This is a genomic window from Acinetobacter sp. FDAARGOS_494 (assembly GCF_003812225.1).
Lineage (GTDB): Bacteria > Pseudomonadota > Gammaproteobacteria > Pseudomonadales > Moraxellaceae > Acinetobacter > Acinetobacter baumannii.
Genome location: NZ_CP033866.1, coordinates 2,591,488 through 2,706,830, shown reverse-complemented (window position 1 = coordinate 2,706,830; position 115,343 = coordinate 2,591,488). Strand labels below are relative to the sequence as shown.

Below are 115,343 nucleotides of genomic sequence, written 5' to 3'. Positions count from 1 at the left end.
CTTATTTTAATTGCGGGTATTGTTTTCTTGTTTAGACCGATTGCGTCAAAACAAGTACAAACTGCAAAAGATGAGCCAGTTGTTGATGCTGTTCTTGTTGGCGGCGGTATCATGAGTGCCACTCTCGGTACTTATTTCACTGAGCTTGAACCGAATTGGCAAATTCGTATGTTTGAGCGTCTTGACCAAGTTGCTCAAGAAAGTTCAAACGGCTTTAACAATGCCGGAACAGGCCACTCTGGCTTTATGGAAATGAACTATACCGAAGAGAAAAACGGTAAGATGGAAATTGCCAAAGCTGAAAAAGTTGCTTCTCAGTTTGAAGTTGCTAAACAGTTCTGGTCATATCAGGTAAAACAAGGCGTTTTAGCTGAACCAAAAACATTCATTAACCCAGTTCCACACATTGCTTTCGTTTGGGGCGATAACGTTAAATTCTTAGAAAAACGTTATGCTGCCATGATTCAAAGCCCGCTTTTCAAAGGCATGAAATTTACTGAAGACCCAGCTGTGATTAAACAATGGGCACCTTTAGTCATGACCGATCGTGATCCAACTCAAAAAGTTGCAGCGACTCGTATGGAAGTTGGTTCTGACGTGAACTATGGTTCAATCACTAAACAATTAGTGAATCACCTAAACCAAAACCCTAACTTCAAATTACAGACTTCAACTGAAGTGACAGGCATCAGCCAAAATGATGACAAAACTTGGACGGTGTCTTTCAAAAATTTGAAAACTGGTAAAACAGACCACGTTAAAACGCGTTTTGTATTTATCGGTGCAGGTGGTGCCGCGGTTAAATTATTGCAACTTACTGGTTTACCAGAAGCGAAACAATATGCTGGCTTCCCTGTAGGTGGTGAGTTCTTAATTACTGACAACCCAGCAATTACTGCTCAGCACACAGCGAAAGTATATGGTCGTGCGGAACTTGGTGCGCCTCCAATGTCTGTACCACATATTGATACACGTTATATCGACGGTAAAAAATATGTATTGTTTGGACCATTTGCAACGTATTCAAACAAGTTCCTAAAAAATGGTTCTCAACTTGACTTACTTGCGTCAACAAACAAAAGCAACGTTTTACCAATGACCACTGTTGGCTTGGAAAACCTTGATCTTGTTAAATACTTGGTGAGCCAAGTCATGATGTCAGATGAAGACCGTCTCAATGAACTTCGTAAATACTACCCAGATGCGAAAGCTGAAGACTGGCGTTTAAGCCAAGGTGGTCAACGTGTTCAGATCATCAAAAAAGAACCAGGTAAACCTGCAACACTTCAATTTGGTACAGAAATCTTTGCGTCTAAAGATGGTGCTGTAACTGCATTGTTAGGTGCGTCTCCGGGTGCTTCGACTTCTCCATACATCATGCTTAACTTGCTTGAAAAAGCTTTCCCTCAGCAAACTGAAGGTAAGTGGAACCAGAAGCTTCATGAAATTGTGGTTTCTTATAAACAAGACTTAAGCAAAGACCCTGTGTTACTCGACAAAGTTCGTCAGTACACAAGCTCTACGCTTGGCTTGAACTATACATCTCCGTTCAAAGCTGCAAACGATGAAACTGCTGCTGCCCCTGTTGCAAAAGCAAACTAAGTTTGATGATGTATAAGTAAAATATCAAAAGGATGAATTTCGATTCGTCCTTTTGTTTTTTAAGACTTCTGTTGAGATATTTAGACTTGCCATGACGCCTTTAAAATCATCACCTCGCCTCTTACCGTTTTGTTTTAAGCTCGTGCTTGTTTTGCTACTGGCTTATCTTTTGTTAAGCGGGTTTTATATGTGGATGATTGGCGGTACAGCTATTTACGTCAGCTCAGCCGTGTTATTTGTCATAACAGCTTATGCATTTAAGCTCGGTAAATATCAAAAACTATGTGCTGTTTTAAATGTGCTCATGAGCGCAGCCGCACTATATTTCAGCATGGCTCATCTATTTTTTTCCCCTATCCAGTTCTTTATATTTTTACCTGCGCTATTTTTTGTTGTGTTGGCTTTTACTCAAGTAAGTAAAGTTCGTAGTTTATCTAAAGTACTCATATTAATTAGTTTATTGATTTGGTCAGGCGTACATTTTACGCAGCTTGAACAACTTAAAGCGTATTATCAAACACAGCATACTGGTGAAAGCTGGCAGCAATACGGCGCGCTATAAGACTATTTTTAGTCTCTATACTTCATGAATATCTATTTTCTTTTTCACATGAAGTTCATCAGTAAAACTGAACAGCATTTACAGAATTCCTTTTAAGAAAAAATATTCATAACAATCTAATTTATTTAGAAATATATCGAGCATATTAGCGATTGAATAGCATTCATCTACACGCTAGATTAGCTGAATTATTTTTCTCCCTTTACGTTGTAATTTATGAAAATTTTAGATGGCGGTTTAGGCCGTGAATTGGCTCGCCGTGGCGCTCCGTTTCGTCAACCAGAGTGGTCTGCGCTTGCACTCATTGAAGCACCTGAAACAGTAAAAGAAGTCCATCTCGACTTTATCAACGCTGGTGCAGAAGTCATTACAACCAATAACTATGCGGTTGTGCCATTTCATATTGGTCAGGAACGTTTTGAAACTGACGGCGTGCGTTTAATTAAAGTTGCGATTGAACAAGCAAAAAATGCAGTTAAAGAAAGCGGCAAAAATGTCAAAATTGCAGGCTGCTTACCCCCGTTATTTGGTTCTTACCGCGCCGACTTGTTCCAACCGGGACAGGCTAAAAATCTTGCTGAGCCAATTATTAACACATTGGCACCAGAGGTAGATTTCTGGCTCGCTGAAACCCAATCCTGCTTAAAAGAAGTTGAAACAGTCCATGCGTTATTGCCACAAGATGGTAAGGACTATTGGGTGTCATTTACGCTGCAAGATGAAATCAAACAAGAACAAGCATTACTTCGCTCTGGCGAAAACATGCAACAAGTGGCTGACTTTATAAAGCAGTCAAATGCCAAAGCAGTATTGTTTAACTGCTGCCAACCTGAAGTGATCTTGCAAGCAATTAATGAAATTAAAGGACTCATTCCAGAGTCTGTGCAAATTGGTGCTTATGCCAACGCTTTCCCACCGCAAGATGAAAGCGCTACTGCTAACGATGGCCTTGATGAAATTCGTAAAGACCTAGATGCTCCAACTTATCTTGCTTTTGCCAAACAATGGCAACAAGCGGGTGCAAGTTTAGTGGGCGGTTGCTGTGGTATTGGACCAGAACACATTGCTGAACTTTCTCAATTTTTTAAAGAATAAATACCATGTCTGCTGCCAAAATCGGATTATTGTCTCTTACAGCGCTGGTATTTAGTTCTATGGTGGGGTCAGGCGTATTTAGCCTCCCCCAAAATATGGCTCAAGTTGCCAACGGCTCTGCCCTTCTTGTTGCATGGCTCATTACCGGAGTCGGCATTATTTTCTTGGCCCTGTCATTGTTGCATTTAACTCGTCAACGACCAGATCTAGATGGCGGTATTTATAACTATGCACGCGAAGGCTTTGGAGACCTCATCGGGTTTTGCTCGGCGTGGGGTTACTGGTTGTGTACTACCATTGGTATTGTCGGTTATGTAGTGATTGCCTTTTCAGGTGTCGGCATGTTTACCGACAGCAAAGACCACGTTATTTTTGGTGAAGGCAATACGCTCTACTCTCTGATTGGATCAAGCATTTTTGTATGGCTGGTGCACTGGTTAGTAAGCCGAGGTATTAAAGAAGCTGCGATTGTGAATTTACTGGCAACCATTGCCAAAATTATTCCAATGGTGGTCTTTATCTTCTTTACTTTTATTGCCTTTAAGTTTGATTTGTTCAAACTCAACTTAAATGACTTCTCTTTAAAAGTTCCCCTTTGGCAGCAAGTAAAAGACCTAATGCTCATTACCCTTTGGGTATTTACCGGTATTGAAGGTGCGGTGGTTTTATCATCACGTGCCAAAAACCGTCATGACATTGGCAAAGCGACTATTTTAGGTGTTTTACTGGCATTAAGTTTTTACGTGATGGTGACAGTGTTGGCTTATGGTGTGGTGAGCCGTGAAGCGCTTGCGGGCATGCATAACCCATCCATGGCGACCATTTTGCAGCAACTCATCGGTCTACCCGGTACCATCATTATTACCATTGGGCTTATTATTTCAGTTTCATCGTCTTATTTAAGCTGGACGTTATTTGCGACTGAAATTCCATATCTAGCTGCAAAAAATGGTGCTTTCCCGAAACTATTTTTAAAGAATAACCAAAATAATGTGCCGATTTCATCACTATGGCTGACCACTATTGTGGTGCAAGGTTCTCTGATTGCCGTATATTTTTTCAATAAAAACTATACCCAGCTTTTATTGATTTCATCGGTGATGATTTTGCTGCCTTATTTTCTGGTATCGGCGTTTTATCTTAAAGAATCGATTCGCCACAAACGCACGCCGCATATTGCCATTGCAAGTGTCGCTTCAATCTATGCACTTTGGTTGCTCTATGCAGCGGGTTTAGACTTACTGCTGTTGTCTGGTGTATTGTATTTGGTTGGCTTGGTTATTTTTTCAATCAGCTACTTTGAGCATAAAAAATCGCTCAAACAAAATCAGCTTAATTAATCATTTCAACCACTGTTGAGCTATTTCAGCAGTGGTTTTCTAAAAACAAAAAAACTATTTTGAAGGCGGCGACTGCTTTAAATGCAATCGTAAAATACGGCGTAATTCTAAAATTGCCTCAGGGCTAGTTTGAATCGAATGCCCACCTTTAATAATCAGCTCCGACTGCTCCCCACCCAAATGTGAACTTTGATACGGCACAATCCCATCGCTCATTTTTGACTTATCTGTCGTACCATTTATGTTGCCCATAATTGAGTGATAGACCACGTTGGACGAGGGTTGAATGGCTTGGGTCAACTGCATAAAGTTAGAAGAACGACTTAAATTACTCGCTCCATTTTCAATTAAGCCTTTTCTGAGTTTGGTATTTTTCTCATCTCTCATTTCAACGGCAATAAAAAAGTCGGCAGGTAAGCGAATAATACGGCGAGCAATTTGGGTAAACCATCGGTCAGCATAGTCAGTACCATGATGCGGCGCCGAAACAAAAACAACCCGCTTAAAATAGGGCAAATCTTTGAACTGAAAACGTTCTCGAATAACAGGATTTTCTTTTAAACGCTTTAGCTGTGCTTCATTCATTTTTTGCATGGCTAAATCAGAAACGTCTGCATCGCTTACTAGTAAGCGGCTAATCACTCCGCCCATACTATGCCCAACCAATACGGCATCATGTGCAGCGTAGCTGTCTTTGGCAACGTTTTGAAAAGCCTGATTCAGCAAAGAATAAATCTGGAAACGACTTTCAAAAATCGGCATATTGGTTGAATAAAACACCTGCCAAACTTGGTAGTTTTGTCTTAATTCGGCATCACCCATAATGTCATTTGTTAGGCTCACCCATGCCTCTGGGCTGCTTGCCAAGCCATGAATAAACACAATAATTTTTTTATTGGGGTTAAAAGGTTCCAGCATATATAAATGCGGCATAATCAAATTGGCTTCTTTATTAATTAAAGACCAATAGCCTGCTGCACCTAAATTATATTTCGATAACCATAGCCCATAAGGCGCCGAATAGTTTGCAGTAAGTGGATAGTCCACACCTTCAACTTTTACACGGTCCTGTCGGTATGGGTCAAACATGGCAATTTCTAACTCTGCCCCATCAATGACCTGATCGGCTGTGGCCTTTTGTTTTGGGTAAGCAATAGCCGTGACTGGAAAGAAACGTGGTAAATGAATGTTGGGATTACTCTGGTAAGCATAAAAAGCATCGGGATCTAAAATAAAACCATGATTTACATCATGCTCCTTACGTCCCACAATAAACTCCGCACCTAAACCATCCTTACGATTGACGGTATTAAACCCTGAAAAGTTCATGTTATAGCTAGAGCGAAAGGTATCAACTTCAATGTATTGTACATCTACAGCATGATCAAAGTTAACGTGGTACTCATGCCTATCTGCTTTTAGTATAGGTGGGAAATGAAGCGTATTTAAATGATTAAAATACGTGGTCATGAGCTTCGACAAGGCGACGTTATAAAAAATACGTACCTGATTTTGGCGATGGTCAAATACCCGATCAAAAGGTGGCTCTTCAGAATCAAACAAATAGACATAGCTATAGCGCAAGCTTTTATCAAACAACGCCAGCTCTTGCTCAACACAACTGTTACTTTTAAGAGTGACATTACACTGGCTACTACGCCCAACATCTAAAGCTTTTGCCAAATAAATTTCACTCAGCGCAGCATAGCGTTCTTCTCTGCTGCTATTTTCGGACAGGCTCTGAACCTTATTTAAACAATCATCAAAATTTTGTAGGCAAGTTTTTTCATCTTCTTTGACCAAATACAGTAAGTTTTGGGTCTGATGACTTAGAGTATTATCGGTCAAAATGCTTTCATTTTTACTTTTTAAAGCACTGCTTAAGTTACTTTCTTTTAAATGAATGACCTGACAACCGCTCAGCAGTCCCATTATTGTAAGCACTAAATAATGGCCGGATTTTGTCATTGTGCATTCCTTTATCGAATGTATTTCCCCACCCATCATTATGCCTGTAAAGCTGTGCCTGAACAATTTCGGCTCAGCTTTGATTGGAATTTATTTGGAAAATAAAATTGACCGTATATTTTATTAAGCTTGTTTAAACTTCTGCTGGGAAGCCAAATAAGAAAAATAAAGGATAGGTAAAATAAACGGCGCTACGCTCCAAAAGTCAAAATAGACATAGAGTACCGCCCCCATTAAAGCACCTATGACAAAGCCAATGACAATACTGGCACTTTTAAGCAAACTTGCCCGATTGGCGGCATTATTGTTTTTAAGCAAGTTGGCAATATCAATCCCAAGCTGGGTGGTGTTGCCTGTCATCATGGTACTTGGGCTAATATTTTTAATAAGGGTTTTGCTTGATGTATTACGAATCGCCAAAGCAATTAAACCGAGGCCACCAGTGATTGCAACCGTAATCGAATCGGCATTTTTAAATGGCTCAAAGTAAAGCCCAGCAGCCATAAAAGCAAAGAGAAAAATAGCTTCAAATAAAAATAAATAAGACAGCGTTTTGTGTTTGGTCTGACTACGGTCAATTAAAAGTTTGGTAATAACCACCGTCACAATAAACAATGGAATAGCCGCAAGTTTAATCCATAAACCGGCACCACCCTTCACCAACGCAGCCCCGGCCAATACCAAGTTGCCCGTCACATGAGCAGTAAAAAAACCAAATAACGCGATAAAGCCAATGGTATCAATTGCCCCGCCCACCATAGTCAATAAAACAGGATCTCGACATATTACCCACGTACTTTGTGTTTCTTGTTGAATTGAAGTCTCTGGCATAAGCAGCATCCTGTTCTTTTAAAGTCATTAAATTCAGTACGAAGATGTTTTAAGTATTTAAAAACAAATCAAAGCTAAAGCATTTATCAAAACAAAAAAGTATGTAAAAACATAGAGTGTTTAATGTCGCAACACTGTCTTCAAAACAGCAACAATAAAATTTGTTTATTTTTAAAACATTAAACGCTTCTCATCCGCAAATCAATTTGACCTCTAAAACTGTTCTAACTATGATGAAGCCGCAAGTTTCGCCAATATTTTGCACAAACGGCTATTGTGCTGAGTGATTGATAAAGAAAACAACAACGACGAGAAGGAATATGTCTCTTTATAATTTTTCAGTTTTTTTGGGTGGATTGTTATTTGTATCGATTGCCTCTGCCGGCTATAAAAGTAATGCACACCGTGACTTTTACTCAAAATGCGTAGCCGCTGGACATAGTCGCGCGACCTGTCTGTGTATTTATCACCGTTTAGAACGCCAATATTCCCCAAAACTCATGCATAAGCTTGGAAAGTTAAGTCTACAAAGCCCAGAAGTGCCGCGTGATTTTGTAAAAACCATGCTTCGAACGATGCAACAGTGCCAGTCATAAAGTTACAAGTTTTTTTAAAGCAAATCAGCAAGATTTCTAATTTCTTCCATCACCGCTTTACACGCAGGCGTTAAATAGCCATGTTTAGAAATAGACAAAGAAATATAGCGCTTGAGTGCTGGGTTAATAATTTTTGCGGCTTGAATTGAGGTGTATTGGCTGGCTTTTTTTAAAGCTTGCGGCCCCAGCATGGTATACATGCGAGACTCGGAAACCAAATGGGTTTGTAAACTAATCGAATCGGCTTCAAACACAATATTCAGCTCTACCCCATTTTCATAGGCCATGTGGTCTAAAAAATTGCGCCAGTTACTTGGCCTGCAAAACGTGACCAGCGGTAACTGACTTATCTCTTTAAAGTCGACTTCACTGGCCTGAGTGAGCGCATCTCCTTCGCTGCCGACCAAATAGGTATCGGCTTGGATAAGGTAAATATCGCCTTGTTTAGGTGTCGGGTTAAAGCGATAAAGAATAGCTAAATCAACACTGCCATCTTCGAGCCATTTTTCTAAATGTACCCCTTGCCCTTCACGCACTGAAAGTTTAATTAAGGGATATTTTTGTTGAAGGACTTTATAGAGAGTCGATAACAACGGATGTGCAGTAGACGGCAAACTGGCAATACGAACCGTACCAATCGGTGTATCGGTCGAGTGCAAAATTTCATTATTGAGTTGATCGGTCACGTTCAGCCATGAACGAATTTTAGGAAGTAAATGCTGGCCTAAATCGGTCAGCTCGACACCACGTCCAGTTCGGTTAAACAAACGACCACCACATTGGGCTTCAAGCTCATTCATTTGCCGACTGATTTGCGGTTGGTTGGTGTTATGCAGCATGGCGACTTTGCTTAAGCTACCGAGTTCCACCGCGTCTAAAAATATTTTCCATAATTCATAATTCATCGATTCTTCCCAAATCGTAAATAGGCAGCATTTTGAGCCATACATTTTCAGTATAACTGAAATTCAAGAATTGGTAATTCCTACATAGCTCACCTATTTCTATACTCCAATCATGTTCTCTACAACACGATTTAAGTCAGATTAAGAACCAGAGAATATTTAATTACACTGTATAGGAAGTACGATTATGAGTTTAGATTTACGTGGATTAACCCCAGCACCTGTGACTCCTTTTACCCGTGACGGACAAGTAGACCATGATGCAATTCAACGTTTAGGTTCATGGTTAGGCAGTATTGATGGTGTGAAAGGCTTGGTTGTTCTTGGGCATGCAGGTGAAGGAACATTCTTGTCTCAAAAAGAACAAATGCAGGTCATCGAAAGCTTTGTTAAATCGGTAGATGATAAAATTCCGGTAATCGCAGGGATTACACTCGAAGGTACTTCGGTTGCAGCAGAAGAAGCAAAACGTGCAGTCAGCGCAGGTGCTTCGGCAGGTTTGATTTACCCTTCACATGGCTGGTTGCGTTTTGGCTATCAAAAAGGCGCACCGCAAGACCGCTATAAAGCGATTTATGAAGAAAGTGGTTTGCCATCTATTTTATTCCAATATCCAGATGCCACTAAGGCCACTTACGACCTAGACACTTTACTCGATATTTCTGCACAGCCAGGTGTGTTTGCCATGAAAAATGGTGTACGTAACATGCGCCGTTGGGATGTCGAAATTCCAATTATTCGCCGTGAACGTCCAGACTTACAGGTGTTGACTTGCCATGATGAATATTTGCTTCACACCATGTTTGATGTAGACGGCGCTTTGGTTGGCTATGGCAACATTGCCCCTGAACTTTTAATTGAAATGATTAAAGCAGGCAAAGCCAAAGATTACGCTAAAGCACGTGCAATTCACGACCAATTATTACCAGTAACTCGCAATGTTTATCACCGCGGTTCACACATGGAAGGTACGGTCGCACTTAAACATGCACTGGTTGCTCGCGGAATTTTGGACCATGCCACTGTCCGTTCGCCACTGCTTCCACTGGCAGATGGTGCTGAGCAAGAAATTCATGATGCAATGCGCCAAGCCGGAATTGGCAAGGTCGATTTAACCCAAGCCGTTGCTTAAATTCTATTCGGGCTAGCATATACGCTAGCCTTTTTTTCCTGTACGCTGCCTGAGGCCAAACATCGGGCATGTCTCTTAAAAACAATAATAAAAAGCATGCAAACTGTTGTGAACAGGTAGTGCGAAATAGAACAACAAAACTACGAGGAATGTAGTGATAAGGAGATATAAGATGACAAATCTAGCGGATGTAGAACAAATTAGTCATCATCAAAAAAATGCGGAAATTATTGCAAGACTCGAACGACTACCCGTCACCGGACGATTGCAATTTATGCGAATTACCATTGGTATCGCGACCTTTTTTGACGCTTATACTGTTCTAGCAATTGCCTTTGCTTTACCCCAACTCATTACCGAATGGCACCTAACGCCTGCCTATGTCGGCGCGATCATTGCCGCGGGCTATGTCGGCCAACTGGTTGGTGCGATCTTTTTTGGTTCTCTTGCCGAAAAAGTTGGTCGTTTAAAAGTGCTGTCTTTTACCATTTTACTGTTTGTAGCAATGGACATTTCCTGTCTGTTTGCGTGGAGCGGAATGTCGCTGTTAATTTTCCGTTTCTTACAAGGTGTGGGAACAGGCGGCGAAGTACCTGTTGCGAGTGCCTATATTAATGAGTTTATTGGTGCAGAAAAGCGCGGTAAGTTTTTCTTGCTCTATGAAGTTTTATTCCCACTTGGTCTTATGTTTGCAGGCATGGCGGCATTTTTTCTGATGCCAATTTACGGCTGGAAAGTCATGTTTATTGTGGGCCTAATTCCCTCTTTACTAGTCATTCCTTTACGGTTTTTCTTGCCTGAGTCACCACGCTGGCTGGCTTCAAAAGGCCGCTTTAAAGAAGCCGATCAAGTGGTTAAAAGCTTTGAAGATGGTGCCATTAAAAGCGGTAAAACTTTGGCTGAACCTGTGGTTAAAGAAATTAACCCGCAAGGCATGGCAAAAACCGACTGGCGCGAGCTGTTCCGTGGCATCTACCGCAAACGTACCTTTACCCTGTGGGGCATGTGGTTTTGCGTGTATATGGTGAACAACGCCATGGTGACTTGGCTGCCATCTCTCTACAAACAACACTTTGGTCTGTCGCTGCAAACCAGTTTAGGTTATGGCTGGATTACGTCGGGCGTGGGTGTGATTGCCTCTATAATCTGTGCATTAATGATTGATAAAGTCGGCCGCCGTCCTTGGTACAGTGCAGCGTTTTTCTTAGCAATCATTCCACTCATGAGCCTCTCGGTTTTAGGCGCAAAATCGGCCATGCAAGTTGTGATTTTAGCAACGCTGAGCTATGCCATTTTGCAGACCATTTCATTCTCTTTATACCTTTACGCTGCTGAACTTTACCCTACTCGCCTACGTGCGATGGGCATCGGGTTTAGTACCGCTTGGTTACGCGCTGGCTCTGCAATTGGACCTGTTATGGTTGGTCTGGTTGTTGGTGGCTATGGCATTCAATATGTGTTTAGTGTGCTTGCCGTTGTGGCGCTCATTGGTGGCCTTGTGACTTTCTTGTTTGCCATTGAAACCAAAGGCCAAGTGCTCGAAAAACTCTCTCCTTAATTCATCCATTTCATAAAAAGCTTGCCTAACCCAGCGTTAGGCAAAGGGCTTATTCATACTTAAAAAAGGAATTTAAAATGAATAAATATTTGCTGTGGGGCTGTATTGGTTTAGGCAGTGTGAGCAATGCGTATGCAGAGCTTCCTCAAGAATTTGGCAAGTTAGAATTAAAACTCAACACCCGTTATTGGAACGATGAAGGCACTGCCCACCCCACGCTCGCCAACCCTTCGCCTTCGTCGAGTGAATATGAACAAAGTGCCTTAGGGCTTGAGTTAAATTATCAGTCACCATACATGTGGGACTGGCTTGGGGTGGATGGTTCACTCTATGCAGTCACCAAGTTGTTTGACTCCGGCAAGCCGAGTGCTCAGCTTTTAGAGGTCGAAAATAACGGCAAGCTCGACCAAAACTTTGCGACTTTTGGACAGCTCTATATCAAGGCAAAACTGGGTGATCAAGGCGAAATTAAATTAGGCCGCCAGTTGCAAGACTCGCTGTTACTTAAAAGCACCAATAACCGCGCAGTGCCCGACACTTTTTCGGGTGCGAGTGGGCAGTTTCAACTAAATGATCAGCTACAGACTTACATTGCTTACTATGACCGCTGGAAACCGCGCAGCATGGATTCTTTTGAAAAACTGGTGACTGAAAATGACGAGCGCATTGATTATGTCGGTTTGCTTGGCGCCAAATATCAGTACAAAAACTGGAGCGTGAATGCCGAATATTTAAATAGCAAAGATTATTTAAAAAAGTACGGGGCGATTGCTCAATATAAATTGCCGATGCATGGCTTGGTGTGGACATTTAACACGGGTGCTTTTTTCTCGCGTGATGATGGCAAGCTGTTTAAATGCGGTGCCGAAACCGAGCTGGACTGTGTCAAAGGTCAAGACATTAACAACCGTGGCAATGGTTACTTTGTCGATGTAAATGTAGCCAAAAATAATATTGAAGGTGGTATTGCCATTTCCAAGTTTGATGGTTTTTGGATTGAAGATAACTTTGCCGTGCACTCCGACCGCAACTCGGTTTTAACGCAAGACCACGGCACTAACCCGTTTCCGACCTCTGCGACCATTGGCCCTGACTTTACCAATAATGATGAAACCGCCGTTGCCCTTCGCCTGAAATATAACTGGAAAGACTACGTGAAAGGCTTAAAAACCGAAGCGAAGTATATTTATGGTTTTGGCGCTCACCAAAGTAATATCAGCAGTGATATTGAAGGTAAAGAGCGTTACTTTGACTTTACGGTAAGTTATGCCTTGCCGTGGGTAAAAAACTTAGATGTGCGTTATTCATTTTTGCATTATGAGTCAAAGTTTGAAAATGCAAACCTAGGTGAAAAAATAAATGGTATGTCTCGGAAATATTGGGACCAGCACCGTGTATTTATTAATTACCGTTATACATTTTAAGCACAAGCTAAACGTTTAGTTTAGCTTTATTATTTTTATTAATTTATAGCTTTAGAGATATTAACTTTTGAGTTTAATTAAAATATAAATTTATATTTAAAATTTTTATAATATTTTATTTAAATTGAATTGACCTATTAAAAACTTATGATTATTATGGTCTCGCTGGCCTACATTGCCAGTCGGTTTTGACAGACCGAGTATACAGCGTATCAGGTACATTCTCTCCTGAGTATGAGACTTGTGCGCAACCCGCACTCCCCCTTACCGTTGAGGTAGGACGGGAGGGGGACGCGCTTGCGCGTGCTGGCTTGTATGCCCAGTCTGTCAACCCTCTTCCGTTCTACCACCATAATCAATTGACGGTGATCTTTGGTGGTAGAACTCCATATATTTTAAGGAGTTGACCATGCCACGATATATATTTATCCCCTCTCCCTTATAAACTTTTTATTTATTTAAAATTTAGTTTTCTATTATCTAAATTTTCAAATTTATAAATTATTTTTATTTTAAAATTTAAATCATTTTATTTTATTGCTTTTATAGGCGGGTTAACTATTGCCTTTAAAAATGATTTTAAAACTTAAAATATAGCGGTTTATTTTTTCTCATTGAGATATCCCCAAATCATCACGAGAATAATATGAAATTTTATAAAACTATTTTGGTTTTAGGCCTCGTTGTCGGCGATTACAGCGTTTCGGGTTGTGACCTCCGCACACAGCAGGAATTTGAAAAAATTTGCCTGTCGGGTGGGCACACTCAAGCCAGTTGCGACTGTATTTACCAACGGCTCGAACAAGTGTATTCACCTCAGCTTATGCAACGTCTAGAACATGTCAGTTTGCAAAGTCCTGCTCTCCCACAGGACTTTGCCCCTACTTTTTTTAGTGTGATGCGGCGGTGCGATAAAAACGACATGGGCTAAGTGTTTGGCTTAGCTCCCTTATCTCTGTGTCGCAATGGTGGATGACTTTAAATCAGCGCAAAAAATTAAAGTTCTGTTGTGGCACGGGGGCCTTGGGGGGAAATGATTTCATTACTTCCTTTTCTAAAGATTAGTTCCTACCATTTGTCTTGAAGTATCTATGTTAATCAAAAAATTTAGTCTATTCTTTTTACATAGAAAGAATGCTCAAAAAAATTAATCAGTTGATTTAAAAAAAATTGTTCATCTAAAATTTAGTATTTCTAAGCGAGCCATTCCTATGTCAATTGAAGATTTCTTTATAAAAGATTCTCCCTCTAAGAGATATCTTTTAATGAGCTTAGCCCTATTCATGTCAATAATGGCTTTAATTGCTTACTTTAAGGGAAAGTTGGGATTTGAATATATATTTTCCCTTACTGTAGGGTACGCCTTAATATTTTTTATTTTAAAAAATGCAGCATTACCACTTTTTCCCCCACTTACGGAAAAAAGTAGTGATGCAAATGCTATGGCTAGAACAACCATAGCAATTGTTTATATCCTTGCTTTGATAGCTCTAACTATTTCTTATTCTTTATAATTAATTACTCTTCAATTTTCTTGCTTCGCTCTACAGTAATATATTCATTTGGAATTACTAACTGCTTTTCAATATCTTTCAGCTTATAAGAAACTAAAGTGCTTTTACCAATGCCTTGAAATAACACTTTAACATCTTTAAAAATAAAGGTTTTATACTGACTCAGTTCCTTAGTTGTTGTTCTTGGCAATTCAATTAAATTTGCATACGGTTCTTTAATATATAAGGTTGCCTTTTCTATTCGTACCCCAGTATTTTGCATAGTGTAATTTAGGAATGCTTTACCAACATCACCAATAAGGATAAGGGGCACAAGTGGAGTCAAGCTAATAAAAAAAGCTATTTCTAAGCTATCTCTAATATGCGTTTCTAATCTCTTTAATTTTTTTCTTGCGAATGCTTTAAGATTTTCACTAGCATCAGGATCATCAACAATATCTGCTAGATTTTCAAATTTTATATTAAATTCTTTAATCTTCTGCCGATTCATGTAAAAAGGATAATACGCAAAGGCGATAAAAAATACGGTAATTCCTATGTATAAATTGACTTTCCAATGCAATAAAAATATGCCGTGAATAACGTATAAAAGATAAAGAGAGCCAATTAACGTAATAATATTAATTTTTGGAAAAGGAAGTTTTTTCCCAATTCTAATATGAGGTGGTAAATACTTATCAACCCAGCTTAAGACAAGATAGGTCACTGGAGCTAAGGATGTGCCAAAGAAAAATAGCATAAACCCTAATACAGCGTAAGCAATAGAGAACGCAGCAAAAATCAGTAGAAAAATAAGTGTATCACCAAAGCTAATTTCCGACGGGATATAGCCAATTGTTAAAAGATAAGCAACTAAGCACAACACCCCTATTGCAACTATCGCTTTAGTCATTGTCAGTGCAACTTCATGCCACTGCCCCAGATTATTTACACATCTCGTTATCAAGTCGTTCATTTGATCTAACCAAATTTTATAAATTATTTAGAAAGAGATAATTACCTTTTTCATAAACCGCTCCCCAGCGGAGTAATCGTCTTTTGAAATTTCCCCAAATTTCAGAGTATGTCCCCACATACTATTCAGTAATGTCACAAAAAACTTATACGTTTTCAGGCCATGTATTTTAGCTTGTATTGCACTAGTTTCTACTTTAAACCCATACAAAATTAAAGTTCTATTGTGATATAACTGCTTGAAAAGAATAAATGGAACAAATACTTAAAGTATATTATGGAAATTTATTTCTCAAATTTACAGATATTAAGCATTTCAAAAGTAATTAATAATTCTACAAACTTTCATAATTACAAATAGATAAAAATAAAAAAATCATACCAAGCTGGTCTAAATAGCAGAAAAAAGGTCATATTCTTGAGGATTTTTTAGTCCATCACAAAAAAACATTACTTCTTTAGCTTTAATTCTATGATAAGCGCTATAATTTAAATCATAATCAGTCATTTGATAATTTTTATAAATCTCTTTTATCTCATCACAATTATCATAAGAAACGATCCATTTAGATTTAATTTTATCTAAAGCTTCTCTTATTTTGACATGATCCTCATGAACATAGAAATTTCGATAAAGGCCTTGCCCTTTTACATAATAAGGAGGATCTAAGTAAACTAATGAATTATCAGGTAAAAATTCATCAACTTTCTGGATCAGCATCAAAGCATCTTCATTATAAACGTGAATTCGGGAGGCATTTGCTCCAACTTTTTCAATACGTTTACTTAGATTTGCTTTATTAAATCTAGCATCAAGGGTGTAATTACCATCTTGCTTCTTCCCTCCAATTACACCACCTTTAAGGATACCTGACCTATTTGTCCTATTCAGAAAAAATGCTGCAAAACCTTTAAGTAAATGATCGGTACAAGACCAATCATTTAAGATATATTTCTGTTTATGCCATTCATCAATAGTTATTGGTGAATCATGAAGTAATTTCAAAAAATCATCAGTATGTTCAGTTATAGATTTCCAGAAACTATATACAGCTATATCAATATCATTGATATGTATATCTGAAACGAATCCACTATAAAGTAAATCAAGTGCAACACCCGCCCCACCTGCATAAGGCTCAAGATAATGACCACCTTTTAATCCATTAAAGTTAAAAATAGATTTCACAACAGGAGCAAATTTTCCCTTTCCTCCTGGGTATCTTAAAGGCGTAAAAAAGGTATCAACACTCATTACTTAACAACTAGATCTTTTATGCAATTCTATCATCTATACACGCCTTTAAACACTTAGATATTTACTTAATTTTTAAGAAGTCTTTTATACTATCTTTCATAGTAGGATGATTGGTACTTATCACGTATAAAAGAGTTTTCTTAAAATCTTCCTGAAAAGTATTATATTTCTCAGGATTATAATCAATCATGACTCTGAAAGGATTATCACTAATCTTTCCTTTGATTAGAGATTGAATAATTTCATTTTTATAGAAATTTTTAAATTTTTCTCTCGCTTTCCCTCCTGACTCACTACTCGAAGCTCTTTTCTCTAAAATGATAGTTTCTAAGTCATAATTTTCCGTAGGAGTTTGGTCAAGATTAAAAAATTCCAATATTGGAGAGGCTATTCTTAAAAATACTGGTTTAGAAAAGCTAATTTTATTATTTTTCCAATACATATCATCGGCAGGTAATCTATAAAGAAAATCAAATAAGAGTTGATCTGGAGGTAGGGTTCCTGGAAGACAAAGAGTGTTTTTGAATTTATTTCCTTCTTTCTCGTCCCCATCAAAAATAATAATGCTATTTCTTGAAAATTCAGCAACATTTCTTTTTATCAAATCCATATAACTTTTACATCCAAGAGTAATTTCTTTCATTGGATCGATAATTTTATTAATATTTCTTTCTCTAATAAGAGCTTTAAAGAATTCATAAGCCTCATCATCTTCATAATAAATGTTTGTTTTAGGTATTTTTTTTTCTACATCAAATTGAATTGTATCAATAAACAAATCTGCATAAATTTTATCCCAAGAATAATTTTCAGCTACTTCAACACCTCCATAAGTATCAGTTAAGTAAATAGTTTTATTATTAGATTTATCATATTTAGATTTTTCAAAAATATTTTGAATTACTATCGGAGAATGAGTTGTAAAAATTATCTGTAAATTCAATCTCTTAGCAAAACTTTCTAGAATTTTTATTAATTCTACTTGTGCAGCTGGAAATAAGCCTGCATCAATTTCATCAATCAGGAGAATTCCACCATGATAATCAACATATTCTTCTTTTAATTTTTGAAATGAAAAAAGAGCCATTAAGATTTGACCAGTATTATCCTCTCCAACCGAAACAGACTCATGATCATAATTATTTCCATGAACTACAGCAGATTCGATTGTACCAGTCGTTTTTGATACAGTAGTTCCACTAATTTTCCCTAACAAGCGATTATTAGTGATAGTGAACTCTCTAGAAATTCTTGTAAAATATTCTACCTCTTCTGAATTAAGACTATATTTACTTCTCTCCGCAATTGGCATTAATCTTTTTAAACTTAGATAAATAAGAGGATGAGTAACGTTTCTGCTCGAGTTGTCCTCAGCATCAACTTTTAAATTATCTCTTACAACTGGTCTTGATTGAGGCCTATCTTCAGAACCATAAAGACGTAATTTTAAATCTGGAATTATTTTTTTAAAATATGCATCAAAGATTTCAAACTCTACATCCATAGTACCAGGTAAGTCATAAGTTTTTGAAAATCTAAAATGTTCTCTAAAACTCGATTTAAAATTCTTACCAGCCAATGTCTTAAAATTAATATCACTACCATCAAAATGATTTTTATCAAAATTAAAAATTTGCGCAATCATTCCTAAAATTGTTGATTTTGAAGTACCATTTTTTCCACAAATAACTGTTAATCTATCGCCAAGATTTATCTCAATATTCTTTAATCCACGAAAATGATTAACTTTTATTTTTTTCAATTGAGTTATATTTGAAGTCATAGTGCAATATTAGAGTTACAAACCTAACACAATGTAACAAACAGTAATTAAAAATGGAATACTAAACACCTTAGTCAATATATAACTATTCGTCTTAGTCACCAATTATTTAATAAGTATTTCTAATTATTATAGCTAATAGCTAATTTTTTTTAATTAATTCTTTGATTTAAATTATTTAGATTGGGTCTTTAAAATGCTTACAACTATACCCTGTAAAAGCTTGAAGTAATAAATTTTAATTATCAATAATTAAGCTGAATCAAGAATGGTTAAATTTAAGGAATTAAAAAAGGCTTAAACCTCTTAGATTTAAGCCTTTCCGCTTTATACGACATGATATTCACTTATATAAAGCTTATGTATTTGGTGGAGATGGCGGGAGTTGAACAAAGATTTTAAATTATTGATTTTATATTTACTTTTCCCACATATAACATGCTGGTATAACGCATGTATAACATTTAAATTTGATTAAGTATGATTAACAACAGTTTCTTTTTTATTCAAATCCGACTATAGGAGTTGAACTCAGGACATAATTTAGCCATATTTATCAAAATTAAAATTTTGGGCTTCCACCCATTCTTTTATGTTAAACCACTTTTTTGCAATATTTTCTACCTTATCTTCATGCATTACATCATACATAAATTTACTCTTAGAAATATATCTGATGCACTTTAGACCAGTTTCATCATAAGTTTCTAACTTAGCTAAGAAAGATCCGCCAAAATCAATATACACTGGACACTTTGCCTCAAGCCAAGTACTTCTAGGTCTTTTCCAATCAAATTGATAATGTCCAATATGATTATCTTGTACTTCTTTAAAAATTTTGCGTATAGAATGACCCTCAACTAACCTCGGTATAGCTTCAAGATTGCTTTTACTTATCTCTGGTATTTCGGGATACGATTCTCTTGTCTCTGAAATTCTATAGAACATCCCATTTTCGTTCACAGGGATCAAATCATCATGTTTTGCTTTATACCAAACTAAATCTTTACCTAATGCCGAATTAGGGTCTGGTAGTATATGACAGAACTTGAAATTTTTTTTAAACTCTTCTCCATCAATAACCCAGACTAAATTCCTATAAAAATCTTCCCTTGATATTCTTTCTTTATCAGACATGGGGGAATGCTGTAATTCAACTATTATGCCGGTAGGTGTTATTACGTCTGCTCTATGTATTTCTCCATCTGGAGCTGTATGACTAATTTCACGGCATTCCGATGGAAAATTATTCTTCCAATCTCTATGCCATTGAGTTTCATTTTCCCACCATGGGTCACAATCCTTTAGCCTGAAATGTGCCCAATGATTGATGATTTTAGGTCCACACTTAGCAATTGTTACAGCTCCACAAATTGGACAGGTTCCTCTCCCCCCTTCAAAAGCTTCTACCCGTTTATTATTTACTAAAGCTAATTGCATTTCTTCACCTTAATGTTTAATCATTTTAGGATATTCTTAAAACAATATATCAATTCTTATAAGTAAAACTTATCCACAATGGGAAAATAATTAAAAGTTAAAAGGAGTTCAAACTATGTGTGCAAACTATGAACCAATATCAAAAGACCGAGTACACCTATTAGATCTACTCGAACCTACCTTCGACTATAAAGCTGATGTTTATCCTGGTTACGATTGCCCTCTTATATTTTCTAAGGATGGCCACATTGAATGGCGGCAGGTAAAGTTCGGCATGATCCCACCTTGGAACCATGATTTAAAGTTTTCGAAATACACATATAACGCTAGAACAGAGACAGTTGATAAGAAACCGAGTTTTAGACATGCATGGGCTAAAAGTCAGTTTGCACTAATCCCTGTAGAAAAAATTTATGAACCGAGATATGTGAATGGCAAGGCTGAGCGGTGGGGAATTTATCGTGAAGATGGTCTACCTTTTACAGTAGCTGCTATTTACGATTCGACTGTAATTGATGGGCAGCAAGTTAGATCAATGTCTATGCTGACTATTAATGCAGATAATCACCCTTTCATGAGCCAGTTCCATAAACCAGAAGATGAAAAACGATCGATTATTGTAATCCCTGAAGAATACAGGGAAGATTGGTTGAACTGTAAAAAAGAAGATGCTGATCAATTTTTCTTTGAAATGCCGATCGGTGAATTTACTGCCGAATATTTTCCTAAACCAAGAAAATCAGCCAATTAAGTGCGTAGAATTTCCGACCAAATGCACTTTTGGCTACGTCAATTTTTGACTTCTACTTGTTTATCCACAGCTTTTTAAATTTGAATTTAAGCTCATCTCTAGAATATCATCTTGAATATGTTACAAAATCAAGCTAAGGGAAACATATGAGCGAAATTGTACCGTCCATCATTCAGATAAAGCCTTATCTTACACAAGGTATTGTTTTATCTGAGGCCTTATCTATCAAACAAGTTGTACCATCAACTCATCTACTCATCCCTTACGCATTAGAAAAAATCAATGCAGGTTTCCCCTCTCCGGCTCAAGATTACATCGATAAAGCGCTCGATATGAATGAGCACTTAATCAAAAATGCAACTTCAACGTTTATTGTCAAAGTTGCATCACTATCAATGCTCAATGCGGGTATAGATATTGATGATGAATTGATTGTGGATCGTAGTCTTGATGCAAAGCACGGCGATATTGTTATTGCACTAATTGACAATGAATTCACAGTTAAACGATTAATGATCGATGAAAAAGGTCAATGGCTTAAAGCAGAAAATCCGGATTATAAAAATATTTATTTAGCGGATGGCCAAGAATTAATAATTTGGGGGGTTGTCACTCATATCATTAAAATGACACGGCATTAAGTTATGAAACATGAGAACAAAGTATTTTTTCTCATCGATGTAAATAACATGTACGTTTCATGTGAGAGAGTCTTTGATCCAAGTTTAAATGATAGACCTGTTATTGTGCTCAGCAATAATGATGGGTGTGCCGTGGCGCGTAGCAATGAGTCAAAAGCCCTAAATATAAAAATGGGTGTGCCTCTTTTTCAAATTAAAGACATTGTTCAACAATATAATGTGCTCGTACTTTCAAGCAACTACGCAATGTATGCAGAAATGTCACGGCGCTTTCATACGATTCTTGCATCTTACGTTACTGATGAAGAAGTTGAACCTTACTCTATAGACGAATGTTTTGTTGATTTCACCGCTTATGAGAAAAACTTTGATTTAGAAAAAGTCGGGCAACAAATGCGCCAACAAATATGGAAATGGCTAGGCTTACCTGTATGCGTAGGAATCGGCAGAAGTAAAACAGAAGCCAAGATTGCAAATCATATTGCAAAGAAAAACCCCGGCTTTAACAGCGTTTGTGATTTAGTGAATATGGATCCGTGCAACAAAGAATATTACTTTGCTCAAATAGATGTGAGTGAAGTCTGGGGCGTCGGTCGTAAGCATTCAAAAAAGTTGCAAAGCATGGGAATAAATACGGTGCTTGATCTGGCATGTGCTGAACCACGGGAAATGCAGAAAAAATTCTCGATTGTTATGGCTCGTACTATCTATGAACTGCAAGGCATCTCATGCATTGAGATTGAGCACACCCCACCCTCAAAAAAGCAAATAGTTGCAAGCCGGTCTTTCGGTGGTCGTGTAACTGAACTAACGGATCTAAAAGAAGCTATCTCTATGTATGCTCAAGATGCATGCAAAAGACTACGTGGTGAAGGGCTTTTGTGCGGATGTATGATTGCTTTTGTACAGTCAAATCCTTTTGATCCAAATGTGCCGTTTTACAATAAATCTATTACAGGCTCTTTTTCAGAACCGACTGACTGTGCAGTAGATTTCGTCAAAGCAGCAACAAGGATGTTAAACGATATATACAAAGAAGGAATTAAATATAAGAAGTGCGGCGTAGTGCTGACATGTTTAGAGCCAAAGTCTGGCCATACTTATGACCTATTAACTGACTTTAAACAAATAGAGAAAAAGGAATGTTTAATGCAGGCTATGGATGGTATCCATAGTAAGTTTGGAAAGAAAAAAATTAGTGTCGGACCTTGCTTTATACCCAATCGGAACTGGTCAATGTCGCGGGATAAATTAAGCAGAAATCCATTTAGATGGGATGAATTATTAGTAATAAGAAATTAAAACAAATATAATAATCAAGGACTAAAAGAGTAGTATTAAAATGGACCTAGAAAAAAGATTAGAACTTTACAAAGCTGAATATTTATTCCAAATTGACATGAAAGAAAAAATATATACGAGAATGGCTATATTTTCCGTATTTATAACAGCCTGCATAACTGCAAATTTTACAATGTTTGATGCTTTATTAGAATTATCACAAACTCAACTTGCGTTAGTTGTCGGCTTGTGGATATTTTGTTTATTCTATTTAGTGGCGATTATTATTAATTTTTATGGTATTTCAAAACATAAATACGATAAATTAGTAAATTCTAATATTGAAATGGAGCAATATAGAATAGTTTTAGAAAATCATTTCACAACTAATAGTGCCACTCCACCAAGTCAGCAAGAAATTGAAAAATATGTGAGGGAACAATTTAATCTATATCTTATAAAGCAATATGCGGAATGCTCTTCAGCATATTATTTAAATAATGTAGATCGTCAAACAAAGCTGACTAAGATTGCAAGCAGCTCCTACTCGATTTTAGTCTTAACACTAATTGTTAGTTTATTTTATGTTGGTCACAAACTTGAAGGGAAATTCGATGAGTCAAAATCAAAACATTCCACCACCACCACCACCACCGCCTGTAAGAGTAATAAAGGGCGATAAATTAATTATTGATAAAAGTCCTCAACCACCTCAACCTCAAATTAAAGCATAAAGCTATAGGCCCTCCTCGAGGGCTTTCGCACAAATACCCACATTCACATAGTTGTTGATAGTATGAGCTGTGCACCCTGACAATAAGATGCACAGGAAGCTGATTACCATGCAAGTTTTTATCGTTTGTACTAGTAAACTTTCAGATAATGTTTCTGTCTTAACAACAATCACCCAGAGCTCGCCACTCACGACCGGAATTGATGTGGGAAAAATATGGTCTATGTTTTTGATAGTGAAGATTCTTTTAATTTAACTTATGATGAACTTGTCGAGATTATTAGTAAGGCTCGCATGACGGGGCCACAGATGATTCCTATTTTAGGAACGGTTGATTAAAAGGATTAAAATTAAATGCAATACGAAAAAATACACAAGATAACTAGCTCGGCTCTTAAGTTTTTTGAAGACCATCTTAAATCTCCAATGATATGGCAAGTCTTTCCCAGAAACTTCTGTGAGGAAGCAAGTAGCTTACTATTAATGATTCTTCAACAAGAAGGCATAAATGATTTTAAAATAATGAAGGGAACAAATATGGAAGAAGAAAATCATTATTGGTTAGAAAGTGAGGAGTATGTTATTGATCTTACAGCACATCAATTTAATGGAATTACTTCACCTTTTATACTTATAGAGAAAAGTAAATACCCCTTAAATAAAATATTTTCACTGGATATACATGAAATTATTGATTTTCAAAATTGGAGTGGTTTAAATCCATATGAGCCTAAAATTCAAAGTATTTTTTATGTAGATTATTACAAATAAAGCCCTCCTCAGAGAGCTTTCACACAAATACCTACACTCACATTGCTATTGATCGTATGAGCTGAGCATCCTGTTAATAGAATGCTCAGCAAAATTAGGGCCTTCAAATAACAACCCTATTAGCAATCCAACCGTAAAAAAATTGTTCTTGGCTTTTATTTCGCTCACAAATCTCGATATAGCGCTGACCTTGCATGATATTAAGAACACGCACCAGGACTTTTTCTCCCTCCTTCCCTCGTTTGGTCAGATAAGTTTTAAGTGCATTAAGAGTTGCTGGACCATAAATCCCGTCCACTGATAAATCTGGCCAACCTGCTTTGCCATTGTTATTTAGGAGATTCAAAGCGCGTTGTAAAAGTGGTTTTGCAAATCCGGTACCGCAATTCACACCCGTGTCTAAAAGCTCTTCAGCTACTGCAGAAGAGATGATATTCACTTGGTCAAATCGCGGAGCTGTCCAATACTGCTTTTTATAAATGGCTTTGGCTACATCAAGCGGCAAATCTTTCATATTACCTTTGAATCCATTTGCTCGAGCAACTGCTTCAGTAATACCGTATTTAGTTGCACCTCCCCGATCCGCTGGGTTATTTACATACCCGCCTTCACGTTTGATCAACTCATCTAGATATTGTTCGATATTCATTTCGTTTTCCTTCAGAGAATAAAAAACCGCCCGAAGGCGGCATTAACTGTTTTCGATATCTTTTCTGGCTTTCTTAAATTCTTTAATCACTTCAACAATCGTTTTCCCTTCCTGTTTATCTATGAAATTAAAAATCCAACGGACCAAAGCCCAACCGGGTAATCCACATACAAAGAAGAATCCACCAAGTGCAATCATCCCCCATACATCAGTAACCCATTCATGAAGCCCCCACTTCACAATAATGAATGAGCCGCCAGCAAGACTTGATACAACCGTACAGATCAAGCCTACAGCCCACTCTTGAGGTGAGCGCGGCATACGTGTCATCAATACAACTGCTGCAACTAAAGCGACCGCTAAAGTCACCATAATTGCTGCACCATAAAATTTTAAAATTGCTGTTAAACCGCTTGTAGAAACTGGTTCCATGCCTTTTACTCCAGAATTAGGCAATAAAAAAGCACCCGCATGGGTGCTATAAATTAATTAAATTTAAGCTTCAGAAGTACTCTGAGTAATCTGATTTGTGTAGTTCCAGACTGTGTTTTCCCACACATCACGTGCAGCAACACGAATGTAATAAGGGGTAGTTGGTTGAAGTCCTCCAAAAGTTGTTGTGGTTTCTGTACCAGTCCATGAAGGTGGCATTTGAGTTGGGTCAAAATTAGAGGTTGGACTTAACCATACTGCATAGTCTTTTAGATCCGGAACTTCACTAGGTATCCAATTCACAGTAATCGAATCTACAGTAGCAGCTGTATAAACATTGAGAAGTACTGGCGGTACCGGATTACTTATACTTAACTCAGCATAGGTACTAACTTGGTCGCCGTTCTTGCTGGCCACTCGAATTGTATAAGCTCGGCCTAAACCGTCTTGTTTGGCTTCTTCGATCGAATAACTATAATCCGTATTAGTTGTATCAACTTGACGAATCATTGTCCCATTAGACCAGACCTGAACACGATAGCCATCTGCACCAGTTGAGCTTTGCCATTGAACCTTGAAAGTGGTACCAACAAACGGTGATTGGAGGGAAAGACCTTTAACACCTGCTGGACGGCCGCCACTTAGAGTATAGCTATACGCCGTAACCTCATCTAAGGTTTGCTCCTTACGTTCCAAACCATTAAAGCTTGTGAACTTTAAAAAGATTTGTTTTTCTACTAGACCCTCATTGTACGGATATTTGAATATAGCTTTATCCAAACGAACAAATGGCTCACCAGCGTTGTGGCTTTGTGCATCATCAAAACGTCCACGTAAAACATCACTTAAGGTATAAAGACCAGATCCGTTTAAGGTGGCTACCTGATAATTAAAATACTCATCCCCCACTTTACAAAGTGTTTGGTCAGCTTGAGCATCTTCTAATGTTCCGCTGAAGATCTGGCTTGCTGTATTTAGCTCAACTTGTAATGTCGTATCATCTGCATCAATTGTTGTAACAAGCTGCCCATAACGTGCCGATCCATAAATTGTGCCAATCATTTCATATGTCGTATTATCAAGGCTCACCCAAACATTACATCCACCCCAATTAGCCCCGCCCGAGACAGCAACCCAAACTTGATTCTTGCCATCCGTAAGATCCAGCGGTGGCTCAAATATAGATGGTGCATTCACATTACCCGGCTCTTCATTTCCGCCCTGATAACCATTTGACACTTGAGAGTCATACTCAATGGCAGACCTTGAACCGATAGATAATTCTTCTGCAGTAACGGTTAACATGCCGCTTTCATCTTCCTCTATACGTGTAATACGAACAGGGAATTTATCAAGCCCCAATCCCGATTCAGTCAACGTAAGAATGTCCATTGGCTCTAATCGGCAGTACTTCCATCCCAAATCAAATTCATACTCATTGCGAACATATAGCAGTCGTTGTAAGCGAAGTTGTGCAGCATGGCGAGCTATTTTTGGCTCACAGAAATAATGACATTCCACGGGGTCCTCGGTACGCAAGCCAAACATTTCAATATTTGCTTGGTCCTTGGCTTCTGTTGTTTCGGTGTTGTACTGGTTATAGCGATTAATATATTCAATCTGCACATGATTATAGGCATCTGTGTCACGACTACGGCGCACACGTACAGGCTCATCATCGCCAATAAAGTCATCATCAGTTAAGTGGTAAACCGGTGTGAGATCAGGTGTAAAGGTAACGCCGTTACCCGTTATTGCAGAGTCCCCAAAAGAACGGATCTTTAAGCCATCTGGGCTTGGTACCACAGCACAGTTAACCGCCTCGACAATCTCATTGATAGTTTCATAAGCTGGGCGTTGCTCTGTGAATGCAGGGCTAATCAAGAGATTAGCTGCCCGGCAATAGGTTCTAAACTCTTCCAGATCTGCAATGTTAAGATTTGGGGCCGCACCATGACGTGGATGAGTAATAAAATCTTCAATAACATCTGCCGGGTTAGCATCATCAATTGTGTCAGATAGCGTGATAGTACTGATCACTTCAAAATTATGATTTGAAAGGCTGGCGCTATTACCCATCTCATAATTAGCTACAGCTACATACCCCAAATACGGATAGTTAATTGCCTGTTCTGGATGCTTTGATACTAACCATCCCCACGGCGGATTATTATTTCCATCGAATAATTCAAATTTTAACTGGTCGATGGGATCTAAAATAATAGATCCTTCTTGTTTAGGTACATATTGCTCTTTGTCTACCCAAATCAGGCCAATCTTTTTAATCTGGTTTTCACATAAACCGAGCATGAGAGAGGCGCTATAACTAAAGGTGGTATTACTGGTTTTTGTACCCCCACCCTTACCACCAGACTTTTGAACTGTTGTATGAGGTGTAGCTGTAAAATCTCCATACCAAAACATATTAGCCGCTACACGAGTTTTACCATAAACCAATGGCTGGCAAAGCCCATAAGCTGACTGCTGGATCCGCATAGAGTTAATACGGGTATCCGTTGTACTAATTGTAGTACTACCAAATAATCCACCCATTTATTTAAGCCTCTTCATACGAAAAAACCCGGCAATTCGCCGGGCTAAACTTCCTTTTGTTCCATCTTGGATAATGACTCCCTGATGGAGGTAACTATGAATGACCTGTGGCCATTCGATAACAATTGCACCATGACTGATGCATTTGCCAAAATGATATAAAACAATGTCGCCCGGTTGCGGTGGCCCTTCCACTGGATCACATACACCTAAAATGAGTTCTAAATAACGCTGTCCCATCTGGTGTAAGTGCCAGTCAGGTGGATATGGCCGCGGGTCTAAATGGTCCATGAGTCCAACTTTTTCATAGACTTCACAGATCAAAGTACCACAGTCCACACCAACTCCCTTAACACGCCCTTGATGGTGATAAGGTGTGCCGAGCCATGTAAGAGCTTCTTTAACTGCTTCTAAATTTTTCATTTAAAAACTTATATTCCTATTCGCCATACGATCTTTAGAGCGTAATGCTACATTTTGAATCTCAGCCAAAGTTAAAGCGTTATCAAAAATGATTGCTTCAGAATAAGTAGCTGTATTACTAGAGCCTGTATAAGCCACGTTTCCTATACCGATTTTATTAGCTGAAGATTCATAGCTAACAGCGGTATATGACGATTCATTACTAGACTCAACGCCTAATTGTTGAAGATAGATGATTCCTTTTTTTGTATTCTTATCAACGCTTGTTGCAATAAAAAAGTTGGATGTCTGTACAATTGATGATGGAGGCGTTAAAGATGAAATACCCCCTGGTCCACCTGCAGTAGCAGGCTTAACAGTCAGATACCCCTTCCCTGCCGATGCAAAAGCAGCTAGACCGCTACTTAATGCAGATGAACTCGGAACTAGATTGCCCAGTAAAATGGCCAGAGACGTTGTACTACACTTTACTACTGAACATAAAGTCATACTCTGTGCAGAAGAATCAACCAAATCTGTCAAAAGCGCATTGCCGATGGCTGTGGATAGCGTAATTGTTTTATCGCCATATACTGGCTGAACTGTTGCCCCATTTTGAAGCGTCAATATTCTTCCATTGACAACATCTACCAATGAAGAAGGACCTCCTCCAAACAACCAGTGACCATATGCATTATTCTCATATTGCGGAATTAAATCTGAAACATCTTTAAGTTGAGGCAATGAATGGGCGCTTGAGAAATCTTTTGTCTTAAAAAATAAAAAACTCATTGATTAAATTCCTTTATCTATAAATGCAGTCAATTCAAAATGCGGGCATACGTGATAAAGTGGCTTTAACACTCCATCAATTAAAATTTCATCTGCAGTAGAGTCCCTGAGATTTCCAGATGCTCCACCAGTTAGACTGATGCCAGCCCCAAGATGGTCCAATGCATATCGAACCTTGACCACCCCCGTTGGCGGCTCAGATAATTTAAGAACAACTTTATCGTCTTGAACTGTAACACTCACAATTGTTGTTGCGTCTCCATCAACAAGAACTTTAAATCCATGATCTGTCGTTAAAGCTAAAGTTGTTGTATCAAGTACAAGAGGGACCTTCGGCACGTCAAAGTTGATATGAATTTCATCACCGATTAGTTGAGCTACTTTGGGATTGATAAAATCAGGCTTTCGGTTATCAACAACCAATTGTTTATATGCGCGCCCGAAATAAGCACTGAGCCACTTGTAACCAACATTTGTAAGGTGAATATTGTCAATGGCATACGGCATGTGATACATCGGCGTAGCCATCAAAAACTTATCTGATTGCTGACAAAGATGCAGTTGAACAAGCGCTTGTTTTTCCCACGTTCTTGCTGCATACGACATTTGATAAGTAATAAATTTCACTTCATCCGTTTGACCAGTAATCGCTTTAATATCTGCACTGGCATCTGACTGAAGTTTTAAAAGTTTTTGTCGATAAACTTCATAACTTGTTTGTACTGAACTTACTGCATCATTTTCACCTTGCACCCAGCACACGACTTGTACTTTGTAATCTTCGCCATTTAGACGCTTTGCTTCGGACACATGCTCGATAAAAAAGTTATACCAGTCCGTACCTTTTTCAAGCTGATCGATGCGATACCCCCCATGTCCTGCGGTAGATGCAAAAATTACATGGTCCTTTGGATCAATACCATTCTCTAGCATCATTGCTCGACTTGCGTAATTTGCTGCACCAGAGCAACAAGTCTCACCGCGATTATCATAGCCATCTGAACTTGGATTATTAAATTGCTCAATCAGTGGAATGACTGAATTTGCAGCTGAGTCTTTGCGTGGGCCCGTGTCGAATGTCACATTAAAATAAGGCTGCGATGTACTTAGAATCGTGGTTGCTGTTGCTCCGACTGATAGAGATTGACCATAAAACAGAATGTGATTAACGGCCTTCACGAGAGGTCTTTGATTTGGTAACTCTAGCCCCGCTATGATCGCTTGGTCTTTCTCCGTATCATAACCAATCAAGATTTTGTGCGTTGAGTCTGTTAGAACAGCAATTTTCCCAATGTCTTCCGATTTTTTTAAGTTAGGTAAATTTTCTAAAACCTGCTCTTGCAATCTCCCTGCGGCAATCTGGTCTTTCTCTGTGTCATAACCAATTAAAGTCTTATTATCTTTATCAACCAAGACTGGAATAACAGAAGTGGATTCACTACTGGTAGAAAGTTTAATTTTTTCAAATTTCTCCTTAACATCTGCAGAAACTTTACCTACTTCTTCACTTGTAAATTGTCTCGATTTATCAACAGGATCATAAGGACTTTTAACTAATTCCGTACCGTTCCACGTGTAATCACCATTCTTTGTTTCATCGGGATCACTGGTCACAGTTATCTTGTAATCAATTGGCATTAAGGTGGTTTTAGAATCAGCAATTGCTTTTGTGGCAAAGGTATTAACTAATTTTTCATTAGTTGGAACTTCATCACCTAGAAATTGAATCAGTTGAGTTTGGGCTTGCTTAAAGCCCGATTCAGTCACATTTTGACCAACGAACTGGTCGGCATTAGGTAAAGGCATTTCTACCCCCAAATAAAAAGCCCTGCATTTGCAGGGCTTGGGTTAAATTTAAAAAATTAAATTGATGTTTCAGGAACGGGTACGAATGGTGCACCACGAAATCGAGCACGGTTGTTAAAACGATTAGTACATGTATCGAGACGTTTATCACAACCCGGATAAACACGAATCGCCTCTCCTATCTCTGGCATTTTTAAAAGCGGCAAAGTTAGGATTAGCGAACCAGCTTCATGCAAGCGTACGGTTCGTTTAATACCAATATTTGCACCTTCTAAAAACTCCACAACTCCTTGAGTAAACCAACCTTGTGGCTGACTTAAATCGCAAAGTATGCGGTTAGGCGTACTATTGGTACCAATAGTAGTATTTACCGCAAAATCCGCGCTTAAAAGCCCACATGCACTATCAAATAAAGTGTTTAAGCATCCTGGTGTGTATAAATTCCTTGGCATTTGAAGCTTTAAATTATCAACATCAGAGACCACACTTGCGTTGATTTCATATCGATTAAGCTCAGGCTCAACAATACGCCCTTCAAATAAGACTAAAGTGCCGGCACTGGTATCTGTAGGAGTATTCATATCCATGAAAATTCGTTCTAGCTTAAACCGAGCGCCGTCTAAAATTCCGTTATGGAAAGCTTGAGCTATGGGTACATCGCCGAACTTTGTATTTTCGGTTGCCTCAATAGTGATAGATAAGTTATCCACTTCAATGCCTAAAGAAAGGCTAGTCCCTTCTCGGCTGATAATTGGTCCATCAGCTCGAAACTCCTTGCCTTGCACCGTCAAATTGACGTCATAGCTTGTATAGCGATACTCAATGCCCTGAATAGTTGTAATGGTGTAAAGATCGGCCATGATGAACTGATCGGCATCTAACAAGGCTATAAGTTTTGGAGAGGCCTGTCTCATATCTTATTCCCCAAAGAACCAATTAATTCAACCTTCCCTGCTTTCCAAAGCTTATGCATAAAGTTGACATATTGCTGTGTGTCATCTTTAAAACGGCAACGGTAGTAAAAAGTACCCGTCACAGTTACCTCTACACCCTCCTCGATCGGCTGTGAAAGTACATATTTACCGTCACTCGTTATCTGAGCAGTTGCGTTATTCCACATAAGCTTTTCTTGGTCTGTGTTCCACATTGTTTTGGCTGGTGTTTGATTCCACATGTTGGGATCTACTTCACCTACAATCTGCTCCTCTGTATTACCTAGAGGCAATTGGCTTGTGTACATATCCTTGTATAGCTGGAAAGTTGTAGTAGTTCCATCACCAATAAATGTGCAACTAAACTCATTGTCATCAGGCATCTTATAAAGAAATGAATCAAATGCCCCACGGCGCTCTAAATAAAATCCTTGAAGTTGCTGCAATTCCTTTCTCCCCTTATTTTCGCGCAAGAATGCGTAAGACAACGAGATTTCATATTTAGGTGAGGCCTGAAAGCTTGCTCGAAGCTCCCGGCCATTAATGGAGGTCATGATTTTGGTGTTAAACATGGGAGTAATAGATGTATCCCATTCAAGACCGGGTAATTCTGGAAATAATACGTTTGACACTTACACCTCCTTATTTACCGTTTTTACCAAATCCACGGGCATAACTTTGCAAACCACTAGCAACTGCACGGCCATTGCTCTTCAAGAGCCGTTGAATACTCTTGGCATCAATAGCACTAATATTAATGGTTGCTCCCGCACCTCCACCTTCAGCAACTGCAGCTGCTCCGAAACTTGCACCGTTACGTAAGGCTTTACCCATTTCACGGATGGTATTTGCATGTTGCGAAGGTAATACCATTTCATCTTCATGCAGTTGAGTAACAGGATTTACACCGGATGGAATGTCGTAACCGCCTCGAGCAGATTTAATCTTGCCCGCAAGACCAGCAACCAAACCAAAAGCAGCTGCACCAGCACCAACGGCTAAAATTGGACCAACATATGGAATTGCAACCATGGCTTTAAAAGCTCCGGCCATGGCTTCCCATGCCGACATCATGATTCCTTTGATCGCTTCAGCTGCTTTTAAGCCTAAACGTGCCAAACCACCTGCTGCAGTAACGCTGGTACGTGTTGCTTCACCTGCAATGGTTGCCCCTGTTTGAGCAGCTTGGCCAGAAGCTTCTGCTGCTGTTTCAGCACCCACAAAGCCAAGTTTACGAGCCAACTTAATGGCTTGGATTCTTAGCCATCCTTGCAACTCTTTAGTAGCTGTTTGCAAGGCAAATGCTCCCATGTCAGCAAGCACTGCTTTAGTTGCGTTACTCCAAGTGAGGGTACCATTCATAAGAGACTGAATGCCCTGATCCCAAAGGTTAGAAAGTCGAGAAGTAAAGCCACCAAACTTAGCTTCAAAGTCTTTCATTTCCGCATCACTGATTAAGCCCATAGACTTAGTGTCAGCAACTTTCTGATCCGTCTCTAAATCAGAAATATTGTTTGTGATTTGGTTTTGATTACCTTGCTTACCCGTAATGTTTGTCTGTTCATTTTCCAAAGCCAAACGCTCTAAAAGACCTTGTCGCTTAATTTCGCGCAACTGATCTTCTAGCTGTTTTTCCAACTGAACTTTACGAACATTTGAAATTTTCTTGGCATCAAACTCAGCCTGAATTCGTGCCGCTTCAATTTCATATAGGCGTTGTGCTTGCTGTTGATAATTGTCTATCTGTTCTTCACGAGCTTTTTTGTATTCCTCAAACTCTTTTAAACGAATAGCAATGATCTTGTCGGATGCATCCTTTTCGGCTTTGACTTTCGCAGCAGCTTTTTCATCTGCAGTCATCTTGGATTTTTCAATCTCATCTAATGCCTTTTGCAGATCTAAAGCGACTTTCTTTTCTTCGGATGCATATTTATACCGAATATCCGCAAGTGCTTTAGCAGCCTGTTCAGCTTGGCGCTGACGCTCTTTAGCTTCCTGCTCGGCTTTAGATTTAGCTGATGACTTAGACCCACCTTTGTCGTCTTTTTCACCAGTACCAATACCCAACTTAGGATTCGGCGGTGCAGTACCTAAACCAAGCTTAGGAGGTTTAGGCGGCTCAATTGGTTTTGTCGGGTCCTTAAATACATAGTTTGTAATCTTCTGATTACCCGCTGTTGTAACCTCAAGAATTCGCTTACCTGCTGTGACAAGTGAATTTGCTGCTGTAGTGGCTCCTGCATTCCAAGAGTTTTTCAGCTCAGCCATGCGGCCCTTCATTTGATTAGTGTATCGATCAGTAATACTACCAAGCTGAGATAAACCACCCTCCCATGCAGCTTTTGCGCCTGAGAAGTTAAAATGGAGGATATTATTTACAACGCTACCAAATGTTTGAAACTTAACTTGTAGTACATCCAAACCATACTGAATAGTACTTCGTACCATATCAAAGCCAGCCATAAGGCCATTAAATGCAATGATTAATGCTTGGCAGACCGTAACAACAACGGCACGAATGATTGCAAAAGCAGATTGAACGCCTACCTGAAAGCCGGTAACTACAACACCTAATGCTCGTAGTACTACAGATATAGCATCCATAAAGCCAATCTGTTTATTCGCATCGTCTCCAATGCTTCCAGTCAAGTCACTCCAGATTGCTCCAATCGTTGTGAACTGCTCACTTAGAATGCTAAACAAGCTTTCAAAAATGCCAATAATCGATTTAATTGAATCATCAATGGCATCCTTGGAATCAACCGCAAAAGTTAAAAATTGATTAGCTAATTCAGTAAGGGATGGAGCTGCTTGTGCTGCAATACGGGTTAATACACCTTGAAGTGTTGTTTGGACAGTCTCAAGGGACGTATTAAATTCTTTGGTAGCAGCTATGGCATCTTCACTCATGATTACGCCTAAATCATGAGCCTGTTTAGCGTACTCTTTTAATTTTTGACTGTTGTTATCCAATAATGGTGCTAATAATGTTGCATCGTTCGCAATGGCTTCCATATAGAAAGTCATTTCAGCCTGTGACACATTAGCTTTTTGCAAAGTCTGGTAGTACTTTTCTAGGATTTGCGGACCAGATAAACCTTTAAATTGTTGGGCAGTGACACCGACTTTTGGCGCGATTTTCTCAAAGAAATCGGCCATTTCACCACCACCAGTTTGCATGAAGTCACCAAACTTATCGTTTACATCTTTCATGATGTCCGATAGCTTGTCCTGCTCCACGTTTACTTTTTTGGCAGCAAATGCCCATTCTTGAAATTCCAAAGTATTCGAGTTTGCTAATCGGGCTTGAATTTCTAACTCTTTTGAAGCCTTACCCACTGCAGATACAAGATCAGGAATTGCTGCAACCGCTTCCGCTGCACTTCTAGCAATCTCTTGGCCAATACCAAGAAAAAAACCACCTCGGACCAAAGATAGACCATTAGTCAGCGAGCTCTTAATATCATTGCCTACCGTCTTGAACTTATCTGAAAGATTTGAGGCAAAGCCATTTAGCTCTGACCGTAGATTAGAAAGATCAAGTTTAAAATCAATGTTATGCCCAGTACTTTCAATCTTCTTGGCGGAATCTGAAACTATTTTTTCTGCATCTTGCATACCTTCCTTTAACTCGGAAGTTTTAGCACCAACATGCACTTCGACACGGTTATTATTTGCCATACACACCTCATAGGCATAAAAAAACCTTGCCGATGCAAGGTAAATTTGAAAAATAAAAAACCCCGTGTGAACGGGGTTATTTTCTAAAGAATATTTATTGAATTACAACTAAGTCAGTTATTCCACAACCTGACGATGCAGCTTGAGAATGTATAAATCCCATATTAAATTGTTTGACTGTTTTAGTTTCACCAGCTTTAACAATCTCATAAATTACTCGGCTATTGCTGTCGATCTTTGTTTTACTATTAGAATAGTGCTCACACTCTACAGTGATATCTTTAATATCATATTTACTATTATTTTTGATTTTAAAATCAACCAACATGACACTATCAAAACCACCTTTTGACCAATCATAATCAAGTACAGTATTTTTTAATGCATCTTCTTTAGGTGACAATTCTCTAGTGCTACTTGATGAAGAAGATCCCTCTCCACCACCAGCAATAATACCAATAATAAATAGAATAACAAATCCTAGAAAGATCCATTTTAATAAGGAGCGTTTTTTAACTTTTGCTCCACAACTTGGACAATTTTTAGCTTGAGTACTAACTTGTGCCCCACACTCTTTACAATTTGTTAAAGCCATTGATTTATCCTTATAAAGTTTAATCAACAAACTTTAACCAACGCTTACAAATAATGCAAACAGGGCAGCCTCAACCACCCTGTGGAAAATTCGACAAAACTTCCAGCATATCGTCCTCGTCATCATCTGAAACGGTGATAGCTTGCGGAGTTTCATCAATTCCCATAAATGCTTCCAAAATACGGCAAAGCCGTTGTATCCCAATATGCGCGGGAGGATTACTTTGCTGATACGCACTTAATGCTCTTAATCTAGGCAGGTCCATTTCATTACGTACATAGTCGTAATCTTTACCCATCGTTAACACTAAATGCGTGTACAGCTCCTCCCAGTTTATTCCCCCGAGCTTTCACCTGCGGGTTTACCTGTATATTCCAAACCGGATGTTTTAGTTACTAGGGCTAAAACTTCTTCCATGTTACCCATATCTAAGAGCTCATCAGAAACATATTCACGGGTAATATCCGGGTAATTCCGTTTTAAACAAACATGAGCCATGTCCACAATTACAGATGCTGGAACATTGTTTGAGCTTAATTGTTCTTGGAAACGCTCAATCGTACCCAATGGTGCTGGAGCAAAAATCCAAGTCTGACCAGCAATTTCTTTACTATTACCACGTGGGTTATCAACTTGCTTAAATTGCATTTGGCATTACTCCGATAAATCGATTTTGAAAACACGGTTAAGATCGTCAGCCATAGGCTGGAATTCAAACTCAGGAATATCGTAATCGTCCTGTTTTGAACTGAATCCAAGTTTGTTACTGGTACAACGGAAGAAATTCATGTGCATGAACTTACCTTTGTAGTCACGTTGAAGGTCAACGGCAAACTCTGGCGTATAACCCATATCTAGGTTAGATACAGTGATTGACTTAGCACCCGCCACCATTGCTGAATAACGGAAGTTAATAAATACCGTTTTACCTGCATCTGCAGCAGCAAATGTATAAGCACCGGTTGCCGCATCTACACTGTATTGCCCTGTTGCTGGCGCTGAAGCTACACGTTTAAGTGGGATTGCCTTAGCATCTGTTACGCCTAGATCCTTTACATATGTACCGCTGTTAGGAACAACCGGTGTAACAGTGCCACCAGCCGGAATTACTTCACCATTTATGGTTTGGGAAACTGTTTCGATTCCACCTTCAGCAACAACGCCTCCGAAGAAAATTGAATTTAACAATGTACCGTTAATACGCCCGAAAGAAGCTTTACATTTAATGGTACCTTTACCACGCGCGGCATCTACGGCGAACTGTCCACGACCAAAAAGCTCTTTTAAGTCATAGCTAATATCTACACCAACGGATTGCATAACCCCCACTTCAACTGGTGTGGGATTACTAATCGGTTGCCCGTATACATCTTGAATCGGTGTAGCAAAGATCTTGCCGGCACCAAATAAATATTGAGCCATTTATTTTGACCTCTCTAAAATGACAAAACCGCCATCGAGGCGGTCATAAAATGAATGTTTAGTTAATTGGTTGTGAGGATCCGGATAGGGATAATTGCAATCGCCTGATCATCCAGCATGTTTTCTACTGCTTCATATACTTCTATCGTACCTTCTATCCAGCAATGCTCTACCAAACCACCTAAGGTCTGACACTCATTAAAATCTGGATGGTCCGGCTGAATTGCTTCACGTACACGATCGATGAATATATTCATCTGCGATGATGGCGGCTTTGTAGTGTCCGATTCATGAATATAGAGATAAACCTCAGCAGCTAGTTCAACTTTTGAATCTAAACCATGTACCGGGACTTCTTGCTGATTGCCTTGTGTAATAAACATGGCTGGGCGCTGTTCTGGTGTTACATGGTTAAAGTGACGTAAACGGCGACTTACCGTAATCAGTCCTTCTACCCTTGTACTTAACCTTTCAAACAACGCCTGATAAATTGCTTCGCTATCCACCTGCAATACCTCGCTGAATTGCTGCATCAATATTTTTCGGCACAATCTTGGCCACGATATCCAGTGAATCACGCATGAACCGCAATTCTCTAAACCGAACATTCCTAGAATGGGCCTTAATATTGACCTGAACAGGTGAAATAGGTCGGCCAAACGCCTGTTTAATTGTCCTTAGGTGTGCTTTAACACCCAAAGCACCATTTAGACCAAACTCATGTGCAGGTGCATAAGGCACCAAAGCACCACCAGCTCCCACGGTTCCCTCAATGGAATCCTTATCCTCTTCCACCTTTGATGAAACGGATCCACGCAAGCGGCCTGACTGAACTTTGAGTCGTTGGCCACTTAACATGTCTTCCTGAACAATCCGCTGTAAGCGTAAAGTAAGAGCGTTAATCGTGCGTCTTATTTCAAACCTAACGCGATTATTCATCTCATCAAAGTTGACCTGAGTATCAACACGATAATCGCTCATAGCTTAATTACTCTTTAGCAGAGGCCGCCGTTTTCTTTGGCTCAACAACTTCAATATAACGCTCAAAACCTAAGGGCTTTAAAATATGGATAATGTCATTATCAGATTCTAAAACGCCGTTTTTGATATCTAGGTTCTGACCAGCAATAACGAGTTTAGTTGGCTTATAACCTTCTGGTGCCTGATATTTAAAAGGCATGGGATTCTCCTATACGACAAAAGCGCCAACACCTAAACGATTAGGGTTTGTGCCTTCATCATCGATTGGAATGGAATTTTTTAACGCAAGGTAACGCTGGCCATACATGCTGAGATCATAGAAAGCTTCTTTCGATGAACGTGAATAACTCACACTTTGGCCAGCGATGGTCATGCTTGATGCGGTACCAAAAGCAGCACCATTGCCACTTGCAGTACCAACTTTAAGGATATGTGCTGCATACAGACCTACAGCACGTTCCTTTAATGCGCCAAACTCAATTTGAGAAACAATCAGATCCGCTTCTTCTAATGCATCCTGAATTCTCTCATCTGGCAAAGACATTAAACTCGAATCAGTCGAGAACTTTTTACGAAACGTTTGTACGTCCATATGTCTACCTTATTCCTTAGCCTGAGCTAACTTAGCTTGTAACTGCTCAAGTGTTTCATCATCACTGAACGTTACTTCAAGAGCTGTTAATTCAGCTTTCACGGCGGCCAAAGCAGCTTCTTCTGCCGCTTTTGCCGCGTCACCTGCAGCATCGTTTTGCTTGCCGCCTTTACCACCACGGCCACCAGTTTTACCCGTTGATTTAGGCTCTTCATCTGGGATTTCCTGAACTTCAAGTTCACCGATATCAATAAGATGTTTAGCAAACTTATTTTTAGTGAGCTTCTTGTGCGCCTCTTCATCCACAAGAGTTGGTGTGCCTGTAGGCAAAACAGCAATACCAGAAAAAACAAAAGCGGCCTGTAAGCCGCTATAGATATAAGAATATTTCATACTGTTTTAATCCTTACACGTGATCCAAGTAACGGAGAGAATCAACACGCTTCAACCATACGCCTTGATATTTATAGTGACCAGGCACTTTAATATCCACACCAACTGGTTGAGCTGCCAAGAAAGTGACGTCATCACATTTCATTTGGATGCATGACGGATCACGGCGGTAAATAATAGAACGGTCAGCACCTGCTGTACCTTTTCCGTTTGAACGACCTAAACCACGAATGGTTAACGGCTTACCTTGTGATGCGAAGATGTTATTTTCTTCAATGAATTTTAAGAAAGTCTTACCGCCAGAATCAGCAACTACACGAGTAGAAAGGTGTAAGTATTGATTTGATGCCATCAAATAAGTATCTGGCTGTACGGACACATCCCCATCAACAAGATCTTCAGCATCTGCCAAGCTTGCATTGAAGTCACTTAGTACTTCTTCAATGGTTGCGGTGGCCCAGTTATGTTGGGCTGTAACTATGGTTACACCAGTCTGATTTAAGAAACCCTTAACCCCTGTAAGTGCATTGCCATACCATGCAATGTTGCTTAAGTGTTTTTCTGCAGCAAGACGAGCTGCCTCTACTTTATCTGCTTCAAGCGCTAAATTTAATTTTTGAGCTGCTTCTAACTCCAGCACTGAATACATATAACCAATAGTACCGACCTTCACAGGCAATTGAACCGTATCATATTCAACTTCGGCCAAAGGAATATCATTACCAGTTCCTGAATGATCTTTACCCAAACCCACACCTTTCTTACGGCTTAGGATTTCTCCTCCACCATATACTGCACTGACAGGTTTAACAGGAATGTATTTAGCGTAATCCATCACTTGCTGAAGCTGAGGATCCATTTCGTTAAATTCTTCCAATTTAACGAATAATTGGGCCAATGCATCAAGGTTAAATGCATCACCAATATTTGCTTGAACCATTTGAGCTACTGGTGTTAGACGTAGCTTCATTGCTGCCAATTTACTCATAATTATTATGCCCCACGTAAGCGAACAGCAGCTAAGCCCTGCTCATTTGAAATTGTTTCCCAAGATGCGTTCGGTAACTCTGTACCGTCTGTTGCTGTTGGGGATAAAGAACCTAACGGCGCTGCTGTGGTGCCGTTAGCTGTTTTGACATAAACCTTTGCGTTGATATCGGTGACTGGTGCCGTGACCTTCACGTAAATTGAGCCAATTGTCATAACTGGCGCGACATCTGTTGCTTTGTAGGCTTCTTTGCCATCTGCCGTTTTGCCTGATTTACCTACGCCGTGACGTACGATAATTCCAAACTTGGTGTTGGTTGCGCCGGTTACTGCAGAAAATGTTTTTCCGTCCGTACTACGTACAACCACGTCACCATCGTTCACCAAACCGGCACCAGCCATAGGCAGGGATAAAATATCCTCTGGTCCGATGAGGTGAAACTTCATACCGGGTACAGCATCGTATTGCTTAACCATGATTTACTTCCCCTTAGATTGTTTTGTATGCGTTTTCTTTACTGTAGGTCTTTTCATCCCCACCGCCTGCTGGGTTGCCATCACCAGCTTTAACACTTTGCTGCTGGTGAAGAGCATCACCTACAGGATTAGAAGGATGAGTACCCTTCACAGCACAGAGTGCACGGAAAGTTGTGTCGATCTGCTCAGGCTTTGCATCACCTACTGATACGTTACCCATCAAAGCAGTTACTAAAGCATCACCAGCTTTTGCAGCAATAACATCACGCTTGATTTGCTCACATGAGCAACCTTCGGTTTTAACTGTTGGCACCAATGCTTTAGCATCGGCAATCACAGCAGCACGCTCTGCAGCAGCTTGCTCAAGCTTTTCAGGAGTCATCTGGTTCTTTTCCAGATCACCTACTTTTTGCTCCAGTGCTGTTTTTTCGGCATGTAACTGATCTACAACCGCTTGAACTGCGTTCAATTCATCACCTATAGAAAATTGCTTATCACCAACTTTGAGCTTTGCCGCCTTTAGATTGTCAAGCTGCTCTTGCTGGATTTTTAATGCATCCGCTAAAGGCGTGTTATCGCCAATGTTATAGCGCACACCATTTACAATAACTTCCATTGATATATTCCCCTTATGTGGAGTTTGTTGTTTGTCACCGATGCGGCAATCACCACCACAACGGCCATATTTAACGAGCGCTACGTGATTGCCTATAAAATTGATAAATTTCGCTTGATACGGCGTACCATCTGGCGCCGTACCCTGCTCAACGATTAATAAGGCTCCATAGCCAAGCGACATTTCTAGCCGCTCGTTGCTTTGGATCAGATCAATGCTGATCTTGTCTTTAATGAGCAAATCGCCCACCAGATAATCACCTTCCTGCCGGACGTTCTCACAATAGCCAATGTGATAATCCTTCCAGTTAGAAGCGTTAATTTCATTCTTAGGCGGGTGATAGTCTGTAGCGTCTACACCATTGAAGCTTTGAATAGCCTCAGGCTTGAAAAGCTCTTCTGCTGGCGTGTAGACATTAATGACTTGATCAGCGGTATAACCTTCCAATGATGGAAACTCATACGCATAGTACTGACGTACTTGAGGCGCTTTAGCCAAGCGAACATTGACGCATTTCAGATATCCCTCTTTGGTAAATGAGCGTGTCGATTCGCTTGGCGCAAAGTCACCAATTTTGAGTTGGTAAATTGTTTTCATAAATTGCGCTCAATAAAAAACCCACCGAAGTGGGTTTGGATAACAATATTTTTACTTCATTAACTGAAAAGCTTTGCCAATATCTTGACCGTCATATCGTTTTAAGCGAACTAAAGTTTCTAATAAAACTAAACGGCAACATTCAATAAGTCTTAATTTATCTATTTCATAAGATTCAAGCATATCTTCAATAGTGCCATGAAAAACTCTTGATCTACCATTGTCATAAACTCTTTTTACAAAAGTGTGCAAATCTATATTCTTAATTTTATCTTTAAATATTATTTGATCACTTTCTATGCCTAGGATATTAGTAAGAAGAGTTTTTATTCCACCTAACTTTCCGCCATTACTTAAAGCATCAAGACAACAAGCTAATTTTGCTACTGCTATAACATCATCAGGTTCTCGTATTCCTTCTGCATACCATCTTAAAGCTAATATCCATCTATGTGTTAATAATGGATATTTACATTTTTTTAGATTAATAAAACTATCTAAAATATACTCAAAGTTTTCTTTAAACTTTTCAAACTCACTTAAAAATTCTATTTCTCTTTCTCCCTCTAGAATTAGAGGATGTGTTTGTTTTTCTAACTTAACGCCCGGAAAACCAATATACCCATCAAATTCTTTCAAGTCATAAGTGATGGCTGGACCGATTCTTTCATCATGGATAATTTGTTTATAAAAAGCATTCTGCCACCCTAAAAATAAAGAAAGCATGTCTAAAGTTGTCTTTGCGATTAACTTACTTAATTTCTTAGAAAAATCATATTCAAATCCTTTTAAATTAACTTTGATTATTGAATTTGAGTCTTTAACAAACTCATATATCTTGTCGGCAACACCAGTTATTTGATAGGCAGGATTTTTTAATTTTAATAATAAATTGATCTTCCATTCTGAATTTATTTCATTACCTCCATATTTTTCTTTAAGTTCATTATGAAATTCAGAATTTTCTATCCATTCCTCTAATGAAAAAATAGTAGTTGGGCCTATTTTCAACCTTCCTTTTTTTTCAAATCCTAAAGTTCTTGCTGGAATAATATGAACATGCTCTATTTGTGTTTCTTTGACTAAATTTTGAGTTTCACATCTTATTAACTCCAAGTTATCAAAATCTGAGCTTAAATCAATTTGATCGGTTGTAATTAAGTTAACAATTGCTTTTCTTACAATTTTCTTAAACTGAATTTCATCAATTCTAAAATCAGGCTTGTAATTATTGAAAATCTCAAGTGATATGATAGAAAGCCTATCCTCAAATACTCTATCCAAAGTTACTTGATAATTATTTTTACCTGTTGCAAAACCTGCAAACTCATAATCTTCTTTTCCTCCTGTATTGATTAAATACAAATCTTTTAACATTAAATTAGTCAGATGTTTTAGGTTCATAAAGTATAAAATTTGATTAAAAATTAAATTATACCTTATTAAAAACTTAGAAAATCCTCATAATTAGGTAAGGCTGTGCAACGACAACGAATAGGCTGACCGGGATGCCCCCCTTCTGGCGGTGAATCCCATCTAAATGTCTTGCCCTGTTTATGCTGGTGATCTGGCCTTACACGCTCATCTTTCGCCGTTTGCCATGTGTATGTCTCAACACCCATCGAAAGCTGTCGAGCTTGGTTAATTTGGCCGTTAATCTTGCCCATCTGATCACTAGCAATAAGACGTGCTCGGTAATCAGTAGATAAACCCAATTGCTTAATTGCTTTGGCCAACTCTTCATTGGTTTGGCCGGTCTGTAAAGCATTAGTGATTAGCACTTCAAGTTTATCGGCGTATTGCTGTGGAATGGATTTAATCAAACTGACATTTGCCGTAATGTTTAGATCTACCTCGTCTTGGATATCAGCAGCTCGATAAAACGGCGTAAGATCCACACCAATAATTGTTTTGGTGTGCTCTGCAATTTGCTTGTCCACTTCCTTTTGGGTGTCAGTCACAACCTTTGTGGCCAACGGACGGGAAACCTCAACAACATACTTTGTGAGCTTTTCCCTAAACGCCGCCATCATGTCAGAGAACCATGCATCTCCGATGTTCTGGCCTACTGTAGGAATAACTAAATCCTTAGTTTGTTCCTGACAATATTTTGAGATAGCCAGTAATTGCCGTGTGTAATATAGCTCTACACGGCGGTTTACGTGCACGGCTCTCGCCTTAGAAGCTTTACGACCTTTTTTACGTTTCTTCGCCTGCTGGAGGTGGGGTTTCAGGATCTGAATTATCGTTGTCATTAAGCTTCACCATTGTCTCAAGCTCTTTGATATGTTCTTCATCAATCACTGAATAAACACCATCAATGAGTAGCTGACGTGCTATCTGTGGCTCTGTAATAATGCCCATCTCTAAATATTTAGCATCCCGTTCAGCGTTAGCTTTCTCAACTTCAGAACGGACTTTTGCGTCTAATTGCCAGAGTGGATTGAATACAACGTCTAAGCTTGGAATCTGACGTCCAAATGTAGTTTGAACAATTACCCTTAAAAGCTTCATCATGAATGGCTTTAAGGACCATGTTTGCTTAGTAGCGATACTGTCGTAATAGTTCCGTGTGTCATGTTCGCCTGTTGCATTCATACCCGCAGGTGATTGGCCAAATAAAATCGTATATGGCATATCCGCAGCACCAGCAGCTTGAATAGAGAATTCACGCATTAGATCCGGCAAACCACCAAAGCTATAAGACTTTGAATCGTATTCTTCGTCTTTATCCAAGACGAGCATACCGTTTAAACCCTTTAGTAATCCGACACTGAGAAAACGTTCAACTACGGATTTCATGTCCTCCTTGATCTTATCGACCAAGTTGGGGGTTCTAATCACGTCAATTTTTGATTCATGCACAAGACTTGCTGAGGCTTTCTTAACGGCGGCATGATCAAGCAGATCTTCATAAACTTCCTGCAAAACACTTACAGGTTCTTCATTAACTACATCTGCATGGCAAAATTTGATTAAGCGAGTGTGGTGGATCCGTTGGTTAGATTTACCATCAAGCTTTAGCTTGTAAAATTCAGGCTGCTTTAAAACTCCACCTGCCTCCTTTGGTGATAAATATTTACTGGTATCAGCTTCAATGTGCTTTTTCTTAAGCACCGTGAAAAACTCTAAACGCCCCACGCCTAACTTGTTTAAATCAAACGGTTGATCTAAGTTGCCGCCGTCCACAGTTCCTAGAAGCACATAGCAAACGCCATACAAGCGAGAAAGGACCAAGCTAGATAAGAGCACCCCATCTAAGTTAAAAGTCTTACACGCCTCTTTGAGCTTTAATAAATCGTTATCCTGAATCCCTTCATAGAACCATCCAGCTCGTAACATGTCACTTGCTGGGCGGTTGACGATTCGCTTAGCCAACCAGTGTTGATACACCGCTTCTAATTGCTCATCAGGAATAACTTTCTTAACGAATGAACCATGTGAAGCTTTGTCACGGTCGGTACCAATATTTGAGACAAAGTTTGTATATGCCCCTGCATCGCCAATTGCATCGGGCTTTTTAGTTTCAGCCATAATTTCCTCTAATCAAATACAGTTGGCTTTTTGGCTAATGAATCATTAATCGCATCAATGGTTGGGTCCCACTGGTCGTCATGGTCATGTGTCCAATCAGCAGTAAGGCCTTCAATTTCTTCAATGTAGTTCAAAAGCCACGGTGCATTAGCTGGTAACCAGACACGGCGTTCTTCAACATAAAGAATGACGTCCATTGTCCTTGATAGTTTGTCAGTACTTCGCTGAATCGCACGTATTGGTAAAGTGGTCTGCTTAGATATGGACTGAATTAAACCGGTACCACTCGCCTTATCCTCTACGGCCATATAACGAAGCTTGCCAATCTTTGTGTTACTGTCCTTGTGTTTATTGATAAAAGCTTTAGCTTCTTTCAATAGCTCTGGTGCTTCCCATTTGCCACGCTTCACGTCAATGATGTAAAGGTTATTGTCATAGCCAAGACCAGCACATAAGAACACTGAGAAGTCGTTATGCTCTTTTGTCTTTTGCGCCGTATCTGCCCAAATCGCACGCCATTTAAGAACAGGTAGCTCTAGGTAACGTGGGAACCACTCAGCCTTAACAAGATCACCACCCAGCTTTTTAGGGTTTTGCATGTATTGGCTTGCAAACGTATAGCGTGACACTGTGGCGCCGTCTTTATCTTCCCCGCCTTTCTCCAGCTGCAGCAATGAAAGTAAAGATTCTTTTAATGGCCAGTAGCTTTGTCGGCCTTTCTCATCACGCTCAACATCACGTGGAATTTTGCGCTGTATGTGCTCTGGTAGCTTAATGATGTACTCATCATCAATAAGTGCGGGAATACTGATCTGTTCCCACTCACCAGGTACATTGCCAGTCAACACAAAGTTAGTCGGATCTTCAACGTGCAAACGTTGCATGATCAGAATAATTGGCGTGTCAGATTTAGCTTTACGAGAGTTGACCGTGTTTAGAATTTTACGGTTAGCTTTACGTCTAGCGGTCTGGCTAAATGCATCCTCAGGCTTTAATGGGTCATCAAGAATAATGGCACCGGTAAAGCCCTCATTAGCTAATGTACCAGCACGGCGACCCGTGACCTGCCCACCCATCGAAGCAGAATAAACATGACCTGCGTCATATCCATCGACTGTGGTTTTCCAACTAGACTTAGCGTCCGTACTGGTAGAGATCTTTACTGGCCATAAACTCTGAAAGTCTTCTGACTTAACAATATTTCTAGCTGTTGCAGATACATCCTCTACAAGTGATTGTGAGAAAGATAAATACAAGAACCGGGAACGAGCATTACGAGCTATACCACGGGCAATAAGATTAGTGAGTAATTCTGTCTTACCACTGCCCGGTGGAACGTTAATAACTAAGTTCTTAACCTTGCCCGCAATTACTTCGTCTATCTTGTCGGCAATATATTCATGATGCCAATTGACCGAAAACTTAAAGCCCATGCGAGGTAAGAAAAAACGCCGTGTAAAGAATAAATGTTCTTTCTCACAAAGCTCTCGCTCTAACTGCATTTCGAGCAGCTTAGTATTTACCTTGGAGTTCATCTAACACCTGCTTTATCTGTTCAGGCGTTGCGACAACTTGAGTAACATGTTGAGGTTGCAATGGTTGCCCATCTGCGCCCGTTAATTGGGTTTTACTTGTATTAGTAAATTGACCACCTACTTCTTTGGCAATTTGTTCTAACAGTCCTCTAACAGCCCTAACATTTCGAGAATTTTTGTAGACTAAATCATTCAATATTTTTAGGCGTACAGATAAATTTGCTGTTGGGATATGCTCAGGCTTATCTAAGAAATCCTTTCTCGCCAGATCAAACTCTGCTCTTAGTTCAGCACTAAGATCTTTACCAGCTCTTTTAGTAGGGTCATACGTCTCGACCTGTTGACGTGTCACATCAATGTTAAATTCTTCCTTGACGAGCGATACTGTTTCTTGAGGTGTATTAAATACAGCAAGTGACCGTACAATAAAGAGTTTTTGCTTTTTATTTAAAGATGCCATTTCTCTCTATCCGTCAAGGTACGTCAAGGAAGATAGGCAAAAAAAAGAGCCTCATGGCTCAATTGATTACGCAGTTTCCACAACATTTCGAAATATCTAAATCAGAAACAAACGGCGGGTTTTTAGCAACTTCAATAAGCCTCTTAACACTGTCATTTGCTCCCCAGCGTTTTACAACACCGATAAACTCTTCCACATCGTGACCGGCTAAATAGTGCTTTGGTAAGCCAGTATGATCACTGTAAATAATTTCACCGTCCGAGTCTCGTTCTACACCGATGTGATAAAGCTCATGTTCAAGCAAAGCACAGAACTCGCTATCGTTTGCCTTTTCACAAAAGCTTGCATCGATTGTGATTAAGTAAACTGGAACGAATCCGAACCAGTCGCGCATTTGCTGCTCTTGTCGAGCTTTCTTCCAGCCGCCTTGTTGAAACATAACCTTTTCACATTGGCCGAGCACCATACGCTTAGCTCTGGTATAAGCAGAAGAAGCCCATGCGAAAGCCAAGAAACCCTCATTATCATGAAGCATCTCAGCGATATGGTCGTGATCTGGATTATGTAAAGGTCCACCCAGCGTAAGAAAATTAGCAACTACCCATAGTTTTAAATCAGGTGCAGGTATTAAACGGAGTGCTTCCTCTTCTTCGGCCTGATCCATAAAATCAGTTGGAGGAAATGGTCTGATCTGATCCATTAAATATTTGCCTCTTTAAATTTTTGAGCCATTGGCTTGCGAAATGAGCTTGGATCTGTAATGGACCAGATTCATTAATCTTAAATCTTGGTGCTGCCTCTAACCGAACAACGGTATATCCCATTGATTCAGCAACATCGTAACGGTCCATACTCCACGCCTTTGTTGCCAGCCTGCCCTTTCGTCCACCAGACCAAGGACCGCCAGCAATTTCAACTAAAATACGATGTTCAATTAAATGAAAATCAAAACGCCAATGCTTTGTTGATTTAAACTGGAATTTCTTTTCGTATTTAATTTCCAGATTATCTAAAGCTTGTGTAAGTTCTTCCTCTGCCTCTAAGTACTTTTGAGTAGCTTTAGGTAGTGGTCTGGATTTGGACTTAGGTTTAGGTTCTTTTTTCCGTGTTAGCCAAAAATACTCTTTATCATCCATACCAATAGCCTCTTATAAGAAGCCTTCTGGTTTATTGTTGAGGCGTGCAATTAATTTATTTTGCTTTGCTATGGCCAAAAAAAATCGCTCATCTAAGTGAGCGATCTGTTCTGTATTTAAACCTTTTGTATTGCAACTTCCCAAATGGTTTAGCTCTATTTGGAGCTGTCTAATCTCATGTGTAATTTTTTGAAATTCAGTCATACATACTCCAAAAAGAAAAAGCCCCGCCAATAATCGATATTTAGCGGGGCCATTTGCGCCGTAATACGTCCGGCAAACGATAAACTAGTTTTTAGGTGCTCTAAGGATGTTTAGAACTTTCTCAGACATATCATGTAAGTCAGATCCGATTGGCAACCAGAAATGGAAAACCGTATTGTCGCGGTTAAAAACCTGTTTGTAATATTCTGTTGTGAAACTTGGGTCGATATCAGAAGCTCTTAACAATCGCCCTTCTTTTTCAATCTTTTGCCCGTCAAGTTCACCACCAACACAGATATTCATTTTAAGTACCAGATTTTAATTAGACTGGACTATAGCACAAAATAAAAAAGCCCACCGATTGGCGAGCTCTTAAATTCATTCTGGCGATTACTTTACATTTCGCCCATTTTAGAAATCTTTATACTCAAGTGTATACCCAACTGTCAAGCGTAAGTTTCTTGACTATCAGGAAGTTCAAAACGGAATGATCGAGAAATACGCGTTCTAATTTCATTTTCCCATTCTGCAACGATTGATTCTCCAAACAGCTCAAACTTTTGATAGCTCTTAATATAGGCCGTTTTAGTTGCATTGATTCCCGCAAGCTGCATTTTTTCATTCAATGTGTAAGGACGTTTACCAGTGCCATTACATTTTTCACAGAACCTAGATCCTTCAGGATTACCTTTAGCATTAAATATTTCGATTTTGCCTATTCCCTGACATGAGCCACACATAGCCTTAACAAAAACATGGCCACGCAAAATAATCTCAGCCATTCCTTTAGCCAGATTAGTGAGATCACCTTGAGCATTAGTAGGTGTAAATTTTTTCTTTACCATTTCTTCATGAATCTTTACCGCTAATTTATTTCGCGCTCGGAAAAAATTACCAGATTTAATCTCGCCGCGAACGAATTCAACCTTGCCCGGAATATCTTCAATACGGCGTTCAGTTTGAAAATTAAAATCATATTTACTGTAAAAAGTTTCAGTTTGTTTTTGTGCCGGGGTAATTATTGCAATACGTTCAAAATCAACCTTCTCAACCAGTACTGTGGCCCAAAGCTTTGCAGCTGGTGATAACAGCGCTAATTCACCTAAAACTACATCTTTTGAAATTTTCTTACCTTCTGCTTTGCCTTGAGCAATAGCAAGGCGAAGTAACTCAATAAAATCAAACTTTTCAACTAACATAATCGCCTTCCTATTTACCCTTAATTAATAATTCAATTTGCTTTAATGCCATACCGGACTTAACTTGCTCTGTGCTGAACCGTAAAACTGTAAAACCCATCATTGCTGCGGAGTTGTATTTCTCCATATCCCCTAAATAGCCCTTACCTCTTGTGTGACGGCCTCCGCTCCAGATCCCGCCTTCTACCTCAATCAAAATCTTTGAACCCTTTATTAAAAAATCTGCTCTCCATTTGCGTTCAGGATGGAACTTATATTCCTGTTCAAAACCAATCTTGCATGCTCTTAAATGCGTTGCCAGAACCACTTCACCCACACTTGGTTGTCTGGCAACTTGCTTTGCTGAACGGCGCTTTTTATTTTTCTTTATGGGAAATAACTTGCGGTATTCAGCAATGCTGACTGATGACATCAAGCACCACCTTTGAGCACTTGCTCTATAGCTTTAAGGGTTCGAATCATTGCCATTTGTAGAAATTCATGATTGCCGCGCATGTCTTCTTCAACATACTGCAAAGCATATTGAGTCTCTTTTAATGCCCCATCTAAACGCTTTTGCAGCTCCTCCACTTTCGCTTGTTGTTCTTTTTGAATCTCCCAAGCCCACTTTCCAGATTTACCCTCAAACTCACTCATGGCTGGCTCCTTTTTCTGCATCACACATTTCACATTTATCTATATGCCCCCACCCATCATCTCGAATGAAGCCAAACCCCTTACAAGCCTTACATTTGACTTTCTTTTTCTCACCCACCAAGAAATATCGATCTTTCTGGTTGTAGGTAATATCAATAGAACCTGAGTAATAGCGCCTTAACGCCCCATCAATATGAAATTCGTGTGGACCTACACAAAACATCCACCCCGAATCCCCGCCGCACTTTGTAAACCATGTGAAATATGCTTCTCTCCATTTCACATAACGGCCAGACAGATGAGGAGTCAACAATTCAATTAAACGTGCTCTAAGCATCTCCATGCTTGCTGACATATCTCCATAGTGATATTCAAGATCGTAGCTATACTCGCCTGTGTTATATCTAGTTGGCATGAGATTCACCGCCTCCGTATATTGATTCGTGGTCGCGGATAGCAGTCATCACACGCTTAATTGAAATGGAACCATCTGGAATGAAGTCGCAAAAATCATCAAGAAAGCTCAATCTCCCATTTCCCACCATGCGAACATGCGTGTAACCAACATGCTTATCTGTCGTAATGAATGCAGGCGTTAGCTTCTCAACTCCACCTAAATCGCTGATGATTTTCAAAGACTCCACCAGACGTTTAAGCTCAACCAAATCTACAAAATACTTCTCACGATCTGCTGGGCTGATTTCTACACTTTGACCACATTGGAACTCATAACCCTCGTTCCATTCAGTTGCGTTATCGGGTGCTGAATCTACGATTTCCTTCGCGTATTGCAGTCCTTTATCTCTAATCAATTTAGATGCTTTCATGCATTCGCCCCATCAATTAGCTGAAGAATATTTCTAGGTATTGGCATACCTTCACGGCGGCACATCTCAGCGTATTCGTGCGGATTGTCGAAAGGATCTGGACCTAATTCTTTTGCAAGCTCAGGCTCTTTTTCTTTTGCCTCAAGTTTTTGAACTGGTGCAGGTTTACGACCATTGATTTTTAATCTTTCCATCAATGATTTGAGATGCTTTTGAGCCTCGTCATTGCTCACAGGAACGTGTTTAGGTTCTTTGTGTTCTAGTTGTAGCGGTGGAGCGTAAAACTCTTGCTGACGACCTTTCAATTGAGCTTTAGCCACCATCACGTTATAGGTTCCGAAGAAATTATCTTGAGCTGCTCGCATTTGGCCGGCTTCGATCAAATACATCACTTCGTCTAATGCATATTTTGTAATTTGTGTAATAACCACGGTACTGTCAGTCGTAAACTTACATGCACGTGACCAAGCTTCCTCTGGAGACATCCAACTTTCACCAATACACCAGGTGCGAAACTCAGCAAATGACGGCATAAAACGTCCACCTGCTGTAAGTAATCGAGCAAGTGCGTTGTTAAATTGGTTTTGTTGAACGCCAACCAGTGTTTTAAGTGCGATTTGCTCAACCACTGACAGAGGAATTGCGCTTTCGCCTGTTGCTGGAAATTGCTTATTGAACTGAGCAGCGTAAACAGTGCGAAGAGATGCGATTAATTGACGCACTTCGTTCAAGGTAATCTCATGCATGACCTACCTCCTCAATCATTGGAAACTTTTTTGCTGGGGTTACATCCACGATTTGAGATTCGCTCTGTTCTTCAAAAAGATTAGCGAAGTAACCCGACTCTTGTGGTTTTTGACCAGCTGAATTGATTTGCTCTTGTTTCTTGCGGTTAGCAGCAACTTGTTTCTCGTTGTTTTGAACCCAAGAGAACCACTTAACCAACCAGATGCTTGGTGTATTCAATGAACTAGATTCGTTTGCAAAGTACCAGTCACCGAAATTTTGAATCATGGTTCTCAAGTCGATTTCAGGTACAGAAACAAATCTTTGTTGAGCAAGTGAGATGAAATCGTATTGAAACTCGCTGTATTCAGAAATGAATTCACGCATTGAGTAACGCTTGTGATCATCGATCTGATACTGAGCAAATTGGATTGGTGTAAATTGCGAATTTTCTTCACGCGCATTACTACTACTATCTATATATTGGTTATCGGTTAACGGTTTATGGTTAAGGTTTTTTTGGCTTTCACTTTCAGAACCCAAAATTAACCCACTGGGTTTTTGTGGGTTTTCAGAATTAACCGAGTCGCCTTCACTTTGGTTTTCTTTTGGTTTTTCCTTACGTGGACGCCCACCTTTCTTACCATTTTCACGATTTTTATCCCCTACTTTTTGATAAGCGGCGATTTCTGAATCACAACGTTTGTTGTGAAACCCGTCTTCCTCTTCCACAAAAAACTCTTGCAGCACAATTAATACTGCATCCCTTTCTTCTTGGGTATTTGCACGTAACCGACGAAAAACCGACTGGGTTTCTTTGGGTAATGGTTTTTCATTCAAATAATAAAAATCGAGAGCACGGCGATAAAAGCACTCTTCAACTGGGCTAAGGTGCGCTGTAGCAACCATAAAGTCGCTGATATGGTGGAGATATTTATACATCAGTGACTGCTCCTAATTTTACAAGACCGCGCATTTCCAACTGACGAATAATTCTTGGAGGAATAAATTCGTTGTTGATTTTGTAGCGAATACGAGACTTTTCTTTCACCTGAATTAGTTTGTGCCCATCCTCCATGAGACGGCGAACTGCTATAGCCTGCCCCCCCCATATGGGTTAATTCTTCAAGTTGATAAAATCTTTCCTGAGCCTCAATTGCGGCATTCATAACTGAAAGTGGCATAGCTGCTAATTCTTTAGCCGAATAGATCTTTACTGGTTGTTCCAGTGGAATTACCACCTCTAGCGGTGTGGTGGAAACGGAAATATCCTGTTTTCTTCTTGCTGCATATCTCACTTTTCACCACCCTTTGGCTTAACATAGCCTCCAAAAGAATCAACCAAACACGCCTTGGTTAAGCTGGTTACAATCTGCTGTGCTAACCACTGCGTTATGCGAAATTGACGAGCCATAGCCTCTGAAAATTCAATCTTTGTTACCGCTGCATTATTTTCGTCATACCCTTTGTTGCGTAAATTTTGCTTTTTCACCTCAAATAGGTGGCCAAGTACTCGCAATGCAGGCTCATAGAAAGATTGGATTTCACTTTGCTGGCGAGAATCTTTGATTTGCTGTGTAAAGCTGTTCATGACACCTCCGCTAATGCTTGCTCAGCGCTTGTTAGTCGGCGTTTGGCATTAAGTTCTGCAACTGTTGCTGTGCGGATTTCTTTTGACGAAACTAAAATCAAATGATTCTCTGATTTGATGGTCCATAAACTAGTCAAGTTTTTGTTTTTAACTTCAAACAAATCATTTGATTTAAAAGTGCGGCACTCTTCAGTAAGTACAACAACGTCACCAGATAGAAATTCTGGTAAGTTGTAATTAGCCGATTGATTTGCTAAATTGTTTTGCATATTCGATTCCTCTAGCAAGTAATTGAATTAACTAGCCTGATGGACCAGATCAGGCTTTTTCTTTCTTTACCTTAGAAATATAAGTTGCAGCTTCCGACTTAAGCGCCTCTCGAAGTTGGCGAATGTGGTTTTCCATTTCTTCTAAGATTTCTTCTGTATCTGCTAATTCCGCAGGTGTAACAACTCCATCCTCTAAAACTTTGTGGACCTGTTGATTGGTTTGGCCATTGTTAATATTTATATGTAGCAAGGTTTCAACAATGCTGACTTCATGGCCTTTCTCATCCACTTGATTAGCTGGCACTAGAACATAACCAAGCATGTGTGCCCATGCCTTAACTAAAGCTGGGTTGCGTGTAAACTGAATCATTGCCTCAAGCTTCTTAATACTTGGTAAATGGCTTTCCATATTTGGGTTTGCGTAATTAAGTACGCTCTTGTAAGAGTCACCAAGTACGTTTGCAATTTCTTGCGGCGTAACTCCTTGTGACTGGTGAATCATCTTGTAAATTGCTGTTTTAGCCTCTGGGCTTAAGTTGATTTCACTCATATGTGAATCCCTCTTTAAATTTCACGTATACGCACGTTTGCTAATTTGTGAGAATTAGCTCACGGATTGGTTTTGCTTCTTAAGGTTCTTGCGAACATATTCCCAGTTAATATCTGGTCGTAATTGTTCTGCCTTAACTTGACCCTGAGTAATTTCCTCAATTTTCAAACAGCGATCTTCTGGAATTTTCTCAGGATTCCATTTGCTAGCAGCCCAAGGTGTAACCCCTATTTTTCGAGCTAAAGCTGAGATGCTCCCTGCAAAAGTCACAGCGTTATTAAATGCTTCATGTGGAGTAGTCATAAATGACACCAAAAAACCTACTTAAAGTAGAAAGAAATATACTACCAAAAATAGAATTGGTGCAACTAAAAATTGATAGTAAAATTCTACCCACAGTAGAAAAGAAGCCTATTTTGATGGAAGACGCTAAATACAAAGACTTTGCGGACCGACTCAACGCATTGATGAAGGCAAAAGACTCTCCAATTAAAACTATCAATGAGTTAAAAAATGCAATTGGTGTTTCTTATGAGATGGCTCGTAGATATACACTCGGTTCTGCTAAACCAAGAATTGAAAAGCTACAAACATTGGCTGATATTTTTGGAGTGGAAATTAGTTACTTAGACCATGGCACTAAGTTAGACAATAATATTGATTTATCAGATAAAGTTGGTTTCGAAGGACGCAGGGTTCCAGTAATCTCTTGGGTTGCGGCTGGTTCATTTACACCGATTGAGACAGTTTTGAAAGATACGGAAATTGAAGAATATTTACCGCCAAATAAAAGATGCGGGAAAAATGGATATGCTTTAAAAGTAGTAGGATATTCTATGGCTCCAACCTTTCTACCGGGTGATAGAATATATGTGAATCCAGACATTCAAACATTTGATCTTAAAACAGATGATCTTGTAATTGTAGCTTGCGCTGGCGATTCAGAGGCGACTTTTAAAAGGCTTATCATTGAGGGCGAAGGAACAAGTAAATTCTTGGAACCATTGAACCCAGACTGGCCTGATAAAATTATTAAACTTTCCGAAGATTGCCGCCTTGTTGGAAAAGTGGTTGGCTTGTACCGAGATATTTATTGAATTTCAGCTTATTTTCTTTGAAACCAATTATTAATTTTTTACTTTAAACCCACTTTTTGTGGGTTTTTTATTATTTAAAACTAATAATATACAACTTTAAGTAGGAAATAATTCCTACTATGTATTGACTTAATTTCTACTTAAAGTAGTATTTGTCTCGTAGACAACAAAAAAGCACACCGCCCCTCCCCAGGTCCGATGTGCTTTTGCAAAACTGCGAGATCAATTATGAACGTAAAAACCTTTTCAAACAAGCATAAGATAACTGGAGTTACAGCAATTGCTGTACTTGTAGCCTTGAGTTCTTGTGAATATCGAACTGCTAATTCTAGCGTCCCTTCTAATTACTCATATGAAAGCAAACAAGTAGTTGCTTCTGAATATGAACTCTTAGGAATTAAGCAAACTGGTGAAAAAACTGGTGTAGCTGTTATCCGCATAGACGGCTTCAAATTAAACGTAAGCTTCGATTTTGATGGCGTAGCTGATAGCTATGGTGTAGCTGGATCTGATTTTACAGCGGCTGAAATTACTAACCTTGCTATTGAGTCAGTAACAGACTTAAGTGGCAAACCTTGGAATGATTTCACCAATCATGACGACCATAAAAATATAAATATTTTATTGGTTGGTTATATCGACCGTAATAAATGGTTGGAGGCAGCCTAATGAAAGATTACAACTGCCCTACTTGCAAGAAGATGATTCCTGTTGACCGTTCAAAAATCAAAGCTGGTGATGAGGTTTCATTTTGCAGAGTAACCCAATCTTCTAAATCTGCTCGTTTTTCTTCAAAAGAAGGAATTGTCGATTGCCGTGAAGGTGATGTGGTTTTAGTTAAATATCGCAAAGAAATTATTCCTTTAAATATTAAGGACGTCTCACCTGTAGATGCTCCTAGCCCGCTTACGTATGCCTTTGTTGGTACATGCGAATGTAAGGAGGCTTAAAGATGTCTAATTTCAAAAAACACCCTGACGGCTACATGTCATTTTTAGGCCGTGATGATAAGGGCCTCTACTCTGTTCGTATTGGCTGGCAAGTGTACGCATCTAATGCTAATGGCTCAGTTCTTTACAAAGTTAAAGACGGATTTAAGACGCCTTTAAATGTGTTTAGGTTCCAAACTTCTTATCCAAAAGTTTGGAATGAACTCACACAAGAAATTGATTTCCAACGCAGAAAGCAGCTCGCAATAAAACTGCGTGAAACAAACATCCCTACTTATGACCGCAAAGCTTATAAAACTAAGCGCGGCTTCACTGGCTCAAGATAAGGATAAGAAAAATGGCTCTACCGATTATTACTGCTGACCAAACTTTATTGGTTCAAGCAATTATTGTGTACCTATACGCTGATCCGGGTTTAGGTAAATCATCGATGGGCTTTACTGCGGAAAAAGCAATTTCTTTTGACTTTGACCGTGGTGCTCACCGTACTGGTGAATTACGGCGTGGTGCAGTCGTACAGGTACAACAATGGAGTGATGTAGCTAACCTTACTCCGCAGGACTTAGCACCATATAAAACTGTTGTCATTGATACCGTGGGTGCAATGCTTGAATGCATTAAAACCCATCTATTGCTAACTGCTAATAACCGTCAAAAAGATGGCTCTTTAAAGTTAAAGGCTCAAGGTTTAGCGAACCAAACGTTCAAGCAATACATCAATACTTTGATCAGTTTAGGTAAAGATGTTGTTTTCATTGCACACGCATCAGAAGATCAAAACGGTGATCAAATTATTTACCGCCCAGATCTAGGTGGTAAAAACCGTAACGAGCTTTACCGTATCGCAGATGTCATGGGTTATCTAACAACTGTTACTACTGGTGAAGGTAAAAATGCCCGCGTTATTAATTTCAAACCTTCGCCTACACATCATGCGAAAAACTCAGGTGCTTTAGGCGGTGAAACCGGTGAAGTATGGGTACCTGATCTTAAAGCACACCCTACTTTCTTGGCTGACCTGATTACTCAAGCTAAAGATCACATTAACACCTTAACGCCTGCACAACTTGCAGCAGCTAAAGCCCAAGAAGAGCTAGAAAACTGGAAACAAAGCTGTGAGGAAGCAGAGCATGCAGGTGACCTTAATCAATTAACTGAGTCGCTTGATAAAGAACATATGTATTACCAGAACATGCGCCAAGCAATGTTAATGAGGGCTAAAGCATTGAATTGCACGTTTGATAAACAACGTGGCACTTGGATTAGTCCACCAGAATTTAACGGTATCTCAGATCAACAAAGAGACGAACTTCAAAACTTTATTGCTGAACGTGGCCTAGACGTAAAAACAGTATGTGAGCACTTAGGCATAGATGCCCTCATTCAAATAGAAGCGGCAAAACTAACTGCAGTTAAACAAGAAATTGAAACCTTAGCGAAAACGGGGATGACAGCATGAATAATCTAATCACTGCAGCTGAAGCATTTGCAGCTCTTCAAAAAGGTAAAACTGTTCTTTGTCGTCCTATTGGAGACATGTTGGACTTTTCTGACTTAGATCAATTCCCCGCTTCTGTTTTTGGTAAACCGGGTTTTGAATTCTGCATCAAAATCGAAACTATTGAGCTGGCTGGCATTACATTCACAAAGCCATTAACTATTGATGAGTATGAAGAAGGTCAGGATGTTTTTGTAATTACTACATATTCGCCTTCTATTTACGTCGTGAATTTTAAAACCACCGCATTAATTGATTCTATTAACTGTGGCTTCGTTCAACGTGATGCAGAAAACGCCAAGCTTCAATTAAAAGCACTGTCCAAAGCGTTAGGTTTTGAAGTTAGTGACGATTTAAGTGTTATTCGCTTAGGTGATGAAAAAAAGAAACAGCGTGGCAAGAAATCAAAAGCAGAAAAGCCTATTGAAGTTATTTCTGCAGAAATTCAACCAACAATTGTTATTACCGAACAAACAAATGTCACCACATCTGAGGATCTGTTAGTTCCAGAAACTAACGAGCCTAAAGTAGATCCAGAATATCAGCAAACCCTAGATACTCTTCTACAGCGTGTAAAAGAGTCAAAAACACCTGCAGAAGTAAATGCGGTTTATCGTTATACCCGCACATGGGATGACGAACAAATGAAGCCTATCCTTCTCGCCACTCACAAACGTCTTGAAGAGCTAGAAAAAGAAAAGGCATCTGCTAATGAGCCACCCTCTTTAATGGTTCAAATCCAAACTGCACCAGACCTTACAACGCTAGATGCTTTGGAAATAGATGTGGCCGCACGAGATCCACAGATTCAATCACGACTCATGGATTTTGTTAAAAAACGTCGCTTTGAGTTAGAAAATCCAGCAGTTTCTCAACCAGAAGCAGACCCTGATTATCTATTAGTGGATGGCTTCTAATATGAAAGATCAGTACAAGAAAGTGAGTCAAAAACACATGCTTGGCTTTATGTACTACTTGCAATTGCTGGGCTATGTAATAGTCCGGCAAGGCATGGATCAAGCGATGTTTCTAACAAAGCATTATGCGGTACCAGTCGCTTGGCGCCGCATAACGATCGACTATCACAACCGATTAAATAAACCAGCACAACAACTTTATAAAGAGTTTGTTGAATGGACTAAAGAAGAATATTTGAGGGCTTAGGTAATGATTGATTTAAAAACTAAACAAGCATTTTGGGCTGAGCAATTGCCTATTTTTAAAGAAAAATATTGGATTCCCGAACATTTAGATGTCCTCGAATTCGATATGAATGGCGGCTGTTTTGATATTGCTGAAGGTGTCAAAACTGATCTAAGTGAAGAAGACCTTTTTGATGTTTACCATCGTGTAAATAGTGGTTGGGCAATGTGGAAGAAAGCTGTAGATTTCATGAAATCCAAAGTTCCAACGTGGATTAGCGTGACTGATGAATTGCCACCTACTGACATAATGGTACTTATTTGTTGGGCAGATGCTCCTGATGTCACCCCAGAACAAGACTATATGACTATTGATGAGGATTTAAATAGCGTATGGGCAAACTATCAAAATGATCCACCTTCACATTGGATGCATTTTCATAGTGTGCCAAACGTATCGGGAGCTGAACAATGAGCATAACACTTAGCGGTCATCAACTAAAAAGCCTTCTCGAATTTGTAAATCCAGATGGTGAGAAAGATTTAGATCAACTTGATACTGAACTAACAATTAAATTCTTTGAAGATGGCCACAGTGGAAAAGGCTATTACTTTTGGATGACCGAATATCCAGATGAAGGTGCAATGAAGTTGGATATTGAATCGGGAGCTGAAGGATGAGCAAAGTTATTGGTGAAGTTAATTTGAGCCCTAGCAGTATTGAAGGTACTCCGGATCAGGTAGCTGTTCATATTTTTGAAAAAATCATTTGTCCAAGTACTGAGGAGCTTCTCAAAAATAATCCTGAGGCTGCAAAGGTTTTTGCATATCACATTTTTGGTTTAGCACTGTCTCAACTAGCAGAGTTTCATTCAACCAAAAGTCTAGATAAAGCTGTAACCGTTACTTTGCATAACCTTTTGCGCCAACTGAACAAAGAACGTAATGAATTGAAAAATTAAGGAGGTTCAAATGTCTTGGTATTCTTTACGACAACTCGCTAAGGAACTTGGTATGGCTCCAAATACATTTAAAAAATATTATTTGGAGAAATTCCCGCCAGATCGAGAGTCAAAAACTTATAAGGGATGGACTTCTCAATCTGTAGCAAAAATTAAAACTGCAATTCAAGGCGCTAAATAAGCGCCTATATTTAAATCGTATTTTTAAATTCACTTAACTCTTTTATCCATTTTTTTGATATCAAGATTATTTCAACTAGGGAATCAATTAAGTGTTCAGGATAAAATATTCTTTGCTCTTCAAAATATTCTGTGAATTCACGAATATTTCCATGCATAAGATCATTTCTTAGCTTAATTAGATTGATCTTTTCATCATTTGTTATTTTTTTATGAAAATCTTGTTCATTACTAAAAGCTAGTGCTGAAATAGGTAAACCTTTATTTTTAGCATCAATAATCATCTCTTTATTCATAATTTTATTTACATACAATCTATCTTCTTCACCATCACTCATCAAATGAAGTGTCGATCTTAAAGAAGACTCTATTCCACATATTAGGCTTAATAAAGCAGGAAGAAAATGTCCATTTATATAGGCTTCAAGACCTTCGATAAAGTACCAGTGAAATTCTGCACCAGAGTTTTTTTGAATAAATTCATTTTTATATCTCAATTTCAAGCATTGAAAATCAGCCATTCGTGAATAATATTCTTCAATATTTAAAAAATTGTCTGGATCTAGGTTATCAATTGAACTATTTATAATATCTTCATATACATATGGATTACCCAGTAGCTTTATAAATTCAACTTCATCTTTACATCCAATAATTGTGAACCGTACCGGGTTTGTCGGAGAGTCAATATTCTGAGAGACTATCCCGATGACAAAACCAAACTATACCCCCGAAATTAGAGAAAGAGCGGTTCAATTACTAATTGAATCTGAAAAAGATTATCCTTCTACTTGGGCAGCAATCACAGCTATTGCTCCTAAAATCGGTTGTACTCCTGAAACATTGCGTGTTTGGTATTTAAAGCATCTGGATCAACTAAATCCTGCCAAAGTACAACAGATATCTGACCAAGAAAAAATGAAGCAAATGGAACGTGAAATTAAAGAATTAAAACGTGCCAATGAAATTCTACGCAAAGCAGCCGCTTTTTTCGCCCAGGCGGAGCTCGACCGCCCACACAAATAATGGTGGATTTTATCCATAACAATAAAGATCGATATGGTGTTGAAGCGATTTGTAGAATTTTACCGATTGCACCTTCAACCTATTACCGAACTTTAGATCTCACTGACAATCCAGAACATCGAGCGAAACGAGATCTACATGATGAGTATCATGCTGAACAAATTAAACGAATTTGGAAAGAAAGTTCAGGTCGATATGGTGTACGTAAAGTTTGGCAAAATTGAAACGTGAGGGTTATGTTATTGCACGTTGTACAGTTGCTCGATTGATGCAAAAGCTAGGTATACAAGGTGTTTGGCGTGGTAAGAATAAACAAACCACCCGTAACCGAGATGACCAAAAACGGGCAGATGATTTAGTGAAACGTAATTTTAATGCTGATCATCCAAACCAACTATGGGTGGGTGACTTTACGTATATTCAAACTCATTCAGGCTGGGTATATACCGCATTTGTTATTGATGTGTTCTCACGAGCAATTGTTGGATGGAAAGTATCTACACGGATGAATACAGATATGGTGCTTGATGCATTAGAGCAAGCATTGCATGATCGAGGCATGCCAAAGAATGTGATTCATCATTCCGACAGAGGTGTGCAATATCTTTCCATTCGCTATACCAATCGTTTAGAAGCAGCAAATTTACGAGCATCAGTCGGTACAACGGGTGATTCATACGATAATGCTCTGGCTGAAACGGTGAATGGCTTATACAAAACAGAGGTGATTGAATATTTAAAAGCAGATTGGCAAGGTTTAGCAGATGTACAACTTGCGACACTAAACTGGGTAGATTGGTTCAATAAAAAGCGTGTACACAGTGCACTGGGTTATGTATCGCCTTTTGAGTTTGAAGCAATGTACTATGATAAGATTAACCCGTTAGGTCAGGTGGCTTAACTTAAATAAAAAAGTCTCCGACAAACCCGGTACGGTTCATTGTGTAATCAGCTTCTTTATTCATTAGTCTTTTAACCATCCTTCCACTTCATTTGCATACCAGGTCATAAGTTCCACACGCTCATCCCAATATTCAGCACGGTTATATATTTTACTTGTCTTATCCGCTTTGGTTGATTTGTTCACGTGTGCAATTTGATAATCGATAACCTCACCACGGAACAATTTGCTTTCATTAGCATGGGTCGAGAACAATGAACGAAAACCATGGGTAACCATTTTATCTGTGTAACCCATTCTTTTAATCATTGTAAGAACTGATTCAGATGTCATGTGTTCATAAGGTTTTCCACGTTTTTTAAATAAGTACCCGTCATCAGTCTTGACGCTTTCGAGCTCCTTAAACAAGGCATAAATTTGTGGTACCAACGGAACCATTAATTCTTTTCTTTTTTTCATCCGGTCTGCAGGAATTATCCAGACTTTATTTTCAAAATCTATCTCTCCAGTATCCCACCTAGCTTTTAACAATTCTGTTATTCGGGTTCCGGTATAACAAACTAAAAGCATGGCCATTTTTACTATTGAGCTAGAATGACTCGCTTTCATGCGCCGAAAGAATTCGGGCATTTCACTTACAGGTAAACAAGGATGGCTATCAGATTCATACTCTGGAATTACATCTTCTACCAATGTACATGGATTACGATCTGTATAATCTGAGGCAATTGCAAAATCAAATACTTGCTTACCAAGTCTTAAGGCTCGGCTTGCTGTTTCTAAAGTACCCTTTGCAACAATTTCTTTAATTTTCTTTGAGATGTGTTTTCTTTCAACTTCATTAACTGGAAGATTTTTAAAATCCTCGGTTAGATATGCAAGTCGATATTCGACTGTGTCATAGTATTTTTTGCTGGTCCATTGTGATTTCATGATGCTCAACCATTCCTCAACTACTTTATGGACTGGTGGAGAATTGGCTACCTTGCCCTGATATTCTAATTTTAATTGTCTTGCTTGTTGGCGTGCTTCTTTACATCCCATAACAGGATATTCACCCAGCATCTTTTGATTTTGTTTTCCATTTTGGCGATAAGACAAAACCCATTTCTTTTTTCCATTAGGAAAAACGGAAATGTTTAATCCTTCCCCATCTGCTACTGAATATCTAGATTCTTTAGGTTTTAATGACTTTACTTGGGCATCCGATAACATAGTGTTATACCGTATAACAGTTGTATAACAGCTTATAGTGATAAAGTTTGATTATCAATGATTAAGCTGAATCAAGAATGATTAAATCAAAGGCATTAAAAAAGCCCTAAATCGTTAAGATTTAAGGCTTTTTGATCAACTCTAATCATATGTGATTAACTTTGATCTTAGTATTTGGTGGAGATGGCGGGAGTTGAACCCGCGTCCGCCAGCACTACGCTCGAGAATACTACATGCTTAGATATCGTCTATTGTTTTAACACCAAGTGACCCGACGAACAGGGTACAAGGTGCGATCCTCTAAGTTTGGTATAAAGCCCCGAGGCTTGACTCTATACGGACTTGTGTGCGTGCGCTTCAGTCGGGTTCCCAGACCACAAGTATTCTAGGAAGCGGACAAGCGGCCCTTAGGCAGCTAGAGCGTAAGTTTCGTCGTTTGCGACTATTTAAATGCAAATTTTATTTACGAGAGAAAATGCGCTCTCGGCATGCATCTATGAGTTTCATCACCGGCGTCGAAGCCAATAACATCCCCATGAATGTCTGCACATCATAGCATAATTAAAATAAAATGCTGTGCATTTTATCAACAGTCTGCCACTGATGAACATACTTACATAATTGAGTGCCTTTTGTTTTTTTCAAGGCCCCTCATAAAAAAAGCTGCCAAAAATGACAGCTTTTTTTTATGTTGGGTCTATAAAGCACCATTGCCTAACACAATCCCTTCACGGCGTGGGTCTACCCCACCTGCGTATTTACTTTGATTATTTATATTTACTTTCATAATCGTTGAAATACCACTGGTTTGCGCAGTGTTAGAAATGCCATGCCCTTTTGCTTTTAAGCCTTCAATTAGGTCAACTAAGGAAAGCTGTACATTCGAGCTATCAATATTGGTATTTTTGCTATTGGTTGCGCCAAAGTTAACAAGCGAAGTGGCCTGCTGTGCATTTAAGTTCCAGTCCAATGCACCCACCAAGGTTTTAACTACATATTGAATGATGGTACCGCCACCTGGTGAGCCTGTTGCCATATAAAACTCATCTGGCGTGGTGCCTTTAAATACTAAGGTTGGCGCCATAGTACTACGTGGGCGTTTGCCGCCTTCTACACGGTTGGCAACTGGTGCCCCAGTGCTGTCATAAGGGTTCGCGCTAAAGTCAGTTAACTGGTTCGACAGCAAGAAACCATCCACCATGTGGAATGAACCCATGCTCGATTCAACAGTCGATGTCATTGAAACCACATTGCCATAGGCATCTACAATCGTGAACTGAGTCGTGCCATGTTCAACAGTGGTATCTACACCTGCCGCTGTATTGAAATTACCTGCCGGTGCTACGCCCATACTTTGGTTCGGGTTAATCAGTGCTGCACGCTGCTTCAAGTAGTTTTTATCAATAAAACTTGGAATACCCTGTGCCGGCAAACGAACAAAGTCGGTATCTGCCACATATTTATCACGGTCGGCGTAGGCCAAACGCTCTGCTTCAGACACTAAATGCACGCCCATGACATCGGGCACACCGCCTTCATTTTCAGGGTTTTTAGGTGGGTAAAGCGACATATCAAAGTTTTCTAAAATACCCAACGTCTGTGCAACCGCAATCCCTCCCGAAGATGGAGGTGGCATGGTACATACATAGTAACGGTCACGGTACGTCGTACAAATCGGGTCGCGTTTTTTCACCTGATAGTTCGATAAATCCTGCAAGGTCATCAAACTTGGGGTAATTGGAGTTTTTGCTGGGTCGTCACCCACGGTTTGCCCTGCTTTTGCCACAATCGCTTGCGCAATTGGACCAGTGTGTAGTGCGTTTGCCCCTTGTGAAGCGAGTGCTTCGAGTGTTCTGGCATAGGCTTTATTGGTCATGGTCTCGCCGACTTTACGTGGTGATCCATCTGGGTAGAAATAAGTCGCCATTGCATTTGCATCGAGTGCTAAATTGCTTGCATTACTTGCAATGGCATCTGCCAAACGCCCCGGTATACGGAAACCGTTGTCAGCCAAACCAATGGCTTCACCAAAAAGCTGTTTCCATTCAAGCTTGCCATGTTCTTTTTGGGCTTGTTCCAATAAACGCATCACCCCCGGCACACCAATCGAGCGACCGCTACGGCGGGCATTTGGTACAGGTGGAGGTGAATTTGGGTCATATATATTTTGGCGAATTAAATAAAATTCGTTGGCTGCCGCTGGTGCGGTTTCACGGCCATCATAAGCCGTGACTTGTTTGGTTTTGGCATCGTAATACATCATAAAACCACTACCGGCAATGGTACTCGACTGTGGCTCGACCAAACCAAGCACGGCTTGTACTGCTACGGCTGCATCGACTGCACTACCGCCTGCTTTTAAAACATCACAACCTGCTTTTACCGCAAGTGGCGTGTTTGCCACCACCATATATTTATCTGCGTATTTAACCGTGTTACCGAGTCTATAACCCGATGCACCCTCGGGCGCGGCTGGGTCACCATTTTGGTTTGAACCGACCACCACACTTGAACCGTCTTGGGCCAGTTTGCTACAACTGGTCGGGTCATTATCTACAATTAAATTGGGTGGGGTTGTATTTGAATCATCCTTGGGCTGATCTGACGAGGAGTCATCTCCACATCCTTGTAATAAACCGACTGCTAATAAACTACTGAACAAAAATGAATATCTTTTATTCACGTGATAACTCCAATATATACGCCTGCCTATCCATGCAATTGCCATGCAAGCTTCTTTGTTTTCAGGTCTTCAGTTTTTAATCTTTGATAAAAATAAAGTTTTAATAATATTAAATGATTAAGGGTGTTGATTTTGTACTCTGTGTGATGTCTCCTTGTTTGTTATCACACTCTTTTATAACTGATTTGCCCAATTCTGGCATGCTTTATTTCTTTAAATACAAGCAAAATTTCCTATTTATAAACTCGCTCATTTTGTAGTAGGCCTAAAAAAAGCACCTCCGAAGAGATGCTTTTTGATGTTTAGTGAGAAGGCATACCGCTAACCTGTTTTGGTTTTGGACACAGCCAAATGACCAGCCCCGCAAAGACAAACACGATCGCAAACAGTAAAAACACATGGTTTGCCGACATGGTAATGGCTTCTTTATCGACAAGGTTTGAAATAATGCCTAAAGTCGAGTCAGCCGTAAAACCATTTTGCAAAAGTGTGTTTTGTACTTCAGTGGTATGTAGGTTTGACACCATTTCACTACGGGCAACTTTGGCGTGGTCGTCCCACACGGTCACCGCAATTGAAGCGCCAATCGCCCCTGCCATGGTTCTTAAGAAGTTCATGAGGCCCGCAGCAGATGCAATTTCTTGCTGCAACACCGAACCCAGTGCAATGTTAGACAGTGGGATAAAGAAGAACGGTACTGCAAAACCTTGCAGGATTTGCGGCCAAGCCAGTGCCATAAAGTCGGCATCTGTGGTCCAGAATGCCCGCATTAAGGTCACAATACCCAGCAAAATTAAACCAAAGCTCGCCAGCGCACGCGGGTCATGTTTGGTCGAAAGTTTTGCCACAATCGGTGACATGGTCAAACTACCAAAGCCCATGGTTGCAGTTAAATATCCGGCCCACGTCGCGGTATAGGAAAGGTTCATTTGCAGCCACTGCGGTATCAGTACAATACTGCCAAAGAATGCACCAAAGCCGAGCGACAAGGCCAGTACCGAAATGGCAAAGCCCCTATGCCTAAAGACTTTGACATCCACCACGGGGTGCTTATCGGTGAGTTCCCATATCAGGAACACCACAAAGCCAATGGCGGCAGTTAAAGCTAAAACCACAATGCTGGTGCTGTTAAACCAGTCGCGTTCATGCCCCAAGTCGAGCATAAGCTGTAATGCACCAATCCACAGAATTAATAGACCTAAACCAACAGTGTCGATTCTTAAAGAAATGGTTTCTGTTTCAGCTACTCTTAACAAGCGCATTGCTGCTAATACACAGACAATACCAACCGGTAAGTTAATAAAGAAGATCCAGTGCCAAGACAGGTTATCACTAATCAGACCACCCAAAATTGGTCCTAGAATTGGTCCAACGACTGTGGTCATTGCCCATAGGCCCATTGCCTGCGCATGCTTTTCTTGAGGGAAAATACGCATAAGCAAGGTTTGGCTAAGTGGCATAAGTGGACCACCACAAAGGCCCTGCCCAATACGGAAAAACACCAACATTTCTAACGATGTTGCCAAACCGCATAGGAAAGAAAAGACCGTAAAGCCAATTAAACCAAAGATAAAGACCCGCACCGTTCCAAAGCGGCCTGCCAGCCAACCTGTTAAAGGTACACAAATCGCTTCTGCAACTGCATATGAAGTAACGACCCATGTGCCTTGTGTGCTTGAAACAGCAAGGTTACCGGTAATATGCGGTACAGAGACGTTGGCAATGGTCGTATCAAGTACGACCATAAAGTTCGACAAGGCAATAACAAACGCTGCCAGTAGTAAACGGCCACCGCTTAACTCGGCAAAAGGTGTTTGCGTTTTCATAAGCGTTTACTTCGCAGATAAGTCGACTTTTGCTTCCATCGACAAGCCAACACGTAATGGGTGTTCAGCAAGTTCTTTCGGGTCAAGTGCAATACGAACCGGTAAGCGTTGAACCACTTTAATCCAGTTACCTGTTGCGTTTTGAGCCGGAATTAAGGCAAAGGCAGAGCCTGTACCACCAGAGAAGCCCACCACTTTGCCGTGGTATTCAACATCATCACCATATAAATCTGACGTTAATGTGACTGGCTGACCTGGGCGGACTTTTTTCAACTGACTTTCTTTGAAGTTAGCATCTACATATAAATCGTTAAGTGGCACAATCATCATCATGCTTGTACCCGGTGCAACGCGTTGACCCACTTGAATATTACGGCGTGTAATCACACCATCAACTGGTGCACGAATCACGGTACGTTCCAAGTCAAGCTGAGCTTGTTCTACATGCGCTTGTGCAACTTGTACATCCGGAGTCGAGGTTTCGCTTACACCCTGAATTAACGCTTCGTTTGCAGCTAAGGTGCTTTCGGCTGCCTTACGACTAGAAGTCGCTTGTGCAAGGCCGGCTTTAGCAAGCTCTAGCCCTGCTTTAGCAGTTTCAACCGCACTTTGTGCTTTGGTGAGTTCTTCTTTAGACACGGCGCCAGAGGCAGCAAGCTGTGCACGGCGGTTCAGTTCTAAAGCAGCTTTGTCATAGTCGGCCTGTGCTTGAGCAACCTGTGCTTTAGCACTGTTAATTTCGTCAGCACGAACCACCACTTGAGAGTTTAAAGAACTACTGTTTGCCGCAGTTTGTTTATATTGGCGTTTTGCTTTGGCAAGCTCTGCCTCGGCTTGTGCCAACGCGATTTTGGCATCACGATCATCAATACGAACCAGCACATCACCGCGGTGTACTGTTTGAGTATCTTTTACCAAAACCTGAGCGACCTGTCCGCTAACCATTGAGGTAATTTGCGCGGTTTCTGCACCGACATAAGCATTATCCGTACTCACCGAGTGATTTAAAAATAATGCCCAGATTGCATATAAAATAGCGGCGATCAATAAAATCAGCGCAAAGAAACCAAGAAATTTTTTGCGCTTGTTTTGCATGTTGTCATCCGAGGCAGATGTTGTTGGCACTGTTTCTTGTACATTGCTTTGTGCATCAGTCATGGTATGTTCCTAAAGATGAGTTGGCTTTGCCATCAATCTCGCACTACACCTTGTTATAGAGTTTTTATTTTTCTATAAACAAGACATACCGCATTGTCAAAGGAGACAATTTTAACGCTAAAACCTCATGATATGAGAATAAAAAAATATAACTAATGCGTTCGTTCTAATTAAATTAATGTTTATCTCAAAGTTTTTGTGAAATTTTTATCTTTTTTAATATGAAAAAAAGCGCCCTGAGCGCTTTTTAAATGCTTAAAATGCCTAGATTAATAGGCATATGAGGCAATACCGGCAGCAATGGCTTTATCTTCATCATTGACCATGGTCATGCGCATGGTACAGCCCTTACGGCCTAAACGTAGGACTTCGGCACGTGCAATAAAATATTTACCACGCCCCGGTGCCAAATAATCTACACGCATATCGACAGTTGCCAAGCGTGTAACCTGTTTAATGGTTTCAGGCAGGGTTTCGGGGGTTGAACGGCGATAGAGATGTTCCATTGCCACAATTCCACCAATGCTATCGAGCAAAGTTGCAGCCACACCACCATGCAAAACCTGAAAAGCCAAATTGCCAATGAGGTCAGGTTGCATTTCAACATAGCCTTCAATGTGCCCATCTACCACACGCATAATCATTCCACTATGCTTAAAAAATGGACAGCTATTAAACGCCTTACACAATTGGTTGAGAACCACATTTAGGTCGGTTTTTGCGCCTAATTGTATGTTCCCCGTCCAATTTTTCTTTTCATCACTCATACGTTGCCTAAATTTAAAAGCATGATAAACACCCATAATTTTGTACAAATCCAGCATTATGGGGCTACAATACAGCAGTCGGTTGACAGTAATGGAATATCCGCCAACCTATCCTAGTGTAATACCGAACATCGAGATTGTTATGACTTATACGTTCAATCGTCCTGCATTTCCAGCTACTCGCATGCGCCGTATCCGTAAAAATGACCAGTTGCGTGCGATGGTCAGCGAAACACAGCTCACTACCAATCACTTGATTTATCCAGTATTTGTATTACCGGGACAAAATCAAACCCAAGATATTCCAAGTATGCCAAACATTCAGCGTTTGTCGGCAGATTTATTACTGAAAAAAGCTGAAAGACTTCTGGAATTAGGTGTATCCAAACTGGCTCTTTTCCCTGTAACACCTCAAGAAGATAAAAGCCTTACCGCAGAAGCTGCATGGCGTGAAGATGGTTTAGTTCAAACCACCTGCCGTTTGCTTAAAAAAGAATTGCCAGAAATGGTGTTAATCACCGATGGTGCCCTCGACCCATACACGACTCATGGTCAAGACGGCATTATTGATGAAACTGGCTATGTGCTCAATGACGAGACTGTAGAATGCTTGATTAAACAAGCATTAAGTCACGCTGAAGCTGGTGCCGAAGTGATTGCACCAAGTGACATGATGGATGGCCGTATTGGCGCAATTCGTCAGGCTTTAGAAGCCAATGGTCACATCTATACCAACATCATGGCCTACTCTGCGAAATATGCGTCTAGCTTCTATGGTCCGTTCCGCGATGCTGTTGGCTCTGCATCCAACCTCAAAGGTGGTAATAAATATAACTACCAGATGGATTTTGCCAACCGTGCCGAAGCATTACATGAAATCGCGCTTGATATTCAAGAAGGCGCCGACATGGTGATTGTAAAACCGGGCATGCCATATCTGGATGTGGTACGTGAAGTGAAAGATACCTTTGGTATTCCGACATTCATTTACCAAGTGAGTGGCGAATACGCAATGTTAGCTGGCGCAATTCAAAATGGCTGGTTATCAGACTCAGTGATTTTAGAATCGCTCATGTGCTGCCGCCGCGCTGGTGCAGACGGAATCTGGACTTACTTTGCAGAAACCGCTGCTGAAAAACTCAAGGAAATGAACTAAGTTCGCAGAGAAAGGATAACACTGCATGCATATTGCAATCATTGGCGCGGGCATAAGTGGATTAATGTCTGCGCTGGAGTTGGTTGAACAAGGCTGTACCATCAGCATTTTTGATCAACAACAAGCGGGACAAGCAGCCTCTTGGGCTGGTGGAGGCATTCTCTCTCCGATGTACCCGTGGCGCTATGTGCATGCAGTGAACCAACTTGCCCAATTTGGCAAAGCCTCTTATCAAGCATGGAACCAAAAGCTCTACCCTGTTACAGGAATTGATTTTGAAATTCATGACACAGGCATGCTGATTTTTGATGAAGAAGATTTTGACGTCGGGCTTTCCTACGCCGAGCAGCATCAAGAACCGATGCAGCGCTGTGAATATTTACAAAGAGATGCCTTAGAACAAGTTAATCCGCATATTTCCGAACAATTTCAAGAAGCCATTTACTTCCCTGAACTGTCTAATATTCGCAATCCACGTGTATTACAGTCCCTGATTAGCTATTTAAAACAACATCCAAATGTTGAGTTTTTTGAAAACACTCCTGTTAAAAAACTGATTCAACAAGGTGATGCCATACAAGCACTCCAAACCGAAGATGGTCGCAAACATACAGCAGACCATTTTGTAATAACTTCAGGCGCTTGGAGTCATTATTGGAACTCACAATTACAACTCGACATTCCAGTCGAACCTGTGCAAGGTCAGATGCTGTTATTTAAAACCCCTGCTCACTGGCTACCGACCATGTGTATGAATCGAGTCATGTATTTGATTCCACGTATGGACGGTCATATCGTGTGCGGTTCTAGCATGGCACATCGTGGTTTTGACACCTCTACCGATGAAACTACGCAGCACAATATTTTAGAAGCGTGTTTAGAAATGGTACCTGAACTGGCCGATTTCCCGATTGTACATCGCTGGGCAGGACTCAGACCAAGTTCACCAAATGGCGTTCCGTACATTGGCAAAATGCCTGAAATGGATAACCTGTGGGCAAACTTTGGTCACTTTAGAAATGGTTTGTGTATGGGCGCAGGTTCTGCGCAATTGCTTCGTCAGCTTATGCTAGGTCAACCAGCCTTAGTTGATGCCAAAGCATATTCACCAGAGCGCTTGCAAAATAAAATCTTAGCCTGAGGCGAGTATATTTTCTAAAGCCATTTTTAATTGAGGATAAGCAAACTCAAATCCTTCTGCTTGTAAGGCTGCGGGTTTGACGTATTGCCCATTTAAGATCAATTGCGACTGCTCTCCTAACAAACAGCGAAAAACTGTACTAGGCGCCGACAACATTGGTTTCTTATTCAAAACTTTGGCAGCTTGTTCAACAAATACCTTTTGGGTCACATTTTCTGGCGCCACCACATTATGAATTTGAGCTGATTGAGGATGCTGAAATATAAACTCAATTGCGTTTAATACGTCTTCAATATGTACCCAAACCACAGGTTGACGGCCATGACCAATTTGACCGACTAAATTGAGTCGAATAGGAAGCAACATTTTAGGCAAGATGCCGCCACCCTGCCCAAACACAACGCCTAAACGAATAATTTTAGTATTTTGCTGAGGATCTGCTAACGCTGCGAGTTCCCACTCTTGGCAAAGCTGAGACATAAAAATAGGCTGTGGCGAACTTTGTTCAGTGCACACCTCTGCCCATTTTTCTTGAGCATCTATTCCGTAATAACCAATTGCAGAACCAGACACAATTACTTCCGGAAAAATTTGAGATTGCTTGAGCCATACATACAATTTTCGGGTCGTATTTACACGGCTTTTAATGAGTTGTTTTTTACGTGACTCGGTCCAGCGTTTCTCACCAATATTTGCACCGGCCAAATTCACCACATAATCAATTTGACGGATCGAAATATCTTCGAACTTTTGTACCCACTGCAAGGCAGGATGGTCAGATTTCTTTCCAGCCTGCCGTGTCACAGCAATCACGTTATAATTTTTTTGTAGCAGGAACCTAATTAAATGCGTTCCAATAAAGCCACTGGCACCTGTGATTAATACATTCTTATTCATATTTCCTCCAAAACCGAGGACAGCAGTTTTTTAATTAATATAGTTATAAAATTTAATAACGATCTAATCGTATCAGTTTTTGTGGTGAGTTATGACACATTAAACATTTTGTTTGCCATACGCTGTGCCTGTTTTCCATAAAACCAGTAGGTAATTAAATAAAGCGGAATAGCTAACATTAAAAGCATAATCACCATAATGCTTAAGAACTGAGGCTGTTTGAGGTAAAGCATAAAGTTTTGCAAAATCTCAGGGTCTTTTCTTGAAAATAAAAACAGACCAAATAAAACACCACACAAGTTATAGCCCCAAAATATGAGGGTAAAACCTAAAGTAAATTTCTTTTTTTCTGGTACTGTCGGTGCACGGCGTTCTTTCTTTAAAAATCTAAATAAGACAAAAATCATTGCGCCTAAATATGGAACGGCTGTTAAAATACCGCCTACACTCGCTGGTAATAGTGCTGCAATCACACCGACAATTAAAGTAAGCACGATGCATAAAGCAAAAAACCAGAGAAAGTAAGAACGTAATTTGGTCATATTTTTGCCTAATTTATGGGTTTAAAAAATAATTATAAATTTTTTTCGATTTTTTTTCATTTTTCTGTCAACCAATCCTGATCTCTTGACGTTATATAGGGTAACAAGGTCGCAGCAACCGAATACTTCCTTTGCACGGCATCCGCAAAATTGTTTCGGTGACCTTTCATTACGACTCTTTCTTCCTTCGGATTAGGTTTTGTTAGCAGCCGAAACCCTTGATGAAGTTTTTGACCGACGATTCTCTCATCACTCGAATCGTCGGTTTTTATTTTCTAGTACTTTCATTTATTTTACGCTCACCATACACAATAGTGCTTTCGTGGCTATAAAGGCTATGCGTATACTTTTTACACCATAAAAATATGATTTAAATAATATGAACAATATTGCCTATTTTGAAATCCAGTCTTCAAACCCTGCCCGCGATGCGCAGTTTTATCAAGCTGTGTTTGGTTGGCAATTTAAACTCGATGAAAGCTTACCTATTGAATATTACCGCATAGAAACACCTTCGATTATGGGTGGACTATTAAAACGCCCTGCTCAAACACCGCCAATGGAATATGGCACCAATGCATTTACCTGTTCGGTTCAGGTGGAAAACTTCGATGAAGTGGCTGCAAAAATTTTAGCGCAAGGTGGCATTGTGGCAATGGATAAATTCGCTATTCCGGGCCGCGCTTGGCATGGTTACTTTGTCGATTTAGACCACAACGTTTTTGGTATTTTTCAAGTCGATGAAAATGCAACTTAAAGATTTTATTTAGCCTATTTATTTTAATTTATAGCCACCGCTTTTATCGGTGGCTATTTCATATGAATTATTCAGCAAAGCTAAAGCTGGCTTCACATGTAATTGGAAAATTTACCGAATTGGCAATCATACATTCATGATGTGCTTCTTCATGCAGTTTTGCTGCAAGCTCTTGGTCAGCACCTTTTTCTAAAACAACCTCGGGCCTTAAAATAATTTGGGTAAAATGACCACGTTTGACCGGATCTGTATCTTCCATAAATCCCAGTGCATGATCGATATAACTCACAACGTGAATATGGTTGACTGCACATAGGTGCAAATACCAAAGCTTATGACAAGCTGAAGCTGACGCGACCAATAAATCTTCTGGGTTCCATCTGGTCACATCGCCTAAATAGGTAGGGTCTGATGAACCTTGAATAGTGGTCTTTTGAGGATGCTGAATACTAAAGTCTCGTTTATATGAACGATAAGATGAAGTGCCTGTACCCGTATTGCCTTCCCACTGTATTTTTACTTCGTATTTATGAATAGCCATTTTGTTCTCAAAGTTCATGGTTTGACCTGATAGTAACAAAGCAGAGCTTAAGGAGACAAAATAATTCAGATTTCATTGCTGGCTTAAATAACGAACACTTTAAAATGTCTTGATAAAATCTCCTGCCAATTTATGCTAACGTATCTGTGTTTATCTTGGCTTGATGTCTGTTTCTATGTCCGTACATTTTCTACATACTTCTGACTGGCATTTGGGGCAGTTTTTTTATAATCACTCACGACACTACGAACACCAACAATTTTTAAGCTGGTTGCTCACTCAAATTCAAGAAAAACAACCACATGCCCTGCTTATTGCTGGCGATATTTTTGATGTCATTAACCCGGGTTCACAAGCACAAAAACAACTCTACCAATTTTTAGCAGATGCCCATCGTATTGCACCGCACATGCAAACACTCATGATTGCGGGTAACCATGACTCAGGCTACCGTATTGAACAGGTTGAACCGCTTTTAGAAAAATACAATGCAAAAACCGTAGGTGTGGTTCGCTGGAATGAAGATAAAACCCTAGACCTCGATCGACTGCTTTTACCTATTTATAATCAAAATCAAGATATTGTGGCGTGGTGCCTTGCCCTGCCTTTTTTACGTTCGGCTGAAATTACTGGCTTTAACGAACATACCACCAATAGCAAAAATGCGATTGCCTATTTGCACCAGCAACTCATTGCCGAAGCCAAACGTCGCAAGACACCGGACCAAGCGCTTATTTTGATGTCGCATGCACATATGCAAGGTGGAGAAACATCTGACTCTGAACGTCCAATTATTATTGGTAATGAAGAGGCACTTTCGACGACTTTATTTGAAGATGCTGTCGACTATGTCGCTTTAGGACATCTACATAAACCACAAAAAGTAGGTCAGCCACACATTCGTTATAGCGGTTCACCCATTCCGCTTTCTTTTAGCGAAATTAACTATAAACACCAAGTAGTTGAGGTCAAAATCGACCCTTCTCAAGACACTGACAGCCGTTTGCAATTTGAAGCTGTCGAAATTCCGCGTTGCATACAATTGCACCGCATTCGTGGTGAGCTAAACGAAGTGCTGCAACAACTCAAAGCCTTGCCTCACGGTGTGATTGAAAATATTGACCACCGTGAATATGTCGATATTGAATATTATAGTTTAACGCCGCCACAGCCAAATTTACGTCAGCAGTTTGAAGCAGCTCTGCCACCTGACCGCTATCGTTTAGTGCGTATTTCACGTCAATACGTGAACAAAGACACGACTAATTCAAATACTACCCAGCACATTGCTCTTGAGCCACCAACACCAGAAAAACTCTTTCAAAATATTTGGGAAAAACAAGGTTACAGCGCCGATGATGCGGTCTTAAAAGATTTTCTGAGTCTGGTACAAGAAGCACAAAAACATCTTGAAAATGATGCAAGCCATTAAGGATATGTCATGAAAATTTTATCCATTCGAATAAAAAATCTGGCATCGCTTGCTGATGAACATTTTATTGACTTTGAAAGCGCACCTCTGGCCCATGCAGGTCTCATTGCAATTGTGGGGAAAACTGGCGCAGGTAAATCGACCATTTTAGATGCCATGTGTCTGGCTTTGTTTAATCGGGTTCCTCGCCTTAAAGACAGTGATGGTAAGTTAAAAGATGTTGATGGTTCCGAGTTACTGACCAATTCGCCTTTAACTGTTTTACGCCGTGGTACAGGACATGGTTTTGCTGAGCTTTGCTTTATTGCGCAAGATCAAAAGCGCTATTTGGCTCGTTGGGAAATTAAACGTGCACGTGAAAACCCAAATGGTAAATTGCAAAGTGTGCAGCGCCACTTAAAATGCTTGACCGCTGGTGTCGTGCTTGCCGACAAAGCCAAAGCAGTTGATGAAAAAGTTAAACAAATTACCCAGCTTTCATTTGAGCAGTTTACTCGTGCTGTATTACTTGCCCAGTCAGAAGTCACTGCATTTTTAAAAGCTCGAGACAGTGAACGTGGTGAATTACTTGAGTACCTGACCAACTCCAGCATTTTCGCCAAAATCGGTGAACTGGCTTTTCGTAAAACAGCTGATATTGCAAAGCAGCGTAAACAGCTGGAAGAGTTCTTAGGCCATATTGAAATTTTGTCTGATGAAGAGATTGCTGCATTTACCGAGCAATACCAGCAAGCCGAACAAAACTATCAACAGTTAGAACAGCAAAAACATGTCTTAGACAAACAGCAACAATGGTTTGAACGCAAAGCAAAACTTGAGCAAGAAGTTCAAGCGAAACAGCAACAGTTTCAAACCCAGCAAAATCACCATCAACAACTGGCTAGTGAACGTGAGCAATTAAAACGACTCGAAATTTTCTCTGAAATACGCCCACAAGTTTTTCAGCAAGCTCAAAATTTACAGACCCTACAACAACTTGAGCCGCAAATTCAGCAAGCTCAAACCAAGTTTAATGAGTTGGTGCAAATTTTTGAAACGGGACAAAAACAATATCAACTTGCAGAACAACAGCTCAAACAAACACTCGATTTTGAGCAACAGCATCAACATGCTTTAAATCAAGTTCGACAGTCCATTCAAGAACGCGCTTTTATTGCCGATGAATATAAAAAGTGCAAAGAAAAAAGACAGGTACTTGAGCAAAACCTAAGCCCACTACAACAGCAGCGAAACGCTGTACAACAGCATATTGCACAGCTTGAGCAGAACAAAATTCATCTACAACAGCAGCTGATCCAGACTCAGCAATATGCTGCATTAGATAAGGGCCTTTCAGCACATCTACATCAGCTTGGGCAATTTATTCAAAACTATGAAGCGATTGAACAACAGATTGGAAACCCTACCCTTGCTCGCCAAAAGCTATCGGAAGCTAAAAGTGAACTTGAACAACTCACAGTTTCACTAGGCACCGTTGAACAGATTGAGTTAAAGCTTGAACAACAGCGTAAAGATAAAGATCAGAAACTTGCTCAAGTCACGCAGTTAGATCTGATTCAACAGAAAATAAAAATTTATCATGAGCTATATGCTGAGCTTCAGCAATTCACCGAAAAACATACTCAAGCCTCCGCGCAAGAAGAGCAGCTTAAAACCGTTTGCCAGTTAGCTGAACAAGACTACCAAACAGCAAAAACTGAACGTGAAAAGTTACAGCACATCCTGCAACAGCAACGTTTACTACACACCGAAAATATTGAACAGTTACGTGCCAATCTTAAAGAAGGTGAAGCGTGTTTGGTCTGTGGAAGCACCCATCACCCTTATCGTATTGATGACAGTGCGATATCCAAGGCCTTGTTCGATTTGCAGCAACAGCAAGAGCAACAAGCTATTGCACTCGAGCAAACTAAGTTTAATGCATGGCAAACCCAGCAACATGCACTTACTCAGTGCCGGGCCGAGCTTGAACAAGTTCAGAAATACCTAGCTCAACTGCAAGTAAAACAGACGCACTTACAGCAAGAACTTGAGCAAACGTTTAACCTCAATCAATTACACATTGAGCTTAATCAAGCTCCTGAACAAATCTTACAAACACTTAATGAGCTGAGACAAGCGACACAAACTGCCATAAGTTTATTTGACTCAGAAAATGTGCGTTTAACCCAAGCCATTAAACAACACAATCAGCTTATTCAAACTATTCAGCGTAATGAAAGTTTGCTTAATACAGCACAGCAATGGCAACAACAAGTTCAACATATTGTCGAGTGTTTATCGGAAACCGAACAGCACGCATGGCAGCAAGCAAGTAGCCAAACAGCTAAGCAGACTTGGGCTATTCTTGATGCACGTGCTAAGCAACTTGAACAACAAGAACAGCTTTCACAGCGTTTTGAACAACAGCAGCAAGAACTTAAAATGCTGTCTGCTAGCCTTGAGCAAATGACCAAGCAAATTGATGAGATCGATCAAAATCTCCAAGAGATTACGCTTAAAGGCCAACAAAATAATGAAAAAGCGGTATCGCTCATTCAGCAAATGACGGGCCGTTCGGATATTAAGCCGCATGAATGGTTAATTGAGCACGACGCTAAACGTCAGCACCAACAAACGGCGTATCATGAGGCTAAACAACGTTTCGAACAAACCAGACAAAACTTTGAGCAGCAAAAACAGGCGCTCGATCAACTTAAACATCAGTATCAACACACAGAACAACATCAACAGCAGCTTGATGGGCAAATTCAAAACTGGTTAAAAGCCCATACTGATTTTCAGGCATCTGATCTTACAGCACTCATACAGATTAATTCAGTTCAAGAGCAAGATATTCGTAACCGTCTTAATCATGCTGAGCGTTTATTAAGTGAAGCCTCTTCTGCCCTTAAAACGATGCAAGAGCAATTAAGCGAGCACTTACAAACTCAGCCAAATATTGAATACGAAAAGCTCGTTACCCTCATTCAAGACAATATTGCAAAGCTCAAAGCACAACTTGAAGTGCGTGACGGGCTAAAGCTGAAGCTTGAATTACATCAGCAAAACCTTGCAAAACAGCAAAAATACGCCGAGCAAATTCAAAATATTCAACAAGAAGAACATCGCTGGAGCAAAATTTCAGGCTTGATTGGTGATGCCAAAGGTAAAGAGTTCCGTGACTATGCTCAGCAATATCACCTAGATATTTTAGTTGAACATGCCAACCAACAACTGGCGATGCTTTCTCAGCGTTATACGCTAAAACGTCTTGATCAGTCATTAAGTCTTGCCATTATTGACCACGACATGGATGGAGAAACCCGCTCAGTTGCCTCTTTATCTGGGGGTGAGTCATTCTTAACTGCCCTTGCCTTGTCTTTAGCGATTGCCAATATGGCATCGGGTTCAATGAAAATTGAATCACTGTTTATTGATGAAGGTTTTGGTACATTAGATGCCTCATCTTTGCATATGGTCATGAATGCTTTGGACCAATTGCAAAATCAGGGACGTCAAGTCATTCTCATCTCACATATTCAAGAAATGCATGAACGCATTCCTGTACAAATTCAAGTGAAACCACTTGGCGCTGGTGCAAGTACCATTGAAATAGTGGGTTAAAAACTAAAAAGCCCCGACATCCTGTCGGGGCTTTTTTAGATTCTGCGTTGGTATGACTCCTGTCGTACCTGTCTGCATCCATTCATGACTTTTTATTGTTATTCTTAGAAACATCCTGTTTCCTAATGAGTTCATAGTACAAAAAAAGCATGGTCTGCCATAGCCGCAAAAGGCCGCAATTTCTGTAAGAAATCGCTTACATCAGCCTTTTTGCGAATAGTCTCTAGCCCCAAATAAAGCTGTGCCTACACGTACCATTGTTGAACCAGCGGCAATTGCGGCTTCTAAATCACTCGACATTCCCATACTCAATGTATCCCAGTCTTCTGGGTGAGCATGTTGGACTTTTACCGCATCAAATAATTTTTTGGCATCTGCAAAAGCACCTGTATTGTCAGGAGCCGGAATCACCATTAAACCACGTAACTTGATTTTCGGTAGTTGACTCATTTGAGCAACCAACTCGGCAACGTCTTCCGGTGCACAACCATCCTTACTCTCTTGCCCATCAATATTGACTTGCAAACAAATATTAAGTGCAGCTTGGTCATCACCACGTTGGTTAGATAGGCGTTCTGCAATAATTAAACGATCTACTCCATGAACCCAATCAAACTTCTCGGCCAAATGCTTAGTTTTATTCCGCTGAACATGACCAATGAAATGCCATTCAATATCCAAATCCTGTAAAGCATCAATTTTATCTAAAGCTTCTTGCAAATAATTTTCGCCGAATGCCCTTTGCCCTGCTGCATACATTTCACGCAATCTTTCACTCGGATGAGTTTTCGATACGGCTAAAAGTTGCACGGTTTCAGGCGCACGCTGAGCAAGTTCACAAGCTGTTCTGATTTGCTGTAATACGTGCTGTCGCGCATCTTGCAGGTAATTCATTGACAAGGTTCTCATTTTCAAAAAACTTTTTTGCTTTTCACCTAAAGTGAGGTGTTGGTAAGCCTCGGTGAAAGCCGTATATTATTCTACAAAATAATGACATATTTTGATTTACTTGGGGAAATTATGGATATTACAGAGCTACTCGCCTTCTCTGTGAAAAATGGCGCGTCCGATTTACATCTTTCTGCTGGCATGCCACCAATGATTCGTGTTGACGGTGAAGTTCGTCGTATTAACTTACCAGCTCTAGAACATAAAGATGTCCACCGTCTTGTTTACGACATCATGAATGATAAACAGCGCCGTGACTATGAAGAAAAACTCGAAACTGACTTTTCTTTTGAAGTACCTAATGTTGCGCGTTTCCGTGTTAACGCATTTAACCAAAACCGTGGTGCCGGTGCAGTATTTCGTACCATTCCATCTAAAGTCCTCACCATGGAAGATCTAGGTCTAGGACAAATCTTTAAAGATATTTGCGACTATCCTCGTGGCATTGTACTGGTGACAGGACCAACAGGTTCAGGTAAATCAACTACGCTTGCAGCGATGCTCGATTATATTAACGAAAACCGCTATGACCATATTTTAACGGTGGAAGATCCAATCGAATTTGTACACCAGTCTAAGAAATGTCTCATTAACCAGCGTGAAGTGCATCGTGACACACACGGCTTTAATGAAGCACTTCGCTCAGCACTGCGTGAAGACCCTGATATTATTTTGGTCGGTGAGATGCGTGACCTTGAAACTATTCGCTTGGCATTAACCGCTGCCGAAACAGGTCACTTGGTGTTTGGTACACTACACACCACGTCGGCAGCAAAAACCATTGACCGTGTGATTGACGTATTCCCTGCCGAAGAAAAAGACATGGTTCGTGCCATGCTGTCAGAATCTTTACAAGCGGTTATTTCACAAACCCTGCTTAAAAAGAATGGTGGTGGCCGTGTCGCAGCACATGAGATCATGATTGGTATTCCGGCTATTCGTAACTTAATTCGTGAAAACAAAGTCGCACAAATGTACTCAGCCATTCAAACTGGTGCAAATCATGGCATGACCACCCTCGACCAAAGCTTAAAAGGCTTAGTCGCTCGCGGTGTGATTAGCCCACAAACCGCACGTACTGCGGCAAAACAGCCTGAATCCTTCCTATAAAAATAACAAAATAGCGAGAATACAATTATGGATTTTAATGACTTGCTCAACCTGATGGTTGAAAAAAAATCTTCCGATCTCTTTATTACAGATGGCGTTGCGCCCTCTATGAAGATTAACGGGCAAATTGTTCCAATTTCAAAAAACAGTCTTTCTGGGGAAGTGATTGGTCAACTGTTACATTCCATCATGAGTGAAAAACAACGCAGAGAATTTGCAGAAACTCGTGAATGTAACTTTGCCATTATGAACCGTGAAAAAACGGCGCGTTTTCGTGTCAGTGCTTTTCAGCAGCGCGACATGCCGGGCATGGTACTACGTCGTATTGAAACCAAGATTCCTTCAATTGATGACTTGCAGTTACCGCCTGTACTTAAAGATTTATCGATGACCAAACGCGGCATTATTATTTTTGTAGGCGCGACAGGCACAGGTAAATCTACTTCACTGGCTTCAATGATCAGCCATCGTAACCATAACTCTAAGGGCCATATCATTACCATTGAAGACCCGATTGAGTTTATTCACGAACATGCAGGTTGCATCATTACTCAGCGTGAAGTCGGGATCGATACCGACTCATTTGAAATTGCCTTGAAAAATACACTACGACAAGCGCCGGATGTGATCTTAATTGGTGAGATCCGTTCTCGTGAAGTCATGGACTACGCGATTGGCTTTGCTGAAACAGGCCATCTTGTATTAGCTACCATGCACGCTAACAACGCCAACCAAGCGCTCGACCGTATTATTCACTTTTTTGAAAGTGACCGTCATAGTCAGCTTTACATGGACTTGTCACTTAACTTAAAGGCAATGATTGCGCAGCAGCTCATTCCAACACCAGATGGTAATTCACGCCGTGCAGCAATTGAGATTTTAATTAACTCACCATTAATTTCAGACTACATCCGTAAAGGTGAAATTCATGAAATTAAAGATTTGATGAAACGCTCACGTGAACTTGGTATGCAGACCTTTGACCAAGCTTTATTTGATTTATATAAAGCTGGTCAAATTACCTACAAAGATGCACTTAAACATGCTGACTCACCGAACGATTTACGTTTAACCATTAAACTTGCAGATGAAGGTCCTGATCAATTATCAGACGGGAAACAGCATTTAACTTTTGACCGCCAGTAATTTCTTCATAAAAAAAGGAAGGTTAAACGTAACCTTCCTTTTTTATTTGTTTTCTTTATGTGAAAACGATTATTTCTTGCGCAATGCTTCCTGACATTCAGGTTCATTACAGTAACCATAGAGATTTAATGAGTGACCCGTTAAGGTAAACCCATGTTGTTCTGCTACAGAATGCTGTTCTTTCTCGATAACATCATTAGTAAATTCAATGACTTTGTTACAGTTTTGGCATACTAAGTGATCGTGATGATCTTCTTGCATGATTTCGAAAACAGAATGGTTATTTTCAAAATGATGACGTTGAATAATACCCGCAGCTTCAAATTGTGTTAACACACGGTAAACTGTTGCAAGTCCGACATCTTCCCCTTGCTCTAACAAAGTCTTGTAAATATCTTCGGCGCTAAGATGATGTTGTTTTGAATTTTCTAATAATTCCAAAATCTTAATTCGTGGAAGGGTAACTTTAAGTCCAGCTTTGCGCAAATCTTGATTGGAAATAGGCATGAAAAAAGGTCTCTCAACAAATCTCAAGTTGGAATAGGCAATAGAATTTAGATGAAGTATGATCTATCCTTTGATCAAATGCATCATAATTTATTGGGATAGTGTAGCAAAATGCAAAAACTCGTGCTGACGTTATTCGTCACTTCACTCCTAGCTGGTTGTTCAATCTTTGGTGTATATAAGGTTGATATTCCTCAAGGGACTCCATTGACTAAAGCTCAAGCCTCTCAAGTACAGGTCGGCATGAATTTCCAGCAAGTGCGCTTTTTGCTTGGTAGCCCAACAGTGACTGATCCCCTCAATCCACAACGTTGGGACTATATCTACAACTATATCCCGGGAACATATGCTAAAAAAGCGAAAATCCCCGCAGCACATGGTCAGCATTTAAAAATTTACTTTGATGGAACTGGAACCGTAACTAAAATTGAAGGTTTAGAGACTATTCCAGAATCGCAACCAGGTTTACCTGCTTCCAAAGAAGCAATTTTAACTGCCCCACCACTATAATCGTTTTTTCTAATAAAAAGAAACCCCTCTAGTGAAATACTTGAGGGGTTTTGCTTATTGAGCTGATTGCTTAAAGCGATTGCCTTTAATGTATCTGCCTACAGGGTTTTTCGCAGCACGTTTCCGGCGAATATCTTTTGGATTAATCATTAATGGTCGATAAACCTCAACTCGATCACCCGCATGTACTACCGCATCAGTTTCTACTTTTACTCCAAAAATGCCGAGCTGAAGTGGTTCAGGCAAATCAACTTGATTTGATAAACCACTTGCTTGAACTGCCTGTGCAGCAGTCATTCCCTCTTCAAATGGAACAGAAATTAAAAACTGTTGTTCCGGTACCGCAAAAGCGACCCAAACTTGTTGTGTGCGTTCCATTAGATACTTTGTCCAATTACAGCAATCATTGCCACAATAATTGAAAGCGGCAATACGATACGTACAGCAATACGCCATAAGTTATAAAAAAGCTCATTGCTGAAATTCATCGATTTACGCAAGTGGCTAATTTTCATAATCCAACCTGCAAAAATTGCATAGATTAAGCAAATAAGTAAGCCCCACAGCATAAGAATGAGCGTGAATAAATTATGAACTTCCGGCACAGCCCAAACTACAATTGCTACAACAATAATCACCCATTGTAAAACAGGCATAAGCTGACGCTGAGCAAGTTGTTCTCTAGCCAACTGCACAAATAACGCGGATGTCATTACACCAGTAAATATCCACGTTAAAACGGGTAATTGAGCCTGAAGCGAGAAAAAGCCAAAAGCAACCACAGCAATGAGCTGAGCTAACCAAATTGGAAGAACAGTTTTTGTTGCTCCTTCTTGCGCCTGAACAGCACCTACACTATTTTGCCAGTAAAGCCCTAAACCTAACCCGCTCGCGACAAGTGCAAGTACAGTTGCATTACCCCACTCCTTAAACTCAACACTGGTCCAATGCCAAGGTTGTAAAGTCGAGCCCATCATATTTGCCAACACAATAGAAGCGATTACTCCTAAGGTCATTAATAAAATGAGTATTTGGCGTGGAATAAAAGATAATACCAAGGCAGCAACTGCAAGGCCTGCAAAAATAATTTGACCCGAAATGCTTGGGGCAAACTGTGCAACTAATATATTGCTCGCAGTACTTAGAACGTTACCCGCTAAGAAAGGAATAAAAACAACAGCAAGCCAGCCAACCACACGCCATTTAGGGGAACTATCAGCTTCACGAGTTAAACTCGATAACGCATTTAAAGCGGTTGTTTTTGATCGTTTTGCTAAAGCAATTTCCAAATAACAAACTGGTAATGCCAATAACAACATAGTGCCAAACCACAATAACCAGAAATCGATTTGACGATCAATCTGGATTCCCATGGTGGGTGCCAAAGTGGCCATGATGACAAAAGATAAGCAAAACGCCATAAGAGGCGATAACCATCGTGACATAGGTATGTCCTGCATTATGCATTCCTTGAAAAAGTCTATAGATATTTTGCCCGTCTCATGCATGAAAATCAAAGTTTGCACAATAAAAAAAGCAAACCACCGAAACGATAGTTTGCCGCGCTAACTGTATATTAGAGTTTTTTTAGTTAAGGTTATGAGAAAAAACGGGCGAACCAGTTCTTTCCTTTCTTCTTTTCTTTTTCTCTAATAATCCCCATCATATTTTCTTTTACTGCCCCCACATAATCGGCATCATCATGTTGAATATGGTTAATTAACCATTTAGCCAAGATCTCTTGTAATTCTGCTTCAATCGTATGGCCCATTTCAAAACGTTCACGATATAACTCTATTTTTTTAATAAATAAGTCATGTACACGTTTATGAGGCACTCTATATTTATAATCCGCTTCCTCTTGTAAACTTTCTTCAAAGGTAAAATGTGATTGTGTATAATCAATAATATTGTCTAAGACATCTTTAATACGACGTCTATCCTCATCATCTTTTACATCATCAATCTCATTAATATAATCCAGTATTCGTTTATGTTGCTCATCAATAACGTCAATACCAGTATTATATTCTGAAGCCCATTTCATTTTCATACATCACCCCCAATGATGTTCAATGACTGTTGCATAAACCGCATCTTATCTTTAAAGGGTATAAATAAAAACAAAGCTATTTTGTCGGCTTTAAATAAATAAAAATGAATAAATAGTTAAGATTTTGATTTTTAAAAAATTAATTAATATTAACCAACTAAAAAGATAAAGTATTTTTTAAACAAAATACTTTATTATTAAATAAACAAAAATATATATTTCTTAAGAAATTACATTTCTTTCAATAAAAAATTAATATTGGTCAGCACGAGTAATACGCTTAAGTTCAGGATTTTTCTCTTCACGTATTAATCTTTCAACTTGAGTAATCGCTTTTTTTATAGGTTTACCATGTTGAAATAAAATCATTTCACCAGGTTGATAAGCAATCCATGTTTCATTATGAGTTAAAGGCTCAGTGGTAATTACTGCAACTCGATCTTCAGGAGTGGTTACCTGACTAAAATCAACCTCAACATCTAAATCAATTAAATGTGCATTATTGAATGGATATTCTCGAACTAACCAATGTAATTTAGTAATCGCATAACTAAATAAAGCTTGCCCATTCGATAAACAGAAATTAAATGTCCCATATTCTGCAATTTTAGGAGAAATCTTTTCTAATACTTCAAATATCTGCTCAAGCGTTGGTTCTTCATAACCAAATACTTCTACCAGTTGATCTAATAAATAACAAAATGCTCTTTCGCTATCGGTATTTCCTACCGGCGTAAAACGTCCGCTTAAGGGTGGATTAAAATCATGTAAATCGCCATTATGGGCAAAAATCCAGTGACGTCCCCATAACTCCCGAATAAAAGGATGTGAGTTCTCAAGCGTAATTTTGCCTTGAGTCGCCTTACGAATATGTGCGATTACATTACGTGATTTAATGGGATAATTACGAATAAGATCAGCAATTGGTGATTCAACTGCAGACTGGTTATCTACAAATAAACGGCATGCCTTATCTTCAAAAAAGGCAATACCAAAACCATCACTATGGTCAGAGGTAATTCCTGCGCGTTGTGAAAAACCACGGAAAGAAAAAGTGATATCCGTTGGTGTTGCACAATTCATTCCTAATAGCTGGCACATATTGTTTTTAAACTTTCACTTCATTACCCCATGCGTACTATTGTGCATGAGAGTAAATTGGCTTGTAAATCCCAATATGCGCTCGCTATTACAAAATATAAGATAACTTTATCGCTGAGCCATTTTGTTCATTACAAACGAAGTGGCAATTTTATTCACTTCTAAAAATACAAAGTAATCGAGACAGTTAAATTCAGCATCAAAGAAGGCATCTTTGGATAATTTAGACTGCATACTCAAATACATTTGGAATAGTTTCGGCATCCGCTCGTCTTGAGGGAAACTAAACTCCGGATATTCAGGTTCATAGATTTTTTTAGAACGAATATCGATGGTTTTAGTGTCCGGTAATTGCTGAATTTGACGGTGTGTATAGTACGCTCTAGCCAAATTATCTTGCAGATGAATACTGACACATCCCATCAAATATTTAGCGCGCATTGACCACAATACTTTAGGTGCAAGATTCAGCCATAATGTTGAAAGTGCCTTACCATTACGAAAACGTGGATGCACACAAGTACGCCCTATCTCTAATACATTTGGCAAATGTGACAAGTGTGGGACAATATCAAACTCATTAGCACTGTAACTTTGCCCTATTTCATGGCCTTGGAAGAGCTTAAGTCGTGTATAAGCAACTATCTCTCCTGTCCATTTTTCTCTTAATACAGCATGCTCACAGCCAAAATCGTAAATATCTTGATCTAAATTATCTTCAAACTGAATGCCGAATTGTTTACTAAATTGTTGTGCACGAAACCGTTGTACATCTTGTAATTCTTTTAAATTATCAACCCATTCAAAGCGGAATTGTGTTTGATTGTTAGCCTTATGGCGATTTAAAGGTAAAGTCCAGGTTTGGCGATATTGATTAAATTTTTCCAGCATAATGAACGCTCCTAGTGACACCCACTACACTAGTCAAAGCTCATGACAAAAAAATGACCAAAATTAAATGACATAAAAAAAGACCACTTAGCGTGATCTTTTAATAAAAAATAATAAGGTTTAGTGAGTTGTTTGTGTACGGTTAGAAATAAGCGTACCAACCCCGTGATCTGTAAAGATTTCAAGTAGTGTTGCGTGCGGTACACGACCGTCAACAATATGTGCGCTCACAACACCACCTTTTACAGCGTCAAGGGCACAGCCTACTTTAGGAATCATTCCACCGTAAATTACGCCTGTTTCGATTAAACGGTCAACTTCTTGTGTCGTTAAACCGGTTAAAAGGTTTTTGTTTTCATCTAATACGCCACTAATATTAGTCAGCAGAATTAATTTTTCTGCGCCTAATGCTTCTGCGACCTTCCCAGCCACCAAGTCAGCATTAATATTGTAAGTATTACCTTTTTCATCAACACCTAATGGAGCAATAACAGGAATAAAGTCGCTTTGAGTAAACATCTCTAATACGTCAGTTTTAACCCCAGTCACCTCACCAACCATACCTAAATCGATATGTTTGATAGAACCGTCCTCTTCTTGTTTTTCCATTAATAATTTACGGGCACGTAATAAGTTACCATCTTGACCAGTCAAGCCAATTGCACGGCCGCCGTGTTTATTAATCAAATTAACAATAGATTTATTTACGCTACCGCCTAGGACCATTTCAACCACTTCCATCGTAGCTTCATCGGTCACACGCATACCATCAATACGGTCAGACTCACGTCCTAATTGCTTTAAGAAAGAGTCAACTTGTGGGCCACCGCCATGCACAACGATCGGGTTTAAACCCACAGTTTTAAGTAAAACGATATCGCGGGCAAATGAACTCTCCAATTCAGGATCAGTCATCGCATTACCACCGTATTTCACCACCAGCGTCTTACCAGAAAAACGTTGAATATATGGCAAAGCTTCAATCAAGATTTTTGCTTTGTCGACGCCGAGATGCTGATCTTGTGGCATTGCGCCTCTCCTTATTAGGCCTCAGAAAGTTCTTGTGCAATTTGCGGATAACGCTCTTGCAACATATCAATAAATTTTTGCTGGATTTCCTTTAAACGTAAAGGATTATCAGCGTCAAATCTTACGGTAAAATACTCACCTGTATTTGATGCTCGAATAATGCCAAAACCATCATCAAAATCAAGACGTACGCCATCAATTTTACTAATTCGAGCACCCAAACGATGGCTTAAAATTTCAATATCTTGTAGTACATGTTTAGGGTCGGACTGATGGGTGCCAATATAAGTATCTTCGGTACAGCATCTTTCAGGATAATTAGAAAATAAATCAGAAATTGTTGCCGCACTCGACTCGGTGAAATATTCCATTACACGTAATGCAGCGTACAAACCATCATCATACCCAAAACCACGCCCATCATTAAATACATAATGACCCGCGTATTCGCCCCCAAAAATAGCGTTACCATTTGATTGGGATAAATACGCGCGCAGGAAGCTACTTCCCGTGCGAATCATTTTGGGTTTACCACCAAGTCGCTCTACGGTTCTTTGAACCATGAGCGAGCATTTCACATCAAATACAATTTCTTTGTCTGGTTGCTGCTCCAGACACATTTGTGCAAATAGTGACAATAAACGGTCAGCAGTAAGTATATTGGCTTTTTCATCAAGCAATACGACACGGTCGCCATCACCATCAAGGGCAATACCAATATCTGCCCCCTGTTCAATAATCGTTTTACGTAGTTCTTTTAAATGCGCAGCATGTGAAGGGTCTGGTGCATGATCAGGGAACTCACCATTTGGAGTCGTACGTAAAGCAATGACTTCACAACCCATTTTTTCAAGTACGAGTTTTGAGCAATGCCCTGCCGATCCATGTAGGCCATCTAATACAACTTTTAAAGGGCGCTTGAGTTGAATATCGTTAAAGATTGCTTGTTGGTATTTTTTACAAAATTCTGAATTAAATTGAGGAGTTGATAATTCTAATAATGAAATTGTATGAGTAGGTACATAAGTTTGCGCAAATTCACCTACTTGCTGGATCATTTCAGGAGATGGAGGTTCACCTCTTAAAATCCATTTAATACCATTATCTGATTTAGGGTTATGGCTAGCTGTTACCATTATGCCATTACCACCAAACTCCCGTGCAATGTAGTACATCATCGGGGTTGAGCAACAACCAATATTTGTAACATTTAAACCCTGCTCTACTAATATCTCTTCGATTAAATGCGCATAAGCCGGACTCGTTAGGCGCGCATCATAACCAATAATCAGTTGAGTTTGTTCTGCTTGTTTATATTGTTGTGCCAATCCATAGGCAATTGAACGGACGACGTCCGTAGTTAAATAAGAAAGTTTGCCTCTAATATCGTAAGCACGGAAAATATTTTTTGGAAATGAGTGTCTTACATTCATAGCGTATCTTCTATTTAAAGATCAATTTGATCTATCGCAAAAACATAGAGTATTCAAAATCTGAAAAATGGGTATTTGCTAAAAAAAGTTAAAAGAATATGAGTAAAGCGTTTTGTAATATAATTCATTGTAACATTCAAGGTGTAAAAAGAAACACTTGTAAAACAAGCGTTTCTTTTCATTATTTTTTATAAATTAATTATTGTTTACCAGTGTGACCAAAGCCGCCTGCGCCACGTAAAGTTTCTTCAAATTCCTCTACTTGCTCAAATTCAGCCTGAACTACTGGAACTAAAACATACTGTGCTAAACGCTCACCTGGTTCTAAACGGAATGTGGTTTGACCACGGTTCCACACTGAAACCATCAACTCACCTTGATAATCCGAATCAATCAAACCAACTAAGTTGCCAAGCACGATACCGTGTTTATGGCCTAAACCTGAACGCGGTAGAATTAAACCAGCAAAATTCACATCATGAATATAAATTGCCATACCTGTTTTAACCAAAACAGTTTGGCCTGGTTCAATCTCAATTGCTTCATCTAAACAGGCACGTAAATCTAAACCTGCTGACCCTGCTGTTGCATATGAAGGTAAAGGCCACTCTTTACCTAAACGCGGATCGAGCAATTTAACTTGAACTTTCATGGGATTTCCTAAAAATTAAAAAAATTAACGCTTTAATAAAGCTTTTAAATTTGCCAAATATTGTTGAGCCTGTTCTTTAGGATCAACATTTGCTGCAATTTTCTTTTTACGCCCTAACCATTCGAGCTCATCTTGCGGAAGCTCATCGAGGAAACGGCTTGGGGTCATCTGTTTCATTTGACCACCATTTTTACGCTGCTCTGCCAAAGTCAAAGTTAAGCCTTGACGTGCACGGGTAATTCCCACGTACATAAGACGGCGTTCTTCTTCAATAGTTTCAGCAGCAATTGAGTTCTTATGCGGCAACAGCTCTTCTTCAAGACCCATAATATAGACATATGGGAATTCCAAACCTTTAGCGGCATGTAGAGTAAGTAAGTTCACTTTATCAGTGTCTTCTTCCTCTTGCTGTTGCTCTAACATATCAAGCAAGACTAGTTTTCGAATCACACTTTCAATGTTCTTTTCATCAACATCTTCAGCACGATTAATTAAGTTTTGAATACTGCTAAACAAGTTCTCGATATTATCGAGCTTACTTTTCTCTTGAGCAGGCGTTGCGGATTGCTCACGAATATAGTCGATATAACCCGCTTCATTCATCATTTGACGAACTTTAGGCACAGGCTCATCATCTTCCAACAACTCACGTGTAAACGTCGAGATAAAGTCAGCAAACTCATGCAATTGAGTTTCTGCCTTTTTAGGAAGTACCATACTTAAGCGCTGGTCAGAAGAAGCACCAAGTAAAGACAAATTATTTTCTTGTGCAAATAGGCCTAACTTCTCAAGAGTAACTGGGCCAATCGCACGTTTAGGCGTATTAATAATACGTAAGAAAGCACTGTCATCTTCTGGGTTAATAATAAGACGTAAATAACTCATTACATCTTTAATTTCTGCACGAGCGAAGAACGATGTACCGCCAGAGAGTTTGTACGGAATCTGCATTTGGCGAAGTTGTGTTTCCAATACACGCGCCTGGAAGTTACCACGGTACAATACAGCGTAATCTTTCCAGTTCTTACCATTCATAAGTTTGTGAGTCAGTAAGTCTTTGACTACACGTTCTGCTTCATCATCATCATTACGACAGGTAATAATTCTGATGACCTCACCATGCCCTTTATCACTCCACAATTTTTTATCAAAAATATGCGGGTTATTTTGAATTACACAGTTCGCAGCTTTCAAAATACGGCTGGTCGAGCGGTAATTTTGCTCAAGTTTAATAATATGTAGATTTGGGAAATCCTGTTTAAGCAAAGCCATGTTTTCAGGTTTAGCCCCACGCCATGCATAAATCGACTGGTCATCATCACCTACGGCAGTAAACTGCCCCATTACGCCAACTAGTAGTTTCACCAAAATATATTGCGCGGTGTTGGTATCTTGATACTCATCCACTAGCAAGTAACGAACACGGTTTTGCCATTTGTCACGTACTTCTGCATTTTCTTGCAATAAGCGGGTAGGCATAACAATGAGGTCATCAAAGTCAACTGCATTGTAAGCACGTAAATTACGTTCATAAAGTTGATAAAGATGGGCAAACTGGACATCTTCAGGAGTTTCACACGTCGAATGTGCTTGTTCAGGCAAAATCAGATCGTTTTTCCAATCTGAAATTTTCTTCATTGCCTTGGCAATTAGTTCTTTACTCTCTGCACCCGATAAATTATCGCGATGCATCAAATCCATCAAAATACGTTTACAGTCATCTGCATCCAAAATCGAAAAATTAGCTTTTAAAGGTAAATTTTTAAGTTCTAAACGTAAAAGATTTAAACCAAAAGTATGGAAGGTCGAAACGGACAAACCTTTTGCTTCTTCACGTGATAAAAGCTTAGTGACACGCTCTTTCATTTCACGTGCAGCTTTATTGGTAAAGGTCATCGCTGTAATACGATGCGCAGGAATACGGCAATGTTGCACCAAATAAGCAATTTTACGCGTAATTACCGATGTTTTACCTGAACCAGCGCCAGCAAGCACCAATAAAGGGCCTTGAGTATATTTCATGGCTTCTTCTTGCTTGTTGTTCAGTTGACTGGCAGATGACATCGTGTATTACCTCTTAATTTTTCGAGCATGATTATAGTCATCTCTTTTTTAGAATCCCAATAGTAAATCTACGGATATGTATAAATGATGTCTAATAATGCAATTTATGCGCCGCAGAATGTCGTGATTATTTTTTATACTTCACCCATAAAAAAACCACCCGAAGGTGGTTTTTGAAACAATAAACTAGATCTTATTGTTTAGCGTAAATGCTGATTTCTACACGGCGGTTTTGTTCACGACCAGAAGCAGTTGAGTTGTCTGCGATTGGGTTAGAAGAACCATAACCTTGTGCATCGATACGGCTAGATGGAACACCTTTACCAGCTAAATAGTTTTTAACTGATTGAGCACGCGCTTGAGATAATGGGATGTTAATAGAGTCATTACCAGTGTTATCTGTATAACCAGTAACTAAAATCGCGCTCTTGTTATCTTCAGCCAATGTTTGAGCTACTTTGTCCAAAGTTGCATAGAAGTTTGGCTTGATGTTTGATTTGTTAGTATCAAAAGTAATGCTACCAGGCATGATCAATTGAACAGAACCATCTGGGTTACGGCCTACTTCTACACCAGTACCAGCCATTTGTTCGCGTAATTTTTTCTCTTTTTGGTCAAGATATAAACCGCCAGCTGCACCAAGAACTGCACCAATTGCCGCAGCACGGTTGTTTTGACGGCTAGAGTTTGCATTTGATTTAGAAATACCGTAGCCAGCTGCTGCGCCGATCAAAGTACCTAATGCGGCTTTATCGTATTCAACGCCACCAAGGTTATTACCTGTTGTTTGACAACCAGAAAGTACTACTGCTGCCCCTACCACTGTTGAAATAACTAATGCACGCATTGCATGCCTCCTCACTTTGAGTGTTTTGTTGTTGAATGAATAATGAAACAAAAAGGAAGTATAAAACATTGATATTTTGTTAATAATAAACAGTTTAGTTATTTTTTTGTAATATTTTGATGCACTTTAAGGTGTGCACTCATCACAATTTCTTCATTGTTGTCTAAGATACCGTTGTATTTCATTTCACGATAGTTATAGTTGAACAACTTTCTATGGATTTTGGATATTCGGGGCCATTTATATGTCAACTGCACCCAATAAGCAATCTGCGCTAAAAAAAATTACACGTGGACTCACTGTAGGTACAGTCATCACAGGTAGCACTTTTTTTCATGGACCACCTGTCTTAGCTTTAGGTTTAACAAAGCTATTTAAAAAGTCTTCAAAAATTGATGAAACCAATATTCAAATTACTAATAGCTGGCTTGGTGTTAATAATTGGCTGATTGATCATGTTTTACCTAATTTAAAATGGGACATTAGCATTGACGAAGACCTTGATCTGAATATGCAAGGCCGTTATTTAATGACTTGTAACCATCAAAGTTGGGTTGATACCACAGTAAACCAATATTTCGGGTTAACCCGTATGCCGCTTACCCGCTTTTTTACCAAGTGGGAACTCATCTTTATTCCTTTCGTGGGTCAAGCTTTTAAAATCTTAGGCTTCCCAATGATGAAGCGTCATACAAAAGAGCAAATCGCGAAAAACCCTGAACTCAAAGACCGCGATATGATGGAAGCACGTAAAGCGTGTGAACAGCTCTTAAGTCAACCTTTTACATTATTAAATTATTTGGAAGGGACTCGTTTTACTCAGGAAAAACACGATAAACAAAAATCACCATATAAACATTTATTAAAACCTAAAGCAGGTGGTTTAGCTCTGGCGTTAAATATTTTGGGCGACAAAATTGATGCTTTAGTTGATATGACCATTGTCTACCCTGATGGCGTACCAGGTTATGGCGATTTCTGGCTAGGTGACGTTTCAAAAATTGCGGTCAATCTTCGTAAAATTGAAATACCAGACTGGGTTCTCGGGGGCAATTATGAAGATGACCCAGTTTACCGTGAACGTTTTCAACAATGGGTACATGAACTCTGGACTGAAAAAGATCAGCTCATCGAGAAAATGAAAGCTCAATACGCGACTACGAATCTTTAAAAAAGAATCCACTTTTATGCAAAACAGTTCCGGAAAGCAAACGAAATATCACCGTGTAGATTCAAGCAGCCTTTCATTTAAGCTGTTTTTGGTCTACGACATCTTTATGGTGTTTATTATCATTTTCAATCTGTTCTGTCTTGCAGCCAACTTCTTTTTAATGAGCAGTATTGGGGCATGGTTCTTTGAACATATCCATTTGCCCCAAGTATTGTCTTTCTACCGTACCCATTTACACCCATGGGTTATTACCTCTGAAGCCTGGTTTATTGGTTTTCTAATTATTGAACTACTGGTCCGTTGGGGAATTGCTATCGTTTATAAACATCATAAGCGTTGGTTCTTCTTCCCTTTCATTCACTGGTATGAAATTTTAGCTATTATTCCTCAGCTACGTTTTCTACGTTTATTCCGTGCCGGGATTATTGCATACCGTTTACACGAACTTGGTTATCCGGTTATTCCTGAAAGCTGGAGAAAGACAGGTCTCTTTTATTACCGTGTGGTTATGGAAGAGTTGTCGGATCGCGTAGTGATTACCGTAATTGACGGTATTCGATATGAGCTTGAAACGAGTTCTAGCCATAAACAAATTATTCATGATTTGGTTAATCATCATCGTGAACAATTTACCGTAACCCTAACTGCCCTATTACAAGAATCTTTAGCAACTGCTTTAAAAGAACAAAAGCCTGCAATCACCCGAGCTGTCGGACAAATTGTAGATCAAGCAATACAAGATACGCCTGAATTAACACAATTATTAAGGCTTATTCCACTTGTAGGGGGACGTATTGAGCAACAAATTCAAAGTATTGGTCAACGTCTTGGTGAAAATATCAGTGCTGGTTTAATAGAACCGTTAATTGAAGGTTCAGCCGCACACCCTAATTCAACTTATCAATTAATTTCTCAAAAAATTAGCCATATAAATATTGATAACCATGAACTTGAGCAGCTGGTTGAGTCTGTCGTTTTTGAAACGCTAGAAGCTGTCCGTAAACAAGTTAAAGTTAAACAGTGGCAACAAACACTCGCGGAGTATGATCGAATCAAAGAATAAGCATTTATTTATTTTTTTATAAATCACGCTAGAGAATTGGTACGATTTGTTCTAGCATTTGCTCTATTTACAATAAACTTAACGATATTACAGCTCGTTTTAACGCCTTGAAGGAAGACTTATGGCTGATATCCGGATTACCGGCAGAATGGTTAACTTTAGCAGGATAACCTTCGATACGAATGATCATGATGTGATCCGCCAGCAATTATCAAATATATTAAATGAAGGTTCCTATCAGGGAACTGTCGTTATTATAGATAGTACTGTTGAACAAGAGCTTATTGCTTTAATTCAGCTGTTAGTCAGCATGGGCTTACAGCCTATGGCTGTCATTGACGGTATTTTAGGCGACGAAGCACGCGCCATTCAGTTCCCTGTATTACCGGCAGATCAACCATTACAACGTATTAAACCAACTGCAGAGCAAGTTGCAATTGTAGAGAAGCCTAGCTCTGCACAAGCTTCAGTAGAAACAAAAAAACCACTAAATAATAATGCAGTTGCCCATATTACCTCTTATCATGATGAAATTTTGCGTACAGGCCAATCTCTTGTACAAGACCAAGGCGATATTATTTTAAAAGCTGGCATGAATAGTGGTTCCGAAGTGATTGCTTCAGGAAATATACATATTTATGGCACGGTTCGTGGTAGAGTCATTGCTGGTGCGGGTGGGCACGCTGCTGCACGCATTTTTTGCCAATCTTTAGAGGCTGAACTCGTTTCCATTGCCGGAACATATTGTGTCGCAGATGATATCCCTAAACATGTGGTAAAAAAGCCAGTACATATTTATTTAAATGAAAAGCAAGAGCTTGAATTTGAAGCTCTAGAACTTTAGTTTATTAAGCAAATCACCAAAAAACAGCCCTTTTAAGGGTGTATGTATGACCATAATAGGAGTGGATTCGGTGGCCAAAATTGTTGTCGTAACATCAGGCAAAGGTGGTGTAGGTAAAACTACAACGAGTGCATCTTTTGCAACAGGTTTAGCCCTTCGTGGTCATAAAACTGTTGTGATTGACTTTGATGTAGGCTTACGTAACCTTGATTTAATTATGGGTTGTGAGCGTCGTGTTGTTTATGATTTCGTCAATGTAATTAATAATGAAGCACGTCTGCAACAAGCCCTTATTCGCGATAAAGATATCGAAAACCTTTACATTTTGCCGGCTTCCCAAACCCGTGATAAAGATGCTTTGAGCGACGAAGGTGTTGCTCGTGTAATTGATGAGCTTTCTCAAGAATTTGATTACATTATTTGTGACTCACCTGCGGGGATCGAGCGTGGTGCAATTTTAGCAATGTACCATGCAGATGAAGCAATCATTGTGACGAACCCTGAAATTTCTTCAGTACGTGACTCTGACCGCATCATCGGAATGTTAGATAGCAAAACTAAAAAAGTTGAACACAACGAAGGACGTATACGTAAACATTTATGTATTACACGTTTTAACCCTGAACGTGCTGACCGTCAGGAAATGCTGACGATTGATGATATTTCTAAAGATATTTTACGCGTACCGACATTAGGTGTTATTCCTGAATGTCCAAGTGTATTACAAGCATCAAACGAAGGTAAGCCAGTTATTCTGTATTCAGAAACTAAAGCTGGACAAGCGTATGATGACTTGGTTGCTCGCTTTCTTGGCGAAGACCGCCCTTATCGACACATCACAGCTCAACCTAAAGGCTGGTTAGCACGACTATTTGGAGCGTAGATATGGCAGGATTCTGGAGTAAATTATTTAGCAGTGAAGAAAAACCATCAAGTGCTCAAACTGCCAAAGATCGTTTAAAAGTCATTGTTGCATCAGAACAAGGTTTAGGCCGTCGTTTAAGCCAAGACAAGATTGACCAAATGAAGAAAGAAATCATGCAGGTGGTCAGTCGTTATGTTAGCGGTGTAGGCGAACAGCATATCCAAATGCAAGTTCGTTCTGAGGCGAACATCGAAATGTTAGAAATGAATATCAATTTACCTGAAGAACGATAATTCTATTTCTGACTATTCAATAAAACAGAATCAAGGCAAAATAACGCAAGTTATTTTGCCTTTTTTAAAATGAGGAGATTGTCATGGCATTATCACAGCCAGCAACTTTCAATGAAGAATGGTCCGATGAGCGTGTTTTTGCCTACCTCAACCAACTTCCTCCAAATGGTGTGAACGCAGACTTCCATGTGCTCTACCATGCTTTCAAACATATGCGTCCAAATGACTATGAACGTCTTTTAACTAAATTTGTTGCAGATGGACGAGATATTAATGCGACTAATCCGGAAGGCGAACGCATCCATGACGTGATTGCTAAATTCCCACGTCAATCAGCGCCGTTTTTAGAAGTTTTAGCAAAGTTTGCTTAAGCTTTTTTTATTTGAATAAGACTGCATAATCTATCTTAGTAAAATTTAGTAGATAGATTATGTGGTTCATTCAAATATCTAAATTATTTACTTTTATAAAAAATAATCTTAAAGTCATCAGCACTATTTCATTCCAAATATAAATTCATGAATCCAGAACCTACTAATTTAAATCAAACACAATCCATCCAATCAAATCAAATCAAATCAAATCAAATCAAATCAAATCAAATCAAATCAAATCAAATCAAATCAAATCAAATCAAATCAAATCAAATCAAATCAAATCATATAGAAAATTTAAAAGTTATTAGTGTCAATAAGTTTATCTTTCTATCCTTAATTTCCTTTGGCTTATACCCAATTTGGTGGATGTTTAAAGCATGGCGATTTTTTCTAATCAAAGATAAGTTAAATATTATGCCCGCTGCTCGTGCAATTTTTTCTATATTCTTTTTATATTCACTATTTAATCGGATAAAAACTTATGCAAAAGAACAAGGGTATATTAATGATTTCTCTTCAGGTTGGATGTATTTAGGATATCTCATTACATCTTTACTGGTTCGCCTACCTGATCCTTACTGGCTTATCTCTCTCTGCAGCATTATATTTTTAATACCAGCCTTTAAAGCGTTGAATTATGCACAAAAACAAATAGAAACAACAATTAAGCAAGAAAAATTCAATACACCTCAAATCATTTTAATTATTATAGGTTCTATCATGTGGCTGCTGATTCTTTTCAGTTTTGTTATATTATTCCTATATAAGTGATCTAAAAGTTAGTAATTAAAAAAGCCTCATAAAGAGGCTTTTTTATTATCTGGATTTATCGGTTTCCAATCAGGAAAATACCGAAAACGGTAAAAATACCACCTGAAATACCATCAATCCATTTTGAAAAATTACGGTAAGCGGCTCTAAAACTCGGTAATGAAAAAATAAAAGTCACAAAGCAGAACCATAAAATTGTTTCAACCGACACAATAATAAAAAGCAGCCAATGAACTTGATCAAGCTGAGGGTTTGCTAAAAATAAAGAGAATACACTACCAAAATAGATCACAGCTTTAGGGTTCGATAAATTGGTGAGTAATCCCTTCATAAAAAATAAATACGGCGCTTTCGGTAATTCAACAGTTGTCACCTCTTCCTGCTGATTTTTTGAAAATGCCGAACGTAACATTTGGTATCCTAACCAGCATAGGTATAAACCGCCTGCAATAAGTAAACCTTGCTTTAACCAAGCCATTTTCTCAAAAATAATATTTAAGCCCATCAATGCTAAAGAAGCCCAAAACATAACACCCGCTGTTATTCCTGCAACAACCAGCATTGCTTCTTTACGAGATCGGCTCACTGCGGTCTGTGATACCAGAAAAAAATCAGGCCCTGGAGTAATAAGCGCACAAAAATGAATAAAAGCTAACGTAATTAACGCGACTAACATGTTGTCCTCCTGATTTGTTTCATTGTTATTTATTGAGAAGCACACATTAGCATTTTTTACTATTTGATAAAATCTCAAACTACCCGTAGTAATTATTATTTTTAACCATAAAAAAAGCCTCCGAAGAGGCTTAATTTTAACTATAGATATTAAACTAAAATATCGCGCTTACCGTTGGCCCCCATAGCACTCACAATACCATTCTCTTCCATTTGATCAATGATACGAGCGGCACGGTTATAACCAAGGCTAAACTTACGCTGTAATGAAGATGTAGAAGCTTTTCGAGTTTCTAAAACAAACGATACACATTGATCATAAAGTGCATCACGGTCTGAACCACCATCACCTTCTTCAAAGCCACGCGAAGCAGGCTCCTCATCAAATGGAGTTAAGATCTCATCTACGTAGTCTGGTTCGCCACGTTCACGCCATGCATCACAAATACGGTTAACTTCATCATCACTAATAAATGCACCATGCACACGTTCTGGCTCAATTTTACCTGGCCCTAAGAACAGCATATCACCATGGCCTAACAAGTCTTCTGCACCACCTGCATCCAAAATAGTACGTGAGTCAATTTTACTGTTTACACGTAAAGCTACACGCGTTGGAATATTGGCTTTAATAAGACCCGTAATGACATCTACCGATGGACGTTGAGTTGCAAGCAATAAGTGAATACCAGCAGCACGAGATTTTTGCGCCAAACGTGTAATCATTTCTTCTGCTTTCTTACCAACTTGCATGATCATATCAGCGAACTCATCTGCCACAATCACAATTGATGGTAATGGCGTTAAACGAGGTGCACGCTCTTGTGTCGCTGAATCACTTGGTTTCCATGTTGGATCAATCAAGTCTTCTCCATTTGCAAGCGCTTCTTCAACTTTTCGGTTGTAGTCACTTAACTTACGAATTTTAAGGAACGACATAAGCTTATAACGGCGTTCCATTTCATTTACACACCAGTTTAATGCACTCACTGCATCTTTCATGTCAGTGACTACAGGCGTTAATAAATGCGGAATATCGTTGTAGTTTGCAAGTTCTAGCTGTTTCGGGTCAATTAAAATCAGACGCAATTGGTCAGGGGTATATTTAAGTAACATCGATAAAATCATCGAGTTAACGGCAACAGATTTACCAGAACCTGTAGTACCCGCAACCAACATATGCGGTGCTTTTGCCAAGTCTGTTAGAACCGGATTACCTGAAATATCTTTACCCATTGCCATACTAATGAGAGCACTTGGGTCACGATATGCGGGTGTTTCCAATAGTTCAATCAAACGTACCATTTCACGAGCACTATTTGGAACTTCAATACCAATATATGGTTTACCCGGAATAACCTCTACCACACGTACAGAAGCCATAGACATTGAACGTGCCAAGTCACGGGAAATATTAGTCACTTTAGATGCTTTCACACCCGGTGCTAAATCTAATTCAAAACGTGTAACCACTGGACCCGGCTGAGCTTCAACCACCTGAGCCTTCACGTTAAACTCTTGTAACTTGATCTCAAGCAATTCAGATAAACGGGAAAGCTGTTCCTCGGTAAAGTTAACTTTCTTATTTGGGTCAACCTTATCAAGCAATTCAAAGCCCGGTAATGTTGGTAAATCTAAACGTTTTTTGGCCACTTGCATGGCACGAGACATTGGTCGACCTGATGCATCTGTTAGAGGCGCATCAAAATCAAACTCATCCTCAAGGTCATCCTGAGGCTTTCCAGCAGTTTCCTGCCAAGCTTCAATAAATTCTTCTTTTGACAGCTTCTCTGCACCAATCGTAGTTTGAATAGGCGCTTTTACAAAAGCCGAAGATTGCGCATAGCTACTTGCCTTGATCGGTTGAGTTGCTGGCGGGATATCCTCATCAATCAATAGGTCATCAAAATCATCAAAGACTTCTTCATTCGATAAATTTTTAGGTGACTGATTTAAATTCGTTACAGGTACAGATGATTCAACTAATGTTTGAGAAGCTTGCGGTGTAACTTCTGGTTCAACATGATGATCTTGAACAAATGGCGTATGCACGTCAGTTGCCGTTTTACTATTTGGAACTGCAGCAAGTAGTTCATCAAAAATCTCATCATCATTCCAATCTAAACCTTGATGAGTATCCGATGGTTGATTTTGTTTAGCCTGATAAACTGTTTGCTGAAATTGCTCATGAGTCGAAGGCTGTTCACTTGAATCATCAGCAGCTCTTAACAGCGCATCAATTTCTTGTTTATGGCTTACATCATCACGCTGTAACGCACGCCAAACCTCCCCCGTAGCCACTAAACGCTCACTGTCTTTTTTAAGTTGTTGGGCTTGCTCAAGTGTACGCTCAAAGTTTTCTGGCTGAGGAGTTGGTTTTTCTTCAATTGTTTCAGGTTGACTTTGTTCTTTAGCTAAAACGTCGGCAAATAAACGCTCTGCTATTTCATCATGTCGTGTAGAGCTCGCTTTGCTTTGAGCTTTTTCTGGTTGGGCATTTAGCTCTACTTCATCCGTAACTTCTTCTGCTTTAGGCATCTCTGCAACTTTTACCGTTGCTGCTTTATTCGCAGGCTGTGTGGTTAAGTCATAAGCAGATTCGTTAGGAGATACATTTTTATAGAATAAATCTTGTAAATAACCAGGCATTGCTTTGAGCGTAACCCATGTTTTGCTCCACTGCACCCCAAATGCCAAAGTGAACAATACCACTCCGAAAACAAGTAGAAATAATGTCGCACCATAAATTGTTAACAGTTGAGATAAGCTTTGCCCCAACTCATAACCAATAATCCCACCTGCGGCATTATCTAAAGTATCTGCAGGTACATTCCAGTGAAGGTAAAGCAAACTCGAAACAACAAGAATTAAGAAGAACTGCGCAGCATAACGGAATGGGCGGTTTAGAAAACTATGTGGCCACCAGACTTGAATCGCTTCAACAAATAGGAAGATTGGAATAAGTAAACTTGCCCAACCTAAAAAGCCAAACAGCAAATCTGCAATCCATGCACCGGCAATACCACTTGCATTGGATACTTGCTGAGTATCACTTGAAATATGCATCCAGCCCGGATCAAATGGTGTATATGTTACTGTCGCCAGAAACATATAAATCCCAAAAGAGACCAAGAATAATGTCATCAATAAGCGCTGTGCATAAACACTTGACACCGCAGTCATATACTGTCCTGTAACCCATTTAATTATTGGTTTAGAGATGTGAAGACCTACATTTCAGATCTTCAACGATTGAACTTTATATTATGCACCTGTTCTTACAAAAAAGGTGCATGATTCTTTACAGTTGTTGTTAACATAAGGCTCTTCTATATTGTTATATAACTTAATTCGATTGACCTGATCAATATTATCCACATTGATTTAACGCTATTGGTCGGCAATTTCACGTATAATTTTCAAAATTCTCGAAATAAATAAGGATACCCTCAATGAGTGCTCGTCATTCTCGGTTAATTATTCTCGGTTCTGGCCCTGCGGGTTATAGTGCAGCTGTTTATGCAGCACGTGCAAATCTTAAACCAACACTTATTGCAGGTTTACAGCTTGGCGGCCAACTTACAACAACAACCGAAGTTGACAACTGGCCGGGCGATCCTGAAGGTTTGACTGGTCCTGTCCTAATGGACCGTATGCAAGCACATGCTGAACGCTTTGGTACCGAACTTGTCTATGATCATATTAATGAAGTGGACTTAAATGTACGTCCTTTTGTTCTTAAAGGTGATATGGATGAGTACACTTGTGATGCTTTAATTATTGCAACTGGTGCGACAGCTCAATATCTTGGCTTAGAGTCTGAACAAAAATTTATGGGTCAAGGCGTGAGCGCATGTGCAACATGTGATGGCTTCTTCTACAAGAACCAAAATGTGATGGTTGTTGGTGGTGGTAATACTGCTGTTGAAGAAGCACTTTATTTATCAAATATTGCTGAACATGTGACACTTGTACACCGCCGCGATTCTTTACGCTCTGAGAAGATTTTACAAGATCACTTATTTGCTAAAGAAAAAGAAGGCAAAATCAGTATCGTTTGGAACCATGAGGTTGAAGAAGTTCTTGGTGACAATACTGGCGTAACAGGTGTTCGCTTAAAATCTACGAAAGATGACAGCAAACAAGAAGTACAAGTTCAAGGCTTATTCATTGCAATTGGCCATAAACCAAATACCTCTATGTTTGAAGGTCAGCTAAACTTACGTGATGGCTATATCCAAGTACAAAGTGGTACTTCAGGTAACGCAACAGCGACTTCTGTAGCAGGCGTTTTTGCTGCTGGTGATGTTGCTGATAGTATCTATCGTCAAGCGATTACTTCGGCGGGTTCAGGCTGTATGGCTGCACTAGATGCCGAAAAATATCTAGATAACCTTTAAGTTTAGATATTTCAAACAGCCGTTTTATAACGGCTGTTTTTTTGGAATTTATAATAATTACTGGCTGCCCTGTATTAATTTTTATAGCATAGCCCTAAAGCACATATTATTTTGGTTTTATGAAAACACTGCCTCTATCTCAATATATTTTCCCAGATCCGGAGGAATCAGATCCAGATGGTCATGGCTTAATTTGTATAGGCGCTGACCTCTCCCCTTCCACACTCTATGAAGCGTATACACATGGGCTTTTCCCATGGTTTAATGAAGATGAACCCATTTGTTGGTGGAGCCCTGAACCACGCTGTATCATTTATCCTCAAAACTATAAACCGAGTAAATCGCTTATTCGGAACATGAAAAAATATGATTACACCATTACGGTAAATCGTGCTTTTGAGCAAGTCATTCGCTCATGTTCACTACCTCGAAGCTATGCTAATGAAACATGGATTAGTGAAGATATTATTGAAGGCTATTGTGGAATGTTTGATGCCGGTTATGGCTATAGCGTAGAAGTCTGGCAAGAAGAGCAGCTGGTAGGTGGTTTATATGGGGTAACGATCGGTAAAGGTTGTTTTGGCGAGTCTATGTTTAGTACCCAAACCGATGTTTCTAAAATGGCTTTTTATACGTTAATGTTAATTGGTCAAGAAAATCAGCTTCCTTGGGTTGACTGTCAACTTGTCAATAGTCACTTAATTAGTCTTGGGGCTTGTACACTTTCTCGGCAAGAATATCTTAAATCGTTACAAGATGTAATTATTCACCCCTCTATCAATTGGAAAAAGTATCAAGAACGTGTATTTTCAAGTAAAACAATAGCATTAAATGCAAAATTAATGGAATGATAACAGGAGGGACCAATCATGAAATCATATCACCCGAAGTCCCTTTTAAATGATCTGCAATATTATATTACTCCACCTCATGATTGCAGCTATTTAGAAAATAAATCAGCACGCATGGTCTTTTTAGACCCGATTCATCGGATTGATGTGGTGACGCTTTCTGAATTATCGCGATTAGGTTTTCGTCGTAGTGGCGACTTTGTATACCGTCCTGAATGTCATTTATGCAGGCAGTGTTTATCTTGTCGTGTACCTGTTGCCGATTTCCAAATGAACAGCATGCAAAAAAAAGCATGGAAGCGAAATCAAGATCTCACCATGACTGTTCTACCAACACGGCAAGCCTCACAAATTCATTATGATCTATATGAACGTTACATTAACGAGCGCCATGCCGATGGTGATATGTTTCCGCCAAGTTTAGATCAGTTTGAAAAATTCTTGGTCCATAGCTGTACAGATAGTTTCTTCTTAGAACTATGGAAAGACAATCGTCTTATTAGCGTTTCGACTTGTGATTTAATGGATGATGGGTTATCTGCCGTCTATACGTTCTTTGACCCAGATGAACACCGTAGATCTTTAGGCGTTTATTCAATTCTGAATCAAATCGAATATGTAAAAACACTCGGTTTAGAATATGTCTACTTAGGCTATTGGGTTCCCCACTCAGCTAAAATGAACTATAAATCTCAATATACGCCGCTAGAACTTTTACTAGATGGGCAATGGCGCCGCTTAAATAGATCATTATCACCAGAAGAGATCAATCAGTTAGGCAATTCCCTCATGACCACATTACCTTCTGAATGGAATAATTTAATTATTAAATAATCTGCTTCTGTCTTGTTGTTCAAACAGCAACAAGACAGGCATTCTTAGAATAAAGAAGCAAAATCATCAGTACAGCTTTTTACCATAATAACGGCATTTTCACGCCCACCCTCTTGGGTTGGATAATAGTTACGACGCACATCAATTTGGTGAAACCCTGTTTTTTCGTATAAACCAATAGCAGCTTTATTACTTTCACGTACCTCTAGAAAAATTTGTACGGGGTGATTTTCTAAACGCTCAATCGACGCATCTAACAACTGATATCCTAATCCTTTACCTTGCATTTGAGGATCAATTGCCATGAGCAGTAAATTCGCTTCATCTAATACAGGTTGTAAAATACAAAAACCAACCACCTTATTATTTAATTCTATTACCGTACATTGGTAAGAATTTAAAGATTCTACAAATTGCTGCCTAGACCATGGGTGTGTTTGAACAAGCTTCTCAATTTGAGCAACACTATCAATATCTGAGGCTTGCATAGTACGAATCATGAGTTTCAACACATTTTTAGATTTCAAAGTAAACGTATTATAGAAACTTAAATAGAAAAAACGAGTAAAAAAAAGAGCAATTAAATTGCTCTTTTCCAGTCAGTTTTTTTAAAGACCTAATTTTTCACGCCAAGTGGCCAATAAAGCTGTCGTATCCGAATCATTTGGATGGAATTTTGGTCTTAAGAAATCTAATAATTCTGGAATTTGACGAGTCATAAAACCTTTACGGCCATACATGAACTTAAGCATGTATTTGGTATCTTTCCATGTTAATTTATCATCAGTCTTAAGTAACTTAGCAGTAAAATAAGACTGAGTAGCAAAAATTAAGGCCATTGCAATGATTAAAGCAGTTGAACGCATAAAATAAGCTTTTGGCCCCTGCCCATACATATTGGTATAGACATCAAACGCTACAGCTTTGTGTTCATTTTCTTCTACCGCATGCCACATCCATAAGTGATACATAGTGTCATCTTGGAACATGGCTTGAATTTCAGGGTTTTGTAAAAGCTCAGCCGCAATAGTTGAGGTAAAATGTTCTAACGCACAGGTACCTGTTAAATCAATCATTTCTTTTGTATAACCAAAAGGTTTCATTAGCTTGGTTACAACCGCAGTACCTACTTTAATAACTTTACCTGTTTGTTTTTCCATTTTACGAACATCATATCCATACGCCTGCGCAGAAGCATTAAATGCAAGATGCTCTTTAGAATGCATAGCTTCTTGGCCAATAAAAGCACTTATTTCTTTTTGAAGTGCTGGATCAGCCAGTTTAGGATCATTTCGCACAGCACGAGTACTGTTTACAAAGAACTGCTCTCCTTCCGGAAAAAGAGCTGATAATGCTGTCATAAAATGAGTTAATCCTGCATCGTAATTTGCCCAATAGCGTGGAACTTGAGCAAACTCAAAGTCCATACGACGCACAGGGAAACTTGCTCCGGCACGATTAGAAATATTTACTTTAGCATTCATGTCAGACTCCTTTAAGCGAATCGAAAATTCACTTATATCCTTATTTATTTTCTTAATATTTATAATAATACGCCTTTAAAGGCGCTATTTAAGTGCAGATGAGGCCAGCAAATTATCAGATGAGGTCATCAATAGCCTCATACTAGGGCAAAATTAACAAGTATCTTTTAAAAGTGGATCATAATTTATAGACAATAAAAAAGGACTGCTAACAGCCCTTTTCACTTACTTTCAGCTTACAGTCCAAGTTTAGATTTCCAAGTTTTTAACAAACTAACCGTATCTAAATCATTCGGGTGGAAACCTGGTTTAAAATAAGCCAACATCTCTTTAGCCATACCCGTAATAATGCCTTTCGACGGGCTATAACCATATTTATAAATCACAAACAACTCATCTAAGTTTAATTTATGGTCTTGCTTTAAAAGACGAACCACAAACGAAGATTGAATTGCGAAAATAAGAGCCATTGCAAAAACAAGTGAACTTGTGCGTAAAGCATAAGCTTTTACACCTTTACCAAAGACACCTTCATACACATCAAATGCAACTGCTTTATGTTCATTTTCTTCTATTGCGTGCCAATACCACATGGTTGACATCGTTTTATCTGTCATCAACTCTTGAATATAGGTATTAACTAAAAGCTGAGATGCAATGGTTGCAGTAAAATGTTCAAGGGCTGTAGTAGCAGTTAGGTCCACCATTTCTTGCGTCATACCAAATGGTTTTACGAGCTTTGCAAAAGTTTTACGGGCAGTTTGAATAGCCGTATCGGTGAACTTTTCTAAAGTTTCAACATCATGACCAAATTTTTGGGCAGAAGCATTAAAGTTTACATGCTCTTGAGTATGCATCGCCTCTTGACCAATGAAAGCACTGATTTCTTTTTGTAGCTCTTCATTGTCTTTAATTGCTGGGTGATAACGCACAGCACGCACACTATCAATAAAGAACTTTTCACCAGCTGGAAATAGCGCTGATAACGCTGTCATAAAATGTGTAAGTCCAGCGGAACCATTCATCCAGTATTCTGGCACATCATTAAAATCAAAGTTCATACGACGTACAGGAAAGCTTGCCCCTGCACGATTTGTGATATTCACTTTAGCATTCATATTGAAAGCTCCTTACCAGTAACCTAAGTTACTTAAACTTTATTGTTCGTTTTCTTGATTCTTATCATACAAACTTAATAAAAAGGCTTAAGTGCAAATAGGGACATTGAAGTATCAGTTAAGGCCAGCTTTCAACTGAATTGTCTAACAATTCGATATAAAAAAAGCGCCCCAAAAGGAGCGCTTTTTTCACTGAAAAGTGATTATGCAGTTACTTTAGCAACAACACCAGCACCTACAGTACGACCACCCTCACGGATCGCAAAACGTAGACCTGGGTCCATTGCGATTGGGTGGATTAATTCTACTGACATTTCAACGTTGTCACCTGGCATTACCATTTCAACGCCTTCTTTCAACTGGATCGCACCAGTTACGTCAGTTGTACGGAAGTAGAACTGTGGACGGTAACCATTTAAGAATGGAGTGTGACGACCACCTTCTTCTTTAGAAAGTACGTATACTTCTGCGTCGAATTTAGTGTGCGGCTTGATTGTACCTGGTTTAGCAAGTACTTGACCACGTTGTACTTCTTCACGCTTAGTACCACGAAGTAAGATACCACAGTTCTCACCTGCACGGCCTTCGTCAAGAAGTTTACGGAACATTTCTACGCCAGTTACAGTTGTTTTAACTGTATCTTTAATACCAACGATCTCTACTTCTTCACCAACTTTGATGATACCAGCTTCAACACGGCCTGTTACTACTGTACCACGACCAGAAATTGAGAATACGTCTTCGATTGGCATCAAGAATGCTTTGTCGATTGCACGCTCTGGCTCTGGGATGTAAGAGTCAAGTGCTGCTACAAGAGCAAGAACTGATTCTTCACCGTAAGGACCAGCTTCACCGTTAAGCGCTGCAAGAGCTGAACCACGGATTACTGGAGTGTCATCACCTGGGAAGTCATAAGTAGAAAGAAGTTCACGTACTTCCATTTCTACTAATTCAAGTAATTCTTCGTCATCCACAAGGTCGCATTTGTTTAAGAATACGATGATGTAAGGTACACCTACCTGACGAGAAAGAAGGATGTGCTCACGAGTTTGTGGCATTGGACCGTCAGTTGCAGCACATACAAGGATCGCGCCGTCCATCTGAGCAGCACCAGTGATCATGTTTTTAACGTAGTCGGCGTGGCCTGGGCAGTCAACGTGTGCGTAGTGACGAGTTGGAGAATCGTATTCTACGTGTGATGTATTAATTGTAATACCACGTGCTTTTTCTTCAGGTGCTGAGTCGATTTGTGAGTAATCTTTCGCTTCACCGCCGTAAGTTTTTGCACAAATTGTTGCAATCGCAGCAGTTAAAGTTGTTTTACCATGGTCAACGTGACCGATTGTACCCACGTTTACGTGTGGTTTATTACGTTCAAACTTGGCTTTAGCCATGATGATCTTCCTTTATTAACTACTCATGGAGGGTCACTCCATGAGCACTTGGTTTTTAACTAAGAATTAGTTAGGGCTTATAGTAATCGAAAGATTACTCGTCGTCACCTTTTTTACCGCCAGCTTGGAATTTAGCGATGATGCCTTCAGCCACGTTACGTGGAGTTTCAGCATATTTAGCAAATTCCATTGAGTATGTCGCACGACCTTGAGACATAGAACGCATTTGAGTCGCGTAACCAAACATCTCAGCAAGTGGAACTTCTGCTTTAATTGCTTTTGTTCCACCAGGAAGATCGTCCATACCTTGAACCATACCACGACGACGGTTTAAGTCACCCATGATATCGCCCATGTAGTCTTCTGGAGTCTCAACTTCAACTTTCATGATAGGTTCAAGAAGAACAGGATCTGCTTTCATGAAACCATCACGGAATGCGTAAGAACCAGCCATTTTGAACGACAATTCGTCAGAGTCGACATCGTGGTAAGAACCGTCAAAAAGAACAGCTTTAACGCCTACAACTGGGTAACCAGCCAAGACACCATTCTTCATACGTTCTTGAATACCTTTGTCAACTGCACCGAAGAATTCTTTAGGTACTACACCACCAACAACTTCTTCAGCGAATTCGTATTCTTTACCAGCAGCTTCAACGTCAAGCGGTTCTAAACGAACATATACGTGACCGAATTTACCTTTACCACCTGTTTGACGTACGAATTTACCTTCTTGCTCAACAGTTTTCTTAATCGTTTCACGATAAGCAACCATTGGTTTACCGATATTCGCTTCAACACCGAATTCACGCTTCATACGGTCAACGATGATGTCAAGGTGAAGCTCACCCATACCAGCAATAATTGTCTGACCAGATTCTTCATCAGTGTGAACACGGAATGAAGGGTCTTCTTTAGCCAAACGGCCTAAAGCGATAGACATTTTTTCTTGGTCAGCTTTAGTTTTTGGTTCAACCGCTAACTGAATTACTGGATCTGGGAATTCCATACGTTCAAGTGTAATGATGTTTTTCTCATCACATAATGTATCACCAGTAGTAACGTCTTTAAGACCTACACACGCTGCGATATCACCTGCACGGATTTCATCAATATCTTGACGTTCGTTTGCGTGCATTTGCACGATACGACCGATACGTTCACGCTTAGATTTAACTGGGTTATAAACAGCATCACCTTGTTTAAGAACACCAGAGTAAACACGTACGAATGTTAAGTTACCTACGAATTTGTCGTTCATGATTTTGAACGCAAGCGCAGAGAACGGAGCTTCGTCAGATGCTTCACGAGACGCTTTAGTTTCGTCTTTATCGTCAAGGATACCTTCGATCGCTTTAACTTCTGTAGGTGATGGTAAGAATTCAATTACAGCGTCCAACATACGTTGAACACCTTTGTTCTTGAATGCAGAACCACAAAGCATTACTTGGATTTCAGAAGCTAATGTACGAGCACGTAAACCTGCGATGATGTCTTCTTTAGAAAGATCACCCTCTTCAAGGTATTTGTCCATTAACTCTTCAGAAGCTTCAGCAGCAGCTTCAACCATGTTTGTACGCCATTCTTGAGCAGTATCAACTAGGTCAGCTGGAATCTCGCCGTATTCAAACTTCATACCTTGAGAAGCTTCATCCCAGATAATTGCCTTCATTTCGATAAGGTCAACTACACCAGTGAATGTGTCTTCAGCACCGATTGGCACAACGATTGGCACAGGATTCGCACCAAGACGTGTTTTCATTTGTTCAACAACACGGAAGAAGTTTGCACCAGTACGGTCCATCTTGTTCACGAATGCTAAACGAGGCACTTTATATTTGTTAGCCTGACGCCATACAGTTTCAGACTGAGGCTGTACACCACCAACTGCACAGTAAACCATGCAAGCACCGTCAAGAACACGCATAGAACGCTCAACTTCGATTGTGAAGTCAACGTGTCCCGGTGTATCAATTACGTTGATACGGTGTTGTGGGAATTGGTTACCCATACCAGACCAGAAACAAGTTGTTGCAGCAGAGGTAATTGTAATACCACGCTCTTGCTCTTGTTCCATCCAGTCCATTGTTGCTGCACCGTCGTGTACTTCACCAATTTTGTGAGATACACCTGTGTAGAACAAAATACGTTCAGTTGTAGTTGTTTTACCTGCGTCGATGTGCGCAGAGATACCGATGTTACGGTAACGAGTAATTGGGGTTTGGCGAGCCATGATGTCTACATTCCTAAATGTTATCTTTAAAACAGGGCGCACCAATTAAATTGATGCGCACGAATACTCAAGCGGGGCAACTTAAATACCCGCAAAGCCCCCACTTTGGTAGAGAGCAATGTTGAATCTAGCTACTGTATGCATGAGTATTCTCCTGATTAGGGACTGTTTTATCCGCTTAGAAACGGTAGTGAGAGAAGGCTTTGTTAGCTTCTGCCATACGGTGCACGTCTTCACGTTTTTTGATCGCAGCACCTTTGCCTTCAGCTGCATCAAGCAACTCGCCAGCAAGACGTAAAGCCATAGTTTTTTCAGAACGCTTAGCAGCAGCATCTACTAACCAACGCATTGCTAAGGCAGTACGACGGGATGGGCGTACTTCCATAGGTACTTGATAAGTAGCACCACCAACACGGCGTGCTTTTACTTCGACCATAGGACGAACTTTTTCAAGAGTAGTCTCGAAAAATTCAACTGGGTCTACTTTGTTTTTTTCTTGAACGCGTTCTAAAGCACCGTAAACGATACTTTCAGCAATAGATTTTTTACCATCTTGCATTACGTGGTTCATGAATTTAGCGATTGTTTGGCTGCTAAATTTAGGATCTGGAAGGATCTCACGAGCAGCGACTACGCGACGTCTTGGCATTTTAATACACCTAATAATATGACACTTCAGGATGATCCAGCAGTTTGTACAAGTGTCATGTACACGACGCTGGCCTTACTATACGTCGCTTGAATTACAAATCTATGAAGAATTCAAACAAGCGAAACGCTAAAGGGCTTTTGGACTAGTTTCCCAGAATTACTTCTTAGGACGTTTAGCACCGTATTTAGAACGTGATTGGTTACGATCTTTAACACCAGCACAGTCTAAAGAACCACGAACGGTATGGTAACGTACACCCGGTAAGTCTTTAACACGACCACCACGGATAAGAACAACACTGTGCTCTTGTAAGTTATGGCCTTCACCACCGATGTAGCTAGATACTTCAAAACCTGAAGTTAAGCGAACACGGCAAACCTTACGCATAGCTGAGTTAGGTTTTTTAGGTGTAGTTGTATAAACACGTGTACAAACACCACGACGTTGTGGACAAGCCTTCAACGCAGGAACTTTGGATTTTTCAACCAAAGTCGTACGACCCTTACGGATCAACTGATTCGTTGTTGCCATATGGCAATTCTCCCGTTATTAAAAAACCTTAAAAAGAAAACACCTCTTTTTAAGGGCACATAATTGTAAGCCAAGATGCAAAAATGGTCAACATGGCAGCAGTTGCCAAATGTTGACCATATCAATGATTGACAGGATTATTTACAAATTTAAATAGGGGTGAAATTTAGTTTTCAAACCCTACCTTTGTAATTGTATTGTTAAGAGTACTTTTGCCCCTCTATAACGTCATCATTTTCTTCACTTTCAGGCTCTAATGCTGGCTTTTGTTCACTATGTTCATGTTCAACTACATGTTTCTCTGCAAGATGCTCAATTCCTTGGTGAACATTTTCTTGAACTTTTTCTTCGCTTTTTTCAGAAGTATTTGATTTGACCACAACAGATACTTTTGAAATTACATCATGATTTTCAATTTTATGATGCTGCGTAGCATGGACACTACCATTTTCACCCACATTTAAAAGACGTGGACTCGCTTTTTGAATTAGAGTTACCGCCGCATAGTACGCCTGTAATGGTGATAAATGCTCATTTGGATGTTCATTTAAATAATGTCTTGCTGCACCGAAAATAGCTTGTGCCTTATGGCCTACATCTTCTTGTAACTTCCAACTATAAACAGCACTAAGCACTGCACCAGCTACTGGAGTAAACTTGCCTACCACAGCAAGTTGCGGAACTTTATTTAACCAGTTCCATTTAAACTCACCATTTTCATCAACTAACCAGCTTTTTAAGGTTTCAATATCATTTGAAGAGCCAAGTACTTGCTGGAACTGTTGAATATCTTGAGTCTCCAACATATTTCGTAAGGCTTTAAGTGCCAAGAGTAAAGTCTGCTTTTCCGCAATTAAGCTGATATCAACTTCTTTAAAAATAAATTCAACTACGTCTTGGTCAGTTGCTTCGGTTAAATCAAAGCCGTGTGATCTACCTGTTTGGTAAATTGTTCTCAAAACTAGGACTAATGAAACTGGAATATCTACGGCTGCTCCAACCATTCCAGATACGCCCGTAATTGCACCTTGAATACTGGCAATCAATTTATTTTGTTCAATAAGTGCCTGACTTAAACGTTGGGAGCGTGAGGTATCTTTTGTAAGCTCAAATAAGTCTTTAGCCCCCGCTTCTTCTAAAATTTTTTCAGTTAACGTACTTTTCGAACTAAAGTCATTCAACCAATCAAATAAATAGCTTGATATTTTTTCATTCCAGTCAGGTGAAATAAATGTAGCGATACCATTGACCTTTCTAAAATGGCGTCCAAATACCTGACGAGTAACTTTAGGTAAATGTTCACGTA

General features: G+C 39.6%; 124 protein-coding genes, 1 other RNA gene, 2 pseudogenes and 1 other annotated feature (2 of these 128 only partly in view). Of the genes and pseudogenes, 46 read left to right on the top strand and 81 right to left on the bottom strand.

The window, feature by feature from the left end:
- From mqo to EG365_RS13135, 4 genes are all read left to right on the top strand, one after another.
- Positions 1-1,602, top strand: partial view of a malate dehydrogenase (quinone) gene (mqo, locus tag EG365_RS13150; RefSeq protein ID WP_000714073.1) — the 3' portion only. Its footprint begins 39 nt before the window's first position; 1,602 of the gene's 1,641 nt are visible here — the last part of the coding sequence; its start codon lies off the left edge, out of view; its stop codon occupies positions 1,600-1,602.
- A 91-nt stretch (positions 1,603-1,693) separates the two neighbouring features.
- On the top strand, positions 1,694-2,164 hold the full coding sequence (locus EG365_RS13145; protein ID WP_000188090.1) for a hypothetical protein: 471 nt from the start codon (positions 1,694-1,696) through the stop codon (positions 2,162-2,164).
- Positions 2,165-2,380: 216 nt separating this feature from the next.
- Complete coding sequence (locus tag EG365_RS13140) at positions 2,381-3,259, top strand: homocysteine S-methyltransferase family protein (RefSeq protein ID WP_000697115.1); 879 nt, start codon at positions 2,381-2,383, stop codon at positions 3,257-3,259.
- A gap of 5 nt (positions 3,260-3,264) precedes the next feature.
- Positions 3,265-4,599, top strand: a complete 1,335-nt coding sequence (locus EG365_RS13135) for a basic amino acid/polyamine antiporter (RefSeq protein WP_001271336.1) — start codon at positions 3,265-3,267, stop codon at positions 4,597-4,599.
- Between the two features lie 54 nt (positions 4,600-4,653).
- Here EG365_RS13135 and EG365_RS13130 read toward each other — a convergent pair whose 3' ends face one another.
- Both EG365_RS13130 and EG365_RS13125 read right to left on the bottom strand, forming a co-directional pair.
- Entirely contained in the window at positions 4,654-6,567 is a 1,914-nt protein-coding gene (locus tag EG365_RS13130) for a lipase family alpha/beta hydrolase (protein ID WP_000167354.1), read from the bottom strand.
- 123 nt (positions 6,568-6,690) lie between these two features.
- Positions 6,691-7,398, bottom strand: coding sequence for a YoaK family protein (locus EG365_RS13125; protein WP_001115355.1), 708 nt, complete (start codon positions 7,396-7,398; stop codon positions 6,691-6,693).
- 320 nt (positions 7,399-7,718) lie between these two features.
- On the opposite strand from EG365_RS13125, the gene EG365_RS13120 reads away from it, so the two are divergent.
- The gene (locus EG365_RS13120) at positions 7,719-7,994 is read left to right on the top strand and encodes a hypothetical protein (protein ID WP_000061141.1); all 276 of its coding nucleotides are present in this window, start codon (positions 7,719-7,721) and stop codon (positions 7,992-7,994) included.
- A 14-nt stretch (positions 7,995-8,008) separates the two neighbouring features.
- Here EG365_RS13120 and EG365_RS13115 read toward each other — a convergent pair whose 3' ends face one another.
- Positions 8,009-8,899 (bottom strand): LysR family transcriptional regulator, encoded by an 891-nt coding sequence (locus tag EG365_RS13115; RefSeq protein WP_001105559.1) that lies wholly within the window; start codon positions 8,897-8,899, stop codon positions 8,009-8,011.
- 187 nt (positions 8,900-9,086) lie between these two features.
- Here EG365_RS13115 and EG365_RS13110 point away from each other — a divergent pair, with 187 nt between their 5' ends.
- From EG365_RS13110 to EG365_RS13085, 5 genes are all read left to right on the top strand, one after another.
- Positions 9,087-10,031, top strand: a complete 945-nt coding sequence (locus tag EG365_RS13110) for a dihydrodipicolinate synthase family protein (protein WP_000050871.1) — start codon at positions 9,087-9,089, stop codon at positions 10,029-10,031.
- Between the two features lie 172 nt (positions 10,032-10,203).
- Positions 10,204-11,589, top strand: coding sequence for an MFS transporter (locus EG365_RS13105; protein ID WP_000182788.1), 1,386 nt, complete (start codon positions 10,204-10,206; stop codon positions 11,587-11,589).
- A gap of 77 nt (positions 11,590-11,666) precedes the next feature.
- Complete coding sequence (locus EG365_RS13100) at positions 11,667-13,013, top strand: OprD family outer membrane porin (RefSeq protein WP_001046209.1); 1,347 nt, start codon at positions 11,667-11,669, stop codon at positions 13,011-13,013.
- A gap of 646 nt (positions 13,014-13,659) precedes the next feature.
- Positions 13,660-13,944, top strand: a complete 285-nt coding sequence (locus EG365_RS13090; protein WP_000675273.1) for a hypothetical protein — start codon at positions 13,660-13,662, stop codon at positions 13,942-13,944.
- A 280-nt stretch (positions 13,945-14,224) separates the two neighbouring features.
- On the top strand, positions 14,225-14,527 hold the full coding sequence (locus EG365_RS13085) for a hypothetical protein (RefSeq protein ID WP_000020972.1): 303 nt from the start codon (positions 14,225-14,227) through the stop codon (positions 14,525-14,527).
- A gap of 4 nt (positions 14,528-14,531) precedes the next feature.
- Here the strand turns inward: EG365_RS13085 and EG365_RS13080 are convergent, their stop codons facing one another.
- The 4 genes from EG365_RS13080 to EG365_RS13060 all read right to left on the bottom strand — a co-directional run bounded on the left by EG365_RS13080 (position 14,532) and on the right by EG365_RS13060 (position 19,962).
- A complete protein-coding gene (locus EG365_RS13080; RefSeq protein WP_000998814.1) occupies positions 14,532-15,482 on the bottom strand; it encodes a hypothetical protein in 951 nt (316 codons plus the stop codon).
- A gap of 390 nt (positions 15,483-15,872) precedes the next feature.
- Complete coding sequence (locus EG365_RS13070) at positions 15,873-16,736, bottom strand: DNA adenine methylase (RefSeq protein ID WP_000109893.1); 864 nt, start codon at positions 16,734-16,736, stop codon at positions 15,873-15,875.
- A gap of 64 nt (positions 16,737-16,800) precedes the next feature.
- Complete coding sequence (locus EG365_RS13065; RefSeq protein WP_000203259.1) at positions 16,801-18,522, bottom strand: AAA family ATPase; 1,722 nt, start codon at positions 18,520-18,522, stop codon at positions 16,801-16,803.
- 543 nt (positions 18,523-19,065) lie between these two features.
- Complete coding sequence (locus tag EG365_RS13060; protein WP_001175125.1) at positions 19,066-19,962, bottom strand: competence protein CoiA; 897 nt, start codon at positions 19,960-19,962, stop codon at positions 19,066-19,068.
- A 115-nt stretch (positions 19,963-20,077) separates the two neighbouring features.
- On the opposite strand from EG365_RS13060, the gene EG365_RS13055 reads away from it, so the two are divergent.
- The 6 genes from EG365_RS13055 (at position 20,078) to EG365_RS13035 (ending at position 24,139) form a co-directional block, all read left to right on the top strand.
- The gene (locus tag EG365_RS13055) at positions 20,078-20,713 is read left to right on the top strand and encodes an SOS response-associated peptidase family protein (RefSeq protein ID WP_000332610.1); all 636 of its coding nucleotides are present in this window, start codon (positions 20,078-20,080) and stop codon (positions 20,711-20,713) included.
- A gap of 146 nt (positions 20,714-20,859) precedes the next feature.
- Positions 20,860-21,354 (top strand): LexA family protein, encoded by a 495-nt coding sequence (locus EG365_RS13050; RefSeq protein ID WP_001290300.1) that lies wholly within the window; start codon positions 20,860-20,862, stop codon positions 21,352-21,354.
- A 3-nt stretch (positions 21,355-21,357) separates the two neighbouring features.
- Entirely contained in the window at positions 21,358-22,656 is a 1,299-nt protein-coding gene (locus EG365_RS13045; protein WP_000679994.1) for a Y-family DNA polymerase, read from the top strand.
- A 40-nt stretch (positions 22,657-22,696) separates the two neighbouring features.
- Positions 22,697-23,317 carry a hypothetical protein gene (locus EG365_RS13040; protein ID WP_000362647.1) on the top strand — a complete coding sequence of 207 codons (621 nt, stop codon included), beginning with the start codon at positions 22,697-22,699 and terminating at the stop codon, positions 23,315-23,317.
- 267 nt (positions 23,318-23,584) lie between these two features.
- A complete protein-coding gene (locus tag EG365_RS19555) occupies positions 23,585-23,707 on the top strand; it encodes a hypothetical protein (protein ID WP_004738654.1) in 123 nt (40 codons plus the stop codon).
- Positions 23,708-23,722: 15 nt separating this feature from the next.
- Positions 23,723-24,139 carry a hypothetical protein gene (locus EG365_RS13035; RefSeq protein ID WP_001199182.1) on the top strand — a complete coding sequence of 139 codons (417 nt, stop codon included), beginning with the start codon at positions 23,723-23,725 and terminating at the stop codon, positions 24,137-24,139.
- A gap of 103 nt (positions 24,140-24,242) precedes the next feature.
- On the opposite strand, the gene EG365_RS13030 is transcribed toward EG365_RS13035, so the two are convergent.
- The 42 genes and pseudogenes from EG365_RS13030 to EG365_RS12825 all read right to left on the bottom strand — a co-directional run bounded on the left by EG365_RS13030 (position 24,243) and on the right by EG365_RS12825 (position 55,016).
- Entirely contained in the window at positions 24,243-24,788 is a 546-nt protein-coding gene (locus tag EG365_RS13030; protein ID WP_001019705.1) for a glycoside hydrolase family 108 protein, read from the bottom strand.
- 42 nt (positions 24,789-24,830) lie between these two features.
- Complete coding sequence (locus tag EG365_RS13025) at positions 24,831-25,220, bottom strand: hypothetical protein (protein WP_000433918.1); 390 nt, start codon at positions 25,218-25,220, stop codon at positions 24,831-24,833.
- A gap of 63 nt (positions 25,221-25,283) precedes the next feature.
- Positions 25,284-27,773, bottom strand: coding sequence for a phage tail protein (locus tag EG365_RS13020; protein WP_000509186.1), 2,490 nt, complete (start codon positions 27,771-27,773; stop codon positions 25,284-25,286).
- Entirely contained in the window at positions 27,774-28,196 is a 423-nt protein-coding gene (locus tag EG365_RS13015; protein WP_000792723.1) for a C40 family peptidase, read from the bottom strand.
- Positions 28,197-28,967 carry a hypothetical protein gene (locus EG365_RS13010; protein WP_000008888.1) on the bottom strand — a complete coding sequence of 257 codons (771 nt, stop codon included), beginning with the start codon at positions 28,965-28,967 and terminating at the stop codon, positions 28,197-28,199.
- A 3-nt stretch (positions 28,968-28,970) separates the two neighbouring features.
- Positions 28,971-30,773: a sialate O-acetylesterase gene (locus EG365_RS13005; protein WP_001130838.1), complete on the bottom strand. Its 1,803-nt coding sequence runs from the start codon at positions 30,771-30,773 to the stop codon at positions 28,971-28,973.
- Positions 30,774-30,829: 56 nt separating this feature from the next.
- Complete coding sequence (locus EG365_RS13000) at positions 30,830-31,687, bottom strand: DUF2163 domain-containing protein (RefSeq protein WP_001248150.1); 858 nt, start codon at positions 31,685-31,687, stop codon at positions 30,830-30,832.
- A complete protein-coding gene (locus EG365_RS12995) occupies positions 31,684-32,337 on the bottom strand; it encodes a DUF2460 domain-containing protein (protein ID WP_000073188.1) in 654 nt (217 codons plus the stop codon). The genes EG365_RS13000 and EG365_RS12995 overlap by 4 nt, the downstream gene beginning before the upstream one ends.
- A 10-nt stretch (positions 32,338-32,347) precedes the next feature.
- Entirely contained in the window at positions 32,348-35,386 is a 3,039-nt protein-coding gene (locus EG365_RS12990; protein ID WP_031977640.1) for a tail protein, read from the bottom strand.
- A gap of 94 nt (positions 35,387-35,480) precedes the next feature.
- Positions 35,481-35,981, bottom strand: a complete 501-nt coding sequence (locus EG365_RS12985) for a zinc ribbon domain-containing protein (RefSeq protein WP_001229359.1) — start codon at positions 35,979-35,981, stop codon at positions 35,481-35,483.
- Positions 35,982-36,051: 70 nt separating this feature from the next.
- Entirely contained in the window at positions 36,052-36,279 is a 228-nt protein-coding gene (locus EG365_RS12980) for a hypothetical protein (RefSeq protein WP_000513918.1), read from the bottom strand.
- Between the two features lie 35 nt (positions 36,280-36,314).
- The gene (locus EG365_RS12975) at positions 36,315-36,629 is read right to left on the bottom strand and encodes a hypothetical protein (RefSeq protein WP_001159813.1); all 315 of its coding nucleotides are present in this window, start codon (positions 36,627-36,629) and stop codon (positions 36,315-36,317) included.
- Between the two features lie 6 nt (positions 36,630-36,635).
- Complete coding sequence (locus EG365_RS12970) at positions 36,636-37,403, bottom strand: hypothetical protein (RefSeq protein ID WP_000090027.1); 768 nt, start codon at positions 37,401-37,403, stop codon at positions 36,636-36,638.
- A gap of 62 nt (positions 37,404-37,465) precedes the next feature.
- Positions 37,466-37,909 carry a hypothetical protein gene (locus tag EG365_RS12965; protein WP_000376613.1) on the bottom strand — a complete coding sequence of 148 codons (444 nt, stop codon included), beginning with the start codon at positions 37,907-37,909 and terminating at the stop codon, positions 37,466-37,468.
- A complete protein-coding gene (locus EG365_RS12960) occupies positions 37,902-38,384 on the bottom strand; it encodes a hypothetical protein (protein WP_001287062.1) in 483 nt (160 codons plus the stop codon). Before EG365_RS12960 ends, EG365_RS12965 begins: the two co-directional genes overlap by 8 nt.
- A 7-nt stretch (positions 38,385-38,391) precedes the next feature.
- Positions 38,392-38,583 carry a hypothetical protein gene (locus tag EG365_RS12955; protein WP_001116148.1) on the bottom strand — a complete coding sequence of 64 codons (192 nt, stop codon included), beginning with the start codon at positions 38,581-38,583 and terminating at the stop codon, positions 38,392-38,394.
- 9 nt (positions 38,584-38,592) lie between these two features.
- On the bottom strand, positions 38,593-38,976 hold the full coding sequence (locus EG365_RS12950) for a DUF4054 domain-containing protein (protein ID WP_000383142.1): 384 nt from the start codon (positions 38,974-38,976) through the stop codon (positions 38,593-38,595).
- A gap of 9 nt (positions 38,977-38,985) precedes the next feature.
- Positions 38,986-39,369 carry a hypothetical protein gene (locus EG365_RS12945; protein ID WP_000877804.1) on the bottom strand — a complete coding sequence of 128 codons (384 nt, stop codon included), beginning with the start codon at positions 39,367-39,369 and terminating at the stop codon, positions 38,986-38,988.
- A gap of 13 nt (positions 39,370-39,382) precedes the next feature.
- The gene (locus EG365_RS12940; RefSeq protein WP_000039809.1) at positions 39,383-40,357 is read right to left on the bottom strand and encodes a DUF2184 domain-containing protein; all 975 of its coding nucleotides are present in this window, start codon (positions 40,355-40,357) and stop codon (positions 39,383-39,385) included.
- 5 nt (positions 40,358-40,362) lie between these two features.
- The gene (locus tag EG365_RS12935; RefSeq protein ID WP_000240725.1) at positions 40,363-40,833 is read right to left on the bottom strand and encodes a hypothetical protein; all 471 of its coding nucleotides are present in this window, start codon (positions 40,831-40,833) and stop codon (positions 40,363-40,365) included.
- A 13-nt stretch (positions 40,834-40,846) separates the two neighbouring features.
- Positions 40,847-42,046, bottom strand: coding sequence for a DUF2213 domain-containing protein (locus EG365_RS12930; protein ID WP_000849767.1), 1,200 nt, complete (start codon positions 42,044-42,046; stop codon positions 40,847-40,849).
- A 51-nt stretch (positions 42,047-42,097) separates the two neighbouring features.
- Entirely contained in the window at positions 42,098-43,423 is a 1,326-nt protein-coding gene (locus tag EG365_RS12925; protein WP_123806488.1) for a HEPN domain-containing protein, read from the bottom strand.
- A 65-nt stretch (positions 43,424-43,488) separates the two neighbouring features.
- A complete protein-coding gene (locus EG365_RS12920) occupies positions 43,489-44,301 on the bottom strand; it encodes a phage minor head protein (RefSeq protein ID WP_000207474.1) in 813 nt (270 codons plus the stop codon).
- On the bottom strand, positions 44,246-45,580 hold the full coding sequence (locus tag EG365_RS12915; RefSeq protein ID WP_000852314.1) for a DUF1073 domain-containing protein: 1,335 nt from the start codon (positions 45,578-45,580) through the stop codon (positions 44,246-44,248). Before EG365_RS12915 ends, EG365_RS12920 begins: the two co-directional genes overlap by 56 nt.
- A gap of 8 nt (positions 45,581-45,588) precedes the next feature.
- Entirely contained in the window at positions 45,589-47,115 is a 1,527-nt protein-coding gene (gene terL / locus EG365_RS12910; protein ID WP_001086353.1) for a phage terminase large subunit, read from the bottom strand.
- Entirely contained in the window at positions 47,093-47,575 is a 483-nt protein-coding gene (locus tag EG365_RS12905; protein WP_000157679.1) for a DUF2280 domain-containing protein, read from the bottom strand. Before EG365_RS12905 ends, terL begins: the two co-directional genes overlap by 23 nt.
- Before the next feature lie 58 nt (positions 47,576-47,633).
- Complete coding sequence (locus EG365_RS12900; protein WP_025464493.1) at positions 47,634-48,275, bottom strand: putative metallopeptidase; 642 nt, start codon at positions 48,273-48,275, stop codon at positions 47,634-47,636.
- Positions 48,244-48,711, bottom strand: a complete 468-nt coding sequence (locus tag EG365_RS12895) for a hypothetical protein (protein WP_000341073.1) — start codon at positions 48,709-48,711, stop codon at positions 48,244-48,246. The genes EG365_RS12900 and EG365_RS12895 overlap by 32 nt, the downstream gene beginning before the upstream one ends.
- Before the next feature lie 12 nt (positions 48,712-48,723).
- Positions 48,724-48,915: a hypothetical protein gene (locus EG365_RS12890; protein ID WP_000134357.1), complete on the bottom strand. Its 192-nt coding sequence runs from the start codon at positions 48,913-48,915 to the stop codon at positions 48,724-48,726.
- 84 nt (positions 48,916-48,999) lie between these two features.
- Complete coding sequence (locus EG365_RS12885) at positions 49,000-49,218, bottom strand: hypothetical protein (protein ID WP_001017708.1); 219 nt, start codon at positions 49,216-49,218, stop codon at positions 49,000-49,002.
- Between the two features lie 143 nt (positions 49,219-49,361).
- Complete coding sequence (locus EG365_RS12880) at positions 49,362-50,114, bottom strand: hypothetical protein (RefSeq protein ID WP_000959669.1); 753 nt, start codon at positions 50,112-50,114, stop codon at positions 49,362-49,364.
- A gap of 10 nt (positions 50,115-50,124) precedes the next feature.
- Positions 50,125-50,526 (bottom strand): DUF559 domain-containing protein, encoded by a 402-nt coding sequence (locus EG365_RS12875; RefSeq protein WP_000100186.1) that lies wholly within the window; start codon positions 50,524-50,526, stop codon positions 50,125-50,127.
- Positions 50,526-50,750 (bottom strand): hypothetical protein, encoded by a 225-nt coding sequence (locus tag EG365_RS12870; protein WP_001288422.1) that lies wholly within the window; start codon positions 50,748-50,750, stop codon positions 50,526-50,528. Before EG365_RS12870 ends, EG365_RS12875 begins: the two co-directional genes overlap by 1 nt.
- Positions 50,743-51,165 carry a hypothetical protein gene (locus tag EG365_RS12865; RefSeq protein WP_001143186.1) on the bottom strand — a complete coding sequence of 141 codons (423 nt, stop codon included), beginning with the start codon at positions 51,163-51,165 and terminating at the stop codon, positions 50,743-50,745. The genes EG365_RS12870 and EG365_RS12865 overlap by 8 nt, the downstream gene beginning before the upstream one ends.
- The gene (locus tag EG365_RS12860) at positions 51,155-51,577 is read right to left on the bottom strand and encodes a hypothetical protein (RefSeq protein ID WP_000647820.1); all 423 of its coding nucleotides are present in this window, start codon (positions 51,575-51,577) and stop codon (positions 51,155-51,157) included. Before EG365_RS12860 ends, EG365_RS12865 begins: the two co-directional genes overlap by 11 nt.
- The gene (locus tag EG365_RS12855; RefSeq protein ID WP_000544510.1) at positions 51,574-52,323 is read right to left on the bottom strand and encodes a hypothetical protein; all 750 of its coding nucleotides are present in this window, start codon (positions 52,321-52,323) and stop codon (positions 51,574-51,576) included. The genes EG365_RS12860 and EG365_RS12855 overlap by 4 nt, the downstream gene beginning before the upstream one ends.
- Positions 52,316-53,245: a YdaU family protein gene (locus tag EG365_RS12850; protein ID WP_000280079.1), complete on the bottom strand. Its 930-nt coding sequence runs from the start codon at positions 53,243-53,245 to the stop codon at positions 52,316-52,318. Before EG365_RS12850 ends, EG365_RS12855 begins: the two co-directional genes overlap by 8 nt.
- Positions 53,238-53,601, bottom strand: a pseudogene (locus tag EG365_RS12845) (hypothetical protein). The gene EG365_RS12850 and the pseudogene EG365_RS12845 overlap by 8 nt, the downstream one beginning before the upstream one ends.
- Entirely contained in the window at positions 53,598-53,894 is a 297-nt protein-coding gene (locus EG365_RS12840; protein ID WP_001084140.1) for a hypothetical protein, read from the bottom strand. Before EG365_RS12840 ends, EG365_RS12845 begins: the two are co-directional and overlap by 4 nt.
- Complete coding sequence (locus EG365_RS12835; protein WP_001180649.1) at positions 53,891-54,163, bottom strand: hypothetical protein; 273 nt, start codon at positions 54,161-54,163, stop codon at positions 53,891-53,893. The genes EG365_RS12840 and EG365_RS12835 overlap by 4 nt, the downstream gene beginning before the upstream one ends.
- 49 nt (positions 54,164-54,212) lie before the next feature.
- Positions 54,213-54,713, bottom strand: a complete 501-nt coding sequence (locus tag EG365_RS12830) for a phage regulatory CII family protein (RefSeq protein WP_001289843.1) — start codon at positions 54,711-54,713, stop codon at positions 54,213-54,215.
- Between the two features lie 54 nt (positions 54,714-54,767).
- Entirely contained in the window at positions 54,768-55,016 is a 249-nt protein-coding gene (locus EG365_RS12825) for a transcriptional regulator (protein ID WP_000210973.1), read from the bottom strand.
- 2 nt (positions 55,017-55,018) lie between these two features.
- On the opposite strand from EG365_RS12825, the gene EG365_RS12820 reads away from it, so the two are divergent.
- The 11 genes from EG365_RS12820 to EG365_RS19320 all read left to right on the top strand — a co-directional run bounded on the left by EG365_RS12820 (position 55,019) and on the right by EG365_RS19320 (position 60,543).
- Positions 55,019-55,810: a LexA family protein gene (locus EG365_RS12820; RefSeq protein WP_000187984.1), complete on the top strand. Its 792-nt coding sequence runs from the start codon at positions 55,019-55,021 to the stop codon at positions 55,808-55,810.
- Positions 55,811-56,038: 228 nt separating this feature from the next.
- Positions 56,039-56,479 (top strand): hypothetical protein, encoded by a 441-nt coding sequence (locus EG365_RS12815; RefSeq protein ID WP_001101436.1) that lies wholly within the window; start codon positions 56,039-56,041, stop codon positions 56,477-56,479.
- Positions 56,479-56,760, top strand: coding sequence for a hypothetical protein (locus EG365_RS12810; protein WP_000656406.1), 282 nt, complete (start codon positions 56,479-56,481; stop codon positions 56,758-56,760). The genes EG365_RS12815 and EG365_RS12810 overlap by 1 nt, the downstream gene beginning before the upstream one ends.
- Before the next feature lie 2 nt (positions 56,761-56,762).
- Positions 56,763-57,086, top strand: a complete 324-nt coding sequence (locus tag EG365_RS12805) for a hypothetical protein (RefSeq protein ID WP_000064474.1) — start codon at positions 56,763-56,765, stop codon at positions 57,084-57,086.
- A gap of 11 nt (positions 57,087-57,097) precedes the next feature.
- A complete protein-coding gene (locus tag EG365_RS12800) occupies positions 57,098-58,219 on the top strand; it encodes an ATP-binding protein (protein WP_017399393.1) in 1,122 nt (373 codons plus the stop codon).
- Complete coding sequence (locus EG365_RS12795; RefSeq protein ID WP_001061221.1) at positions 58,216-59,175, top strand: hypothetical protein; 960 nt, start codon at positions 58,216-58,218, stop codon at positions 59,173-59,175. The genes EG365_RS12800 and EG365_RS12795 overlap by 4 nt, the downstream gene beginning before the upstream one ends.
- A gap of 1 nt (position 59,176) precedes the next feature.
- Entirely contained in the window at positions 59,177-59,422 is a 246-nt protein-coding gene (locus tag EG365_RS12790; RefSeq protein ID WP_000654847.1) for a hypothetical protein, read from the top strand.
- A gap of 3 nt (positions 59,423-59,425) precedes the next feature.
- Complete coding sequence (locus tag EG365_RS12785; RefSeq protein WP_000566258.1) at positions 59,426-59,875, top strand: DUF551 domain-containing protein; 450 nt, start codon at positions 59,426-59,428, stop codon at positions 59,873-59,875.
- Positions 59,872-60,081, top strand: a complete 210-nt coding sequence (locus tag EG365_RS12780; RefSeq protein WP_000028955.1) for a hypothetical protein — start codon at positions 59,872-59,874, stop codon at positions 60,079-60,081. The genes EG365_RS12785 and EG365_RS12780 overlap by 4 nt, the downstream gene beginning before the upstream one ends.
- Positions 60,078-60,362, top strand: coding sequence for a hypothetical protein (locus EG365_RS12775; protein WP_000048756.1), 285 nt, complete (start codon positions 60,078-60,080; stop codon positions 60,360-60,362). Before EG365_RS12780 ends, EG365_RS12775 begins: the two co-directional genes overlap by 4 nt.
- A 10-nt stretch (positions 60,363-60,372) precedes the next feature.
- A complete protein-coding gene (locus tag EG365_RS19320) occupies positions 60,373-60,543 on the top strand; it encodes a hypothetical protein (RefSeq protein WP_000119263.1) in 171 nt (56 codons plus the stop codon).
- 10 nt (positions 60,544-60,553) lie between these two features.
- Here the strand turns inward: EG365_RS19320 and EG365_RS12770 are convergent, their stop codons facing one another.
- Positions 60,554-61,063, bottom strand: a complete 510-nt coding sequence (locus EG365_RS12770; protein ID WP_000753107.1) for a hypothetical protein — start codon at positions 61,061-61,063, stop codon at positions 60,554-60,556.
- 187 nt (positions 61,064-61,250) lie between these two features.
- On the opposite strand from EG365_RS12770, the pseudogene EG365_RS12765 reads away from it, so the two are divergent.
- Positions 61,251-62,469 (top strand): annotated as a pseudogene (locus EG365_RS12765) (IS3-like element ISAba19 family transposase).
- Positions 61,526-61,642, top strand: a sequence feature (AL1L pseudoknot). Its footprint overlaps the pseudogene before it by 117 nt.
- Positions 62,470-62,532: 63 nt before the next feature.
- On the opposite strand, the gene EG365_RS12760 reads toward EG365_RS12765, so the two are convergent.
- From EG365_RS12760 to EG365_RS12735, 6 genes are all read right to left on the bottom strand, one after another.
- Complete coding sequence (locus tag EG365_RS12760; protein WP_000947481.1) at positions 62,533-63,684, bottom strand: tyrosine-type recombinase/integrase; 1,152 nt, start codon at positions 63,682-63,684, stop codon at positions 62,533-62,535.
- A gap of 175 nt (positions 63,685-63,859) precedes the next feature.
- Positions 63,860-64,219: a transfer-messenger RNA gene (ssrA, locus tag EG365_RS12755) on the bottom strand.
- Positions 64,220-64,381: 162 nt separating this feature from the next.
- Positions 64,382-66,367 (bottom strand): gamma-glutamyltransferase, encoded by a 1,986-nt coding sequence (gene ggt, locus EG365_RS12750; protein WP_001042923.1) that lies wholly within the window; start codon positions 66,365-66,367, stop codon positions 64,382-64,384.
- A gap of 302 nt (positions 66,368-66,669) precedes the next feature.
- Positions 66,670-68,193: a DHA2 family efflux MFS transporter permease subunit gene (locus EG365_RS12745; RefSeq protein WP_000857095.1), complete on the bottom strand. Its 1,524-nt coding sequence runs from the start codon at positions 68,191-68,193 to the stop codon at positions 66,670-66,672.
- 6 nt (positions 68,194-68,199) lie between these two features.
- Positions 68,200-69,351 (bottom strand): EmrA/EmrK family multidrug efflux transporter periplasmic adaptor subunit, encoded by a 1,152-nt coding sequence (locus EG365_RS12740; RefSeq protein WP_000128703.1) that lies wholly within the window; start codon positions 69,349-69,351, stop codon positions 68,200-68,202.
- 269 nt (positions 69,352-69,620) lie between these two features.
- Positions 69,621-70,118 carry a thioesterase family protein gene (locus EG365_RS12735; protein WP_002019577.1) on the bottom strand — a complete coding sequence of 166 codons (498 nt, stop codon included), beginning with the start codon at positions 70,116-70,118 and terminating at the stop codon, positions 69,621-69,623.
- Between the two features lie 142 nt (positions 70,119-70,260).
- Between EG365_RS12735 and hemB the strand changes: the two genes are divergently transcribed.
- Both hemB and EG365_RS12725 read left to right on the top strand, forming a co-directional pair.
- Positions 70,261-71,274, top strand: a complete 1,014-nt coding sequence (gene hemB / locus EG365_RS12730) for a porphobilinogen synthase (RefSeq protein WP_000222569.1) — start codon at positions 70,261-70,263, stop codon at positions 71,272-71,274.
- A gap of 25 nt (positions 71,275-71,299) precedes the next feature.
- The gene (locus EG365_RS12725) at positions 71,300-72,415 is read left to right on the top strand and encodes an NAD(P)/FAD-dependent oxidoreductase (RefSeq protein ID WP_000546701.1); all 1,116 of its coding nucleotides are present in this window, start codon (positions 71,300-71,302) and stop codon (positions 72,413-72,415) included.
- Here EG365_RS12725 and EG365_RS12720 read toward each other — a convergent pair.
- Both EG365_RS12720 and EG365_RS12715 read right to left on the bottom strand, forming a co-directional pair.
- On the bottom strand, positions 72,407-73,312 hold the full coding sequence (locus EG365_RS12720) for a TIGR01777 family oxidoreductase (protein ID WP_001039356.1): 906 nt from the start codon (positions 73,310-73,312) through the stop codon (positions 72,407-72,409). The genes EG365_RS12725 and EG365_RS12720 overlap by 9 nt on opposite strands.
- Before the next feature lie 89 nt (positions 73,313-73,401).
- Positions 73,402-73,854: an ABZJ_00895 family protein gene (locus EG365_RS12715; RefSeq protein ID WP_000164153.1), complete on the bottom strand. Its 453-nt coding sequence runs from the start codon at positions 73,852-73,854 to the stop codon at positions 73,402-73,404.
- A gap of 379 nt (positions 73,855-74,233) precedes the next feature.
- Here EG365_RS12715 and EG365_RS12710 point away from each other — a divergent pair, with 379 nt between their 5' ends.
- Entirely contained in the window at positions 74,234-74,611 is a 378-nt protein-coding gene (locus EG365_RS12710) for a VOC family protein (protein ID WP_001059438.1), read from the top strand.
- A gap of 67 nt (positions 74,612-74,678) precedes the next feature.
- Here EG365_RS12710 and EG365_RS12705 read toward each other — a convergent pair whose 3' ends face one another.
- On the bottom strand, positions 74,679-75,152 hold the full coding sequence (locus EG365_RS12705; protein ID WP_000974358.1) for an OsmC family protein: 474 nt from the start codon (positions 75,150-75,152) through the stop codon (positions 74,679-74,681).
- A 163-nt stretch (positions 75,153-75,315) separates the two neighbouring features.
- Here EG365_RS12705 and EG365_RS12700 point away from each other — a divergent pair, with 163 nt between their 5' ends.
- Both EG365_RS12700 and EG365_RS12695 read left to right on the top strand, forming a co-directional pair.
- Positions 75,316-76,584 (top strand): exonuclease SbcCD subunit D, encoded by a 1,269-nt coding sequence (locus EG365_RS12700; protein WP_000116701.1) that lies wholly within the window; start codon positions 75,316-75,318, stop codon positions 76,582-76,584.
- Positions 76,585-76,593: 9 nt separating this feature from the next.
- On the top strand, positions 76,594-80,190 hold the full coding sequence (locus tag EG365_RS12695) for an AAA family ATPase (protein ID WP_000698785.1): 3,597 nt from the start codon (positions 76,594-76,596) through the stop codon (positions 80,188-80,190).
- 201 nt (positions 80,191-80,391) lie between these two features.
- On the opposite strand, the gene EG365_RS12690 is transcribed toward EG365_RS12695, so the two are convergent.
- Complete coding sequence (locus EG365_RS12690; protein ID WP_001108512.1) at positions 80,392-81,084, bottom strand: YggS family pyridoxal phosphate-dependent enzyme; 693 nt, start codon at positions 81,082-81,084, stop codon at positions 80,392-80,394.
- A 126-nt stretch (positions 81,085-81,210) separates the two neighbouring features.
- On the opposite strand from EG365_RS12690, the gene EG365_RS12685 reads away from it, so the two are divergent.
- Together EG365_RS12685 and EG365_RS12680 are read left to right on the top strand one after the other, a co-directional pair.
- A complete protein-coding gene (locus EG365_RS12685; RefSeq protein WP_000355489.1) occupies positions 81,211-82,248 on the top strand; it encodes a type IV pilus twitching motility protein PilT in 1,038 nt (345 codons plus the stop codon).
- Between the two features lie 27 nt (positions 82,249-82,275).
- The gene (locus EG365_RS12680; RefSeq protein ID WP_000347039.1) at positions 82,276-83,394 is read left to right on the top strand and encodes a PilT/PilU family type 4a pilus ATPase; all 1,119 of its coding nucleotides are present in this window, start codon (positions 82,276-82,278) and stop codon (positions 83,392-83,394) included.
- A gap of 69 nt (positions 83,395-83,463) precedes the next feature.
- Here the strand turns inward: EG365_RS12680 and fur are convergent, their stop codons facing one another.
- Positions 83,464-83,901, bottom strand: coding sequence for a ferric iron uptake transcriptional regulator (gene fur / locus EG365_RS12675; RefSeq protein ID WP_001122847.1), 438 nt, complete (start codon positions 83,899-83,901; stop codon positions 83,464-83,466).
- A 111-nt stretch (positions 83,902-84,012) separates the two neighbouring features.
- On the opposite strand from fur, the gene EG365_RS12670 reads away from it, so the two are divergent.
- Positions 84,013-84,411: an outer membrane protein assembly factor BamE gene (locus tag EG365_RS12670; protein ID WP_001170994.1), complete on the top strand. Its 399-nt coding sequence runs from the start codon at positions 84,013-84,015 to the stop codon at positions 84,409-84,411.
- Positions 84,412-84,465: 54 nt separating this feature from the next.
- Here EG365_RS12670 and EG365_RS12665 read toward each other — a convergent pair whose 3' ends face one another.
- The 10 genes from EG365_RS12665 to EG365_RS12615 form a co-directional block, all read right to left on the bottom strand.
- The gene (locus tag EG365_RS12665; protein ID WP_000442587.1) at positions 84,466-84,789 is read right to left on the bottom strand and encodes an RnfH family protein; all 324 of its coding nucleotides are present in this window, start codon (positions 84,787-84,789) and stop codon (positions 84,466-84,468) included.
- On the bottom strand, positions 84,789-85,856 hold the full coding sequence (locus tag EG365_RS12660) for a hypothetical protein (protein WP_002019572.1): 1,068 nt from the start codon (positions 85,854-85,856) through the stop codon (positions 84,789-84,791). Before EG365_RS12660 ends, EG365_RS12665 begins: the two co-directional genes overlap by 1 nt.
- 152 nt (positions 85,857-86,008) lie before the next feature.
- Positions 86,009-86,464, bottom strand: a complete 456-nt coding sequence (locus tag EG365_RS12650) for a bacteriohemerythrin (protein ID WP_000782976.1) — start codon at positions 86,462-86,464, stop codon at positions 86,009-86,011.
- Between the two features lie 252 nt (positions 86,465-86,716).
- The gene (locus tag EG365_RS12645; RefSeq protein ID WP_000336548.1) at positions 86,717-87,565 is read right to left on the bottom strand and encodes a class II glutamine amidotransferase; all 849 of its coding nucleotides are present in this window, start codon (positions 87,563-87,565) and stop codon (positions 86,717-86,719) included.
- A gap of 108 nt (positions 87,566-87,673) precedes the next feature.
- On the bottom strand, positions 87,674-88,456 hold the full coding sequence (locus EG365_RS12640; RefSeq protein ID WP_000890283.1) for a GNAT family N-acetyltransferase: 783 nt from the start codon (positions 88,454-88,456) through the stop codon (positions 87,674-87,676).
- A 120-nt stretch (positions 88,457-88,576) separates the two neighbouring features.
- Positions 88,577-89,485: an acetylglutamate kinase gene (gene argB, locus EG365_RS12635; protein WP_001135419.1), complete on the bottom strand. Its 909-nt coding sequence runs from the start codon at positions 89,483-89,485 to the stop codon at positions 88,577-88,579.
- Between the two features lie 14 nt (positions 89,486-89,499).
- Positions 89,500-90,918: a phosphomannomutase/phosphoglucomutase gene (locus EG365_RS12630; RefSeq protein ID WP_001102845.1), complete on the bottom strand. Its 1,419-nt coding sequence runs from the start codon at positions 90,916-90,918 to the stop codon at positions 89,500-89,502.
- A 199-nt stretch (positions 90,919-91,117) separates the two neighbouring features.
- The gene (gene dut, locus EG365_RS12625; protein ID WP_000868152.1) at positions 91,118-91,570 is read right to left on the bottom strand and encodes a dUTP diphosphatase; all 453 of its coding nucleotides are present in this window, start codon (positions 91,568-91,570) and stop codon (positions 91,118-91,120) included.
- A 24-nt stretch (positions 91,571-91,594) separates the two neighbouring features.
- A complete protein-coding gene (rep, locus tag EG365_RS12620; RefSeq protein WP_000093035.1) occupies positions 91,595-93,634 on the bottom strand; it encodes a DNA helicase Rep in 2,040 nt (679 codons plus the stop codon).
- A 193-nt stretch (positions 93,635-93,827) separates the two neighbouring features.
- Positions 93,828-94,481 carry an OmpA family protein gene (locus tag EG365_RS12615; RefSeq protein ID WP_001202415.1) on the bottom strand — a complete coding sequence of 218 codons (654 nt, stop codon included), beginning with the start codon at positions 94,479-94,481 and terminating at the stop codon, positions 93,828-93,830.
- A gap of 244 nt (positions 94,482-94,725) precedes the next feature.
- Here EG365_RS12615 and EG365_RS12610 point away from each other — a divergent pair, with 244 nt between their 5' ends.
- The 7 genes from EG365_RS12610 to EG365_RS12580 all read left to right on the top strand — a co-directional run bounded on the left by EG365_RS12610 (position 94,726) and on the right by EG365_RS12580 (position 99,865).
- A complete protein-coding gene (locus EG365_RS12610; protein WP_000100965.1) occupies positions 94,726-95,652 on the top strand; it encodes an acyltransferase in 927 nt (308 codons plus the stop codon).
- Between the two features lie 16 nt (positions 95,653-95,668).
- A complete protein-coding gene (locus EG365_RS12605; RefSeq protein WP_001181639.1) occupies positions 95,669-96,715 on the top strand; it encodes a hypothetical protein in 1,047 nt (348 codons plus the stop codon).
- A 121-nt stretch (positions 96,716-96,836) separates the two neighbouring features.
- Positions 96,837-97,559 (top strand): septum site-determining protein MinC, encoded by a 723-nt coding sequence (minC, locus tag EG365_RS12600; RefSeq protein ID WP_000763677.1) that lies wholly within the window; start codon positions 96,837-96,839, stop codon positions 97,557-97,559.
- Between the two features lie 70 nt (positions 97,560-97,629).
- Positions 97,630-98,442, top strand: coding sequence for a septum site-determining protein MinD (minD, locus tag EG365_RS12595; protein ID WP_001074362.1), 813 nt, complete (start codon positions 97,630-97,632; stop codon positions 98,440-98,442).
- A 2-nt stretch (positions 98,443-98,444) separates the two neighbouring features.
- A complete protein-coding gene (gene minE, locus EG365_RS12590; protein WP_000896934.1) occupies positions 98,445-98,717 on the top strand; it encodes a cell division topological specificity factor MinE in 273 nt (90 codons plus the stop codon).
- A gap of 83 nt (positions 98,718-98,800) precedes the next feature.
- Positions 98,801-99,088, top strand: coding sequence for a PA4642 family protein (locus EG365_RS12585; protein ID WP_001218560.1), 288 nt, complete (start codon positions 98,801-98,803; stop codon positions 99,086-99,088).
- 147 nt (positions 99,089-99,235) lie between these two features.
- Positions 99,236-99,865, top strand: coding sequence for a tyrosyl-tRNA synthetase (locus tag EG365_RS12580; protein ID WP_030424333.1), 630 nt, complete (start codon positions 99,236-99,238; stop codon positions 99,863-99,865).
- A gap of 55 nt (positions 99,866-99,920) precedes the next feature.
- Here the strand turns inward: EG365_RS12580 and rhtC are convergent, their stop codons facing one another.
- Together rhtC and EG365_RS12570 are read right to left on the bottom strand one after the other, a co-directional pair.
- Positions 99,921-100,541, bottom strand: a complete 621-nt coding sequence (gene rhtC, locus EG365_RS12575) for a threonine export protein RhtC (RefSeq protein ID WP_000959259.1) — start codon at positions 100,539-100,541, stop codon at positions 99,921-99,923.
- Between the two features lie 149 nt (positions 100,542-100,690).
- Positions 100,691-103,723 carry a DNA translocase FtsK gene (locus tag EG365_RS12570; protein WP_000127823.1) on the bottom strand — a complete coding sequence of 1,011 codons (3,033 nt, stop codon included), beginning with the start codon at positions 103,721-103,723 and terminating at the stop codon, positions 100,691-100,693.
- 269 nt (positions 103,724-103,992) lie between these two features.
- Here EG365_RS12570 and trxB point away from each other — a divergent pair, with 269 nt between their 5' ends.
- The 3 genes from trxB (at position 103,993) to EG365_RS12555 (ending at position 106,625) form a co-directional block, all read left to right on the top strand.
- Positions 103,993-104,940, top strand: coding sequence for a thioredoxin-disulfide reductase (trxB, locus tag EG365_RS12565; RefSeq protein ID WP_001276144.1), 948 nt, complete (start codon positions 103,993-103,995; stop codon positions 104,938-104,940).
- Between the two features lie 119 nt (positions 104,941-105,059).
- Entirely contained in the window at positions 105,060-105,791 is a 732-nt protein-coding gene (gene aat, locus EG365_RS12560) for a leucyl/phenylalanyl-tRNA--protein transferase (RefSeq protein ID WP_000854785.1), read from the top strand.
- 18 nt (positions 105,792-105,809) lie between these two features.
- Positions 105,810-106,625: an arginyltransferase gene (locus tag EG365_RS12555; RefSeq protein ID WP_000844343.1), complete on the top strand. Its 816-nt coding sequence runs from the start codon at positions 105,810-105,812 to the stop codon at positions 106,623-106,625.
- 44 nt (positions 106,626-106,669) lie between these two features.
- On the opposite strand, the gene rimI is transcribed toward EG365_RS12555, so the two are convergent.
- From rimI to EG365_RS12515, 8 genes are all read right to left on the bottom strand, one after another.
- Positions 106,670-107,125 (bottom strand): ribosomal protein S18-alanine N-acetyltransferase, encoded by a 456-nt coding sequence (gene rimI, locus EG365_RS12550; RefSeq protein WP_000621543.1) that lies wholly within the window; start codon positions 107,123-107,125, stop codon positions 106,670-106,672.
- Positions 107,126-107,233: 108 nt separating this feature from the next.
- Positions 107,234-108,109, bottom strand: coding sequence for a metal-dependent hydrolase (locus tag EG365_RS12545; RefSeq protein WP_000992291.1), 876 nt, complete (start codon positions 108,107-108,109; stop codon positions 107,234-107,236).
- 236 nt (positions 108,110-108,345) lie between these two features.
- Positions 108,346-109,227, bottom strand: a complete 882-nt coding sequence (locus EG365_RS12540) for a metal-dependent hydrolase (protein WP_000992305.1) — start codon at positions 109,225-109,227, stop codon at positions 108,346-108,348.
- Positions 109,228-109,430: 203 nt separating this feature from the next.
- Positions 109,431-110,621, bottom strand: a complete 1,191-nt coding sequence (gene tuf / locus EG365_RS12535; protein ID WP_001029610.1) for an elongation factor Tu — start codon at positions 110,619-110,621, stop codon at positions 109,431-109,433.
- Between the two features lie 94 nt (positions 110,622-110,715).
- The gene (gene fusA / locus EG365_RS12530; protein WP_000113824.1) at positions 110,716-112,854 is read right to left on the bottom strand and encodes an elongation factor G; all 2,139 of its coding nucleotides are present in this window, start codon (positions 112,852-112,854) and stop codon (positions 110,716-110,718) included.
- Between the two features lie 178 nt (positions 112,855-113,032).
- Positions 113,033-113,503, bottom strand: a complete 471-nt coding sequence (gene rpsG / locus EG365_RS12525) for a 30S ribosomal protein S7 (RefSeq protein ID WP_001138055.1) — start codon at positions 113,501-113,503, stop codon at positions 113,033-113,035.
- 159 nt (positions 113,504-113,662) lie between these two features.
- Entirely contained in the window at positions 113,663-114,037 is a 375-nt protein-coding gene (rpsL, locus tag EG365_RS12520; protein ID WP_000246374.1) for a 30S ribosomal protein S12, read from the bottom strand.
- A gap of 200 nt (positions 114,038-114,237) precedes the next feature.
- Positions 114,238-115,343 carry the 3' portion of an EcsC family protein gene (locus EG365_RS12515; RefSeq protein WP_000160011.1) on the bottom strand. 220 nt of this gene lie beyond the right edge of the window, so only the last 1,106 of its 1,326 coding nucleotides appear in the window; its start codon lies off the right edge, out of view; the stop codon is at positions 114,238-114,240.

Bases quoted from the DNA above. Each gene is read 5' to 3' on its own strand.
- EG365_RS13080 (WP_000998814.1), bottom strand. From the start codon at position 15,482: ATGAACGACTTGATAACGAGATGTGTAAATAATCTGGGGCAGTGGCAT.
- EG365_RS12980 (WP_000513918.1), bottom strand. From the start codon at position 36,279: ATGGGTAAAGATTACGACTATGTACGTAATGAAATGGACCTGCCTAGA.
- EG365_RS12610 (WP_000100965.1), top strand. From the start codon at position 94,726: ATGTCAACTGCACCCAATAAGCAATCTGCGCTAAAAAAAATTACACGT.
- minC (WP_000763677.1), top strand. From the start codon at position 96,837: ATGGCTGATATCCGGATTACCGGCAGAATGGTTAACTTTAGCAGGATA.
- EG365_RS13135 (WP_001271336.1), top strand. From the start codon at position 3,265: ATGTCTGCTGCCAAAATCGGATTATTGTCTCTTACAGCGCTGGTATTT.
- EG365_RS12585 (WP_001218560.1), top strand. From the start codon at position 98,801: ATGGCATTATCACAGCCAGCAACTTTCAATGAAGAATGGTCCGATGAG.
- EG365_RS13115 (WP_001105559.1), bottom strand. From the start codon at position 8,899: ATGAATTATGAATTATGGAAAATATTTTTAGACGCGGTGGAACTCGGT.
- minE (WP_000896934.1), top strand. From the start codon at position 98,445: ATGGCAGGATTCTGGAGTAAATTATTTAGCAGTGAAGAAAAACCATCA.
- EG365_RS12940 (WP_000039809.1), bottom strand. From the start codon at position 40,357: ATGAGTAAATTGGCAGCAATGAAGCTACGTCTAACACCAGTAGCTCAA.
- EG365_RS12815 (WP_001101436.1), top strand. From the start codon at position 56,039: ATGAACGTAAAAACCTTTTCAAACAAGCATAAGATAACTGGAGTTACA.
- EG365_RS12785 (WP_000566258.1), top strand. From the start codon at position 59,426: ATGATTGATTTAAAAACTAAACAAGCATTTTGGGCTGAGCAATTGCCT.
- EG365_RS12930 (WP_000849767.1), bottom strand. From the start codon at position 42,046: ATGAAAACAATTTACCAACTCAAAATTGGTGACTTTGCGCCAAGCGAA.
- EG365_RS13020 (WP_000509186.1), bottom strand. From the start codon at position 27,773: ATGGGTGGATTATTTGGTAGTACTACAATTAGTACAACGGATACCCGT.
- EG365_RS12795 (WP_001061221.1), top strand. From the start codon at position 58,216: ATGAATAATCTAATCACTGCAGCTGAAGCATTTGCAGCTCTTCAAAAA.
- rimI (WP_000621543.1), bottom strand. From the start codon at position 107,125: ATGATTCGTACTATGCAAGCCTCAGATATTGATAGTGTTGCTCAAATT.
- EG365_RS12710 (WP_001059438.1), top strand. From the start codon at position 74,234: ATGAACAATATTGCCTATTTTGAAATCCAGTCTTCAAACCCTGCCCGC.
- EG365_RS12865 (WP_001143186.1), bottom strand. From the start codon at position 51,165: ATGCCAACTAGATATAACACAGGCGAGTATAGCTACGATCTTGAATAT.
- EG365_RS12715 (WP_000164153.1), bottom strand. From the start codon at position 73,854: ATGACCAAATTACGTTCTTACTTTCTCTGGTTTTTTGCTTTATGCATC.
- EG365_RS12800 (WP_017399393.1), top strand. From the start codon at position 57,098: ATGGCTCTACCGATTATTACTGCTGACCAAACTTTATTGGTTCAAGCA.
- rep (WP_000093035.1), bottom strand. From the start codon at position 93,634: ATGTCATCTGCCAGTCAACTGAACAACAAGCAAGAAGAAGCCATGAAA.
- EG365_RS12860 (WP_000647820.1), bottom strand. From the start codon at position 51,577: ATGAAAGCATCTAAATTGATTAGAGATAAAGGACTGCAATACGCGAAG.
- EG365_RS12945 (WP_000877804.1), bottom strand. From the start codon at position 39,369: ATGAAATATTCTTATATCTATAGCGGCTTACAGGCCGCTTTTGTTTTT.
- EG365_RS12570 (WP_000127823.1), bottom strand. From the start codon at position 103,723: ATGACTGCGGTGTCAAGTGTTTATGCACAGCGCTTATTGATGACATTA.
- EG365_RS13000 (WP_001248150.1), bottom strand. From the start codon at position 31,687: ATGAGACAGGCCTCTCCAAAACTTATAGCCTTGTTAGATGCCGATCAG.
- hemB (WP_000222569.1), top strand. From the start codon at position 70,261: ATGACTTATACGTTCAATCGTCCTGCATTTCCAGCTACTCGCATGCGC.
- EG365_RS12925 (WP_123806488.1), bottom strand. From the start codon at position 43,423: ATGTTAAAAGATTTGTATTTAATCAATACAGGAGGAAAAGAAGATTAT.
- EG365_RS12720 (WP_001039356.1), bottom strand. From the start codon at position 73,312: ATGAATAAGAATGTATTAATCACAGGTGCCAGTGGCTTTATTGGAACG.
- EG365_RS12690 (WP_001108512.1), bottom strand. From the start codon at position 81,084: ATGAATTACCTGCAAGATGCGCGACAGCACGTATTACAGCAAATCAGA.
- EG365_RS12870 (WP_001288422.1), bottom strand. From the start codon at position 50,750: ATGAGTGAGTTTGAGGGTAAATCTGGAAAGTGGGCTTGGGAGATTCAA.
- EG365_RS12905 (WP_000157679.1), bottom strand. From the start codon at position 47,575: ATGGCATCTTTAAATAAAAAGCAAAAACTCTTTATTGTACGGTCACTT.
- EG365_RS12985 (WP_001229359.1), bottom strand. From the start codon at position 35,981: ATGGCTTTAACAAATTGTAAAGAGTGTGGGGCACAAGTTAGTACTCAA.
- EG365_RS12890 (WP_000134357.1), bottom strand. From the start codon at position 48,915: ATGACTGAATTTCAAAAAATTACACATGAGATTAGACAGCTCCAAATA.
- EG365_RS12630 (WP_001102845.1), bottom strand. From the start codon at position 90,918: ATGAATGTAAGACACTCATTTCCAAAAAATATTTTCCGTGCTTACGAT.
- dut (WP_000868152.1), bottom strand. From the start codon at position 91,570: ATGAAAGTTCAAGTTAAATTGCTCGATCCGCGTTTAGGTAAAGAGTGG.
- EG365_RS12835 (WP_001180649.1), bottom strand. From the start codon at position 54,163: ATGCAAAACAATTTAGCAAATCAATCGGCTAATTACAACTTACCAGAA.
- EG365_RS12915 (WP_000852314.1), bottom strand. From the start codon at position 45,580: ATGGCTGAAACTAAAAAGCCCGATGCAATTGGCGATGCAGGGGCATAT.
- fur (WP_001122847.1), bottom strand. From the start codon at position 83,901: ATGCCTATTTCCAATCAAGATTTGCGCAAAGCTGGACTTAAAGTTACC.
- EG365_RS12735 (WP_002019577.1), bottom strand. From the start codon at position 70,118: ATGAGTGATGAAAAGAAAAATTGGACGGGGAACATACAATTAGGCGCA.
- EG365_RS12670 (WP_001170994.1), top strand. From the start codon at position 84,013: ATGCAAAAACTCGTGCTGACGTTATTCGTCACTTCACTCCTAGCTGGT.
- EG365_RS12990 (WP_031977640.1), bottom strand. From the start codon at position 35,386: ATGGCAAATAATAACCGTGTCGAAGTGCATGTTGGTGCTAAAACTTCC.
- EG365_RS12975 (WP_001159813.1), bottom strand. From the start codon at position 36,629: ATGCAATTTAAGCAAGTTGATAACCCACGTGGTAATAGTAAAGAAATT.
- EG365_RS12650 (WP_000782976.1), bottom strand. From the start codon at position 86,464: ATGAAAATGAAATGGGCTTCAGAATATAATACTGGTATTGACGTTATT.
- EG365_RS12545 (WP_000992291.1), bottom strand. From the start codon at position 108,109: ATGAATGCTAAAGTAAATATTTCTAATCGTGCCGGAGCAAGTTTCCCT.
- EG365_RS12850 (WP_000280079.1), bottom strand. From the start codon at position 53,245: ATGTATAAATATCTCCACCATATCAGCGACTTTATGGTTGCTACAGCG.
- EG365_RS13010 (WP_000008888.1), bottom strand. From the start codon at position 28,967: ATGAGTTTTTTATTTTTTAAGACAAAAGATTTCTCAAGCGCCCATTCA.
- EG365_RS12900 (WP_025464493.1), bottom strand. From the start codon at position 48,275: ATGGATCAGATCAGACCATTTCCTCCAACTGATTTTATGGATCAGGCC.
- EG365_RS12780 (WP_000028955.1), top strand. From the start codon at position 59,872: ATGAGCATAACACTTAGCGGTCATCAACTAAAAAGCCTTCTCGAATTT.
- EG365_RS13050 (WP_001290300.1), top strand. From the start codon at position 20,860: ATGAGCGAAATTGTACCGTCCATCATTCAGATAAAGCCTTATCTTACA.
- EG365_RS13105 (WP_000182788.1), top strand. From the start codon at position 10,204: ATGACAAATCTAGCGGATGTAGAACAAATTAGTCATCATCAAAAAAAT.
- EG365_RS12695 (WP_000698785.1), top strand. From the start codon at position 76,594: ATGAAAATTTTATCCATTCGAATAAAAAATCTGGCATCGCTTGCTGAT.
- EG365_RS12645 (WP_000336548.1), bottom strand. From the start codon at position 87,565: ATGTGCCAGCTATTAGGAATGAATTGTGCAACACCAACGGATATCACT.
- EG365_RS12855 (WP_000544510.1), bottom strand. From the start codon at position 52,323: ATGCATGAGATTACCTTGAACGAAGTGCGTCAATTAATCGCATCTCTT.
- EG365_RS12970 (WP_000090027.1), bottom strand. From the start codon at position 37,403: ATGGCTCAATATTTATTTGGTGCCGGCAAGATCTTTGCTACACCGATT.
- EG365_RS12640 (WP_000890283.1), bottom strand. From the start codon at position 88,456: ATGCTGGAAAAATTTAATCAATATCGCCAAACCTGGACTTTACCTTTA.
- EG365_RS13145 (WP_000188090.1), top strand. From the start codon at position 1,694: ATGACGCCTTTAAAATCATCACCTCGCCTCTTACCGTTTTGTTTTAAG.
- EG365_RS13035 (WP_001199182.1), top strand. From the start codon at position 23,723: ATGCAATACGAAAAAATACACAAGATAACTAGCTCGGCTCTTAAGTTT.
- EG365_RS12555 (WP_000844343.1), top strand. From the start codon at position 105,810: ATGAAATCATATCACCCGAAGTCCCTTTTAAATGATCTGCAATATTAT.
- EG365_RS12705 (WP_000974358.1), bottom strand. From the start codon at position 75,152: ATGGCTATTCATAAATACGAAGTAAAAATACAGTGGGAAGGCAATACG.
- EG365_RS12820 (WP_000187984.1), top strand. From the start codon at position 55,019: ATGACACCAAAAAACCTACTTAAAGTAGAAAGAAATATACTACCAAAA.
- EG365_RS12540 (WP_000992305.1), bottom strand. From the start codon at position 109,227: ATGAATGCTAAAGTGAATATCACAAATCGTGCAGGGGCAAGCTTTCCT.
- EG365_RS13130 (WP_000167354.1), bottom strand. From the start codon at position 6,567: ATGACAAAATCCGGCCATTATTTAGTGCTTACAATAATGGGACTGCTG.
- EG365_RS12740 (WP_000128703.1), bottom strand. From the start codon at position 69,351: ATGACTGATGCACAAAGCAATGTACAAGAAACAGTGCCAACAACATCT.
- EG365_RS13125 (WP_001115355.1), bottom strand. From the start codon at position 7,398: ATGCCAGAGACTTCAATTCAACAAGAAACACAAAGTACGTGGGTAATA.
- EG365_RS12760 (WP_000947481.1), bottom strand. From the start codon at position 63,684: ATGTTATCGGATGCCCAAGTAAAGTCATTAAAACCTAAAGAATCTAGA.
- EG365_RS12805 (WP_000064474.1), top strand. From the start codon at position 56,763: ATGTCTAATTTCAAAAAACACCCTGACGGCTACATGTCATTTTTAGGC.
- trxB (WP_001276144.1), top strand. From the start codon at position 103,993: ATGAGTGCTCGTCATTCTCGGTTAATTATTCTCGGTTCTGGCCCTGCG.
- EG365_RS12875 (WP_000100186.1), bottom strand. From the start codon at position 50,526: ATGTCATCAGTCAGCATTGCTGAATACCGCAAGTTATTTCCCATAAAG.
- EG365_RS19555 (WP_004738654.1), top strand. From the start codon at position 23,585: ATGGTCTATGTTTTTGATAGTGAAGATTCTTTTAATTTAACTTATGAT.
- EG365_RS13120 (WP_000061141.1), top strand. From the start codon at position 7,719: ATGTCTCTTTATAATTTTTCAGTTTTTTTGGGTGGATTGTTATTTGTA.
- EG365_RS12830 (WP_001289843.1), bottom strand. From the start codon at position 54,713: ATGAGTGAAATCAACTTAAGCCCAGAGGCTAAAACAGCAATTTACAAG.
- EG365_RS12700 (WP_000116701.1), top strand. From the start codon at position 75,316: ATGTCTGTTTCTATGTCCGTACATTTTCTACATACTTCTGACTGGCAT.
- EG365_RS12680 (WP_000347039.1), top strand. From the start codon at position 82,276: ATGGATTTTAATGACTTGCTCAACCTGATGGTTGAAAAAAAATCTTCC.
- EG365_RS12685 (WP_000355489.1), top strand. From the start codon at position 81,211: ATGGATATTACAGAGCTACTCGCCTTCTCTGTGAAAAATGGCGCGTCC.
- EG365_RS13110 (WP_000050871.1), top strand. From the start codon at position 9,087: ATGAGTTTAGATTTACGTGGATTAACCCCAGCACCTGTGACTCCTTTT.
- EG365_RS13045 (WP_000679994.1), top strand. From the start codon at position 21,358: ATGAAACATGAGAACAAAGTATTTTTTCTCATCGATGTAAATAACATG.
- EG365_RS12770 (WP_000753107.1), bottom strand. From the start codon at position 61,063: ATGGCTGATTTTCAATGCTTGAAATTGAGATATAAAAATGAATTTATT.
- aat (WP_000854785.1), top strand. From the start codon at position 105,060: ATGAAAACACTGCCTCTATCTCAATATATTTTCCCAGATCCGGAGGAA.
- EG365_RS12775 (WP_000048756.1), top strand. From the start codon at position 60,078: ATGAGCAAAGTTATTGGTGAAGTTAATTTGAGCCCTAGCAGTATTGAA.
- rpsG (WP_001138055.1), bottom strand. From the start codon at position 113,503: ATGCCAAGACGTCGCGTAGTCGCTGCTCGTGAGATCCTTCCAGATCCT.
- EG365_RS12895 (WP_000341073.1), bottom strand. From the start codon at position 48,711: ATGGATGATAAAGAGTATTTTTGGCTAACACGGAAAAAAGAACCTAAA.
- EG365_RS12660 (WP_002019572.1), bottom strand. From the start codon at position 85,856: ATGTCACGATGGTTATCGCCTCTTATGGCGTTTTGCTTATCTTTTGTC.
- EG365_RS12950 (WP_000383142.1), bottom strand. From the start codon at position 38,976: ATGGACGTACAAACGTTTCGTAAAAAGTTCTCGACTGATTCGAGTTTA.
- EG365_RS13060 (WP_001175125.1), bottom strand. From the start codon at position 19,962: ATGCAATTAGCTTTAGTAAATAATAAACGGGTAGAAGCTTTTGAAGGG.
- EG365_RS13025 (WP_000433918.1), bottom strand. From the start codon at position 25,220: ATGGAACCAGTTTCTACAAGCGGTTTAACAGCAATTTTAAAATTTTAT.
- EG365_RS19320 (WP_000119263.1), top strand. From the start codon at position 60,373: ATGTCTTGGTATTCTTTACGACAACTCGCTAAGGAACTTGGTATGGCT.
- EG365_RS13090 (WP_000675273.1), top strand. From the start codon at position 13,660: ATGAAATTTTATAAAACTATTTTGGTTTTAGGCCTCGTTGTCGGCGAT.
- EG365_RS12615 (WP_001202415.1), bottom strand. From the start codon at position 94,481: ATGCGTGCATTAGTTATTTCAACAGTGGTAGGGGCAGCAGTAGTACTT.
- EG365_RS13100 (WP_001046209.1), top strand. From the start codon at position 11,667: ATGAATAAATATTTGCTGTGGGGCTGTATTGGTTTAGGCAGTGTGAGC.
- EG365_RS13015 (WP_000792723.1), bottom strand. From the start codon at position 28,196: ATGAAAAATTTAGAAGCAGTTAAAGAAGCTCTTACATGGCTCGGCACA.
- EG365_RS12810 (WP_000656406.1), top strand. From the start codon at position 56,479: ATGAAAGATTACAACTGCCCTACTTGCAAGAAGATGATTCCTGTTGAC.
- EG365_RS13030 (WP_001019705.1), bottom strand. From the start codon at position 24,788: ATGAATATCGAACAATATCTAGATGAGTTGATCAAACGTGAAGGCGGG.
- terL (WP_001086353.1), bottom strand. From the start codon at position 47,115: ATGAACTCCAAGGTAAATACTAAGCTGCTCGAAATGCAGTTAGAGCGA.
- EG365_RS12580 (WP_030424333.1), top strand. From the start codon at position 99,236: ATGAATCCAGAACCTACTAATTTAAATCAAACACAATCCATCCAATCA.
- EG365_RS13040 (WP_000362647.1), top strand. From the start codon at position 22,697: ATGGACCTAGAAAAAAGATTAGAACTTTACAAAGCTGAATATTTATTC.
- EG365_RS12665 (WP_000442587.1), bottom strand. From the start codon at position 84,789: ATGGAACGCACACAACAAGTTTGGGTCGCTTTTGCGGTACCGGAACAA.
- EG365_RS13065 (WP_000203259.1), bottom strand. From the start codon at position 18,522: ATGACTTCAAATATAACTCAATTGAAAAAAATAAAAGTTAATCATTTT.
- EG365_RS13140 (WP_000697115.1), top strand. From the start codon at position 2,381: ATGAAAATTTTAGATGGCGGTTTAGGCCGTGAATTGGCTCGCCGTGGC.
- EG365_RS12920 (WP_000207474.1), bottom strand. From the start codon at position 44,301: ATGACAACGATAATTCAGATCCTGAAACCCCACCTCCAGCAGGCGAAG.
- EG365_RS12790 (WP_000654847.1), top strand. From the start codon at position 59,177: ATGAAAGATCAGTACAAGAAAGTGAGTCAAAAACACATGCTTGGCTTT.
- EG365_RS13070 (WP_000109893.1), bottom strand. From the start codon at position 16,736: ATGAGTGTTGATACCTTTTTTACGCCTTTAAGATACCCAGGAGGAAAG.
- EG365_RS12725 (WP_000546701.1), top strand. From the start codon at position 71,300: ATGCATATTGCAATCATTGGCGCGGGCATAAGTGGATTAATGTCTGCG.
- rpsL (WP_000246374.1), bottom strand. From the start codon at position 114,037: ATGGCAACAACGAATCAGTTGATCCGTAAGGGTCGTACGACTTTGGTT.
- EG365_RS12825 (WP_000210973.1), bottom strand. From the start codon at position 55,016: ATGACTACTCCACATGAAGCATTTAATAACGCTGTGACTTTTGCAGGG.
- EG365_RS12605 (WP_001181639.1), top strand. From the start codon at position 95,669: ATGCAAAACAGTTCCGGAAAGCAAACGAAATATCACCGTGTAGATTCA.
- EG365_RS12960 (WP_001287062.1), bottom strand. From the start codon at position 38,384: ATGAGCGATTATCGTGTTGATACTCAGGTCAACTTTGATGAGATGAAT.
- rhtC (WP_000959259.1), bottom strand. From the start codon at position 100,541: ATGTTAGTCGCGTTAATTACGTTAGCTTTTATTCATTTTTGTGCGCTT.
- EG365_RS12935 (WP_000240725.1), bottom strand. From the start codon at position 40,833: ATGGTTAAGCAATACGATGCTGTACCCGGTATGAAGTTTCACCTCATC.
- EG365_RS12955 (WP_001116148.1), bottom strand. From the start codon at position 38,583: ATGCCTTTTAAATATCAGGCACCAGAAGGTTATAAGCCAACTAAACTC.
- EG365_RS13005 (WP_001130838.1), bottom strand. From the start codon at position 30,773: ATGCCTTTACCTAATGCCGACCAGTTCGTTGGTCAAAATGTGACTGAA.
- EG365_RS13055 (WP_000332610.1), top strand. From the start codon at position 20,078: ATGTGTGCAAACTATGAACCAATATCAAAAGACCGAGTACACCTATTA.
- argB (WP_001135419.1), bottom strand. From the start codon at position 89,485: ATGCCACAAGATCAGCATCTCGGCGTCGACAAAGCAAAAATCTTGATT.
- EG365_RS12745 (WP_000857095.1), bottom strand. From the start codon at position 68,193: ATGAAAACGCAAACACCTTTTGCCGAGTTAAGCGGTGGCCGTTTACTA.
- tuf (WP_001029610.1), bottom strand. From the start codon at position 110,621: ATGGCTAAAGCCAAGTTTGAACGTAATAAACCACACGTAAACGTGGGT.
- EG365_RS12885 (WP_001017708.1), bottom strand. From the start codon at position 49,218: ATGAATATCTGTGTTGGTGGTGAACTTGACGGGCAAAAGATTGAAAAA.
- fusA (WP_000113824.1), bottom strand. From the start codon at position 112,854: ATGGCTCGCCAAACCCCAATTACTCGTTACCGTAACATCGGTATCTCT.
- EG365_RS12880 (WP_000959669.1), bottom strand. From the start codon at position 50,114: ATGTTAGTTGAAAAGTTTGATTTTATTGAGTTACTTCGCCTTGCTATT.
- EG365_RS12840 (WP_001084140.1), bottom strand. From the start codon at position 53,894: ATGAACAGCTTTACACAGCAAATCAAAGATTCTCGCCAGCAAAGTGAA.
- EG365_RS13085 (WP_000020972.1), top strand. From the start codon at position 14,225: ATGTCAATTGAAGATTTCTTTATAAAAGATTCTCCCTCTAAGAGATAT.